The organism is Thalassotalea sp. PS06, assembly GCF_007197775.1.
Taxonomy (GTDB): Bacteria; Pseudomonadota; Gammaproteobacteria; order Enterobacterales; family Alteromonadaceae; genus Thalassotalea_A.
This window is the reverse complement of record NZ_CP041638.1, coordinates 1,845,485-1,960,827: the sequence shown is the minus strand read 5'-3', so window position 1 is coordinate 1,960,827 and position 115,343 is coordinate 1,845,485. Positions and strand designations below refer to the sequence as shown.

98 protein-coding genes and 16 tRNA genes (2 of these 114 running past the window's edge) are annotated in these 115,343 nt (G+C 42.2%); 79 read left to right on the top strand and 35 right to left on the bottom strand.

The window, feature by feature from the left end; translation table 11 throughout:
- Both FNC98_RS08720 and FNC98_RS08715 read left to right on the top strand, forming a co-directional pair.
- A protein-coding gene (locus tag FNC98_RS08720; RefSeq protein ID WP_143580859.1) for a hypothetical protein crosses the window boundary here: on the top strand, positions 1-377 show its 3' portion. 25 nt of this gene lie to the left of the window's left edge; only the last 377 of its 402 coding nucleotides appear in the window; its start codon lies beyond the left edge, outside the window; its stop codon occupies positions 375-377.
- Between the two features lie 128 nt (positions 378-505).
- A complete protein-coding gene (locus tag FNC98_RS08715) occupies positions 506-1,156 on the top strand; it encodes a DsbA family protein (RefSeq protein WP_143580858.1) in 651 nt (216 codons plus the stop codon).
- Between the two features lie 132 nt (positions 1,157-1,288).
- On the opposite strand, the gene sbcB is transcribed toward FNC98_RS08715, so the two are convergent.
- Complete coding sequence (sbcB, locus tag FNC98_RS08710) at positions 1,289-2,719, bottom strand: exodeoxyribonuclease I (RefSeq protein ID WP_143580857.1); 1,431 nt, start codon at positions 2,717-2,719, stop codon at positions 1,289-1,291.
- 68 nt (positions 2,720-2,787) lie between these two features.
- Positions 2,788-3,462: a DUF2982 domain-containing protein gene (locus FNC98_RS08705; protein WP_143580856.1), complete on the bottom strand. Its 675-nt coding sequence runs from the start codon at positions 3,460-3,462 to the stop codon at positions 2,788-2,790.
- 123 nt (positions 3,463-3,585) lie between these two features.
- Here FNC98_RS08705 and FNC98_RS08700 point away from each other — a divergent pair, with 123 nt between their 5' ends.
- From FNC98_RS08700 to FNC98_RS08680, 5 genes are all read left to right on the top strand, one after another.
- Positions 3,586-3,915, top strand: coding sequence for a DUF4870 domain-containing protein (locus tag FNC98_RS08700; protein WP_221932871.1), 330 nt, complete (start codon positions 3,586-3,588; stop codon positions 3,913-3,915).
- Between the two features lie 422 nt (positions 3,916-4,337).
- Positions 4,338-7,841: an exodeoxyribonuclease V subunit gamma gene (gene recC / locus FNC98_RS08695; RefSeq protein ID WP_143580855.1), complete on the top strand. Its 3,504-nt coding sequence runs from the start codon at positions 4,338-4,340 to the stop codon at positions 7,839-7,841.
- Between the two features lie 64 nt (positions 7,842-7,905).
- The gene (recB, locus tag FNC98_RS08690) at positions 7,906-11,607 is read left to right on the top strand and encodes an exodeoxyribonuclease V subunit beta (protein ID WP_409574579.1); all 3,702 of its coding nucleotides are present in this window, start codon (positions 7,906-7,908) and stop codon (positions 11,605-11,607) included.
- 3 nt (positions 11,608-11,610) lie between these two features.
- Positions 11,611-13,572 carry an exodeoxyribonuclease V subunit alpha gene (gene recD, locus FNC98_RS08685; RefSeq protein WP_143580853.1) on the top strand — a complete coding sequence of 654 codons (1,962 nt, stop codon included), beginning with the start codon at positions 11,611-11,613 and terminating at the stop codon, positions 13,570-13,572.
- A gap of 279 nt (positions 13,573-13,851) precedes the next feature.
- Positions 13,852-16,017, top strand: coding sequence for a winged helix-turn-helix domain-containing protein (locus FNC98_RS08680; protein WP_143580852.1), 2,166 nt, complete (start codon positions 13,852-13,854; stop codon positions 16,015-16,017).
- Positions 16,018-16,136: 119 nt separating this feature from the next.
- Here the strand turns inward: FNC98_RS08680 and FNC98_RS08675 are convergent, their stop codons facing one another.
- Positions 16,137-16,445: a DUF3718 domain-containing protein gene (locus tag FNC98_RS08675; protein ID WP_185967914.1), complete on the bottom strand. Its 309-nt coding sequence runs from the start codon at positions 16,443-16,445 to the stop codon at positions 16,137-16,139.
- 423 nt (positions 16,446-16,868) lie between these two features.
- Between FNC98_RS08675 and FNC98_RS08670 the strand changes: the two genes are divergently transcribed.
- The 4 genes from FNC98_RS08670 (at position 16,869) to FNC98_RS08655 (ending at position 22,878) form a co-directional block, all read left to right on the top strand.
- Positions 16,869-17,921, top strand: a complete 1,053-nt coding sequence (locus FNC98_RS08670) for an isoaspartyl peptidase/L-asparaginase family protein (RefSeq protein WP_143580850.1) — start codon at positions 16,869-16,871, stop codon at positions 17,919-17,921.
- 96 nt (positions 17,922-18,017) lie between these two features.
- On the top strand, positions 18,018-18,467 hold the full coding sequence (locus FNC98_RS08665; RefSeq protein WP_143580849.1) for a CBS domain-containing protein: 450 nt from the start codon (positions 18,018-18,020) through the stop codon (positions 18,465-18,467).
- Between the two features lie 109 nt (positions 18,468-18,576).
- Complete coding sequence (hrpA, locus tag FNC98_RS08660; protein ID WP_409574548.1) at positions 18,577-22,497, top strand: ATP-dependent RNA helicase HrpA; 3,921 nt, start codon at positions 18,577-18,579, stop codon at positions 22,495-22,497.
- A gap of 87 nt (positions 22,498-22,584) precedes the next feature.
- Positions 22,585-22,878 carry a PilZ domain-containing protein gene (locus tag FNC98_RS08655; RefSeq protein WP_143580847.1) on the top strand — a complete coding sequence of 98 codons (294 nt, stop codon included), beginning with the start codon at positions 22,585-22,587 and terminating at the stop codon, positions 22,876-22,878.
- Between the two features lie 50 nt (positions 22,879-22,928).
- Here FNC98_RS08655 and FNC98_RS08650 read toward each other — a convergent pair whose 3' ends face one another.
- A complete protein-coding gene (locus FNC98_RS08650) occupies positions 22,929-24,122 on the bottom strand; it encodes a class I SAM-dependent methyltransferase (protein WP_143580846.1) in 1,194 nt (397 codons plus the stop codon).
- A gap of 163 nt (positions 24,123-24,285) precedes the next feature.
- Between FNC98_RS08650 and FNC98_RS08645 the strand changes: the two genes are divergently transcribed.
- Positions 24,286-24,555, top strand: a complete 270-nt coding sequence (locus tag FNC98_RS08645; protein WP_143580845.1) for an acylphosphatase — start codon at positions 24,286-24,288, stop codon at positions 24,553-24,555.
- A gap of 73 nt (positions 24,556-24,628) precedes the next feature.
- Here the strand turns inward: FNC98_RS08645 and FNC98_RS08640 are convergent, their stop codons facing one another.
- The 5 genes from FNC98_RS08640 to FNC98_RS08620 all read right to left on the bottom strand — a co-directional run bounded on the left by FNC98_RS08640 (position 24,629) and on the right by FNC98_RS08620 (position 26,195).
- Positions 24,629-24,835, bottom strand: coding sequence for a DUF1653 domain-containing protein (locus FNC98_RS08640; RefSeq protein ID WP_143580844.1), 207 nt, complete (start codon positions 24,833-24,835; stop codon positions 24,629-24,631).
- Positions 24,836-25,397: 562 nt separating this feature from the next.
- Positions 25,398-25,474 (bottom strand) — tRNA-Met (locus FNC98_RS08635).
- Between the two features lie 80 nt (positions 25,475-25,554).
- A tRNA-Met gene (locus FNC98_RS08630) sits at positions 25,555-25,631 on the bottom strand.
- A 256-nt stretch (positions 25,632-25,887) separates the two neighbouring features.
- Positions 25,888-25,964 (bottom strand) — tRNA-Met (locus tag FNC98_RS08625).
- Positions 25,965-26,118: 154 nt separating this feature from the next.
- A tRNA-Met gene (locus FNC98_RS08620) sits at positions 26,119-26,195 on the bottom strand.
- Between the two features lie 204 nt (positions 26,196-26,399).
- Here FNC98_RS08620 and rlmKL point away from each other — a divergent pair.
- From rlmKL to FNC98_RS08600, 4 genes are read left to right on the top strand one after another with little or no spacing between them, the layout of a single operon-like run.
- A complete protein-coding gene (gene rlmKL / locus FNC98_RS08615; protein WP_143580843.1) occupies positions 26,400-28,526 on the top strand; it encodes a bifunctional 23S rRNA (guanine(2069)-N(7))-methyltransferase RlmK/23S rRNA (guanine(2445)-N(2))-methyltransferase RlmL in 2,127 nt (708 codons plus the stop codon).
- 8 nt (positions 28,527-28,534) lie between these two features.
- A complete protein-coding gene (locus FNC98_RS08610; protein ID WP_143580842.1) occupies positions 28,535-28,780 on the top strand; it encodes a glutaredoxin family protein in 246 nt (81 codons plus the stop codon).
- Positions 28,767-30,671, top strand: coding sequence for an ABC transporter ATP-binding protein (locus FNC98_RS08605; RefSeq protein WP_143580841.1), 1,905 nt, complete (start codon positions 28,767-28,769; stop codon positions 30,669-30,671). Before FNC98_RS08610 ends, FNC98_RS08605 begins: the two co-directional genes overlap by 14 nt.
- A complete protein-coding gene (locus FNC98_RS08600; protein ID WP_143580840.1) occupies positions 30,671-32,419 on the top strand; it encodes a DUF3466 family protein in 1,749 nt (582 codons plus the stop codon). The genes FNC98_RS08605 and FNC98_RS08600 overlap by 1 nt, the downstream gene beginning before the upstream one ends.
- Positions 32,420-32,487: 68 nt before the next feature.
- On the opposite strand, the gene fabA is transcribed toward FNC98_RS08600, so the two are convergent.
- A complete protein-coding gene (gene fabA / locus FNC98_RS08595; RefSeq protein ID WP_143580839.1) occupies positions 32,488-33,003 on the bottom strand; it encodes a bifunctional 3-hydroxydecanoyl-ACP dehydratase/trans-2-decenoyl-ACP isomerase in 516 nt (171 codons plus the stop codon).
- 240 nt (positions 33,004-33,243) lie between these two features.
- On the opposite strand from fabA, the gene FNC98_RS08590 reads away from it, so the two are divergent.
- The 17 genes from FNC98_RS08590 (at position 33,244) to FNC98_RS08510 (ending at position 41,395) form a co-directional block, all read left to right on the top strand.
- A complete protein-coding gene (locus FNC98_RS08590; protein ID WP_143580838.1) occupies positions 33,244-33,543 on the top strand; it encodes a hypothetical protein in 300 nt (99 codons plus the stop codon).
- Positions 33,544-33,635: 92 nt separating this feature from the next.
- Positions 33,636-34,280, top strand: coding sequence for a UvrY/SirA/GacA family response regulator transcription factor (gene uvrY / locus FNC98_RS08585; protein WP_143580837.1), 645 nt, complete (start codon positions 33,636-33,638; stop codon positions 34,278-34,280).
- Positions 34,281-34,283: 3 nt separating this feature from the next.
- A complete protein-coding gene (uvrC, locus tag FNC98_RS08580) occupies positions 34,284-36,119 on the top strand; it encodes an excinuclease ABC subunit UvrC (RefSeq protein WP_143580836.1) in 1,836 nt (611 codons plus the stop codon).
- A gap of 45 nt (positions 36,120-36,164) precedes the next feature.
- Positions 36,165-36,749, top strand: coding sequence for a CDP-diacylglycerol--glycerol-3-phosphate 3-phosphatidyltransferase (gene pgsA, locus FNC98_RS08575; RefSeq protein ID WP_143580835.1), 585 nt, complete (start codon positions 36,165-36,167; stop codon positions 36,747-36,749).
- Positions 36,750-36,901: 152 nt separating this feature from the next.
- Positions 36,902-36,977 (top strand) — tRNA-Gly (locus FNC98_RS08570).
- A 39-nt stretch (positions 36,978-37,016) separates the two neighbouring features.
- Positions 37,017-37,090: transfer RNA gene (locus tag FNC98_RS08565), tRNA-Cys, on the top strand.
- A 4-nt stretch (positions 37,091-37,094) separates the two neighbouring features.
- Positions 37,095-37,181, top strand: a tRNA-Leu gene (locus tag FNC98_RS08560).
- 51 nt (positions 37,182-37,232) lie between these two features.
- Positions 37,233-37,308: transfer RNA gene (locus FNC98_RS08555), tRNA-Gly, on the top strand.
- A gap of 23 nt (positions 37,309-37,331) precedes the next feature.
- A tRNA-Gly gene (locus FNC98_RS08550) sits at positions 37,332-37,407 on the top strand.
- A gap of 41 nt (positions 37,408-37,448) precedes the next feature.
- Positions 37,449-37,535: transfer RNA gene (locus FNC98_RS08545), tRNA-Leu, on the top strand.
- A gap of 18 nt (positions 37,536-37,553) precedes the next feature.
- Positions 37,554-37,629 (top strand) — tRNA-Gly (locus FNC98_RS08540).
- 22 nt (positions 37,630-37,651) lie between these two features.
- A tRNA-Gly gene (locus FNC98_RS08535) sits at positions 37,652-37,727 on the top strand.
- A 165-nt stretch (positions 37,728-37,892) separates the two neighbouring features.
- Entirely contained in the window at positions 37,893-38,480 is a 588-nt protein-coding gene (locus tag FNC98_RS08530) for a DUF4136 domain-containing protein (RefSeq protein WP_143580834.1), read from the top strand.
- A gap of 111 nt (positions 38,481-38,591) precedes the next feature.
- Complete coding sequence (gene hinT / locus FNC98_RS08525; protein ID WP_143580833.1) at positions 38,592-38,942, top strand: purine nucleoside phosphoramidase; 351 nt, start codon at positions 38,592-38,594, stop codon at positions 38,940-38,942.
- 50 nt (positions 38,943-38,992) lie between these two features.
- Entirely contained in the window at positions 38,993-39,364 is a 372-nt protein-coding gene (locus FNC98_RS08520; RefSeq protein ID WP_144035515.1) for an acyl-CoA thioesterase, read from the top strand.
- Between the two features lie 145 nt (positions 39,365-39,509).
- The gene (locus FNC98_RS08515; RefSeq protein ID WP_143580832.1) at positions 39,510-40,574 is read left to right on the top strand and encodes a sensor histidine kinase; all 1,065 of its coding nucleotides are present in this window, start codon (positions 39,510-39,512) and stop codon (positions 40,572-40,574) included.
- Complete coding sequence (locus FNC98_RS08510) at positions 40,574-41,395, top strand: LytR/AlgR family response regulator transcription factor (protein ID WP_143580831.1); 822 nt, start codon at positions 40,574-40,576, stop codon at positions 41,393-41,395. Before FNC98_RS08515 ends, FNC98_RS08510 begins: the two co-directional genes overlap by 1 nt.
- A 19-nt stretch (positions 41,396-41,414) precedes the next feature.
- On the opposite strand, the gene FNC98_RS08505 is transcribed toward FNC98_RS08510, so the two are convergent.
- From FNC98_RS08505 to FNC98_RS08495, 3 genes are all read right to left on the bottom strand, one after another.
- A complete protein-coding gene (locus tag FNC98_RS08505) occupies positions 41,415-42,428 on the bottom strand; it encodes a 6-phosphofructokinase (RefSeq protein WP_143580830.1) in 1,014 nt (337 codons plus the stop codon).
- Positions 42,429-42,533: 105 nt separating this feature from the next.
- On the bottom strand, positions 42,534-43,970 hold the full coding sequence (gene pyk / locus FNC98_RS08500; RefSeq protein WP_143580829.1) for a pyruvate kinase: 1,437 nt from the start codon (positions 43,968-43,970) through the stop codon (positions 42,534-42,536).
- A gap of 25 nt (positions 43,971-43,995) precedes the next feature.
- Positions 43,996-44,844: a MurR/RpiR family transcriptional regulator gene (locus FNC98_RS08495; RefSeq protein ID WP_143580828.1), complete on the bottom strand. Its 849-nt coding sequence runs from the start codon at positions 44,842-44,844 to the stop codon at positions 43,996-43,998.
- A 291-nt stretch (positions 44,845-45,135) separates the two neighbouring features.
- On the opposite strand from FNC98_RS08495, the gene zwf reads away from it, so the two are divergent.
- The 8 genes from zwf to FNC98_RS08455 all read left to right on the top strand — a co-directional run bounded on the left by zwf (position 45,136) and on the right by FNC98_RS08455 (position 54,483).
- Positions 45,136-46,602, top strand: a complete 1,467-nt coding sequence (zwf, locus tag FNC98_RS08490; protein ID WP_143580827.1) for a glucose-6-phosphate dehydrogenase — start codon at positions 45,136-45,138, stop codon at positions 46,600-46,602.
- Positions 46,602-47,297, top strand: coding sequence for a 6-phosphogluconolactonase (gene pgl / locus FNC98_RS08485; RefSeq protein WP_143580826.1), 696 nt, complete (start codon positions 46,602-46,604; stop codon positions 47,295-47,297). The genes zwf and pgl overlap by 1 nt, the downstream gene beginning before the upstream one ends.
- Positions 47,298-47,302: 5 nt before the next feature.
- Positions 47,303-49,123 (top strand): phosphogluconate dehydratase, encoded by a 1,821-nt coding sequence (gene edd / locus FNC98_RS08480; RefSeq protein ID WP_144035514.1) that lies wholly within the window; start codon positions 47,303-47,305, stop codon positions 49,121-49,123.
- Between the two features lie 3 nt (positions 49,124-49,126).
- A complete protein-coding gene (locus tag FNC98_RS08475; RefSeq protein WP_143580825.1) occupies positions 49,127-50,116 on the top strand; it encodes a glucokinase in 990 nt (329 codons plus the stop codon).
- Entirely contained in the window at positions 50,107-50,760 is a 654-nt protein-coding gene (locus FNC98_RS08470; protein ID WP_143580824.1) for a bifunctional 4-hydroxy-2-oxoglutarate aldolase/2-dehydro-3-deoxy-phosphogluconate aldolase, read from the top strand. The genes FNC98_RS08475 and FNC98_RS08470 overlap by 10 nt, the downstream gene beginning before the upstream one ends.
- 461 nt (positions 50,761-51,221) lie before the next feature.
- Positions 51,222-51,881, top strand: a complete 660-nt coding sequence (locus FNC98_RS08465; protein ID WP_143580823.1) for a hypothetical protein — start codon at positions 51,222-51,224, stop codon at positions 51,879-51,881.
- An 82-nt stretch (positions 51,882-51,963) separates the two neighbouring features.
- Entirely contained in the window at positions 51,964-52,560 is a 597-nt protein-coding gene (locus FNC98_RS08460) for a LemA family protein (protein WP_143580822.1), read from the top strand.
- 12 nt (positions 52,561-52,572) lie between these two features.
- Positions 52,573-54,483 carry a M48 family metallopeptidase gene (locus FNC98_RS08455; RefSeq protein ID WP_143580821.1) on the top strand — a complete coding sequence of 637 codons (1,911 nt, stop codon included), beginning with the start codon at positions 52,573-52,575 and terminating at the stop codon, positions 54,481-54,483.
- 58 nt (positions 54,484-54,541) lie between these two features.
- On the opposite strand, the gene FNC98_RS08450 is transcribed toward FNC98_RS08455, so the two are convergent.
- The 8 genes from FNC98_RS08450 to FNC98_RS08415 form a co-directional block, all read right to left on the bottom strand.
- Positions 54,542-56,716, bottom strand: a complete 2,175-nt coding sequence (locus FNC98_RS08450) for a xanthine dehydrogenase family protein molybdopterin-binding subunit (protein WP_143580820.1) — start codon at positions 56,714-56,716, stop codon at positions 54,542-54,544.
- Position 56,717: 1 nt separating this feature from the next.
- A complete protein-coding gene (locus FNC98_RS08445; protein WP_143580819.1) occupies positions 56,718-57,185 on the bottom strand; it encodes a (2Fe-2S)-binding protein in 468 nt (155 codons plus the stop codon).
- A gap of 90 nt (positions 57,186-57,275) precedes the next feature.
- Positions 57,276-57,608, bottom strand: coding sequence for a TusE/DsrC/DsvC family sulfur relay protein (locus FNC98_RS08440; RefSeq protein WP_143580818.1), 333 nt, complete (start codon positions 57,606-57,608; stop codon positions 57,276-57,278).
- Positions 57,599-57,886: a sulfurtransferase complex subunit TusB gene (gene tusB / locus FNC98_RS08435; protein WP_143580817.1), complete on the bottom strand. Its 288-nt coding sequence runs from the start codon at positions 57,884-57,886 to the stop codon at positions 57,599-57,601. The genes FNC98_RS08440 and tusB overlap by 10 nt, the downstream gene beginning before the upstream one ends.
- Before the next feature lie 5 nt (positions 57,887-57,891).
- Positions 57,892-58,257, bottom strand: coding sequence for a sulfurtransferase complex subunit TusC (gene tusC, locus FNC98_RS08430; protein ID WP_143580816.1), 366 nt, complete (start codon positions 58,255-58,257; stop codon positions 57,892-57,894).
- Positions 58,254-58,628 carry a sulfurtransferase complex subunit TusD gene (gene tusD, locus FNC98_RS08425; protein WP_143580815.1) on the bottom strand — a complete coding sequence of 125 codons (375 nt, stop codon included), beginning with the start codon at positions 58,626-58,628 and terminating at the stop codon, positions 58,254-58,256. Before tusD ends, tusC begins: the two co-directional genes overlap by 4 nt.
- A 66-nt stretch (positions 58,629-58,694) precedes the next feature.
- Positions 58,695-59,363 (bottom strand): Bax inhibitor-1/YccA family protein, encoded by a 669-nt coding sequence (locus FNC98_RS08420; protein WP_143580814.1) that lies wholly within the window; start codon positions 59,361-59,363, stop codon positions 58,695-58,697.
- A 130-nt stretch (positions 59,364-59,493) separates the two neighbouring features.
- Positions 59,494-60,096, bottom strand: coding sequence for a DNA-3-methyladenine glycosylase I (locus FNC98_RS08415; RefSeq protein ID WP_143580813.1), 603 nt, complete (start codon positions 60,094-60,096; stop codon positions 59,494-59,496).
- Between the two features lie 289 nt (positions 60,097-60,385).
- Between FNC98_RS08415 and FNC98_RS08410 the strand changes: the two genes are divergently transcribed.
- Positions 60,386-60,476, top strand: a tRNA-Ser gene (locus FNC98_RS08410).
- A gap of 251 nt (positions 60,477-60,727) precedes the next feature.
- On the opposite strand, the gene FNC98_RS08405 is transcribed toward FNC98_RS08410, so the two are convergent.
- On the bottom strand, positions 60,728-61,837 hold the full coding sequence (locus FNC98_RS08405; protein WP_143580812.1) for a tyrosine-type recombinase/integrase: 1,110 nt from the start codon (positions 61,835-61,837) through the stop codon (positions 60,728-60,730).
- 482 nt (positions 61,838-62,319) lie between these two features.
- Here FNC98_RS08405 and FNC98_RS08400 point away from each other — a divergent pair, with 482 nt between their 5' ends.
- From FNC98_RS08400 to FNC98_RS08355, 10 genes are all read left to right on the top strand, one after another.
- Entirely contained in the window at positions 62,320-63,834 is a 1,515-nt protein-coding gene (locus FNC98_RS08400) for a sigma-54 interaction domain-containing protein (protein WP_143580811.1), read from the top strand.
- A gap of 181 nt (positions 63,835-64,015) precedes the next feature.
- Positions 64,016-67,297, top strand: a complete 3,282-nt coding sequence (locus FNC98_RS08395; RefSeq protein WP_260680627.1) for a DEAD/DEAH box helicase family protein — start codon at positions 64,016-64,018, stop codon at positions 67,295-67,297.
- A gap of 22 nt (positions 67,298-67,319) precedes the next feature.
- Complete coding sequence (locus FNC98_RS08390; RefSeq protein WP_143580809.1) at positions 67,320-68,861, top strand: class I SAM-dependent DNA methyltransferase; 1,542 nt, start codon at positions 67,320-67,322, stop codon at positions 68,859-68,861.
- Positions 68,858-69,952, top strand: a complete 1,095-nt coding sequence (locus FNC98_RS08385) for a restriction endonuclease subunit S (protein WP_143580808.1) — start codon at positions 68,858-68,860, stop codon at positions 69,950-69,952. Before FNC98_RS08390 ends, FNC98_RS08385 begins: the two co-directional genes overlap by 4 nt.
- Positions 69,953-70,098: 146 nt before the next feature.
- Entirely contained in the window at positions 70,099-71,883 is a 1,785-nt protein-coding gene (locus FNC98_RS08380) for an AAA family ATPase (RefSeq protein ID WP_143580807.1), read from the top strand.
- Positions 71,883-72,800, top strand: a complete 918-nt coding sequence (locus FNC98_RS08375) for a hypothetical protein (RefSeq protein WP_143580806.1) — start codon at positions 71,883-71,885, stop codon at positions 72,798-72,800. Before FNC98_RS08380 ends, FNC98_RS08375 begins: the two co-directional genes overlap by 1 nt.
- A 22-nt stretch (positions 72,801-72,822) precedes the next feature.
- On the top strand, positions 72,823-74,748 hold the full coding sequence (locus FNC98_RS08370; protein ID WP_143580805.1) for an McrB family protein: 1,926 nt from the start codon (positions 72,823-72,825) through the stop codon (positions 74,746-74,748).
- Positions 74,749-74,751: 3 nt separating this feature from the next.
- Positions 74,752-76,077 carry an McrC family protein gene (locus FNC98_RS08365; RefSeq protein WP_143580804.1) on the top strand — a complete coding sequence of 442 codons (1,326 nt, stop codon included), beginning with the start codon at positions 74,752-74,754 and terminating at the stop codon, positions 76,075-76,077.
- 140 nt (positions 76,078-76,217) lie between these two features.
- Entirely contained in the window at positions 76,218-77,483 is a 1,266-nt protein-coding gene (locus FNC98_RS08360; protein WP_143580803.1) for a DUF2130 domain-containing protein, read from the top strand.
- A gap of 31 nt (positions 77,484-77,514) precedes the next feature.
- Positions 77,515-77,949, top strand: a complete 435-nt coding sequence (locus tag FNC98_RS08355; protein WP_409574578.1) for a hypothetical protein — start codon at positions 77,515-77,517, stop codon at positions 77,947-77,949.
- A 427-nt stretch (positions 77,950-78,376) separates the two neighbouring features.
- Here FNC98_RS08355 and FNC98_RS08350 read toward each other — a convergent pair whose 3' ends face one another.
- Both FNC98_RS08350 and FNC98_RS08345 read right to left on the bottom strand, forming a co-directional pair.
- Positions 78,377-79,759, bottom strand: coding sequence for a DEAD/DEAH box helicase (locus FNC98_RS08350; protein WP_143580801.1), 1,383 nt, complete (start codon positions 79,757-79,759; stop codon positions 78,377-78,379).
- A 9-nt stretch (positions 79,760-79,768) separates the two neighbouring features.
- Positions 79,769-80,281, bottom strand: a complete 513-nt coding sequence (locus FNC98_RS08345; RefSeq protein ID WP_143580800.1) for a hypothetical protein — start codon at positions 80,279-80,281, stop codon at positions 79,769-79,771.
- A gap of 104 nt (positions 80,282-80,385) precedes the next feature.
- Here FNC98_RS08345 and FNC98_RS16950 point away from each other — a divergent pair, with 104 nt between their 5' ends.
- Together FNC98_RS16950 and FNC98_RS16795 are read left to right on the top strand one after the other, a co-directional pair.
- Positions 80,386-81,069, top strand: a complete 684-nt coding sequence (locus tag FNC98_RS16950; RefSeq protein ID WP_260680625.1) for a helix-turn-helix domain-containing protein — start codon at positions 80,386-80,388, stop codon at positions 81,067-81,069.
- Positions 81,070-81,561: 492 nt separating this feature from the next.
- Positions 81,562-81,643: transfer RNA gene (locus FNC98_RS16795), tRNA-OTHER, on the top strand.
- A 523-nt stretch (positions 81,644-82,166) separates the two neighbouring features.
- Here FNC98_RS16795 and FNC98_RS08335 read toward each other — a convergent pair.
- The gene (locus tag FNC98_RS08335) at positions 82,167-82,904 is read right to left on the bottom strand and encodes a class I SAM-dependent methyltransferase (RefSeq protein ID WP_143580799.1); all 738 of its coding nucleotides are present in this window, start codon (positions 82,902-82,904) and stop codon (positions 82,167-82,169) included.
- A 158-nt stretch (positions 82,905-83,062) separates the two neighbouring features.
- Here FNC98_RS08335 and FNC98_RS08330 point away from each other — a divergent pair.
- Positions 83,063-83,153, top strand: a tRNA-Ser gene (locus tag FNC98_RS08330).
- Here the strand turns inward: FNC98_RS08330 and FNC98_RS16790 are convergent.
- Complete coding sequence (locus FNC98_RS16790) at positions 83,132-83,296, bottom strand: hypothetical protein (protein ID WP_185968097.1); 165 nt, start codon at positions 83,294-83,296, stop codon at positions 83,132-83,134. The genes FNC98_RS08330 and FNC98_RS16790 overlap by 22 nt on opposite strands.
- 233 nt (positions 83,297-83,529) lie before the next feature.
- Here FNC98_RS16790 and FNC98_RS08325 point away from each other — a divergent pair, with 233 nt between their 5' ends.
- From FNC98_RS08325 to FNC98_RS16885, 12 genes are all read left to right on the top strand, one after another.
- Positions 83,530-83,958, top strand: a complete 429-nt coding sequence (locus FNC98_RS08325; RefSeq protein WP_143580798.1) for a hypothetical protein — start codon at positions 83,530-83,532, stop codon at positions 83,956-83,958.
- Between the two features lie 389 nt (positions 83,959-84,347).
- The gene (locus FNC98_RS08320; protein WP_143580797.1) at positions 84,348-85,532 is read left to right on the top strand and encodes a tetratricopeptide repeat protein; all 1,185 of its coding nucleotides are present in this window, start codon (positions 84,348-84,350) and stop codon (positions 85,530-85,532) included.
- Between the two features lie 5 nt (positions 85,533-85,537).
- Entirely contained in the window at positions 85,538-86,491 is a 954-nt protein-coding gene (locus FNC98_RS08315; protein WP_260680654.1) for a M28 family peptidase, read from the top strand.
- Positions 86,492-87,056: 565 nt separating this feature from the next.
- On the top strand, positions 87,057-87,623 hold the full coding sequence (locus FNC98_RS08310) for a phosphoribosyltransferase (protein WP_143580795.1): 567 nt from the start codon (positions 87,057-87,059) through the stop codon (positions 87,621-87,623).
- 67 nt (positions 87,624-87,690) lie between these two features.
- Positions 87,691-88,173, top strand: coding sequence for a hypothetical protein (locus FNC98_RS08305; protein ID WP_143580794.1), 483 nt, complete (start codon positions 87,691-87,693; stop codon positions 88,171-88,173).
- Positions 88,166-88,804, top strand: a complete 639-nt coding sequence (locus FNC98_RS08300; RefSeq protein ID WP_143580793.1) for a class I SAM-dependent methyltransferase — start codon at positions 88,166-88,168, stop codon at positions 88,802-88,804. The genes FNC98_RS08305 and FNC98_RS08300 overlap by 8 nt, the downstream gene beginning before the upstream one ends.
- Before the next feature lie 131 nt (positions 88,805-88,935).
- A complete protein-coding gene (locus FNC98_RS08295) occupies positions 88,936-89,562 on the top strand; it encodes a paraquat-inducible protein A (RefSeq protein WP_185968096.1) in 627 nt (208 codons plus the stop codon).
- Positions 89,555-90,199: a paraquat-inducible protein A gene (locus FNC98_RS08290; RefSeq protein ID WP_143580791.1), complete on the top strand. Its 645-nt coding sequence runs from the start codon at positions 89,555-89,557 to the stop codon at positions 90,197-90,199. The genes FNC98_RS08295 and FNC98_RS08290 overlap by 8 nt, the downstream gene beginning before the upstream one ends.
- Positions 90,189-93,152 (top strand): PqiB family protein, encoded by a 2,964-nt coding sequence (locus tag FNC98_RS08285; protein WP_185968095.1) that lies wholly within the window; start codon positions 90,189-90,191, stop codon positions 93,150-93,152. The genes FNC98_RS08290 and FNC98_RS08285 overlap by 11 nt, the downstream gene beginning before the upstream one ends.
- Before the next feature lie 81 nt (positions 93,153-93,233).
- A complete protein-coding gene (locus tag FNC98_RS08280) occupies positions 93,234-95,051 on the top strand; it encodes a putative 2OG-Fe(II) oxygenase (RefSeq protein WP_143580789.1) in 1,818 nt (605 codons plus the stop codon).
- 392 nt (positions 95,052-95,443) lie between these two features.
- On the top strand, positions 95,444-96,052 hold the full coding sequence (locus FNC98_RS16890) for a hypothetical protein (protein WP_221932934.1): 609 nt from the start codon (positions 95,444-95,446) through the stop codon (positions 96,050-96,052).
- Positions 96,049-96,723 carry a site-specific integrase gene (locus tag FNC98_RS16885; RefSeq protein ID WP_221932933.1) on the top strand — a complete coding sequence of 225 codons (675 nt, stop codon included), beginning with the start codon at positions 96,049-96,051 and terminating at the stop codon, positions 96,721-96,723. Before FNC98_RS16890 ends, FNC98_RS16885 begins: the two co-directional genes overlap by 4 nt.
- Positions 96,724-96,834: 111 nt before the next feature.
- On the opposite strand, the gene FNC98_RS08270 is transcribed toward FNC98_RS16885, so the two are convergent.
- The 4 genes from FNC98_RS08270 to yejK form a co-directional block, all read right to left on the bottom strand.
- Positions 96,835-97,725 (bottom strand): M23 family metallopeptidase, encoded by an 891-nt coding sequence (locus FNC98_RS08270; protein ID WP_260680620.1) that lies wholly within the window; start codon positions 97,723-97,725, stop codon positions 96,835-96,837.
- On the bottom strand, positions 97,718-98,596 hold the full coding sequence (locus tag FNC98_RS08265; protein ID WP_144035512.1) for a 6-pyruvoyl trahydropterin synthase family protein: 879 nt from the start codon (positions 98,594-98,596) through the stop codon (positions 97,718-97,720). Before FNC98_RS08265 ends, FNC98_RS08270 begins: the two co-directional genes overlap by 8 nt.
- A gap of 30 nt (positions 98,597-98,626) precedes the next feature.
- Positions 98,627-99,658, bottom strand: a complete 1,032-nt coding sequence (gene pyrC, locus FNC98_RS08260; protein ID WP_143580788.1) for a dihydroorotase — start codon at positions 99,656-99,658, stop codon at positions 98,627-98,629.
- A gap of 79 nt (positions 99,659-99,737) precedes the next feature.
- Positions 99,738-100,775: a nucleoid-associated protein YejK gene (yejK, locus tag FNC98_RS08255; RefSeq protein ID WP_260680618.1), complete on the bottom strand. Its 1,038-nt coding sequence runs from the start codon at positions 100,773-100,775 to the stop codon at positions 99,738-99,740.
- A gap of 86 nt (positions 100,776-100,861) precedes the next feature.
- Here yejK and FNC98_RS08250 point away from each other — a divergent pair, with 86 nt between their 5' ends.
- The 10 genes from FNC98_RS08250 (at position 100,862) to FNC98_RS08205 (ending at position 109,771) form a co-directional block, all read left to right on the top strand.
- Entirely contained in the window at positions 100,862-101,086 is a 225-nt protein-coding gene (locus FNC98_RS08250) for a DUF1414 domain-containing protein (protein ID WP_143580786.1), read from the top strand.
- A gap of 21 nt (positions 101,087-101,107) precedes the next feature.
- Positions 101,108-102,793 carry a DUF3413 domain-containing protein gene (locus FNC98_RS08245; protein ID WP_143580785.1) on the top strand — a complete coding sequence of 562 codons (1,686 nt, stop codon included), beginning with the start codon at positions 101,108-101,110 and terminating at the stop codon, positions 102,791-102,793.
- A 110-nt stretch (positions 102,794-102,903) separates the two neighbouring features.
- Positions 102,904-102,980 (top strand) — tRNA-Pro (locus FNC98_RS08240).
- Positions 102,981-103,277: 297 nt separating this feature from the next.
- The gene (locus FNC98_RS08235) at positions 103,278-103,835 is read left to right on the top strand and encodes an NAD/FAD-utilizing enzyme (RefSeq protein ID WP_143580784.1); all 558 of its coding nucleotides are present in this window, start codon (positions 103,278-103,280) and stop codon (positions 103,833-103,835) included.
- A 237-nt stretch (positions 103,836-104,072) separates the two neighbouring features.
- Complete coding sequence (gene coxB / locus FNC98_RS08230; RefSeq protein ID WP_143580783.1) at positions 104,073-105,521, top strand: cytochrome c oxidase subunit II; 1,449 nt, start codon at positions 104,073-104,075, stop codon at positions 105,519-105,521.
- Complete coding sequence (locus FNC98_RS08225) at positions 105,518-107,287, top strand: cbb3-type cytochrome c oxidase subunit I (RefSeq protein WP_143580782.1); 1,770 nt, start codon at positions 105,518-105,520, stop codon at positions 107,285-107,287. The genes coxB and FNC98_RS08225 overlap by 4 nt, the downstream gene beginning before the upstream one ends.
- On the top strand, positions 107,284-107,967 hold the full coding sequence (locus FNC98_RS08220; protein ID WP_143580781.1) for a heme-copper oxidase subunit III: 684 nt from the start codon (positions 107,284-107,286) through the stop codon (positions 107,965-107,967). The genes FNC98_RS08225 and FNC98_RS08220 overlap by 4 nt, the downstream gene beginning before the upstream one ends.
- Before the next feature lie 46 nt (positions 107,968-108,013).
- The gene (locus FNC98_RS08215) at positions 108,014-108,682 is read left to right on the top strand and encodes a heme-copper oxidase subunit III family protein (RefSeq protein ID WP_143580780.1); all 669 of its coding nucleotides are present in this window, start codon (positions 108,014-108,016) and stop codon (positions 108,680-108,682) included.
- A 23-nt stretch (positions 108,683-108,705) separates the two neighbouring features.
- Complete coding sequence (locus FNC98_RS08210) at positions 108,706-109,020, top strand: cytochrome C oxidase subunit IV family protein (RefSeq protein ID WP_143580779.1); 315 nt, start codon at positions 108,706-108,708, stop codon at positions 109,018-109,020.
- Positions 109,021-109,063: 43 nt separating this feature from the next.
- Positions 109,064-109,771: an SCO family protein gene (locus FNC98_RS08205; RefSeq protein WP_185968094.1), complete on the top strand. Its 708-nt coding sequence runs from the start codon at positions 109,064-109,066 to the stop codon at positions 109,769-109,771.
- A gap of 29 nt (positions 109,772-109,800) precedes the next feature.
- On the opposite strand, the gene FNC98_RS08200 is transcribed toward FNC98_RS08205, so the two are convergent.
- Together FNC98_RS08200 and FNC98_RS08195 are read right to left on the bottom strand one after the other, a co-directional pair.
- Positions 109,801-110,751: an alpha/beta hydrolase gene (locus FNC98_RS08200; RefSeq protein WP_143580777.1), complete on the bottom strand. Its 951-nt coding sequence runs from the start codon at positions 110,749-110,751 to the stop codon at positions 109,801-109,803.
- Positions 110,752-110,753: 2 nt separating this feature from the next.
- Positions 110,754-111,674, bottom strand: coding sequence for an alpha/beta fold hydrolase (locus FNC98_RS08195; protein WP_143580776.1), 921 nt, complete (start codon positions 111,672-111,674; stop codon positions 110,754-110,756).
- A 335-nt stretch (positions 111,675-112,009) separates the two neighbouring features.
- Here FNC98_RS08195 and FNC98_RS08190 point away from each other — a divergent pair, with 335 nt between their 5' ends.
- Positions 112,010-112,417 (top strand): type II toxin-antitoxin system HicB family antitoxin, encoded by a 408-nt coding sequence (locus tag FNC98_RS08190; protein ID WP_143580775.1) that lies wholly within the window; start codon positions 112,010-112,012, stop codon positions 112,415-112,417.
- A gap of 8 nt (positions 112,418-112,425) precedes the next feature.
- A complete protein-coding gene (pepE, locus tag FNC98_RS08185; RefSeq protein WP_143580774.1) occupies positions 112,426-113,127 on the top strand; it encodes a dipeptidase PepE in 702 nt (233 codons plus the stop codon).
- Positions 113,128-113,155: 28 nt separating this feature from the next.
- Here the strand turns inward: pepE and FNC98_RS08180 are convergent, their stop codons facing one another.
- The 3 genes from FNC98_RS08180 to bioD all read right to left on the bottom strand — a co-directional run.
- The gene (locus tag FNC98_RS08180) at positions 113,156-114,337 is read right to left on the bottom strand and encodes a serine hydrolase domain-containing protein (RefSeq protein ID WP_143580773.1); all 1,182 of its coding nucleotides are present in this window, start codon (positions 114,335-114,337) and stop codon (positions 113,156-113,158) included.
- Between the two features lie 77 nt (positions 114,338-114,414).
- On the bottom strand, positions 114,415-114,879 hold the full coding sequence (locus tag FNC98_RS08175) for a hypothetical protein (protein WP_143580772.1): 465 nt from the start codon (positions 114,877-114,879) through the stop codon (positions 114,415-114,417).
- Positions 114,880-115,041: 162 nt separating this feature from the next.
- Positions 115,042-115,343 carry the final stretch of a dethiobiotin synthase gene (gene bioD, locus FNC98_RS08170; RefSeq protein WP_143580771.1) on the bottom strand. Its footprint extends 388 nt past the window's final position, so only the last 302 of its 690 coding nucleotides appear in the window; its start codon lies beyond the right edge, outside the window; the stop codon is at positions 115,042-115,044.

The following is a 115,343-nucleotide window of genomic DNA, read 5'->3' as shown; positions in this document are numbered from 1 at the left end:
AATCCGATGTCGCCGTAAAACTGGAAAATAACTCAGGTATGGGCAAAGTCGATCAACTACCAGAAGGCATTAAAGGCTGGAGTTGGGGCGCATTTTTCTTAAGCTGGATTTGGGCGCTGGGTAATCGTACCTGGATAGGCTTGATTGCGCTTATCCCTTATATCGGCTTTATTATGGCTATCATTCTTGGTATCAAGGGGCGCCAATGGGCCTGGGAAAATAAACGCTGGGACAGTGTAGAGCATTTCCAAAGCGTGCAAAAGCGTTGGTCTGTTTGGGCATTAGTGCTGATCTTAGGGGTGTTCGGCTTGGGTATTTTTGCTGCGATCGCAATTCCTGCTTACGTTGAATATCAACAGATGGCTAGCGGTTCATAATATAACCGCTAAACATGATTGCTAAGCCCGGTTTTCCGGGCTTTTTTGTATCCGCGATTTAAGCATAAGCCCGCGATATTTCCAAAAGACATTACACTTAACAAATCACCCTGTAACTAACGAAAATTATGACCATTCAAGTTGATTATTTTACGGATGTTTTATGTGTTTGGGCTTATATCAATGAACGGAGAATTGCTGAACTTGTCAAAGACTACGGTGACAACATTGAGCTGCATCATCATTACGTTGATGTTTTTGGGGCCGTTGCAGAAAAAATGCAACTTCAGTGGCAACAAAAGGGCGGTTATACCGGATTTCGGGCACATGTTATAGAGTCTGCTGCGCAATTTGATTTAACGATCAATGACTCTGTCTGGAATACATGTAAACCCAGCTCTTCGGCGCCAGCCCATTTATATGCCAAGGCGATCAGCCTGGTTCATGGTGCTCCTGCAGAAATACGTTGGCTAACTAAGGTTCGGGAAGCGTTTTTTGTCGAAGCAAAGGATATCAGCCAATCAGATGTACTGATGGCATTAATTAACGATCTAAATCTTGATGACAAGGCAATTAGCCAGGAAATTGATTCCGGCAATGCCTTGGCAAAATTGATGTCCGATCGCAAAAAAAGTGAAAGCCTGAAAATTAAAGGTAGCCCGTCAATGGTGATGAATTCAGGTCGGCAAATTCTTTTTGGTAATGTTGGTTATGGCATTATTCGCGCTAATATCGAAGAGCTGCTTCAGGACAAATCTGCCCAGGCCAGTTGGTGTTAAGAAATAAAGCAACACGGCTAATGAAGGAGAGGGGATAGTCGCAATTCTCTTGCATAAGTTAAGAGAATAACGGACTGTAAGGCGGCAAAGGAGAATGCTTCAAGCTCATTCTCCTCCTGTACAAAATAAACGTTAACTTGCCACGTATTGATACAAGGCCTTGAGGATACTCATTTTTTGAGTATTTTGTTCGTGCTCATGAGCCAGGTTTTCAATCGCCAACATATACTCGTCATAGCTCAGACCGTTCTCACCATTAGCCAGTTTATTCTGACAATATTGTTGCCATTGCCTTTGCTCATCGGCCGTTAGGGTATGAAGGTAATTGCGAGCCCGATATCTAAATAACAGGGTAGCTAATCTAGGATCCTGAAATTTGAAAGGATATGTGGCTAGTTGTTCTACTGGCATTTCATGGATTAGCTGCATCTGCGCTTTATCGCTGTCGCTGAAGAAACTGCCCGAATACAAAGCTACATCTGCATCTTCTACTTTATTTTCATAACTTTCGTTAAATACTTCGGAAAGCTTTTCGCGGACCTGTGCCGCTTGCTGTTTAAGCGCACGCCAGTTCTTTAAACAGTTTTCTCTATCAATACCGAGACGCTCGGCATCAGCTTCAGTCAAGGTTTTAGCCGGAGCCACAACCGGACATTTGTTGATATGGATAAGTTTGATACCAACTGGTAATTCATCGTCGGCTAGCTCGCTGCGTTTGGTATATAAGCGTTGCTTTAACTGTTCACTATCGAGCTCTAATATTGGTGTCGCGTCAAAGCCCAGGTCGACAGCAATCACGGCATTTTTGTTGCTCGGATGATACTCAACCGGAGCAAACCAGCTGGTACAGCCCTGATCCGATGAAATCTTTGAAGACGTGTGGACGATAGGCGTCATTTCAAATACTTCCAGTAGCTTTTGCACTTCACGCTTATTACGAAGGTTGAAGATAAACTCATAAAGCTTTGAATGCTTTTCTTTAATCAGTTTTGCCATGGCAATTGTGGCGTAGACGTCACTCATCGCATCATGCGCCGCTTCATGGCTAATGCCATTTGCTGCGGTTAATAGTTCTAGTCGAAAACTCACACTGCCGTTTTCATTACGGGGCCAGTTAATGCCATCAGGACGCAATGCGTAACACAAACGCACCATATCGATGATGTCCCAACGGCTATTACCGTTTTGCCACTCACGAGCATAAGGGTCATAAAAGTTTCGGTAAAACAGATAACGGGAAACTTCATCATCGAATCGTATTGAGTTATAGCCGGCCACAGTTGTATTTGGCACCGTAAACAATGACTGAATACGACGGGCAAATTCTGCCTCAGGTAAACCTTCCCGTTGTGCTTTTTGTGGGGTGATACCGGTAACTAAAGCAGCACCTGGATGCGGTAAATAATCCTGTGGAGGCTGACAGTAAAAGACCTCGGGCTCGCCAATGATATTCAAATCTAAATCGGTACGAATGGCCGCAAATTGAGACGGGCGATCAAATTTAGGGGAAACGCCCCAGGTCTCGTAATCGTGCCAGAGAATAGTAGGTTGATTGGCTTGCATTTAACTCAGGTCAATTATTGTTTTATGGGGCTGATGATAACATCTGAAAAGCGGTCTGCGCTATGGCTTTAAGGTGAATACTTTTCGATGTGGCGTTTTAATAGTTCAATAAACTCATCCGGGTGGCGGTCGAGGGTATCGTCGGCCAAAAACAGGTGGAAGCCGTAGGCTTTATCCAGTGCCTGAGTGCGATGCAAAAATGCTGCAAGTGGTCCTTTGTAAATCTTACCGTCGAGTTTGAAAGGTTCAAAATCGATGATTGCCTGTTTCATGTTCAATTGGTCGTGTTTTAGCGCCACAATAAGCAGCGGTTTTTGCTCATGTAACAAACGATTCGCCAGACGGGGAGAGATGGTTTCAGCCAGAGGGCGGATATCTTTGAGTTTTATCCCCGTGTAACTCAATCTTTTATCCATTGTGGACATATCTGGCTTTACCGCGCCTACACGTTGAATGTTACGCCAATCGATTTGCCAACGGCCACAGCGGTGAGTGTGGGTCAGGCCTTTGCTGTCTAACTGATAACTGTAATCCGGTTCTCTCAGTTTGAGAATACCAATAAAAAACACCACAAAACTGGCCATATATAAAAAGATCATTTGGATTTTCAGGCTTTGCCACCAGTATTGACCGATTAACAGCATAATTAACAATAAAACTGTCCCTAACAGGGTCAAAAACAATCCGTTGCGCTTATTTATCGCACGAATGTTCTTGTTACTGATGTTTGTTGCATTTTTCATAAAAACAGTAGACAAATCGCCTTGAAAATTGGCTGGAATTTTCCATAGTTAATAGAGTCTCAGATCTTTTTTATCGCAAAAGATCAACACCCCCAGTTTAGTTTCTATTTAGCAGGATGTGATGTGTCAAACCAGATGATTCAACAAAAACCTATCAGCAAACACGGTAAAAACGTGGCAATCATTGCTTATTTTACCTTGATTGGATGGATTATTGCGTTAATCATGTTTGGACAAAAACCGACACGCCTCGCTGCATTCCATCTTCGCCAATCCTTAGGGTTATTTTTAACCGGTGTTGTATTAAGCTTTATTCCGTTGATTGGCTGGGCCCTTGTCTTTCCATTACTGGTTTTATGGGTAGTTGGATTAATTCAGGCCTGTGAAGGTGAAGCGAAGCCTCTACCCGTTGTCGGCAATTTTTACCAGCAAACATTAAGGCATATGATCTAATACCAGTTTGCATCAGATACAAAAGAGCAGGGCTCTGCTTTAGTGGCATTACTGTGTACAATAATTCTTCAACGCCTTGTTTTCGCTTTTGACCATACCAATCCCATTAAATTATTGCTCACTCAGTGAGAATTTAAAGGCTTTTAGACAAGGCTTTGATTGCAGAGAATGGTTATTCCATTGTCAAAATCAGTAACGCAGGATAAACGCCTTTAAAACTCACCCGAAGGGAGTTAGTGAGAGGCCCATTTACTGCCCTATATTTCATTAATATAGAATGACTATATCAATAAAATCTATGTTGTAACTGAACCTCGGCCCTAACTCTGAGTTGTGTACAAACTTAGTGGGATTGGTATTACCCCCGTCTTTGTGATTAAATCTAATCACTAGATTTTTGGTACATTTCTGACGGATTAGCTTTGTTATATCTTTATCCTGCCAATCGAATGGAAGACTTACTGCTGTTATTTGCAAAAGTACAGCAGATATCGCCTTTACCTCCACTTGTTGAAGAACTTGTATTGGTTCAGAACCAAGGCATGCAGCATTGGCTGAATATGCAACAGGCAAGCGCGAACCGGGTCAGTATGAACACCCGATTTTCATTGCCAGCGCAATTTTTCTGGAAATCTTTACGCACCCTTTGCATCGATAATTTACCAGAGCAATCGCCGTATTCTCGGGATGTATTGGCGTGGCGTATCGAATTGTTATTGCAGAGCGACACGATTACTCAGGATGAAAACTGTCAACCACTAACCACTTATTGGAATGGTGAATCTGCGCATCAAAAGGATCTGCGACGTTATCAACTGGCCAGAAAGATTGCCGATTTGTACGAGCAGTACTTAATTTATCGGCCCGATTGGATCCATAGTTGGTGTGTAGGCGAGCGCGTAGACATTGAAGAAGGAGCTGGTAGAGAAACAGAAAGATGGCTTGCTCTGATATGGCAACAACTGCATCAACACATTCCGTACGATCCACAGCAGTTAATTAAGCAGGCGATAGACAACCTGGCCGATAAAGCCGAGCATTTGCCGCAACGTATTTCATTATTTGGACTAAATGCCATAGCTCCGTTGTGGATGGAGTTTTTAGCCGCTCTGGGTGAGCATATTGATATTCACTTCTATCAATTAAACCCTTGTATTGAATATTGGGGCGATATCAAATCGGAGAAATCTCAGGCGAAACAGGACTTTCAACAATTATTGTCGGGCTGGCCAAACGTTGATGATATCAGCAACGAGGTAAACCCATTACTGGCCAATCTCGGACAACAAGGAAAAGACTTGTTGTCGCAATTGCAGCAGTTTGAGCATATTGAAATCCCGGTATACGAGCGATTAGCAGAATCTCAGTTACAAACATCAAGTGTGTTAACTCAGCTTCAGCATGACATCTTGAGTCTTGAAGACAGACGTGGGGTATTTGCAACTGGCGAACAACAACCGCTGGTTGATGACAGTATTGTTGTTACCAGTGCGCATAGTGCGCTTCGGGAAGTGCAGGGCCTGCATGATTATCTTTTGCATCAATTTAATAATGACCCGACATTAACCCCGAAAGATGTATTGGTTATGTGCCCTCAGGTTGAGGATTATGCACCATATATTGATGCGGTATTTGTCCGAGGCTGGGAAGATATCGGAGAAAATATTCCACCTTTGCCTTGTTCCATAGCCGATCGTATCAGTAAAGACAGCGAACCGTTGGTTAATGGTTTTAATGAACTGCTTAATTTACCAGATAGTCGTTTTGAAGTTTCCCGATTGATTGCCTACCTGCAGTTAAAGCCGGTACAAAAGCGTTTTAACTTTAATGATGCTGACATCGAATTAATTAGCTTTTGGTTGCAACAGGCCAATATACATTGGGGATTAGATGCAGAACATAAAAGTCGGCAAATAGGTATTGAAGAGGCGAGTGACCAGTTTACCTGGCAGCTAGGTTTAACGCGTTTGATCCGCGGTTTTGCCTACAGCGATCAGCTAACGCTTGAAGGAGACAACCTCTATCTACCTTGGGTAGAGGGTGACAATAGTGAGTTGTTAGGTAAATTTCTACAGTTCATCGAACAGTTGCAAATACTACACAAAAACTTGCATAGCTCACGAAGCGCCGAACAATGGCATCAGATGCTGACTGAAATGCTTGATAGCCTTTTTGATGAAGATGAAAACGATCCTGACCTAGGGCTTACGATTGTTCGTAAAGCTATTGATGATTTCCACGAACATTGCCAGCAGGCCAATTATCACGCACCCATAAGCCTGTTGCCGGTTCGGGAATATTTGAATACGCATTTCTCCGAGCCCGATCCAGGCCGGCAGTTTATGATCGGCCAAATAACCTTTTGTTCGATGTTACCGATGCGCAGTATCCCGTTCAAACTGGTCGCTATTCTGGGCATGAATGATGGCCAGTTTCCACGCCAACGACAACCGATTGGTTTCGATTTAATGGCAATGACAGCAGGACGACTCGGTGATCGTTCGTTACATAAAGACGATCGCTACCTGTTTTTAGAAGCGCTAATTTCCGCCCGAAGTCATTTGTATATCAGTTACCAGGGACGGGATATAAAAAACAATGGCGAGAGGCAGCCTTCTATCGTATTACGAGAATTGATGGACTATCTTGAACAGGGATTTGGCTGGCGGTTCTCGCCGGAACATCAACTCAGGCAGTTACCGATGCAGTCTTTTGCTAACGAAAATTATAGTCCGGATAACGCTTGGGCAAGTTTTGATGGCAAGTGGCTGAACCTGGCGCCAGCAAACGTCAAAACTGATACGGCTAGTGATGAGCCATTAATTGAAATAGCGGCAGATCACCACCAGGAAAACCAAGGCGCTAATAATAGGAGCAGTGATGAGACTAGTGATGAAATCACTGATGAAGATTTGCTTCAGGCGCTTCGGCATCCAGCAAAAATCTTCGGAACTCGACAATTAAATCTGACCTTTGCTTATCAACAAGAGCCTCTGTCTGATGTTGAACCTTTCGCGCCAAGCGGATTAGAAAAGTTTAACTACAAGCAACAAATTCTCGGTACTATGTTGCAATCGGCGGATCCTAACAATCCCCAACTTGTTGATGAAATCACTGTGAAACTGGATAACATACAACGCCTTAGCTTGTTAAGCGGCGCTTTTCCAGATAACCATGAAATGAATTCAACCCTGGAAAGCTGGCGTCTAATGGTCGAAGCTTTTTCCGCTTATGTTGCTGGTATTATTGACGCACAACAGGTAAATGGCGTTGCAATTGAGTTACCCTTCAAAGTTGCTGTAACCACAGAAGAAAATGAGCAACAAATTGTTTCTTGCTCTGTTCCTTTGCTGCAGCACCCCAAGGGTTACTCGATTACCTATACCAAAAGCGCTAGCGCCAATGACGCCGATTTTTGTCGAATATATGTCGGCCACGTACTGGCTTGTGTTTATGCTAAAAACCAGACAGGTATAGCTAACCAGTCGACAGAGCCAAATGTTATTACCCAGGGCTTTTATCTCAATGAAAAGACGATGAAGGTTGAACAAATTCAACTGACGTATTGGCAAGACGCCGAACAAAGGTTACAGGCATTGATGAGTGGCTTTCAGCAGGTATTACGAAGCCCTAAACCGATAAATATGGCAATTGCTAAGAAGCATTTCTGGAATCGCAATAAGTTTCAGTCTGGTTTTATGAATCAGCATGACTTCGAAAAACTCTGGTATCAGGAAAAGTATGGGCAAAGTATGGCGACGGATCCTTATCTACAGTATTTCTTTAAAACCTGCCCGCAACTGCAACAAATATTGCCGGATTTAATAGCCTTGTATCAGGTGTTTTTCGAGCGCTTGTCGATTAACAATGTAGATTTAGCCGTTGAGCAGCAGAGCGGGGCTGATGCCGCGTCAGAGAAGGAATAAATTCGTGCAATCTCCAACTGACAGTCAAAACCACTCACTAGAGCCACAACAGACGTTTGCACCTTTGCAGTCTGAATTTATTCCCTTGTCCGGCAGCCATTTAATCGAGGCGAGTGCTGGAACCGGTAAAACCTATAATATCACCCGCATCTATCTTCGCCTGCTACTCGAAAAGGGACTAAGCGTTGAAAATATTCTGGTGATGACATTTACCAAAGCGGCGACGGAGGAGATCCGTGGCCGTATCGATGAGTTTTTGCGCCAGGCATTTACTCACTGGGATCAATGGACGCAGGATGTATCCAATCCTTTGTTTTATGAATTAGGACAAAAGATACCTGCGGACAAAGCTAAGCTGGCGCTCAAACTAGCGTTATTACAGTTAGATGATGCGGCGATCTTCACCATTCATGGGTTTTGTAAACGGGTATTATCACAACATGCATTTGCAAGTGGCGTCAGTTTCAATGCTGCTATGGAAACCGATGATCAGGAATATTACCTGCAGACGATCCAGGACTTATATCGACGATTAGCGGCTGGAGAAGAACGTCAGCAAGAATTTGCCCTGATAAGCCAGTTCTGGCCGTCCCCCGAGGCATTTTATCAATCTTTTATTGGCGTATGCCGTGCCAGACAAAATCCAAAAGTTGAGACCCTAGACTCAAAAATTGACGATTTGCAGCGATTAATTGACCGATGCCTGCAATCTTTATCCGATAATGAACCTCTGATTGCTGAGCATTTGATTGATAACAAAACCGGTAAAGCCAGAGGTGAACGTGAGCTTGAGTTTTCAACACTAAGACAAGTGTTACAACTTGCAGGGGAAGGTTTAAAAAGCGGCGTTGCTAGCCAGGAAATTCATGATTTTGCCATTGATTTAGAGATTGATTTTCGATTTTGCGGTGCCGGAAGATTACCGAAAGCAAAAGATAAACAAGATGATAAAAAGGCACTGCAATTCGCATTTGCACCGCTTTATGAATTAAAGAAAGTGATTGATGGTTTTGCGCAGGCGATGGAGAAAATTCAGGCCTATGCATACGTAGCGCAATATATCGATGATATTCGCGTTAAGGTGCAAATGCTGAAATCGGATCGTCAGGTTCTAAGCTTTGATGATTTGATCGCTACTCTTGAAAATGCGTTGTTATCCGGAAGTCATCGACAATTTCTCTTACAACAACTTAGAAAGCAGTATCCGGCGGCACTCGTTGATGAATTTCAGGATACCGATGCCGGCCAGTTTAATATTTTATCAAGCCTTTATTTCAATACAGATTCCGAGGCTAATTCCAACTCTAATTCCGCCACTAACTCCAACCCTAATTTCGAAATTAACTCCTACACTAGCGGCGAGCCACAACACCTAGAACAAGAGACCGCATTATATCTAATTGGTGATCCAAAGCAGGCAATCTATGGATTTCGAGGTGGCGATATCTTTACCTACTTACAGGCTGCATCACTGGTTTCAAATCGTTGGATAATGGATACAAACTGGCGTTCCTCGGCAGCTATGATCCACGCCTATAACGTGTTCTTTTATGGTAATGCGTTAGCCTCACAAAGCCGGGATGTTTTTGGTTATTCCATTGCTTATCAACCTGTTAATGCCGCTCCAGGTGCAGATAATGACGTTCTTGTTGTTAACGGAAAAGATTCTGCGGCGATGCAAGGAGTGCATTTTAACCATAGTGATACCGATATTAGTCGCGGTCAGTTGGGTAAAGATTTTAGTCAGAAGATGAGTACCTGGCTCAGTAACCAGATCTCACAGCTTTTGCTGCAAGGTACGATTGTTGACAGCATCCAGAACGAGAGCAGGCCGGTGCTACCGTCGGATATCGCAATTTTAGTGCGCGATGGCGGACAAGCAAGTTACGTACTTGCAGCATTGCAGGAAAATAACTTAGACGCCGTTTATAAATCAGAACGTTCGAACCTGTTGCAGCATCCTATCTGTAATGCCTTGGTTGATGCATTGAAGACGATAATCACGCCAGAGGACGAAAGAAGGCTGTATGGAACCTTAGCAGGACCATTCTTTGGTTTTTCACCGCATCAACTGCAACAGCTGCAGCAAGATGAGCGCCTTTGGGAGAATCTGGTTCAGGATTTACAGGCACTGCATCAAACATGGCAAAAACGTGGCTTTATGCCGATGGCAATGAAGTTGTTGCATGATTATTTTCCGCAACAGTACCAATCTGAGTTGTTTGGTAGCAGAGAACGAATGCTGACAAACTGCATTCATCTGTTTGAAATATTACAAGGGTTATCACAGCAGCATCGTCATCCATTGCAGCTCATAAGCCATTTTGACTATCTGTGTCAAAATCCGCAAATGGTTGAAACAGAATTGCGATTGGAAAGTGATTCAGATCTGATCCAGGTAGTCACCCAGCATGGTTCAAAAGGCCTGGAATATCCGATTGTGTTCGTGCCCTTTGCCTGTATCCATAAAGATCCAATGAAAGCGGGTATTCGCACCAGGGAAGTGCTTAGCGCACACAATGAACAGGGCGATGTTGAAATAGCCCTTGGCGCCAATGAAGCATTGGCAAAAGCCATGTGCGATGAGCAATATGCTGAAGATACGCGCTTGTTGTATGTTGCATTGACCCGGGCAAAATTGCAGTGCTATTTGTTTAGTGCTGATTTCAAAGATTCGGCGAAATCGCCGTTAGGGCGGGCGTTGGACTTGGTTGAAGGGAATTACCCAGATGCCTGGCAGCAATATGCAACTCATTGTCAGCACAGTGTTGAAATATCGGTTATTGACGCGGATAACCTTGAACCTCAAGTTCATCAGGTAAACAAGCCATCTAATGCGCTTCAGGCTGCTCAATTTCGCGGGCGTATTGAAAGGGACTGGTGGTTAACTTCTTTTTCAGGCCTAACCCGTGGTCATCGTCATTATGGCTTATCTGATCCGGACCGTCTTGATGCCAATCAGATGGGGCAGGATATTGAACGGATAACGGCGATCGTGAAGTTACCCAAAGGCGCAAAGACCGGTAATTTGCTCCACGACATTCTTGAGCATCTAGATTTTTCTGCCCCCGATGCTGAGTGGCTTGCCAATCGTTTACAAAATGCCAGGCTTGCCGATGATGAAAATGTCGCACAAGGGCTAACCGACTGGTTGCTGGCTTGTTTGACGCAGCCTTTTCATGTCGCTGACAAGAGTGTGTGTTCATTAGCATCATTAACCAAAGAAAGGGCACTAAAAGAACTGGAGTTTTACTTTCCTGTGTCGTCAGTGAAAGTGCAGGCGATAAGTCAATATCTGCAACGCTTTCGCGGTGCATTCGGAGCCGATGCTGCCTATTCAGCGATGCTCCCAACACGCGGTGATATCCAAGGCATGATGCACGGGTTTATCGATCTGGTATTTGAACATGAGGGCAAGTATTACGTTTGTGATTACAAATCCTCATATCTCGGCGATCATTTTGAAAATTACGACGCAAAAAGTCTGCAACAACACATGTTTGACAACTTCTATGATCTTCAGGCGCTGATTTACTCGCTCGCTTTGCACCGTTATTTGCAAACCCGGATCGAAGATTATAGCTTCGAGCAGCATTTTGGCGGCGCTGTATATTTGTATTTGCGTGGCATGGGGCAAGCACCAGAAGAACAACTGTTTGCCAGTGATAACAACAGTTATGGGGTTTATTTCAATCCGTTGTCAGAACCGTGGTTAATGGAACTGGATAATTTAATTGCTGGTCAACAAGAGTGTATCGAGGGCTAGGGCATGACAAATAAATATCAGGAAAACCAGCAAGCGCAACAGAGCTTTTTATTTGCCGATGAGGCGCCAGTCGAAACCTGGCAACATTACCTTGATAAATTACCTAATGTGTTGAAACTGAAGAAACAACTTGCCGATATTGAAGCCATTGATTACTTCCTGGCAAAAGAGATCCTTGCTACCAGCAGTGAATCCAGATTCGACGATCAAGAGTTTTCGGCTTTGTTTCATTTATTTGTCGCGCTCTCGCAGTTTCAAAGGCAGGGACATACCTGCTTACCGTTGGCAACGGTAGCCGGGCAGTTATGGTTTGAAAGTAGCGAAGGTTCAGATGAGGCTTATCCCGGCTATGTTTTTGCGGAACTCGCATTCTTAGACGATATTCTTGCGCGGTTTATCGGTGCATGCACTGAGCAAGGATTAGTGGTTGTCGATAATCAACAGCTTTATTTGCGACGTTACTGGCGGTTTGAAACAGAATTAGCCGATGTCATTAATCATCGATTACGGGCTGAGGCAATATCTTCACAACAATCCGATACTGACAGCAATGCTGACAGCAATAAAGCCGCCGCTGATATCGTGCAACAATTATTTCCTCACTCAGAGGAAAACGAAACCGATTGGCAAAAGGTTGCGGTGGCTAATGCCTTAAATAAATCGTTTAGCATCATCGCTGGGGGGCCCGGGACGGGAAAAACGTATACGGTCACTAAACTCATTGCGGCGATAATCATGCAATCGAAGGTAAATCCTGATATCAAACTGGTTGCACCAACCGGCAAGGCTGCGCAACGTTTAAGTGAATCCATTGCCGCTGCAGTGGAAGGCTTTCGCAAAGATGGCAGCATACCCGATTCGGTTCTGGATGCGATTCCATTAACCGGGTTGACTTTGCATAGACTGTTGGGCGTTATCCCCAATAGTCCAAATTTCCGCCATCATCAGGATAATCCTTTATCCTGTGACGTCGTTATCGTTGATGAAGTATCTATGGTGGACTTACCATTGATGACCCGACTGTTCAGAGCGCTTCCAGAAAAATGTAAAGTCGTATTGTTAGGTGACTGTCAGCAGTTACCTTCAGTGGAAACCGGAAGTGTGCTTGCCGATCTGGCAACCTCATCGGTAACCCGGTATTCCGTTGAGAATGCCAATTATATTCGTCAGTTAACCTCACAAAACATCGCTGCGAGTGAGAGCTTTAATTGCGATTACCTTACGTATCTCACCAAATCCAGACGTTTCCAGGGCAGCGGTGGAATCGGGTTGTTGGCAAAGGCTATTATTGACGGTGACAGTAAACAGTCCTGGCAATTATTGACTAAGGATACCAAACAGTTACAGCTGGCATCGGAAAAATTCCTGAGCAAATATGTGCAAAATCTCACTCAGGATTATTATCGAGAGATATTTTTACAAACCGACTTATCTGCGGCGTATGCCAAGTTTCAGGGGTTTAGAATTCTTACGCCAAGCCGATCAGGTGAGGGTGGCATTGAATCGCTAAATGAGATGATAGAGCAGGAATTACAGAGTCAGGGGTTTAAAGCCTATGGCCAAACCCTTTACCGCGGGCGACCAATTATGATCACCCAGAACCATTATAAGTTACAGTTGTTTAATGGTGACATTGGGATGATTTGGCCAGATGCCGATGGCAACTTAAAAGCCCATTTTCCTGACGGCGATCAGTTTCGTTCGGTTTCCATTCCTCGTTTACCGCCATTCGAAACGGTTTTTGCAATGACCATCCACAAAACTCAGGGATCTGAGTTTGCAAGCGTTGCCATGGTTATTCCTGAAAAAGGTAGTACTCGGTTATTATCCAGAGAACTGATTTATACCGGGCTTACCCGGGCAAAATCCCACTTCCAGTTATTTTCAAGGAAAAAAGAGTTTATTGAGGGGATAGAGAAACGTGTAAGCCGATGTTCAGGTCTGGGCTCGAGAATTCAAAGATAGCGGCGACAAATTACATTTTGTTACGGATTTAATTAAAATCATTCTGTTTGTTTTTTTAATCTGTGTCGGTCATTAAATCAGATAGATAAGCGATCCTGTTAATCACTTTCGGAGCTAGCCTTGGTCAACTTGGCGCTTCAGAGCTTTCCTTGTTCCCAAGGCCTACTACACTTAATTAACCGACCTGGTGCATGTAATTAGAGAGTTTCTCGGTCTCTAAAAAGAGACTGGGGGCACTTATGTGTTGTTTTCTTCCTGGCAATATGCAGAGGGCAAATAATGGCGAGTATTTCCTATCTTTTAGACGACTGGGTAATTTACCCGGAAAAGTCGTTGATTGAAAAAGATGGGGAGGTGATTCATCTCGAGCCTAAAGTTATGGAGGTATTAGTTTATCTCTTAGAGAATAGTAATCGGGTGGTATCAAGAGAAGAATTAAATGAAAAGGTATGGCAATCCAGATACACCTCAGACGATGTAATAACCCGGGCAATTTCGGTCCTACGTAAAAAACTCAATGATCATGACAAGGTGCGCCAATACATAAAAACCATACCTAAACACGGTTATTTGCTCGACTACACACCTTCCAGAAATGAACAAATTCCTGAACCCATTGGCAATGATAACGCCCGTCTTGTCACCTTTAAATTTCGAAAGAGGACCCTGTTTGCTTCGCTTGCTCTTTTGCTAGTAGCTGTAGCCTTATGGTTTGCCGTCAGTCGTATTTATGCCGAGCCTGAACCGGTAAAACTTAGGATTGAAAATTTTACAGCCAACGACAACCTTGATGAGAGCATACTCGTCGCAAAAACTCTGACTCAACAATTGATAACGACGCTCGGCAATTCTAAATACGTGCAGGTTAGTCTTAGTAATCGATTGATTGACGCCAGGGAGGATAACTTTGATTATTTTGTCGGAGGAGCGGTAAGACGCATAGAACAAGATATTCAGGTAAGTCTGCATTTTGCCGACGCCAAAGATGGCAAAGTGATCTGGAGCCAAACATTTGCTGGGGCCGCTGATGATTGGCCTTTACTGGTTAACAGCGTAGCCAATACGTTAGATTATTTTATTGAAGTGGTAAACAGTAACAATCTCGACTTAAGTTCAATGTCTATAGAGACGATGCAAACGGAATTGCTCATTCACCAAGCAAGGCAATTAAGACTGGTCAGCAATTACGATAATTATTTAACCTCGATACAATTGTTAGAAAATGGCATGCGTACCTATCCACAATCCGTTGAAATCCCAATCGAGTTGGGCATCGCTTATTATAGGGCTGCAAGTTTCTTGGGAAATGCTGAATACCTGTCAAAGATGCGAAATCTATTTATCCGAGTCGCTCCCGAAGACATGGAGCAGGGCATGGTTTTCATCAAAGCTTTGTATCAATATGGCAACAAGGATATCGAGTTAGATGAGTTGATTAATGACGCGGTGAAAGCGTCAGATGCTCTAAAAAACCAGCCCGAGTATCAAAGTTATTTAGGCTCGTTTTACTTGCAGTTGAATCAGTTTCAAAAAGCCGAATCGCATTTGCAAAGAGCCCTAAAGCTGGAGCCGAAATTATCGGTAGCAACCTTTAATTACGCGAAACTTCAGAGTCGGTTAGGGCATCATCAATCCGCTCTGGACACGTTAACCAGTTATCTGAATCTTAATTATCGTGATTACAGTGCCAGATACTTGTTTGCCTGGCTATTGGTTGACACCGGACAATTTGCTGACGCTATAGACTTTCTTAATCAAACACCTTTAAAAGCAACGGAAAAAGAGCTGATTATTTTGCTGGCGCAGGCGAATTTTTATTTAGGCGATAAAACCACTGCCAGTCACTATTACTCGCGTTTAGTAGCCAGTGCTGAACCTGCGACTTTGGCCCAAATGAAGTGCCAGTTAAGCATTGTTAATGCTCAGGACGAGGAATTCGGGTGCCCTGCAGGTAAGGATGGGCAGATGGGGAATCTAATTTTTGGCCGTTACCTAATGCTAAAAGGCGAGTATCAAAAAGCACTGTCGATGTATCAGCCATTCTTTAATGAATCTATTAATCCTGATAATTTATCGGGCCTGTCCGATTGGATTGATTACGCCTGGTTGTTGTCAAAAAATGGCGAGCAACAGCGGGCTGAACAAATAGCACGCCAGTTAAAACAATCAACGGCGGATTTAAATCACCTGGGGTTTGAAGGTAAAGGTATCAGTGACGTTGTTCTTAATATCATTCTCGGTGACGAACGAGCTGCGACTTTTGCATTTCAACAAGCCGTCGACAAGGGCTGGCAACATTATTATCAGTGGAAATATGGAGGTTCGCATCCGGCATTGGTAGCGATCGAACAACGCCAGGGGTATCAGCAAAGCTTTAAGTTTATCGAACGTTCGTTACAATTACAGCGCAAGCAACTGGCGGCTAATAAAAAGATCGCTAATTAATGATTTAGCGTGTTCAATGTTTAGATATTCCAACAAGAAAAAGCCAACACCTTCAGGTATTGGCTTTTTTGCGTCTCCGATTGTCTAGCATGGTTCCAGGCGGGAACGTTGCCACCGGCCTAGTAGTTAACACTTAATTTATTTTTAGAATGAAGTGCCACGTCTTCGATGCTTACGTCATCGAGGCTTTCATTTAAGCGCTCTGCAGTATCGTAAGCACCTCGAGTCGCCGCAAAGTCTGAAATGTTTTCACCATTACAAACGACTTTCAGAGCAACGGTTTGGGTATCCAGACGATGACTGTCTAGCGCTTGGCTGAAACGGATCGTGTTATTGGATTCAGCAGCTTTACAGACATCTATTAATGCATTTTCCATGTACGATGGCATCGCATCAGTCTCTGCTACTACATTTGTGCTAAAAATCATTCCAGCCGCCGCAAGTAGGAGGCCAGTGCGTTTTGTAAATTTATTCATCATTCTATTCATAATTTGCTTTCCTCATATCCTGGCAAATCCTGATGATTGGCCTTTAAGTGTCATAACCGACATCTAAATTAAACGCCAAAAGGGCCTAAAAAACCTGAGGAAAACCTGATGAATATATGCTTTATATGTTTAAGAAATATTAATAATCAATGAGTTAAATCTAATTTTTTGCAAATTATGTGAAATTATGAATTTTTTGTATAATTTGCCACAGAGAGTGTAAGCAATTATTAATAAATCGGGTCTCTTTATTGATTATTTTGAATATCTATGCAGTTTCCTTTGCAATTTTCGCAAGACATCTTTTCACATCCCCAAAGTTTTGGTTATTATGAAAAGAAAACTAATTCTGAGCCCATCACTATGCGAAAAATTCTAACTTTACCTTTGTCATTGGCCTTTTTGTCTCTTGCCTGTAATCAGGCGGCTGCGTTTTCTACACCTGCAAATTCTGAACAATCGCCGATTGCTATTGCAATACACGGTGGCGCCGGAACAATAGCTAAAGAGAACTTTACTGAACAACAGGAACAGGCGTATCGACAAAAGCTCGAAGAAGCAGTGAATACGGGTTACAAAGTATTGGCAGAAGGAGGCAGCAGTACCGATGCGGTGATTGTAGCTATTCAAATCCTCGAGGCGAGCCCATATTTTAATGCTGGCGTCGGTGCGGTTTATACCTACGATGGCACTCATGAGTTAGACGCCTCTATTATGGACGGAGCTACGCTAGAAGCTGGTGCGGTATCCGGGGTAAAAAATGTTGCTAGCCCAATTGCGCTTGCTAATGTCATTAAAGACAGATCTGCGCACGTAATGTTAAGTGGCGAAGGGGCACAGGATTTTGCAAAAGAACAGGGTTTGGAGTTGGTTGACAACAGCTTTTTTGACACGCCGCATCGAAAACTTCAGCTAGATAAAGCGATCGAAAAGTTACATCAGAGCGATGAAAAGCAAAACGATAAAGCGGCCTATCAAAACCTGGATACGCATTTTAAATATGGCACCGTGGGCGCGGTCGCGTTAGATAAAGAAGGTAACCTCGCCGCTGGTACGTCAACCGGTGGAATGACAGCCAAAAGGTTCGGCCGGATTGGTGATTCACCAATCATTGGTGCAGGAACCTATGCCAACAATCAATCCTGTGCGGTATCAGCAACAGGCCATGGCGAATTTTTTATCCGTTATCATGTTGCTGCTGATATTTGTGCCAGGGTTCAATATCAAAACATATCACTGCAACAGGCGGCAGATACGGTGGTTAATGATGTTCTCGTTGAGGCTGGCGGCAGTGGCGGCGTTATCGCGATTGATTCACAAGGCAATATTGCCATGCCTTTTAACTCCAAAGGTATGTACCGGGCATCGAAAAAGCTTGGTGGTAACGCTGAAGTTGCGATTTTTAAATCAGAATAGGGAAATTGGTTAGGAATTACCTATTGTCGTGTTTATCAACTAACCTTAACGTTATAGAAAGCAACGTTTTTTTCGTTCTCGGAATAGGGCAAAGCGATGGAATCACTTCAGGTAAAAGATTACATGAATTTGTATCCGGTCACCTTCACTGCCGATATGGCGGTCGAGGAGGCATCTCTTAGGTTTCTGAAAACAAAGCAAATAGGTGGTCCCGTCATTGATGACAATGGTCAACTGATTGGCTTTCTATCTGAGTCAGACGTATTGGCAAAAATGCTGCAAACCAGTTATTACGGTGAGCATATGGCAGATGTTAGTCAGCTAATGCGAACGGAAGTACTGACCATGAAACCATACACGAGTATCGTTGAATTGGCACAAACCATGTTACAGCAAAAACCTAAGGTATATCCCGTTACAGACGACGATGGTGCGCTGTTAGGCACCATTTCCCGTAACGATGTTTTGCGCGCTATTGATTTACATATTCGCTCTACTTTCCACGAATCGACGTGGCAACCAAAAGAGAACCAAATCCAAAGATAAGACTTCTTGCTCACAGACGGTATTACCTTGTAATACCGTACTGATTTTCCCTCGTCTAGATGTTAAGATACTGCCAATTTTATGACTGTTTACCAGGTTTTTTTACTCAGTGTCATCGCCATCTTCCTCAGATAGTTTCGCTCTTCTAAATCAAACTCGCCTTTGTGACAAGTTTATGCTTAAACGTCGATTACAAGGGTTAAAGAAAATCGCCAATGAACAAAAACGTGAACGGGCGCTAGAAAAAATACATGAAGCGATCCTTGCCTCCATTGCCCTTAAAGCACAACGTCAACAACAACTTCCTAAGGTTACTTATCCTGAGGGGTTGCCAGTTAGCGAACATGCTGCTGAAATCAAAACCGCAATTAACGACAACCAGGTGGTGATCATTGCTGGTGAGACCGGTTCTGGTAAAACGACGCAAATTCCTAAAATATGTCTTGAGCTAGGCCGAGGCGTGGAAGGCATGATTGGCCACACCCAACCTCGAAGAATAGCGGCGCGAACAGTCGCGAATCGAATTGCCGAGGAATTGCATTCAAAACTGGGTGATGTGGTTGGTTATAAAGTGCGATTTACCGATCAGGTTAGTGAACGTAGTTATGTAAAGCTAATGACCGACGGTATTTTGCTGGCGGAAATGCAAAAAGACCGACTATTGCGCCAATATGACACCATTATCATCGATGAGGCCCATGAACGCAGCCTGAACATAGACTTCATTCTTGGGTATCTTAAGCAAATTCTTCCAAAACGCCCTGACTTGAAAGTTATCATTACCTCGGCAACCATCGACCCGCAGCGCTTTTCGAATCATTTCAATCAGGCGCCGGTTATCGAGGTTTCTGGCCGCACCTATCCGGTCGATATCGTTTATCAGCCCTTGTCAGAACAGGACGATTACATAGCTGGTATTATCCGGGCGGTAGAGGACTTACAGCAGTTGCCACCTGGTGACATCCTGGTGTTTTTAAACGGTGAGCGAGAAATTCGCGACGCCGCTGCAGCGCTTGAAAAAGAGAACTTTCGCAATACCCATATTTTACCTTTGTTTTCACGGTTAACTGTCGCCGAACAAAATAAGATATTCGCTCCCCATACCGGAACCAATATTGTTCTCTCTACCAACGTAGCGGAAACTTCCCTGACGGTGCCAGGTATTCGTTATGTGATTGATACCGGTACGGCTCGGATATCCAGATATAGCTATCGAACCAAAGTACAGCGACTGCCGATTGAACCCATTTCCCAGGCCAGTGCCAATCAACGAGCAGGGCGATGTGGTCGTGTTGCGGAAGGGGTTTGTATTCGCTTGTATTCCGAAGAAGACTTTTTGTTACGACCGGAGTTTACCGATCCTGAGATCTTGCGTACCAATTTAGCAACGGTAATTTTGCAGATGCTAGCCTTAGATCTAGGTAACATCGCTGACTTTCCATTTGTGCAGCCACCGGATCAACGCAACATCAATGACGGTGTTCGTTTGCTGTTAGAATTAGATGCAATTAGCGAAGGCAAACACGGTCAAAATACCTTAACAGCGACCGGCCGAAACCTATCCAAGTTTCCTATCGATCCACGTTTGGCAAAAATGTTACTGACGGCTACTCAGTATGGCTGTAGTCAGGAACTGGCTATTATTACCGCCGGCCTGACGATTCAGGATCCCAGAGAGCGGCCAATGGAAAAACAACAGGCTGCGGATCAACACCATAGCCGCTTTAAGGATAAACAATCAGATTTTATCAGTTTGTTAAATCTCTGGGTCTATATCCAGCAGCAACAAAAAGCGCTGAGTAATAATCAATTTCGGAACTTATGTAAAAAACAATATCTGTCTTACCTTCGCATTCGTGAGTGGCAAGATATTGTCTCGCAACTCAGATTAAGCATAAAAGAACAAGGACTGGATTGGTCAGCGTTTGCTCCGCAAATAAAAATCGCTGACGACAATGGCCATATGTCTTTTGATGTGGCAAACCAGGATACGATTCACCAGGCCATATTATCAGGGCTGTTGAGTCACCTTGGTAACCTAGACGAAAACCGTGAGTACAAAGGCGCGCGAAACTCCCGCTTCTTTATCTTCCCTGGTTCTGGTTTGGCGAAGAAAACCCCAAAATGGCTGATGGCCGCAGAACTTGTCGAGACCAGTCGTTTGTTTGCCAGATTCTGTGCTCGTATTGATGTTGAATGGGTTGAACCCTTAGCCGGGCATTTGGTAAAGCGCAGCTATCTGGAGCCTCACTGGGATAAGAAGCAAGGTTCGGTAATGGCTTATGAACAAGTGAGTTTATATGGCCTGGTGATCGTTACCAAAAGGCGAATTAACTACACCAAGATCGATCCAGAAACCTGCCGAATGATGTTTGTTCGACAGGCTTTGGTGCTTGGTGAAGGACGAATTCACCAAGCTTTCTTTCAGAAAAATCAGGACTTAATTGAATCTATCACTGAGATGGAAGATAAATCTCGTCGTCGCGAGTTTCTTGTCGATGAAGAGCAGCTTGTGGACTTCTACCTGCAAAGAATTCCGGAGCATATTGCCGACCAGGCAAGTTTCCTTAGCTGGTGGAAAAAGACCAAAAAGGCTAATCCAGATTTATTAACCATGTCCCGCAATGACGTGCTTCAGGATGATAGGGATGAAATTAATGTAGATGATTACCCGACGATATGGCGTCAGGACAATTTGGCTTTACCGATCAGTTATCACTTTGATCCGGGGAGTGCCGATGACGGCGTCAGCATTAATATCCCGATTTCGATGTTAAATCAGGTTGAAGATGTTGACTTTGACTGGCTGATCCCGGCTTTGCGCTTAGAAAAGATAACGGCACTGATAAAAGGGTTGCCTAAACAGGTTCGCAAAAACTTTGTACCGGCGCCTAACTATGCACAGGCGTGTTTTCAGGCGATTAATCCCGATGGCCAATCATTAACCCAGGCAATGGCAAAGCAGCTGTTACGAATGACCGGTATACGCATAGACCCAGAGTTATGGAATGTTTCTGAGTTACCAGAACATCTGAAAATGAACTTTAAGGTGGTGAATGATAAAGGCAAGCTATTAAGCCAGGGGCGAGATCTACTAAACCTGCAGGAACAATTGCAGTCGCAGGTTAAAAAATCCATCAAAGCGGTTGCCGACAAAGGTATTGAACAACAAAATATCACCGAATGGGGTTTTGGTAAATTGCCAAAAAGTTATGAAAAAACCACGGCGAATATCAAAATTCAGGCGTTTCCAGCTTTGGTCGACCAGGGTAAAGATGTTGCAATTGAGCTATTTGAAACCGAGCAACAGGCAAAAGACAATATGCTGCAGGGTGTTGCCAGACTAGTGTTGTTAAGCATACCTTCACCAATTAAATACCTTGAGCAAAAGCTGCCAAATAAGTCGAAGCTGGGGTTGTATTTCAATCCATTCGGTAAGATTTCTGATCTGCTAACCGATTGTATCCATGCCAGCGCCCGAGCCATTATCGCTGCCAATGGTGAACTTCCTTATGACGAACCATCATTTAAAATAGTGCGAGATAAAGTTCGTGGCGAAATTGCAGATACCGTCCTAGATAGCGCCATTAAACTTGAGCAGATCCTGTCAATGCATCATCAGATTCAAAAGCAACTGAAAGGAAATCTCGGCTTTGCCGCAATTCAATCTCATGGAGACATTAAGAATCAGTTAACATCACTGGTTTATAAAGGTTTTGTTACTCGTAGCGGCATCAATAAGTTAGATGATTTACTTCGTTATCTTAAGGGCATTAGCCGTCGCCTGGAAAAGCTGCCTATTGACCCAAATCAGGACCGTTTGAAAATGATCGAAGTGAACAAAGCCGAAGCGTTAATTGATGAGCTGGAAAAGCAAAATCGTAAGGGCATTAGTGATGACGACGCTAAGTCGCTGCGCTGGATGGTGGAAGAGTTTCGCATTTCATTATTTGCGCAAAACCTCGGAACCGCATATCCAATATCTTTGAAACGCATTAAAAATCGAGTGTCGGAATTACAGCAAGGTTAGGAGAGTTCTCAGCGAATCTTTGACAAAGCATACGCTGAACTCTATAAAAGGGATATGATCAATTAGCCTAATGTAGCCAATGCCCTTATGAATCAGTCCAGTGAAAAGCGAACGAACTACCGAAATTTCGTGAATCAGCCACTTCAGCTGGTCGTTAAAGAGCACGAAGATGAAGTGGCAGTTAATGGCTTTTGTATTGATGTTAGTGATGGTGGACTGGCCGTTGAGTTGCCACACGCGGTTGCTGTTGGAACCGAGGTTAAAATCAGCAATGATTTTGATATCCATTCTGAGCTGGCGATTTGTCTCAACCGGGGAACGGTAATTCGTTGTCAGGAGCAGGGCAATCAGAGATTTCTGATTGCCATTAATTTCCAATAATTTGGCTTAATTCGCAGAGTCTTAATAAGTCGCAAATTTAGTCAGCTTAATTAATCAACCTGGCAAATCAAACCCTTCAGATAGTAACCTTCAGGGAAATTGGTCGCGATAGGGTGATCGCTGGCTTGTTGCAATCGCTCGATAATACGTGCCTGACGTTTGGCATCAACCGCAGCGTCAGCAACGACTTTTTGAAATAAGCTCGCTTCCATTAATCCAGAACATGAAAATGTCAGCAGAATGCCATTAGGCTTTAACAGCTGCATGGCCAGCATGTTGATATCTTTATACCCTCGGCAAGCACCATTTAATTGTGCTTTGGATTCGGCAAACTTGGGCGGGTCGAGGATCACCATATCAAAGCGTGTTCCCTGTTCCCGATATTTTCTTAAAAGTTTAAATACGTCAGCCTGAACATGCTCAACCTGTTCCTCAGAGATATCATTAAGTTGCAGGTTTTTCTTGCTTAACTCGATAGCTGTGTCAGAAACGTCGACGTTAACCACTTTTTTTGCACCATGTTTGGCGCAATGCAAAGAAAATGTACCGGTATAAGAAAAACAATTGAGTATAGATTTACCCTTTGCATATCGACCTGCAGCTCTCCTTGAATCTCTTTGGTCGAGATAAAAGCCGGTTTTGTGACCGGTTTCTACGTTAACTTCAATTTTTACATCGTGTTCTTGAATAGTCGCGACAGGAGAGTTGTCAGAAGGCGCTTTGATCCAACCGCGAGTGAGCTCTAAACCTTCTTTCTTACGAACTTCGACATCGCTGCGATCGTAAATACTATGCTCAGGATATAAGGTTTCCAGAGCATTGATGATGAGATGACGATTGTATTCTGCGCCGGCACTGAGTAACTGACAACTGATAATATTTTCATAGACATCAATGGTTACGCCAGGTAAACCGTCTGATTCACCGGCCACCAAGCGATAGCCGGTAAGGTTGGCCTCGGCTATTGTATGTTGTCTAAGGTTTTGCGCAGATTTTATTTTATCGAGGAAGAATTGGCCGTTTACCTCCTCCTTCTGAATGAAGCTCCAGACGCGGATGCGGATCTGAGAATTTGGTGAAAACGCACCTTTTGCTAACCATTTTCCCTGACTGTCAAAGACATCGACGGTTTCTCCTAAAACCGGTTTGCCAATAACTTTTTTAATAGCTTTTGAAAATATCCACGGGTGACGACGTAAAAGAGATTTTTCTCTACCCGGGTTTAACAAAACTCTTGCAGACATACTATATTCATAATTGAGTAAAAGAGTACTGATTGTAAGCAATGGCAGCTAGGTAAACAACGAATTATGCCTTTTCTCAGAGTTAAATGACGGTTTCATTTAATTCCCTAAAAAGGTGTACGGACGCAATCGGGCGAAAATAACAAATAACAAAGGTACAGATATGAAAGTTTGCTATGTAGCGACCGTTACGGGCCTTGTTCAAGGCGTTTATTTTCGAGCAGCTGCACAAAATATGGCCATAGATTTAGGACTTAGCGGTTATGCCCATAATCAGGAAGATGGCAGTGTGGAAGTTATGGTGTGCGGCACCGAGGAAAATGCTCAGAAAATGATTAAATGGCTAGAGCAAGGACCAGAGGAAGCAGAGGTCGAAGCGGTAGAAGTAGAATCAACCCACCCCAGGGATATCAATCATTTTTCAATCGGATGAAAGTCTGTTGTTAGTGAAATGCCGAAGCAATCTTCTTCGGCATTTTTGAATATGCTTAGAAATTTTAACGCCATTAGACCTTTTTAAAACGAGGTTGCATTGCGCCATCCACCTCTACCTCTTCAATAAACATCGAAAGAGGGCGGATCCACACGCTCATATCTCCATATAAAGTTCGGTAAACTACGTGCTCTTCTTCGGTTTCACTATGTCTGGCCACGTGCATCACTTCATAAAAAGCGCCCTTGTAGTGTTGATACTTTCCTGCAGGTATGGTCATTTAAATTTCCTCTCAAGATTTTGTTGGCACTTTCTCAAACCTGATGTTCGAAAACAAGCAATAAATCCAAAGTAAATAGCTCTAGACTGAAATGGCGAACTGACGAGACAGTTGTTTAAATTCATTTTCGTGTGGGAATTTGCTTGGTGTATTTGATAAGAGGAATTGGTTGCGGGAGCCCGATCTTTGAATTAGTGAACTGACGAGTCAGTTGTTTAAATCACTTTCTTCTGAGAATGTGCTTGGTGTATTTGATAAGAGGAATTGGTTGCGGGAGCCCGATCTTTGAATTAGTGAACTGACGAGTCAGTTGTTTAAATCACTTTCTTCTGAGAATGTGCTTGGTGTATTTGACAAGAGGAATTGGTTGCGGGAGCCCGATCTTTGAATTAGTGAACTGACGAGTCAGTTGTTTAAATCACTTTCTTCTGAGAATGTGCTTGGTGTATTTGACAAGAGGAATTGGTTGCGGGAGCCCGATCTTTGAATTAGTGAACTGACGAGTCAGTTGTTTAAATCACTTTCTTCTGAGAATGTGCTTGGTGTATTTCAATAGAAGAATTGGTTGCGGGAGCCAGATTTGAACTGACGACCTTCGGGTTATGAGCCCGACGAGCTACCAGGCTGCTCCATCCCGCGTCCGAATGGTTTATCGATTGATAAACGAGCCACAATAGTTTTACTTCATTTTGTTTGGAAGTTCTTTTTGCAAAGAAAATTGGTTGCGGGAGCCGGATTTGAACCGACGACCTTCGGGTTATGAGCCCGACGAGCTACCAGGCTGCTCCATCCCGCGTCCGAATGGTTTATCGATTGATAAACGAGCCACAATAGTTTTACTTCGTATTGCTTGGAAGAATTGGTTGCGGGAGCCCCGATCTTGGCATTAGCGAACTGACGAGTCAGTTGTTTAATCCACTATCTCAGATTTCCTGCACTTTCTTAAAAAAGAAAATTGGTTTCGGGAGCCCCGATCTTGGAATTAGCGAACTGACGAGTCAGTTGTTTAATCCACTATCTCAGATTTCCTGCACTTTCTTAAAAAAGAAAATTGGTTGCGGGAGCCAGATTTGAACTGACGACCTTCGGGTTATGAGCCCGACGAGCTACCAGGCTGCTCCATCCCGCGCCTGTAATGTGTTTTCAGTATACTGATTTTCCTTTCAAAAGAAAATTGCTTATGTGAACACTGATCTTTGAATTAGCGAACTGACGAGTCAGTTATTTAATCCACTATCTCAGAATTCCTACACTTTCTCGCACATTCATTTATGAAAGAAAATTGGTTGCGGGAGCCAGATTTGAACTGACGACCTTCGGGTTATGAGCCCGACGAGCTACCAGGCTGCTCCATCCCGCGTCCGAAAACGATGCGTACTATAAGGATTGCTAGAACGTTATGCAAGCACAAACCACATATTTTTTTAAACAAATTGTAAACTTGCATACTTATCGAACATGTCGAACAAAAATTACTCGTAACGGCTGTAAATATAGATTCTATCAGGACAAAAACCCCGTCTTTGTTTATAATCCACGCCATTGATCTCCCGCGAATTTTATTATGCAAAACTTTTTAGCGTTAACGTCTTTTGGTATTGAATCGGTACTGGCTGAAGAAATCACCCAATTAGGTGGTCAGCAGGTAGTGCAAAAGCCTGAAGGCGTATATTTTCAAACCGATTTAGCCAATGCCTATCAAATCGTATTAAAAACCCGGATGGCGAGTCGGGTACTTATGCAATTATCGGAACCGGTCGGTGTTAATAGCAAAGATGACCTGTATAACGCAGCTATAGACATTAACTGGCACGAACAATTTAACAGTGATGCATTGTTTGCTGTTGATTTTGTCGGTAAAAATAAGGCCATTCGCGATTCGCAATTTGGTGGCCTTACGGTTAAAGATGCGATTGTCGATAAATTCCGTGATGCAGGTTTAGAGCGACCCAACGTTGAAAAATCGCGACCAGATATCCGTATTCAAGCGCGATTATTGAAAAACCAGGTACATTTTTACCTGGATTTCTCAGGTCGCTCTTTGTTTAACCGCGGTTATCGTCAAAATACAGGTTCTGCACCGATGAAGGAAAACCTGGCCGCTGCCCTGATTGTTCGCAGTGGTTGGCTAGAAGATACCAGCAGACCCCTTATCGACCCTATGTGTGGATCAGGAACGATCTTAATAGAAGCTATCGCGATGGCTGCAGATCTCGCTCCAGGTGCTAACCGGGAATTCTGGGGATTTGATTTTTGGCTGGGGCACGATCAGTCTATGTGGAAATCGATTCTTGAAAAAGAAATTCAGTTAAATGAACAAAAGTTGGAGCAATTAACCATCAAAGTTCACGGCTTTGATATGGATGAGCGTGTGCTTAAAACTGCCAAAGCCAATGCCCGTAGTGCGGGATTATCGGACTTCATCGAATTTAAAGTTGGCAATGCAGAAGCGTTGAAGAATCCATTTAAAGCACCGGGACAGATTATCTTCAATCCACCATATGGCGAGCGAATTGGCTCGTTACCAGAATTAGTCGCCACTTTTACTAAATTGGGGCAGCGCTTAAAGCAGGACTTTGTAAACTGGCAAGTGGCCATTATTACAGCTAATCCTGAAACGTTAAAGTTATTAAAGCTTGCCAGCCACAAGCGCTATAAGTTTAAAAATGGTCCGTTAGATTGCGTGTTTGCGCTTTATGATATTAGTGAAGAGCAAGCAGAGCGCGGGACCGGGCAAAACATCGACGCCAGTCAGCCAAGTGCTTTTGCTAATCGCCTGAAAAAGAATATTAAAGGCATGAAAGGCTGGCTCAAGCAAAACGATGTTAATTGCTATCGAATCTATGATGCGGATATTCCAGAATACAATGTAGCGGTCGATGTATATGATGACCACCTGGTGATTCAGGAATACGCGGCCCCCAAGAATATCGAAGAATCAAAGACATCAGCTCGATTGCAGGAAGTTATTTTCTGGGCTCCACAGGTTATGGGCGTTGCGCCAGATAAAGTGTCGTTAAAAACCCGGGAAAAGAAAAAGGGTAAGAGCCAGTATCAAAGTTTGAGTAAAACCGATCGCTCTATGGTTGTTCATGAATATCAAGCAAAATTAAAAGTTAATCTGTGGGATTATCTGGATACGGGTTTGTTTTTGGATCATCGTAAAACGCGGCAGATTGTTGCCAAAAAAGCAAAGGGTAAAACACTGTTAAACCTATTTGCTTATACTGGCTCGGTTTCGCTGCAGGCAGCGCTTCATGGTGCTAGTGAAGTGACAACCGTGGATATGTCCCACACCTACCTTGATTGGGCTCAGGATAACTTCGAGCTTAATGGTTTGCGTTCTCATAAATATCAGTTTGTGCAATCGGACTGTTTGCAGTGGTTAGAAAATAACACGCAAACCTATGATCTGGTGTTTATCGACCCACCTACGTTTTCTAATTCAAAGCGTATGGATAAGACCTTTGATGTTCAGCGGGATCATGTAGATTTGTTACGACTAGGGATGAAAGCGGTCGCTGCCGGCGGTGAACTGATATTTACCAATAACAAACGCCACTTTAAAATGGACTTTGACGCGCTTCAGGAACTTGGCTTTACTGCCAGGGAAATTACTGAGCAAAGCAGAGATATGGATTTTAAGCGTAATAAGCATATCCATAACAGCTGGATAATTACCCGCGATTAGGTATCGATTTGAAAACGATTTATTTATACGGCACAGAGGGCTGTCATCTGTGCGAAATGGCGATGGAGCTTTGTCAACAAAGCCCACTGATAGAAAATGATGAGCTCGTGTATCGAGATATTATTGATGATCCGTTGTGGCTTGAGCGCTATAAACTGACCATTCCCGTCATTGAAGTTGAAGGCCAACAGCAAGTTCTTGGTTGGCCCTTCGATTTGCAGCAGTTGAACGAGTTTATTAATGGAAATAATTAGAATAACCAATGCCGAACTGGCTTTCGGTGACGAAAAAATCCTTGCTAACACTGAACTTCGAATTAAAACCGGAGAACGGGTATGTCTGGTCGGTCGCAATGGCGCAGGTAAATCTTCATTATTAAAGATCATTAATCAGGATCAGTTACTTGATGATGGTCAACTAGTGTTCTCTAATGAGATCACTGTGGCAATGCTTGCCCAGGATCCGCCTCAAACATCCGAACAAAGTATTTTTGATTACGTGGCTGAAGGCTTAAAAGCCAATGGCGAACTAATCCGAGAATACCATGCTCTCGCCGCCATGATTGCTCAAAACCCTTCAGAAAGTAACCTTGAAAAATTAACCGAAATTCAGTCTCGTTTAGAAAAGAATAATGCCTGGCAAGATGAACAGCGCATTGAACAGGTGCTAAGTAAGTTGGCGTTAAACGCCGATGATAAGGTGAGTTCTTTATCTGGTGGTTGGTTAAGAAAAATTGCCCTGGCTCAGGCATTGGTTAAAAATCCTGATGTTTTGTTACTCGACGAACCAACGAACCATTTGGATATCGATAGTGTTCTTTGGCTTGAAAATTTCTTAAAAGGTTTTAACGGCACCATCATCTTTATCAGTCATGACAGGGCGTTTATCCGTTCAATGGCTACCCGTATTGTCGATCTGGATCGCGGTACCCTTACCAGCTATCCCGGTGATTATGACAAATACCTGGATATGAAAGAACATGATTTACACGTAGAACAGCAACAAAATCAGTTGTTTGATAAACGCTTAGCAGAAGAAGAAACCTGGATTAGACAAGGTATTAAAGCCCGACGAACCCGTAATGAGGGAAGGGTAAGAGCGTTAGAGAAACTTAGGGTTGAGCGCAAACAACGCAGGGATCTTAAGCAACAAAGCCAAATGACATTTGCCAAAGGTGATAACAGTGGCAAACTGGTGTTTGAAGGTCAGGGTATTGGCGTTAGTTTTGGTGATAAAACCATTATTCGCGACCTTGATTTGTTGATAAGCCGAGGCGAAAAGCTGGCCCTGATAGGGGCGAACGGCACCGGTAAATCGACATTACTTAAATTAATCACCGGTCAACTTGAAAACACTCAAGGAAAAATGCGCCTGGGTGTTAACCTCGAAATTGCCTATTTTGATCAGCATCGAATGCAATTGGATGTTAACCAAACCGTTCAGGATGCGGTCGCGGAAGGCAAGCAGGAAATCACCGTAAATGGACGTACTCGTCATGTTCGGGGTTACTTGCAGGACTTTTTGTTCAGTCCCAAACGTGCCAGAACCCCGGTCAGAGCCTTATCAGGTGGTGAGCGAAATCGCTTGCTACTTGCCAAATTATTTCTAAAACCAAGTAACTTATTGATTCTCGATGAGCCGACCAATGATTTGGATATCGAAACGTTGGAATTGTTGGAAATGGTCGTTAACGATTACCCTGGCACTGTGCTTTTAGTAAGTCACGACCGGGATTTTGTTAATAATTGTGTGAATTCATGCCTTTATTTCGACGGTAGTGGTACAATCAACCAAATTTTTGGTGGATATTCCGATGTTGAAAAATATTTGGCTGATAAAGCGGAACAAAATAAACAATTTGACATCAAAGCCAATACTAAAGTAAAAACTAGTCCGGTTAAGAAAAGCTCTAACAAGCTATCATACAAGGACAAACGCGAGCTCGAAGCTTTACCAGCACTGATAGAAAAGCTGGAAGGTGAGGTAGAAGAATTACAATCGCAAATTAACAGCGCTGATTTTTTCAACCAGGACAGTTCCATTACCCAGCCAATTCTCGATACCTTGCAAACGCAGGAAACCGCGTTAGAGCAAGCTTATGAGCGTTGGCAAGAATTAGAAGAATTTCAAGAGAAGAGTAGTTAATGAATACCTTATGTAAATCCTTGATCACCTTAGGGGTGACTTCTGCGTTAATGTCTCATCAGGCGCAGGCTGCGACCTATGAAGTAATCGATCTGGGATTAGTCGATACGGTTAAAAACACCTTTGGTTTAAAGCAGAACAACAATGGTGAAGCCGTAATTTTCGGTAATGGTTCTTACAATTTCCCGATTCAGTATCAAAACCTTACCGACGAAGATTTTGAAGAAATTCAGGACCTTTCCGAGGAGAGAGCAGAAGACTTACGCGACTTTACCGAAATCACCGATAGCCAGCTTGAAGACTTAAAAGCCGGTAATCCCGATGCTAATGCTCTATGGTGGGCTACTCAATGGTTACGTGGACGCAGCCCGGCTATCTATCAAAATGTCGGTGACAGTACGGTGTTAAAGTTTGATGGTGTAAATTATGCTCCGATCACCATATTTGATCAGCCATTTGAAGAAACTGGTCAGCTAACACGTTCTACCGCTGAGACGCCAAATGGAATCACTGACAATGGTTGGATATTCGGTACCGCATCAGCACCGGTGCTGCCACTTGAGCCATATATTGATAAAGATGATGAAGAAATTACCTACTGGGTAAGTGAATTCTCGACACGTGGATTTATTAGCATTAATGGTGGCGACGCTATAGGATTAGAGCCGATCGAGTCCACCTATGGTGGTATCTCGCAAATTTTTGATATCAATAATGTGGGCCAGGTGGTTGGTTCGAGCTCAGTAAGTCTGGACCAAGACGAAGTTACCGACCTTGAAGAAAAATGTATTCTCGAAGGTGAAGAGCGACTGGATCAACCTCAAGAGTATTGTATTTTTGTTCAGAAATCGACTATCTACGAACAGCGCGCTGTTCGCTGGAACCTCGACTCTCAGGGGCAAATTATCGGTGAACCTGAATTATTAGGCACCGCTGTTGATGACAACCGTAACCCTGAAGATACCCGTACTTCAATTACCAGTATTGCAACTGCGATTAATGATAACGGCGTTGCGGTAGGTAGCACGGCTGCCTGGATTGATGCTGATGAAACCGAACCATCAGAAACAGAACGTTTTGGTTTCTATGCTGCAGTATTTAAAAATGGTCAGGTTATTGAATTTACCGACAGGGATGACTTCTTTGAATCCCGTGGTACGGCGATCAATAACAATGGCATTATGACCGGTTATATGTATGGTTATGTAAATGGTAAAGCAAGAACCAAGGTATTTTATGCGGATACCAACCAGGATAATATCGAAACCCAAATGGTTGACGATTTCTTCCCTGGCTCAGGTAGCATAGGTTTTGCTATTAACGACAATGACATCATTGTTGGTGAAGGTGAATACGAGAACTTTAACGACAGTGCAAGCAACCGTCGTCGCCGCCATGGTTTTATGTATAATATTCGTACTGAAGAGTTTATCGATATCAACGATTTGTTAAGCTGTGATTCTGAATACACCATTATCGAAGCACGTGATATTAACAATCAAAATGAAATTGTTGCTACGGCTTTGATGAAGCAACCGCAACGCGATGCCAAAGGTGAACTTTTCTACAATGCCAATGGCGAACTACAGATGGAAGATGTTTTCCGTGCCGTATACCTTCGTCCAATCGAGGGTGAAATTGAAGAGTGTGGCACCGATGAAGAAAAAGTAGAGCGTAAGGGCGCTGGTTTTAACCCGTTCTTGGTTGCGGGCCTTGTGTTGCTGACGTTATTCCGTCGTCGTAGATAAGAATGGCGAAAGGCAAATAAAAAGGAGAGCTTAGCTCTCCTTTTTTGTGGAAGATTCAAAATCGAATCTTAGAACTTTGAAGTATCGGTAAACAAACCAACTTTAAGATCCGTTGCTTTGTATATCTCGCGACCATCCACTTCGACAATGCCGTCAGCGATACCCATAAACAAGCTACGCTTGATAACGCGCTTCATAACGATTTTGTATGTTACTTTTTTAGCGGTAGGTAAAATTTGGCCAGTAAACTTAACTTCACCTACACCTAAAGCGCGACCACGACCAGGGCCACCAGACCAGGCAAGATAAAATCCAACCAACTGCCACATAGCATCCAGACCTAAACAACCAGGCATTACCGGGTCGCCCTTAAAGTGACAATCAAAGAACCATAAATCTGGATTGATGTCTAACTCAGCAATAATTTCGCCTTTACCAAATTCGCCGCCATCGTCATTCATAGAAATGATGCGATCGACCATAAGCATGTTGTCAGAAGGAAGTTTGGAATTTTCCTCACCGAACATTTCGCCGGTGCCGGCCTTGATTAATTCTGCTTTATCAAACGATTGTTGTTTTCCCATAGCTGTTTTTTAAAACCCCTAAATGTTACGAAAATATGGAAAGAAGAAGAAAGTTGGTGGTTATCTAATCTGGTTAAATAAACAACTCCTCCGACCTCGGCGTACACGTGTACACTAAACTTGTGGCTACTTTAGCGAACAGGCGTACGCTAGACAACAAAAATATTCGTTTTGTTGCTTTTTTGTAGGTTATGCGTAACCATGTGGTAAAAATAACAGTTATCAACATTGGCGGTGACTATGGACGATTTAGAGAAAGCGCTAGAACAACTATCAAATACTGAAGCCCCAACACGGAAACAACCCTTAACGAATGCCGAAAAGCAAAAGCGATACCGGGAAAGACAAAAGGATCTTGGTAAAAAAGAGGTACGCGGTTATCTTAATGATGAAGCGCTTCAATGTTATCAGCTGATCAGTGAACAAACGCAATGGACGGACAGTAAAATTTTGACTAATGCTTTGCGCCTGACCTATGCCGCATATAAAAACGGTCAAATCGGTTTGTTAAGTAAGTGGTTACAGAAAAATAATTTATAATGCCCGGCGATGTCGGAACGGTTAATCTTGTCGTTGGCACAGGGCTGTCAATGCAAGTGAAGGGTTAATTATCAAATTCTAAGGAGAAGACCTTGATAAAGGTGTTATTGGTTGACGATCACGATTTAGTACGGACTGGTATCCGTCGAATTCTCGAGGATGTAAAAGGTATTAAGGTGATCTCTGAAGTTGCCACTGGCGAGGAAGCCGTGCAGTTTTGTCGGCAAATTGAACCAGACGTGATACTGATGGATATGAACATGCCAGGTATCGGTGGACTGGAAGCGACAAAAAAAATCCTGCGTTATGCGCCGGATTGCAAAATTATTATTTTAACGGTTCACGTAGAAGATCCTTATCCAACAAAAGTAATGCAAATTGGCGCCAGCGGCTTTTTATCGAAAAACGCAGGGTGCAATGAGATGGTTCAGGCCATTAAAGCCGTAAATGCTGGTCAGCGGTACTTGCCTGCATCTATCGCCCAGAAAATGGCGTTAAGTCAATTTGATGCAGATAACGAAAACCCATTTAACGCGCTGTCTGAGCGTGAGCTGCAAATTATGTTGATGATCACCCGTGGCGAAAAAGTAACAGATATTTCCGAGCAGTTAAGCCTAAGTAGTAAAACTATCAACAGTTACCGTTACCGAATGTTCGAAAAGCTTTCTGTCAGTAATGACGTTGAGTTGACGCATTTGGCTATTCGTTACGGTTTGGTAAGCAGTGAAGCTTTATAATTCATGAGCGCCGAGGAGCTATTCGACTATAAGGCGTTTTTAAAGGTAACCACGGAGCAAAGCGGTGTATATCGTATGTATGATAGTCAATCGACTGTGATATACGTGGGCAAAGCGAAAAACTTAAAGAAACGCCTGAGCAGTTATTTTCGAAAAGATGTCGGTTCCACGAAAACCAGAGCTCTGGTCGCGCAAATCAGAGCCATCGACGTAACCGTGACTCACACCGAGGGTGAGGCACTGATCCTTGAAAATAATTACATTAAGAAGTACCAGCCCAAGTACAACATCTTACTTCGGGATGATAAATCCTATCCTTATATTTTGATAACCGATCATCGCCATCCAAAACTTGGAGCTCATCGCGGTGGTAAGAAAATAAAAGGCGATTATTTCGGACCATTTCCAAGTGCAGGGGCTGTATGGGAAAGCCTGCGTTTAATGCAGCGATTGTTTCCGATTCGGCAATGTGAGGATAGTTATTATCGCGCTCGCTCTCGCCCCTGCCTGCAATACCAGCTAAAACGCTGTTCAGCGCCCTGTGTTGGTAAGGTAAGTGATGACGAGTACACGGAGCAGGTAAAATTAGCAAAACTGTTTCTGCGAGGAAAAAATGACCAGGTGATTGAAAATCTGGTCAGTAAAATGGAGGTCGCGAGTGAAAACCTGCATTTTGAACAAGCGGCCAGTTATCGCGATCAAATTGCAACCTTGCGCAAAGTTCAACAACAACAGTTTGTTTCCGGTATGACTGCAGAACTTGATGTCCTTGGTTTTTATCGACTTAAAAATCAGGCATGTATACATCAGTTATTTATCCGTGACCAAAAAATCCTGGGTAGCAAGAGTTATTTCCCCAGCATTCCGGCTGAAACCGAAGACGCTGATATTATCGAAGCCTTTATAACCCAGAGTTATTTAGGGCAGGGCGTAGAGCAGGCTAATATAGCTAGGGAAATTGTTTTACCCATGGCTTTTGATGGCAAACAACAATTACAAAGCCTGTTGTCACAGCAAGTCGGTCATGAAGTTAAGTTGCTAAGTAATGTCCGTACGGAACGTAAAAAGTATCTTGCATTAGCATCGACCAATGCAGAAACGGCGCTTAGAGTAAAGAACTCTCATAAAGAGTCAATGCAGGCTAGATTTGACCAGCTTAACAAACTGTTTGATTTACCAACGCCAATCGAGAGGATCGAGTGTTTTGATATCAGCCATACGATGGGACAACAGACGATTGCCTCATGTGTGGTATTTAATACTGAAGGACCGCTGAAGAGCGATTATCGTCGCTACAATGTGGTAGGTATTACGCCAGGGGATGATTATGCAGCCATGTCTTTTGCGTTGAACAAACGCTATGGGAAACTGACCGCTGAAGACAAATATCCGGATATCGTCTTTATTGATGGTGGTAAAGGGCAGTTGGGCAGAGCAGAGCAGTTCTTTAACGATTTGGATTTATCAAAAACACCTTTATTGGTTGGGGTTGCTAAAGGTGAGTCTCGAAAACCAGGGTTAGAAACCCTGATAATGGCAGGCTCGCATCAGTTAATTTCGCTCGAGCCTACTTCTTCGGCATTACATTTAGTGCAACATATTCGCGATGAATCTCACCGTTTTGCTATCGCTGGACATCGAGCGAAAAGGGCGAAGGTAAGCAAGAAATCCAGTCTGGAAGATATTCCAGGTATTGGACCTAAACGCAGACAGGCTATGCTTAAGTATCTTGGTGGACTCCAGGAAGTAAAAAAAGCAAGTGTCGAAGAATTAGCCAAAGTGCCCGGTGTTAGTTTAGAACTGGCGAAAAATATTTTTGCCAGTCTGCATGACAACTGATCTCGAATATGTAAAATAGTGAAAAAATATTGATTAATAAGAATTATGTGGACTATTCCTAACCAAATTACGTTATTTCGTATCATTCTCATCCCGGTATTTATTATCGTGTTTTATCTTCCCGTCTCCTGGTCGCATTTTGGTGCCGCATTCGTTTTCTGGCTTGCTTCTATCAGCGATGCCCTAGACGGCTATCTGGCACGACGATTAAAACAATCCAGTAAGTTTGGTGCGTTTATTGATCCGGTCGCTGATAAGCTGATGGTAACCGTAGCTTTGGTGTTAATCGTTGCTGAGTACCAGGTATGGTGGGTAACCGTACCGGCGTTAATCATGATTAGCCGTGAAATAGTTATTTCGTCACTTCGTGAATTTATGGCTGATTTAGGTAAACGTGAAAATGTAGCTGTATCTTCATTAGGCAAATGGAAAACCGCCTGCCAGATGTTGGCATTAATGGGGCTGATCTGGAAACCGGATTATCCAATTCCGTTAATCTTGTTTGATGTACCTGCATTCATTGTGATGTGGGCGGCATGGGCATTCTATGCCATGGCAACTTTTTTCGCCTTTATTTCCATGTTTCAATATCTTAAAGCTTCATGGCCAGAATTGACCGGCAAAAATTAGCGATTAAATAAGCAATAAATGCATTCTTGAGTTAAAAAATCAGCACTTTAGCTGTTATTTAACCAGTCAGCACAAAAATGAAATTTAACTGTTGACTCATAATAAATTCGATGTAGAATGCACATCCGTTGACAGGGAGTCAACACTGGAAAGCGGCTGTAGCTCAGTTGGTAGAGCATCACGTTGCCAACGTGAATGTCACGAGTTCGAGTCTCGTTAGCCGCTCCAATATTTCATGGAATTACATCACCAACTTGTTGATGAAAAGGCGGGTTGGCAGAGTGGCTATGCAGCGGATTGCAAATCCGTGGACCTCGGTTCGACTCCGGGACCCGCCTCCATTCTGCCCGGGTGGTGGAATTGGTAGACACAAGGGATTTAAAATCCCTCGTCTTAACGGACGTGCCGGTTCAAGTCCGGCCCCGGGTACCATTTCTTCTCAATTTGGGATGTAAACGAAATTAAGTGTAAACTTAAAGATATGCGGCTGTAGCTCAGTTGGTAGAGCATCACGTTGCCAACGTGAATGTCACGAGTTCGAGTCTCGTTAGCCGCTCCAATTCTTTAAGCCATGCATGTGAAGCGGCTGTAGCTCAGTTGGTAGAGCATCACGTTGCCAACGTGAATGTCACGAGTTCGAGTCTCGTTAGCCGCTCCAATTCTCTTTCTGATTTCATTGAAACGAGTCAGGCATTATATGCCCGGGTGGTGGAATTGGTAGACACAAGGGATTTAAAATCCCTCGTCTTAACGGACGTGCCGGTTCAAGTCCGGCCCCGGGTACCATTTCAATGAAAGGATTATGCGGCTGTAGCTCAGTTGGTAGAGCATCACGTTGCCAACGTGAATGTCACGAGTTCGAGTCTCGTTAGCCGCTCCAATTTAATCCAGACTCTCTTTATGCGGCTGTAGCTCAGTTGGTAGAGCATCACGTTGCCAACGTGAATGTCACGAGTTCGAGTCTCGTTAGCCGCTCCAATTTCCTTATCCCCTAAAAAATCATATAAATTACTCGAATCAACTGCGATTTCTTCCGGTCTGTGTAAATTATTAGTAATTTGTTCTCTCGTTTACGGTATTTAGTTTTATTCTTGGCAAATGCCACATATTATTAATACTATGATGCTATAGAAGGAAGCAGCTATGAAACGTTTATTTTTGTTTGGGCTGGTTGTTTTGCTTAGTGGTTGTGCCAGCAGTTATAAACCTGATATCGATTACAACCCCGAATATAATTTTTCTGGAATTCAAAGCTTTGTCGTGCTCGATGCCATGGAGCCGATGAACGAAACCGATAATCAGCAGTTTAATGTACATTTAAGCGATCTTGATAATGACCGCATTATTCGCGCTATCAACGTCAATTTAGAAAACAAAGGACTGGCTTCGCAACCGGTGGAAAATGCTGATATCCAGGTTCGTTATCAGGTAGTGACAAAAGATAAGACTCGTATTCGTTCATACAATACCTCGTTCTACAGTTGTTGGAGTTGCGGCCCTTATTATGGTGGATACAACTATGGTGGCCCGGTCAATGATATTGATGTAAAGCAGTACGTTGAAGGTACGTTGATTATCGATATGATTGACCCTAAATTGAAAAAATCGGTATGGCGCAGCCAGGTTTCTGAAGCGGTAAAAGAAAACATTCCGGTTGAAGAGAAACAGGCACGGATACAAGAATTGGTAGATGCCATGCTAGCCACATTTCAGTCAACCGCAGTAAATTAACGTTTAACGCAAAAAGTTAAGCCGCTATAATAGGTTACTTTAGTTGAGCCTCGCATACTTTCACTCGCATGAAAGTGCGATATGTGTATTTTGCCAAGCTTTGGAGCGAACATGGCTGAAGAAACCATCTTTTCAAAAATTATCCGTCAGGAAATCCCTACTGAACTACTTTACCAAGACGAGCTCGTCACGGCTTTTCGAGATATTTCACCTCGTGCTCCAAGCCACATCTTAATTGTCCCGAATATTCTTATCCCAACCATTAACGATGTCGAATCCGAGCATGAGCTAACCCTGGGTAGAATGGTAGTCGTTGCTAAAAAATTGGCAGTAGAAGAGGGGATTGCTGATGATGGCTATCGATTGATTTTTAATTGTAACCAGCATGGTGGCCAGGAAGTGTATCATATTCATATGCACCTACTTGGTGGTAAACCGCTTGGCCCGATGTTAGCGGTTTAACTGGGCAAGGATGTACATTGACAGAACGTGAAAAATTGATCGCCGAGCGTATGGCGCAATCAAAAAGCTATCAGACCAAAACGGTATTCCCAGGTTACACCAATCATCATAACACCTTATTTGGGGGGCAGGCGATGGCATGGATGGATGATATCGCCTTCGTAGCCGCTACCCGTTTTTGCCGTAAACCCCTGGTAACCATTTCAACAGATAGAATTGATTTTAAAGAAGCGATTCCCTCAGGAAGCTTTTGTGAGCTGGTGGCCGAAGTAATTAAAGTCGGTAACACCAGTTTGAAAGTAAAAGTCGATATCTACCTGGAAAACATGTACGAAGATAATAAGCACCACGCGATAACCGGAACCTTTAGTTTTGTCGCACTGGATGCCGATCGTAAACCAACTCCAGTTCTCGATATTTAAAACTCACACCATTAAAAACTCCCTGCAACTTCCTTTATTTGCGATAAATATCCTTTATCTTAAGGTAAGTTACAGGGTTTTTTAGCTTGCTTTGGGGGATACTTTCAAACAATGGAAGGAAAAAACTCAACATATTGGAAATATTTTGAACTGGCAGCATTTAATTGAAGACAGAAACCGCTTTTTCTGGGTTCTCCACATCAGTGGCTGGGTAGGCTTTGCCTTAGTACACTACCTTGGTTCATTGCTTCATGATTTACGAGACGTTTTCGTCTGGGTGATTTTATTTCGAGCTTATGCCGGAGCCTTAATCTCTTTGCCCCTTCGGTATATCTATCAAAAGGCCTGGAATTTATCACCCCTGAAGATTGCTGTAGTGGTGTTAATTTCGTCTTATGTTGCCGGTGTTGTTTGGCAAGTCGTTAATAACATTACTTATTGGGAGCTCTATAAGCACGGTTATCAGCCAGATTTCTGGTTGTTATATACTCAATATAGTGTTTGGTCTTTCTACATCATGCTGGCCTGGAGCGGATTGTATTTCGGCATTAAGTATTATCAGATGCTGCAACAAGAGCGCGAAAAGGTGCTCAATGCTAATAATATGGCAAATGAAGCGCAGCTGAAGATGCTTCGCTACCAGTTAAACCCACATTTTTTGTTTAATACCCTGAATGCCATTTCAACATTGATTCTGATCAACGAAAATAAAACCGCAAATGCGATGGTAACCAAACTCAGTGAATTCCTGCGTTATTCATTGGATAAGGATCCGATGAAAAAGGTAACGGTTTCCCAGGAATTGACGGCGCTAAAGCTGTATCTTGATATCGAGAAAGTGCGTTTTGAAGATAAGCTGCAAATTAAGTTTGAAATTCAAAACAACTGTCAGAATGCACTAGTCCCCTCAATGATACTTCAGCCGTTAGCGGAAAACGCAATCAAATATGCTATTGCTGCCCGCGAAGAGGGTGGTACTATAGGCCTGAAGGTAAGCCGATTTGCCAATGATTTGCAACTTGAGATTAATGATAATGGTCCTGGAGCCGAGATTATCGATGGTAATCTGTATCGAGAAAATGGCGTCGGCCTGGCCAATACCCGTGAACGATTAGCTACCCTGTATCAGGATTATTCTCTGGTTGTCAGCGATAATATTACAAGCGGTGTAAAAATTAATATTAGAATTCCATTTCAAACCGAGAATTAATGAGTAAATTATCCACCCTGATCGTTGATGATGAACCGTTGGCCCGAAAAGGCTTAGCGGTTCGTTTGGCTGGCTTTGATAATATCGATATTATTGGCCAATGCGCTAGTGGTAAGGATGCGATAGAAACCATTAAAACAAAAGCACCTGACCTGGTCTTTCTTGATATTCAGATGCCTGAAGTCAGTGGATTTGATGTGGTTCGGCAGTTGTTAAATGATAGTGTGGATATGCCTATTGTGGTTTTTGTCACGGCTTTTGATCACTACGCGGTTCAGGCTTTTGACATCCACGCGCTGGATTATTTATTGAAGCCTGTTGATCATGAACGACTGTCACAAACGATAGATCGTGTTGAAGCCTATGTGCTGCAACAAAAAGCCGATTTCCATAAACAACGATTAATCGAAGTTGTCAGTGCGGTAACCGGTAACGATAGCCAGGCGATTATCGACCAACTTGAAGACGATAAACCAGTATCAACCAGCAGTTACTCTGACGTTTTAGCCATTAAGGATGTTGGAGAAACGACACTAGTACCGACTAAAGATATTATCTGGATTGATGCCGCTGGCGATTACATGTGTGTGCATACCATGGAAAAAACACACATCCTCAGAAAGACCATGAAGGAACTGGAATTGTTGCTTGATCCTAGGGTATTCATTCGAACTCACCGCTCCGCTATGGTAAATAAACGATATATCGATAAATTTGGTAATCAGGTCAATGGCGAATACTATCTGATACTAACCAACAGCAAAGAATTGAAAGTATCTCGCAGCTATAAAGATCGGGTAAAACAGGCAGTTCTTAACTAAAACCACTGACAGCCATGTTTCAGTGCAGATCCTGGAGACTTTCCTGTATCGCCAGTAGATGTTCATTGACGCCTTTGTGGTGTTCAATACTTTCGGTAAGCGCGACTTCACGGCAAAACTGACCTTCAATGCCAATCATTATATCGGTTTTACCAAGCAGCAGTTGCTCGATGGCATGGGCCCCCATGTGTGTTGCTAAAATCCGATCTTTCGCCACCGGGTCACCACCGCGTTGAATGTATCCAAGGATGCAGGGAATGCACTCTATCGCGGCATAATCACCAAGATCGCTTGCTAATTGATTGGCACCGCCCGGATACAGGTTTTCCGCACTGACAATAAGGTGGCTGCATTTCCCTCGATGTTCCTTTATCCGTTTAATTTTCGCGGCTATGTGTTGCAGCTCAATACCCGGATTGGAAAAATTTTCGAAAGTAATGATGTGTTCAGCGGCACAGGCAACGCCAACATTCAACGCTAAAAAACCACTTTTTCTACCCATTACTTCAACAACAAAAATCCGCTCGAATGCATCGGCAGTATCACGAATTTTGTCTATTGCATTTACCGCGGTATCGACTGCAGTTGCAAAGCCGATAGTGTGATCGGTGCCATCGATATCGTTATCAATAGTTCCTGGTATACCAATAAGCTGGCCATGATAAAACTGCTTAAATTTGACCATACCCGAAAACGAACCATCACCGCCGATCACAATCAAGGCATCGATATCCAGCTGTTTGAGATTTCTCGCCGCTTTTTGCATGCCCTCCGGAGTTTTAAACTCCTCACAGCGGGCACTTTTTAAAATCGTTCCACCGCGAGTGATAATATCTCTGACTTTAGGTTCATCCAGCTTAATCCATTCGTTATTGATCAATCCATTGTAACCATGTTCAAATCCGATAACCTTAATGCCGTGGTGTAGGGCATACAAGGTTGTGCTGCGAATAGCGGCATTCATACCTGGCGCGTCACCACCACTGGTTAACAAGCCAATTTTTTTGACATTAGTATCGTTACTTTTGTTCATGATGGTTCAACTGGCGATCCGATTATACGATTGTTAACCTAGCTTAAGGAGATGCCATAAAAAAAGCCAGCATAAAGCTGGCTTTTCATTAACAGCAACGTAAATTTACTTGATTGTCAGGATCTTCATGGTGTTTGTCGCACCAACCGTTTCCATCATATCACCATGAGTAAAGATAACTAAGTCGCCGGTTTTTAGCTCTGAATGCTCTTCAACCGCCGCTAAAACATCTTTAGACAGGGTGTCGTTATTACTCTCGGTAGAATCAAAGTGAATTGGGTATACACCTCGATAAATCGCCGATTTGTTCAACGTCTTAAGGTGACGTGATAACGAGTAAATCGGTAGGCCTGAGGTAATACGTGACATGATTTTCGATGTCTGACCGGATTCGGTAAGGGAAATAATCGCCTTTACACCTTTTAGGTGGTTTGCCGCGTACATCGCCGAAAGGGCGATAGTCTCAGATACTTCATCAAACATCATTTCTACGCGGTGCTTGGAGATGTTTACCGAACGCTGTTTCTCAGCGCCTAAGCAAACTTCAGCCATCGCTTTCACCGTTTCTACCGGATATTTACCCGCAGCGGTTTCAGCACTCAACATTACCGCATCGGTACCATCAAGAACGGCATTAGCAACGTCCATTACTTCCGCACGGGTTGGCATCGGCTGGGAAATCATGGTTTCCATCATTTGCGTAGCGGTAATTACGATACGGTTTAGCTGACGCGAACGAGCAATAATGTGCTTTTGTTTACCAACAAGCTCGGCGTCACCAATCTCAACGCCTAAATCACCACGGGCAACCATAACGACGTCGGAAGCCAGGATGATATCGTCAAGAACATCGTTATCGTTTACGGCTTCGGCACGTTCAATTTTAGCAACCAGGCGAGCATTACAATCGGCTTCGTTAGCAAGTAAGCGAGCTTCACGCATATCTGCAGCATCGCGTGGAAATGAAACCGCCAGGAAATCTGCATCTAGCTTCGCAGCTAGTTTAATATCTTCTTTATCTTTGTCGGTTAGCGCGGCTGCTGAAAGACCGCCTCCTTTACGGTTGATACCTTTATTGTTTGATAAAGGACCGCCTACGGTTGTCACTGTGTGTACTCGACCATCCTCGCTTTTTTCAACCTTAAGTTGCACTCGACCATCATCAAGTAACAAAACGTCGCCAGACTTTACGTCTTGGGGAAGTTCTTTATAGTCGATACCTACAGATTCCTTAGTACCTTCGCCTTTACCAAGGTTCGCATCAAGGATGAATTTATCGCCAATGGCCAGAGTTATAGGGCCGTCTTTGAAAGTAGAGATACGAATTTTTGGACCTTGAAGGTCACCGAGAATGGCAACATAGGTTCCCAATTCTTCAGCGATTTGACGAACCATATTGGCTCGATTGATATGATCTTCTGGAGCACCGTGAGAGAAGTTCAGACGAACTACATTAACACCGGCTTTGATCACTTCGCGTAAAACATTAATATCGTCAGTTGCCGGTCCGAGGGTGGCAACGATTTTGGTTCTTCTGGGCATGAAGTCTAAACCTTTTCTTGAAAAATTACTCTTTCCGTTCAAAACGGGAACTACGTAAACTGTCTTTAACTTTTTTCAGGTTATCTCTGAACTTGGAACCTCGGCGCAGGGTAAAACCTGTGGCGAGAATATCGATAAGTGCCAATTGTGCGATTCGAGAAGCCATTGGCATATATAGGTCTGTATCTTCTGCTACGGTAGGGGACAACACGATATTACACTCTTTCGCTAACGGCGAGCCGGCATCGGTAATACCAATAACTGTAGCATCATTTTCCCGGGCAATGTTGGCAACTTCAACCAAAGGCTTGGTACGACCGGTATGGGAAATGACCACCACCACGTCACCTTGCGAGCTATTAATACTGCTCATACGTTGCATCAATATGTCATCAAAGTAGACCACTGGTACATTGAACCGGAAAAATTTGTTTTGGGCATCGTGGGCAACAATTGCTGATGCTCCCAATCCGAAGAAAGATATTTTTCGGGCTTGGGTAAGGACATCTACTGCTCGGTTGATCAGATTGGCATCTAAACTTTTACGAGCCATTTCAAGGTTCGCCAATGTCGATTCGAAGATCTTTGTTGTATACTCTTCAGCAGAATCATTCTCATCAACATGACGGTTTACATACGGTGTTCCGTTAGCCAGACTTTGTGCTAAGTGCAGTTTGAAATCCGGGTAACCTTTGGTATCTAAACGTCTGCAGAAACGATTGACTGTGGGTTCGCTGATATTTGCCTGTTTGGCTAGTGACGCAATACTGGCGTGAATTACTGTCGCAGGAGATGCTAAAATTACTTCGGCAACTTTTCGTTCTGATTTACTGAAAGAATCAAATTCATTAGTGATTTTTTCTAATATATTCATAACAAGCCTCATGTTGAATTGCTGTTACTGTAAATTATTTTAACAGAAGATAACAGTATTTATGTAAATTTATTTCATAATTTGATTGTTTTTTAGACCGTATTACAGGCGTTTATTCGTTTCACTCGCTGATAATATTGCCATTTGACATGAATAAAACCGTTTTTAAGGGGAATTCCAGCGGGAATATCTCTGTAATTTAATTACAATTTTACTTTACCTTGGGCTGACTTCAGTTTAAATTAACGGTAAATGTAATTTTTTTTCATTGTCTGAAGAGAGTAGTACCATATGGCTCACAACAATCTGCAATCTGCAGAACAAATTGTACTCTTTGGCGCCGCAGGCGATTTGTCTCGCCGTAAACTGTTCGCGGCCCTGTATCATCTTGAATCTGAAAACCTTCTCCATGACGACCTGAAGATAATCGGTGTCGCTCGTAACCAATATGACAACCCAGAGTTCCAACAATTTGTTGCCGAAAACCTCGCCACCTTTATTGGTAATGAAATTACCGATGAGGTTGTTCAACGATTTACTGCTCGTTTTACTTATTTAAAATTAGATTTTTCTGACCAGGCTGGTTACGAGAGTTTAAAAAATACGCTAAAAGACGAAGCCAACACGCTATATTACCTGGCAACACCGCCTGCAATATACGGTATGATATGCGAAGGCCTGCATGCCCATGGTTTAGCTAATGACTATGCCCGTGTCGTTATGGAAAAACCTATTGGACACGATTTGGAGTCCTCTCAGGTTATCAATGATCAGGTTAACCGTTTCTTTAATGAAAGCCAGATTTACCGTATCGACCACTATCTTGGTAAAGAAACTGTTCTGAACCTGTTATCCCTTCGTTTTGCAAACTCCTTGTTCTCGACCAACTGGGATCATAACTGTATCGATCATGTACAAATTACCGTTGCTGAAAGCGTTGGTATAGAGGGACGCTGGGGTTTTTATGACGAAACCGGGCAGATGCGAGATATGGTGCAAAACCACTTGCTACAGATTTTATCCTTGTTAGCGATGGAGCCACCGACGGATCTGAGTGCAGAGAGCATCCGTGATGAAAAGCTAAAAGTATTAAAGGCACTGCGTCCTATTACCCGAGCTAATATTCATGAAAAAGCGGTACGTGGGCAGTATGCGAAAGGTTATCTGAACGGTAAAGAAGTACCGGGTTATCTTGAAGAAGAGGGTGCTAACAAAGCAAGCACCACTGAAACCTTCGTTGCCATTAAAGCCGAAATTGATAACTGGCGCTGGGCTGGTGTTCCATTTTACCTGCGTACCGGTAAACGTATGCCGCGCAAACATTCAGAGGTAGTGATTTACTTTAAACACCAACCTCATAATATTTTCTCTCATAGTTACGCGCAGTTACCGGCGAATAAGCTGACAATCCGTTTGCAGCCGGATGAAGGTGTTGAGCTTACGGTTATGAACAAAATTCCGGGTATCTCTAATGAAATTGAGATCAAGGAAACAAAACTGGATTTGAGTTTCTCTGAAATCAACGAAAACACCCGGGTCATTGATGCCTACGAGCGTTTATTGCTTACCGCTATTGATGGTAACCAGTCATTGTTTATTCGTCGGGATGAAGTGGAACAGGCGTGGAAATGGGTTGACGGCATCATGGAAGCATGGGGCGCTACCAATGAATTACCAAAATCCTATGCTGCTGGTTCATGGGGACCGGTAGCCTCTATCGCGTTAATCGCACGTGACGATCGTAATTGGGACGAATAATGTACAACAAACAAATTTTTAACAGCAGAGCAGACCTGGATCAGGCTTTTGCTGAACAGGTTGCAGGTCAATTGCAAGCCCTAGTGGAAAGAAACGGCAAAGCTTCCATTGCCTTTTCTGGTGGCAGTACACCAAAGGGCTTTTTTGCGGCGTTATCAAATCAGGATATCGCCTGGGAAAAGGTAACCGTAACCCTTGCTGATGAACGTTGGGTAGATTTTCAAGACAGTAATTCAAATACTCGCTTGTTGTCTGAAAACCTTTTGAGAAACAAAGCTGCCAAGGCGTCTTTGTTCGAATTAAAACTTCCTGGCGATCTCACAGAACAAGCCGTGCAAACGTTAAATAAATCTGCCGCTGGCAATGTTTTACCTTTGGATATTGTGATTCTGGGAATGGGTGAAGATGGGCATACCGCGTCTTTATTCCCGTGCAGCGAAGAAATTAGCGAAGGGCTGGACGTTAATGCTCAACCTGGTTTATTAAAAGTCGTGCCAGGCACTGCACCATTTGAACGCATCAGCTTTAATTTTAACGCATTGATTCAGGCTTCTCATCTTTATCTTCACCTGGTAGGTGAAAATAAAATGACCGTTTTGGATCAGGCAATAGCAAGTCAAGACAGCATGAAAATGCCTATTCGCGCATTTTTACATCACCAGTCAAAAACCATCGACGTTTTTTGGGCGGAGTAGTTATGATAGACCCTAAAATTGCTGCGGTAACCGACCGCATTATCGAACGCAGTCGTGCAAGCAGAAAAAGTTATATTGAAAAAATTGATCGTGAATCCTCGCAAACCGTTCACCGTGGAGCCTTATCCTGCGGTAACCTTGCGCATGGATTTGCAGCCTGCGGTAAGCAGGAGAAAGACGTACTTAAGCAACTAAACCATAGTGATATTGCTATCGTTTCTGCTTACAACGATATGTTGAGTGCGCATCAGCCTTACGAAACCTATCCAGCCATTATCAAGAAAACCATCCGTGAAACCGGCGGTGTAGCCCAGTTTGCTGGTGGTGTTCCGGCAATGTGTGACGGTGTGACCCAAGGTCAGCCTGGCATGGACTTGAGCCTGATGAGTCGCGACGTTATTGCAATGTCATCTGCAGTGGCGCTATCACACAATATGTTCGATGGCACATTAATGCTAGGTATCTGCGATAAGATCGTTCCAGGTCTTTTGATTGCAGCGATGACTTTTGGTCACTTGCCGACGGTATTTGTCCCTGCAGGCCCAATGCCTTCAGGCATTCCAAATAAAGAGAAAGCACGAGTTCGTCAGCAGTTTGCAAAAGGCGAAGTTGGCAAAGATGAGTTATTGGAAGCAGAGTCCAACTCTTATCACGCGCCGGGTACTTGTACCTTCTTTGGTACGGCAAATTCAAACCAATTAGTGGTTGAAGTCATGGGCTTGCATTTGCCAGGTTCTTCTTTCATCCCCCCAAATACGCCATTGCGTGAAGAATTGACCAAAGCTGCTGCTCGCCAGGTAACTCGTCTTACCCAACAATCCGGTAATTTCCAGCCTGTTGGTAAGATGATTGACGAGAAGAGCTGGGTAAACGCAATTGTCGCATTGCTTGCAACTGGTGGTTCTACGAACTTAACCATGCACTTGATTGCAGCGGCGCGTGCCGGTGGGGTGATAATTAATTGGGATGATTTTTCAGATCTTAGTGACGCGGTACCGTTGTTAACGCGAATTTATCCAAATGGCTTTGCTGATATCAACCAATTCCAGGAAGCCGGTGGTATGTCTTTATTGTTCCGCTTATTGTTGGAAAAAGGCCTGTTGCACGAAGACGTTCACACCATCTGTGGTGAAGGTCTACAAAGATACACGCAACGTCCAGTGCTTGAAAATGGCGAGCTTAAATGGATTGATGGTCCTGAAGCGTCAGGTGACCTGGAAGTTATCGCTACTAACGAAAAACCATTCAAGAGCGATGGTGGCCTTAAGGTATTAGAAGGTAACCTTGGTCGAGCGGTTCTTAAAACGTCAGCATTGCGCCCAGGTGCCGAAGTGATTAAAGCACCAGCGATTGTGTTTGAAGATCAAAATGATTTAGAAAAAGCATTCCAAAACGGAGAGCTGGAAAAAGATTTCATTGCTGTTGTTCGTTTTCAGGGACCTAAAAGTCGCGGCATGCCAGAGCTTCATAAATTAACCCCGCCTTTAGGCGTTCTTCAGGACAAAGGTTTTAAAGTTGCCTTAGTAACCGACGGCCGCATGTCAGGAGCTTCCGGTAAAGTACCTGCGGCGATTCACCTGGTGCCTGAAGCACTAGATGGTGGCCTGATTGCTAAAGTACAAAATGGCGACATGATTCAGGTTGATGGTTATAGCGGCCGTATTAACGTTCTGGTTAGCGACGAAGAATTAGCTAAGCGCGAAACAGCGCAATTTTCTGGGCAAATGCAACATCAGGGCATGGGTCGTGAATTGTTTGGATTCATGCGCAGCAGTTTAAGTGGTGCCGAGCTTGGAGCCTGTTCTTTGTTTAAAGAGGAACACTAAGTTATGACGCTTAAATCCGCAGCAATTAATATCGTAGCCGATATCGGAGGTACCAATCTGCGTATTGGTATGCTCGATGAAACCGGTTCGGTTAAGAATCTACATTTATATCAATGTGCAGAATTTTCGAGCCTGCAAATGGTTCTCGAAGATTATTTTGTCCAGCATCAGGTTGACTCCAGCAAGGTTAATGCATGTTTAGCTATTGCCTGTCCGGTTGATAACGATCTGATTAGCATGACGAATTTACCATGGGAATTTCGTCAATCCGAGTTAAAGGCATCGCTGCAATTAAATAGTCTTTATATGATTAATGACTACACAGCGATTGCCATGTCCATTAACAGCCTGGATGATACGCAAAAAGTTAAAATCGGTGGCGGCGAAGCTATTCCTCATAAACCAATCGCTATTTGTGGGCCAGGAACAGGTCTTGGTGTTGCCAACTTATTTGCATACCAAGGACAGTGGATTAGCGTTGGCGGAGAGGGCGGACATGTCGATTTTGCGCCAACCGATGAGACTGAATTCGCCATTCTAAATTTCCTGAAACATAAATATCCGCGAGTCTCGGCTGAACAAATATTGTCGGGCTTAGGTATTGAGCAAATCTATCAGGCGCTTTGTGACATAAATGACGTTAAAGCAGAAAATTATCGCGCCAAAGATATCTCTGCAAAAGGCATTTCCGGCGAGTGCGAAGTGTGCGTTCAGGCGATGCATCAATTTTGTAAAACCCTTGGTAGTTTTGCTGGAAACCTGGCGTTAACAACCGGTGCATTTGGCGGCGTATATATAGCCGGAGGTATCGTACCAAGGTTTTTAGAGTTTTTTGCTCAAAGCGAATTTCGTGCCCGTTTTGAAGCAAAAGGCCGATTCGAAGAATTTAATCAGGGTATTCCTACTTACGTAATTACTGAGCCACAACCAGGGATTTTGGGAGCCAGTGCATTTCTTAAACAACAAATCAATAATGAGGTCGTATGTCTGTAACGAGTAATTGGCAAATCAAGCCACAAGAAATTTTTGCCATGGGGCCTATCGTACCTGTATTGGTTATTGAAAATGTTGAAGATGCAATTCCTATTGCTAAAGCCCTGATGGCAGGTGGTATTCGCGTATTAGAAGTAACACTACGCACGGAAAATGCATTACAAGTAATTCGTAAGATTGCCGATGAACTACCAGATGCAATGGTAGGTGCAGGTACTGTTACCAATCCGCAAACCCTACGTCAGGCTCAGGAAGCTGGTGCGAAGTTTGCTATCAGTCCGGGTATGACCAGAGAGCTATTAGAAGCATCCGGTGAAGCCTCAATTCCATTAATTCCGGGTATTGCGTCAATTTCTGAATTAATGACGGGGATTGATGCTGGTTTAGACCACTTTAAGTTCTTTCCGGCAGAAGCCATTGGTGGTGCCAAGTCGATTAAGTCGATTGCCGGACCATTCCCTGATATCCGTTTTTGTCCAACGGGCGGTATCAATAAAGATAATATGAATAATTATCTGTCGCTGAAAAATGTGAGTTGTATTGGGGGCTCATGGCTTGTTCCTGCAGACGCGGTAGCTAACAAAGATTGGGACAAAATCACAGAGATCACCAAAGCGGCTGTTGCTGCAGTAGATGTGGCATAGAGCTTAACTGTGTTGAGCAAAAGGAGCCGTTAGGCTCCTTTTTTATATCTCAATATTTAATAAATTTGAACACCGAAAATAGACGTTCTTTGCCCACATTAAAAATTTCGCATTAATTATTTTCAACCGTTAGATTCCTTGTCTATAGTTGTATTTAAGCACCTTGCTTAATGTTTTGATGGAACTTTATAAAAGATAACGGTCGTGTTTAGTTTTTTATCTTTGATACTTTGAATTTTCATAACGTGATAGTGGTTCTCTAATTATCTATAGCTGTGGTAGTTCTTGATTTCATAAGATAAATTTTAGATTAAGGCATTCGAAAGACGCGCAACTTAATCTTCTCTCAATTATCAAAGGTCGTGGTTAACGACTCTTACCTCAATAACTTCAGGATATTGCAAACTCTTGTTGATTATTTGTTGGCGGTTTTTCTCTGACCCCGCCGATAGGAGTGCCGAATGAAGATTGTTGTTTTGTTAAGCCTGATATTTTGTATCACCTCTTGTTCTATGGTTCCGGGTAATCATCCTGAATCAAGTAACATCCTTACGCAATATTCAAGCCTTAAACAGCCACTGACCTTTGAAGAACTGGATGAAGAGGTTACCCAGTTAAACCCGATAATTGGCATGTATCCGCCGAGATTCAGCAATGAAAATCATCGAGAAGAAGTGATGATTTCATGGATGGAACTTGTCGATGTCGCGCAACAATTCCACGACCAATTAGGCCAGGAAAAGACCTTTTATATGCTGTCGGAATTGTATCGAATGGGATACAACATGCAGATCCCCGGTAGCGGCGAAAATGCCCTCGAGTACCTGACAGATTGTCTTGAGGAATTTCCAGATTCCGTCGCCTGTAATTTTTCTGCTACCTATTTTTATTTAACGGCAGGACGTTACTATCTGGGTGATGCTGAAAAAAGCCTGCAGCGCCTGAGACAACACTATTTACCAGCCCGAAATCACGAAGTAGAAAGCGGTTATGTGTTTTTATACTTGTTTCAGCAGGATGAAGAGAAAGCCATGGAGCAAATAGACTTATTCATTAACGCTTTCCCTGAAAGTCAGCAAGCGGATGAGTTTTCGCAAATTAAAAAGGCTCTGCTCGATTAAGCATTGCCGATAAAACGCCATTGCTGATTAGTATTCAATAGGTTAGAGTTCCTTTTGTGATTAAAAAACGAAAGGAACTCATATGGATATCTCCACAATTGTTTTTTGGGTAGTAATCGCTGCTCTGATCTTTTACGTCATCTCAGTGTTCAACCAATTGGTTGCACTCAAAAACCGCTATCAAAATGCGTTTGCACAAATAGAAGTGCAGTTAAAGCGTCGTTATGATCTGATCCCTAATCTCGTTGAAACCGCTAAAGCCTACATGAGCCATGAACGGGAAACGTTAGAAGCCGTTATTTCTGCTCGTAATGCTGCGGCTAAAGGATTAGAAGCGGCAATGAAGGCTCCGGGTAACCCTGCCGCCATGCAGTCATTAGGTGGGGCAGAATCCATGTTGACCTCAGCTTTAGATAAACTGAACGTTGTTATGGAAGCTTATCCAGATCTTAAAGCTAATGAGAATATGATGCAGGTTAATGAAGAACTGGTAAGTACAGAAAATCGCATTAGTTTTGCCAGACAAGCGTTTAACGACCAGGTGATGAGTTACAACACCTACAAGCAGCAGTTCCCGCAAAACTTCTTTGCCGGTCCATTTGGGCATAGCCAGGATGCTTCATTACTTGAGTTTGAAGATAGTGCTGAAATTCAGGCGGCGCCTAAAGTAAGCTTCTAAACGTTTTCTACAATGGACTTTTTTCAAGCCCAGGAACAGGCGAAACGTTCTACAAGTTTATTAGTGGTGCTGTTTGCTGCTGCGGTGATTACCTTAGTAATAGTCACCAATATTCTGGCAATGGCGGCATTTGGTTATATCAATTTCGAGCAAGGTATGGAGTTTAACGCCCAATACCTTTTCTCTCAGTTTGACTGGCGTGCTTTTGCTTTTATATCTGCCATCGTTTGTTTTGTGATTTTTAGCGGTAGTGCCTATAAGCAAATCTCCCTTGGCGAAGGTGGTAAAGTAATCGCCGAATCTTTAGGTGGTTCTGTTGTTAATCACAGCACCGCGTCAACGCTAGAGAAAAGATTGCTTAACGTGGTTGAAGAAATGGCAATAGCTGCGGGAACGCCAGTGCCCGGGGTATACATCCTTGATAGTGAACCAGGAATTAATGCCTTCGCTGCGGGTTTTGACCGTAATGATGCTGTAATAGGGATCACCCGCGGAGCGTTGGAATCCCTCGATAGAGATCAGTTACAAGGTGTTATCGCCCACGAGTTTAGTCATATCCTAAATGGTGATATGCGTATCAATTTGCAGTTGGTGGCCTTGTTGCATGGTATTTTAGTGATCGGTTTTATCGGATACTATCTGCTTCATGCCGGACGCGGTAGCAGTAAAAATGGTAACGCAACTGCGATCTTGGGGCTGGGGTTAGTTGCTATCGGTTATGGTGGCCACTTTTTTGGTAATATTATCAAGGCGTCTATCAGTCGCCAACGAGAATATCTTGCAGACGCATCTGCTGTGCAGTTTACTCGAAACAAGCAGGGAATAGGGGAAGCGCTTTATAAGATCCGTAATGCATCTCATGGTTCTTATATAGAACAACCGGACGCCGTGGAATATACCCATGGTTTTTTCGCAACAGGCGTGCATTCTTTTGCTTCGAGGCTTTTTGCTACGCATCCACCACTTGATGAACGAATTTCCCGAATTGATCCACACTTGTTGCTAAACAAAGCCAATGCGGATAAAAAACCAATGCGTAAGGTGGCTGAGTCGTCGACAACAGCAGGCAGCAGTCAATCCTCCTCATCAAACGCGATTGATCCTGCGGATGTAGCGATTTTATCGGTGTTGTCACAAGCGGGAAATATCAACGAACAGCAATTAGATTATGCGCATCAACTTGTAAATAGCTTTAGTGATGATTTGTATCGCGAAAGTCACGAACCCGTTGGTGCGGTGGCAATTGTTTGTTGTTTACTCATAAGTCAGCAACAAGACACGTTAAATAAGCAGCTTAATGCCATTCAGGAGAGTGACTTTAGTCGGTTAATTGATAAAGTTTTCTCGCTTCGTCAACAAGTAGAAGCATTAGCCCCGGGTTACCGGTTGCCATTGATCGATTTGCTTAATCCGGCACTAAAACAACTTAGTGCTATTGAAGTAGAGCGATTTAGAGAATTAGTAGACCAGCTCGTAAATGCAGATGAAAACATTGAGCGTTTTGAGTGGGTGTTGCAACAGGTTGTGTTTCAGCATTTACAGGATATGCAGCCTAAAACAGGCTTTAAAAAATATCTTGCTATCACGGAGGTTGAAGACGCTGTACATTGTATTTTCTCTCTGGTGTTAGGGGCAACGGAGCATGGGTTAACCGAGGAAAACCTGGAAAAGTTACGACAGTTCTCTGATTTGTTTGATCTCAAAGAATTGACCCCGGATGCGGTATCACTTGAGACCGCGAGTGCTAGCTTGCAGCAATTAAACCATCTTGGTTTTGGTGACAAAGAAAAAGTTATCAAAGGTTGTTTGTTCGTTATCGGTATTGACGGCATATTCAGCATCCAGGAATATGAGTTAGTTCGGGCAATTGCTGATGTCCTTCAGGTACCTTTACCACCTGATTTCAAAGTAGGTACGATATAATCAAAAAGTAATAAAAAAGGGCGCTTACTTGCGCCCTTATTGATTGATACCCAGTCAATTAAATCGACATGGGTTTTATTGGTAAATCACGATAACGTTTACCGGATGCTGCAAATATCGCATTCGTTAGTGCTGGTGGAAAAGGCGAGACGCCAGGTTCACCCAATCCTGTTGGATCTTTATCAGAATCTACTAAATGAACCCGAACGTTTGGCATTTCATTGATGCGAAGTACCGGGTAGTTGTGGAAGTTGGAATTCACTACCTGTCCATCTTTAAATACGATTTCCGTGTACATGGAAAGGGACATACCCATCACGACAGCACCTTCCATCTGTGCAGTCGCACCATCAGTATTTAATATCTGGCCACAGTCCACGGCACAGTCTACGTTTAGGACTTTGATGTTATCGCCATCAACTTCTACATGAACGGCCATTGCTACATAGCTATTAAAGCTGTAGTGCACTGCCAGACCAATACCTTGTCCCTCCGGCAACTTATCGCGCTGGTGGTAACCACTTTTTTCAGCGGCTAACGCTAACACGCCTTTAGAACGCTCAATTTGTTCCGCTTGTTTCGGATTGGTATTGCTGTCATAGAGTTTATTTAAAAACTCAAACGGATCCATACCGGCTTTATGGGCTAACTCATCAGCAAAACTTGCGAACGCGAATCCATAGAAGATTGCATATACGGCACGATACCAACCGATCCGGGTATGCGCTGGGGCTTCACCACTTTCAACCTGCATGTTTTTAATACCAAACGGATGATTGAATACATCTTTGGTAGCGCCTTTCGGAGCACGTTCAACTGACTTATCAAATAACGAATTAATTGATGGGAAAGCTACCCGTTGTAGCCAGGCATCCACATTACCTTCATCATCAAAACTGGCTTGAATATGCTGGGCACTGGTAGAGTGGTAATAACCGGTTCTCATATCTTCTTCACGCGACCAGATTAGCTGCACCGGTGCTTTCACTTGTTGTGAAATTGCTGCAGCTTCGTGGACGTAGTCACATTTAAACTTACGGCCAAACGCGCCACCTGCCATCATTACATTAACTTTGATGTCCTTTGGTTCACGCTTAAGAAATTGTGCCAACACCTTTTGAATATCGGCAGGACTCTGGGTTGATGCCCACACTTCACAGCTATCATCCTGTACCCAAACCACACTGGCGTTAGGTTCCATAGGAGAGTGGCTTAAATGACCACCGGTATAGGTTGCGCTATGGGTGTTCTTTGCTGCTTTCAAGGCTGCTGCTACATCGCCGCGCGCATCATTGACTTGCGCGGGTTTTTCAACATTCGCAACTAACTGTTTCTTATAGGTTTTCGTGTCATAGATGCCATTCTTGCCGGCTTCCCATTCAACTTTTAGGGCTCTAACGCCTTGCTGAGCGGTCCAGCTGTTGTCCGCGACAACGGCAACACCACCTAGTGATCCGTAAGGAATATCGAGACGTTCAATTTCGACAACATCCGTGACGCCTTTGATCGCCAAAGCTGCAGACTTGTCTACAGATTTTAATTTGCCATCAAGCACCGGGCAGTGGACGATGGCCGCATATTTTAGCCCCGGAAATTTAGTATCGACACCGTAAGTACGTTGTCCAACAACAACGTCAGCTTGATCGTGACGTTTCAGGTCTTTACCAATATAGGCATACTCGGATTTTTCTTTTAGCTTAGGTTTTTCCGGTGCTGGCATAGTGGCAGCTAAAGAGGCCAGTTCTCCAAAGCTCAATTTTTTGTCACTGTTTTTCAAATAAACGTAGTGTTTTTTTGCATAACAGTTTTTGATATCGGTATCCCAGGTTTTAGCAGCCGCCGCTTCCAGCATAAACTTGGCTTTCGCGCCGGCTTCACGCATCGGGATATACATCACCCGGATACTCGCTGAGCCACCGGTAGCCTGAGGACCATATTTATCTTCATTACCTTCAGCCTGCAGTACCGTAACCTGACCCCAGTCGGCTTCCATTTCATCAGCAACGGCTGCGGGTAGGGCGGTACTGATACCTTGTCCCATTTCACAACGGCCACAATAAATGGTGGTTTTGCCATCTTCGGTAAGGTGGATAAAAGCATTCGGATTGAAGGTGTCTTGTTTGAATGGTTTTTCACTTGCAAGGGCGGTAGCTGGAATGCTAACCCCAAGCATTAAACCAGACGTACCAACACCAGCAGATTTTAGAAAGTTGCGACGAGAGATATTAGTCATCTTATACCTCCTTAGCTAACTCATCCGCGGCATCACGAATGGCTTGTTTGATACGTTGGTAGGTTCCGCAGCGACAGATATTGCCTTGCATGGCGTTTTCAATCTCTTGATCGCTAGGTGACTGATTTGAATTTAAAAGACCCGCTGCGTTCATAATTTGTCCGGCCTGACAGTATCCACATTGTGGTACGCGGTTATCCAGCCAGGCTTTTTGTAAAGGATGATCGCCATCTTCTGACAAACCTTCGATGGTAGTGATTTCCTGATTGGCTAAGGATCCAACCGGAGTTACGCAAGAGCGAATCGCCTGGCCATTTAAGTGAACGGTACAAGCGCCGCACATTCCGCTTCCGCATCCAAATTTTGTTCCGGTATATTCAAGGCGATCCCGTAAAAACCACAGTAATGGCATATTCTCATCGACATCGATTTCTACCGATTTACCGTTTATCGTTATGGATTTATTCATAAAAAAATACCTGAGTTGAAGAGGCTATTGGACTGATTCTAACGAGTTCACAAAAGATTAACAAATTATCAAAGGACAAAATTGTAAGTTTTAAATACAGCGGGCAGGTTTTGGCAAGCCGGCAATTTTTGTTGCTTGTTTAGCCGGACCTTTTGGGAATAGCCGGTAAAGGTAACGACTATTCGCTTTTTCTTCGGGGAATTCTGTTTTCAAGGCTTTTATTAAGGCCCGAATCGCCGGAGATGTTTTATATTGCAGATAAAAATTGCGAACAAAGTTAACGACTTCCCAATGATCATCGCTAAGGGTTATATTTTCCTGTGCTGCTATTATTGATGCTAATTCAGGCTGCCAGTCATCAACATTCAACAAATAACCTTCTTTATCCGTTTTTAACTCTTTGCCATTAAACTCTATTGCCATGTTATTACCTTGTCTGCATCTAATGTTAAAGCAACGAATTTATTGTAATCACAATATTTAACTTCTGAACGAGACGGGGTTAAACCACGAGCGATTACATGTTCTTCAAGCGCAAATAATGGACGGGAACCAATAACTTTTAAAAGTTCAGGATGGTTTAGGTTATAAACGCCATCGTCTATTAATAGGATCGCATCATCGTCGATAACCGTTGCCAGGCACTGTTGCAGTTTTCCATGGGTAAACCCAGAGCTTCTTATAATGTGTAAATTTGCCATGATAGTTAAAATGTCAAAATCAGGTCGTATTCGTTAAGAGCGCGATTAAAATCATTACGCGGTAATATTTGCGGATCGTTAACAGCCAGATCGCCACTTATTTGCCTTTGTTGCATATCTTGCTGGCAAATAAAAATGTCGTCGATGTCATAAAAACCCAATGCTTTAAAGGTAGCAATGAAATCTTTGTTGCCAATCAGCTCAGGGTTTTGGTTGGCCGTTGTCTGAAACACACCGTCGGCCATGAAAAAAAGTGCCACTGGCATCTCGTAACTTGCAAAAATCAATGCTAAATCCAGCGCCTCTTTGGCCTTAAAATCATCAAATGTGGTTGCCGTGTTGACGATAGCAATTCGATTGTTGTTTATCATAATTGAATTACCTTATCGGCCTTGTTGGTGAGAACAACTAATTCACCTAAGCCGGAAATGGTAAAATGCCTGGCAATATTATGGGAGAAGCCGGGCGCATTCGAGTCGGTAAGACCTCGTCGTTCTGCAGCAGTGATACACAAATGCATTGGCGTTTGAGTATCAGCATGGAACTTGTCCCAGGCCGTTAAGTGATTAATCTCGTCAGAGGGCGTCTGTAGGTATACATTGGCGTTAATCACGCCATGTTGATAGAAGAAAACGCCATCAATGATGTGCCCTTGAGCAATCAAAGATTGTGCAAATTTTAATGCAGTGAGGGTTCTGTTATCCGTTGGCGCGGTGCTAACAACTATGGCAAAAGTGGTCACATTATCTTCCCGAAATAAAAAAGCCCCGTTTCCGAGGCTTTATTCTGTATTTACCTAGACGATAGTTTAATCGTCACCACCAGCAAACGCCATCAAAAGATGTAGCAAGCTAGAGAAGATGTTGTATAGAGATACAAACAAGGTAACGGTTGCAACAATATAGTTTGTCTCGCCGCCGTGAACGATGTCACTGGTTTGTTTCAGGATAATCGCTGATGAGAACAAAATAAACAAAGCGCTAATCGCTAGCGACAATGCAGGAATTTGCAGGAATAAGTTACCGATCATAGCGATAATCAACACCCAGAAACCAGCGACAAGCATACCGTTAAGGAATGACATATCTTTCTTAGTGGTCAGTGCATAGGCTGAAAGACCGAAGAAAATCAGGCCAGTGCCGCCTAGGGACAGAACAACTAAGTCAGCTGCGCCAGCACCCAAAGCATAACCAACGAGTGGAGCAATGGTATAGCCGAGAAAGCCGGTAAAAGCGAATACTGAGACCAGACCCATCGCTGAATTTGCAGTTTTATAAACCAGAAACATTAAACCGTAAACACCTATAAGGGTTACGATTAGACCTGGTGAAGGTATATTTAATGCGATTGTTGCTGTTGCAACGATTGCACTAAAGATTAAAGTCATCGCTAACAAGGTGTAGGTATTACGTAAAACCTTGTTAATTTCAACAGTTGATAATTGTGAAGCGGTATTAAAACCTACAGGTGATTGCATCTGTATTTCCTTTTTAAACCAAAGTTAACTATTAGATGGGGGCAGGCCCCAATAGTTCCAAGTCGTTTTTTACCAAATTTTAACGCTAAACGGAATAATATTATAGAAAATTTCGAGTTTCGGCGAATGTTTAACCATTGTTTTTACAACTGGAATCTAATATTTCAATTCTACGAAAGCAATCGCTACTATGATCATTAACCATGCCACACGCCTGCATATGCGCATAGACGATTGTCGAACCGACAAATTTAAACCCGCGTTTCTTTAAATCTTTACTGATTTTGTCCGAAAGTTCGGTTTTCGCAGGGTAGTCTTCTAATCGTTCAATTACGTTGACGATAGGTTTGTGATCAACAAATCCCCATAAATAGTCGCAAAAGCTTTTGAATTCTTGTCTGACTTCAATAAACCGCTGGGCGTTGTTAACCGTCGCTCGAATTTTTAGCTGGTTACGTATAATGCCCGGGTCTTTTAGTAGTTCCTGAATTTTTGATTCATCGTAAAGAGCGACCTTGTTAAAATCAAAGTCATCAAAAAGCTTTCGATAATTTTCACGTTTCTTCATAACCGTATACCAACTAAGACCGGCTTGAGCGGATTCTAATGTCAGGTATTCGAACATCTTGCGATCATCATAAACTGGGACACCCCATTCCTTGTCATGATATTCAACATAATCTGGTTTCGCTAAATCCAGCCAGGGGCATCGAATTTTAATATTTCCGGTCATTAGAACATCCGATAGAAATTTGCTTAAAGTCTATTTTTAACAGTAATTTTGCATAAAACAAAGTCACTTTGTCGCTTTTTTCAGCGGTTGAAATATTTATCGAAATTAAGGCTTTACAAGGCGAAAACGAGACTATAATATTCGCACCACTTCAGGTGAGATGGCTGAGTGGTCGAAAGCACCGGTCTTGAAAACCTGCGCTTCGCAATAAAATTGATGTTGCGATATGCTAAGGTTTTAAACCACCCAATGAGTCGTTGCGGTGGGGTATCCTGAAATAAATCATATTGGTGAGATGGCTGAGTGGTCGAAAGCACCGGTCTTGAAAACCGGCATACGTTTGTAGCGTATCTAGGGTTCAAATCCCTATCTCACCGCCACATTCGATAAAGATCAAGGGCTTAGTGAAAACTAAGCCCTTTTTTTATGGTTCAGCATTGTCGACGACAACCGAACAACACGTTTATATTGTGAAAAAAGGTTGAAAAATCTGAACGCACAGGATGGTGGTTTTAAAAATTTTATGTTTTGAAATCACCGTAAATTCGCGAAATGCTCCTTGCTTTTTAAGCATCGAACATTTCGGCTTCACAATATGATTTCACAATATAACTCGGGTAGGGCACTGGCATTAAGGTTTTTTGGTTTTTTTCTTTGGTTCTTGGCTAGCGGTTTCTACGGTGTCCACGACCATCGTTTTTCGGTTGTAATCTCGGGTTTGTGCTACGTTGGTGTGACCCGCAGCTTCACGTTTTTGTTCTTCCGAACCTTCAAAATCGCTAATGCCTTTGGCTTTGATATCATGAAACGTAAAATTTATCGTGCGTCCAAGCTCTTTCTCGGCTTTTTTCTTCGCTTTACGCCAAAGGTTGTTTAAACCGCTGTGAGAATATTTGCTGCCATCTTCTTGATGCACGACAAACAGCGAGTTATTACTTTTAAAATGCTGATCACACAGTTTCACGGCAGCTCTCAGTCGCTTCCCCCAGCGTTTTATTTGCTTCTTGTTGGTTTTTGATTGGCAAATATACACACCTTCTTGCAAACAATCGGCTTTTTTAAGGTTACGTACATCCATATTTCTCGCCATACACAAATAAGCGATTTCCATTGCAGCCTCAAGTGGTGGATCGGCATGCTTTAACATCAATTTGTAGTCATCATCTTCGATATAAACTTCTCGTGGCGTTTCTTTGAATTTTTTGATCCCCACACATGGATTTCGCTCGACTCTCTCTCGCTCAAACCCCCAACTGAAAATTACGCTCAGCGCTGATTTATGACGATTGGCCTGTGTTGCGCCGGAGCGTTCATATTTTTCGTCGAGAAATTTTCTAACGTGTCGAGGGCCAATGGTCCTGGCTTTCATCGAACCAAAGTGCTTCAGCAGATCTTTTTTGTAGTCTTCGTAGCTTTGCTTTGTCGCTGGCTTTTTTTGCGCATGTTGCGGACTTTCGTAATAGTCGATTAACAATTTTTCGAATGTGTCTTTGAACTTGAGATTTCGTTTATCAAGCTCTTCATAATTTTTCCAAACTTGAGATTTTGGCGAATCTAAACCGCATAAACGAATGGTTTTACCGTTTCTTGCCCGGAACTCAAAAGCGGAACGCCCACGATATACGCGTGGTGGCATCCAAGCGTCGGCGGGATCAGCGCGCTTTCTGGCCATTGAGAAACCGTCTGGATTGTATTGCGAACTTACTGGTGATTCTTCGGTAGGTAAGAGGGGGTATAACAAAATTTAAGGCATACTGTCGTAGCAACACTTTCTCAGGTTTAACGTACCTGAGATACGGCACTAAAACATGGTTTAAATCATTAATCACACCGAGCCCCTCCCCACACGTCATATGTAAGAAGTATAGCACAGATAATCAGAAAAAAATAACCCAATATACACTATAGATACATGTTCAGTTGTGCGCAAGTTTTTAAAAGAAATTTTTTTAAAAGGAGACGTCATTTACATTTTTAAAATAGAATAGAGACTTTATTTTAAATGGTTGACTTTTTAAAAACGATTTACGCATGGTATTGCCATTTACGTGGCGGTTTTCTGAGCTGGGCATTACTAGTCGGTGAACGATCTAATTTAGTAGAAAACTCTGAATCTAATTACGTAAGTTAAAGGTGAGCTAATTTGCTCACCTTTTTGGTATGTAAAAAAAATTAGATAAGGTAAGATTATTTACAATCTAATAAGGATAATAAGTGTGAATTGTGAAAACTCTTTTTACGTGGTTTGGTCAAGCTGATGTTGACGGTATGAATCAGGATACTGACTCTCCGATTTCCAATATCGCGTTGAAGCATCCTGAACCGTTTGATCAAATCGTAATCATCTCGAATAAATGGGAAGAGGAAAGGCGTAACTATGTTCCCTGGTTGGAAAAAAAACTCGCAATAGCCCAGCGACCTTTTCAAGTGGTTCAAGGTCACACGGTTAGTATTACCAGTCCAATCGATTACGTCTCCATATCCAAACAATCACAAAAGTGGATCAACAAACTTTCAAGTGAGAGCGATGAGCTCTATATAAACCTTACTTCTGGCTCGCCCGCTATGTCTGCCGTAAGCATTATATTGGGTAAAGGTAAAACCAATACATATTTTTACCAATCAAATCGCCAAAGAGAAATATTTTTAGATGACATTCCTTTTGACTTTGTAGCAGAACATGATGCATCAGTTGCGAGGGCGATCTCTTCTAAAGCGACTAAATTACCGACCAATAACAAAGCGTTTGAAGACATCATTGCTGTCTCTCCTCCAATGCTTGAGGTTGTAAATAAAGCATCGAAATTAGCCCCTCTTGATTTACCTGTATTGGTATTAGGCGAAACCGGCACCGGTAAAGAAGTGATATCCAATGCAATTCATAAAGCGAGCAGTCGTGCTTCACAACCGATGAAAACGGTCAACTGCGGCGCTTTGCCCCAAAACCTCGTTGATTCCATCCTGTTTGGGCATGTAAAAGGGGCTTTCACCGGTGCTGTAAAAGAACATAAAGGTGTATTCGAGCAAGCAGACGGTGGAACATTATTTCTAGATGAAGTAGGTGAATTGTCATTAGATGTCCAAGTGAAGCTATTAAGGGCATTACAACAAGGTGAGATCACTCGTGTTGGCGATGACAAAACGATAACCGTTGATGTCAGAGTTATTGCCGCTACGCATCGCAACTTGGTTGGCATGGTGGAGTGCGGAGAGTTCCGGGAAGATTTATTTTATCGATTGGCACTTGGTGTTATTGAAATCCCACCTTTAAGAAATCGAGTTGAAGATATCGAGCCCTTGGTAAACGCCTTAGCAAAAGAAATTAATGATAACGCACAAAAGCATCAAAATTATAAAAGTAAAATAATTTCCAATAAGGGAATGAAGTTTACATTGTCCCAACCTTGGCGAGGAAATATCCGCGAACTGTGGAGTACCTTGAATCGAGCTTTACTACTTTCGGATAACGATGAGATATTTGATTTAGATATTCAAAATGCGCTTATAAACCGAGAAAATAAGCAACAAGACCATGACATACACTTAGCCTACGGTGATGTGGTGAACTTGAAGCAAATCATTGAAAATATAGAAAAAAAATACGTAGAGGCGGCGTTAAAAGCGACGGGGAATGGCCGCGTTAAAAGTGCGGAAATGTTAAGTTTGGGTAATCATCAAAATCTAAGAAATATGATGAAGCGGTTGAAGATGATCTCTGAAAATGAACCTGAAAAATAGAGTTGGCATATCAATTGCGATAACAGGAATTAAGGAATAACTAGGAATGAAGCAATCCATGAATTTTGAGTTCTTAAGAAAAGACTGGCCTGAATTAGCCGACTTTGGTGCTTACGCTGAAGAATACGCGTTTAGCGACCCTCAAAGTGCGCTAATTAAGCTACGTTCATTCGGTGAATTTATGGTGAACTTTATTTACCGTAAATTGAACTTACCTTGCTTGCCAAAAGCTACATTCCACGAAAAGTTAATCGGTGAAGACTTTATACAACTAGCGTCTGCACCTGTTTTAGATAAATTTCACGCGATTAAAACATTGGGTAATAAGGCTGCTCATGAAAACAAAGGAACTGATAAAGATGCTGTGTTTGGCGTTAAACAATCTTATCAATTAGGGGCGTGGTTTTATTGTAGCTATCACAATGTCAAAGCGGATACTGTGCCTGAATTTATTGAGTTTAATACCGATATTTCAGCGGCGAGCAAATTAAAGAAAAAATTAGAAAAAAGTGACGACCTTTATCAGCAAGCAATGGCTGAGTTGGAAGAACAACGCTTAGTCAACGAAAGAATATTAGCTGAATCGAAACAGGCTGCGGCAACTCGTAACGAGCCTGTATTTGAAGCCTTTACAACCAATAGCCAATCTATCTCTAAAACGCTGGATTTCAGCGAGGCGGAAACGCGCAAATACCTTATTGATATGGAATTGCGTGAAGTCGGTTGGGATGTTGCAGAAAATGCAGTATCAACTGACGAAGTTGGACAAGAAGTACCAGTTAAGTATCAACCTACAGAGTCAGGTAATGGCTCTGTAGATTATGTTCTGTGGGATGACGATGGACTGCCTTTGGCTGTTGTTGAAGCTAAGAAAACGTCAAAAGATGCACGTATTGGTAAGAAGCAAGCGAAAGATTATGCCGATGGTTTAGAAAAGGAACATGGGCAGCGACCTGTGATTTTTTACACCAATGGACATGACATATATATATGGGATGACGTTCAAGGTTACCCGCCAAGAAAAATCTATGGTTACTACTCAAAAAGCTCATTGCAACATTTGGTTAAATTCCAGCTAGTAGAAAAGAAAAAGCTATCAGATGTCACCATTGATGCTGGTATTGCTGGTCGCCGTTATCAGTTAGAAACCATTTCTCGCGTACATGATACATTTGAGAAAAAGCGCAGAAAAGCGTTAATCGTTCAAGCAACGGGTACGGGCAAAACGCGTGTTTCAATTGCACTAACGAAATCTCTGCAAGATGCTAAATGGGCAAAGCGCATTCTGTTTTTATGCGACAGGAAAGAATTGCGCAAACAGGCAGAACAGGCTTTTGTCGAGTTTTTAGGTGTTAAGCCTTACGTAGTAGGTAAAAGTGATAAAAAATACGAAAGCACGGCTCGTATTTTTATCGCTACGTATCCTGGCATGATGGGCATCTATGAAAAATTTGACGTTGGCTATTTTGATTTAATCGTTGCCGATGAATCACACCGTTCAATCTACAACGTGTTTGGCAATATTTTTAAATATTTTGATTGTTTACAAGTTGGCTTAACCGCAACCCCAGTAGAAATGGTTTCACGCTCCACCTGTCAATTATTCGACTGTGGTTATAAAGACCCCACGGCTAATTATCCGTTGGAAAAAGCAATAGAAGAAGATCACCTAGTGCCGTATGAAATTGTCACAATGACAACCAAGTTCATGCGCGATGGAATTAATCAACGCTCTTTGACCGATGAACAAATAGCGGAATTGGAAGACCAAGGTGTAGACCCAAACGAACTTGAGTTTGACTCAAAAGACATTGATAAGGTCATTTTAAACAAAGATACCAACCGAAAAGTCCTCCGCAACTTAATGGAAAATGGTATCAAGGACAAAGACAATCAATTCATTGGTAAGTCGATTATCTTTGCCAGACGAATCGACCACGCTCGTTTGCTTAAAGAACTGTTCGATGAAATGTACCCAGAGCTCAGTAATGGCTTTTGTGAAGTTATTCACTCAGATGAGCCAAGAGCTGAAGCATTGATCGATCAGTTTAAAGTGACTGAGGAAGAAAAGGCAAAAGATCCTTCGTTACCAGATCCGATCACGCTGGCGATATCCGTTGATATGTTAGATACCGGGATTGATGTGCCAAGTGTGGTAAACCTTGTCTTTGCCAAACCTGTAAAATCGAAGGTTAAGTTCTGGCAAATGATAGGCCGTGGTACACGCCTATGTGAAGATTTATTTGGTAAAGGAAAACATAAAACACGTTTCCTAATTTTCGACCATTGGAACAACTTTGATTACTTCGAATTTGAATACGAAGAAGTCGAGCCAACCAATAGTAAATCACTGGCGCAAAAGCGTTTCGAGTTAAGGATGTTACTAGCGTCAAGTGCGCTAAATAAACTAGAAATCCCTGCGTTTGAAACAGTAATTAAGTTAATTCAACAAGACATAATAGCCTTAGATACTAAGAACATTAATGTGCGAGACAATTGGCAACTCGTTGAACAAATGTCAGACGCTAAGCTGTTAAAGCAATTTGCCAAGCCAACAGTCGCCTTACTTGAAAGTGAAATTGCGCGATTGATGAACTGGCTTGATATTCGTGGGCAAAGTAAAGCTCTCCGTTGGGATTGTTTAATTGCTCAAACACAAACAGAACTATTACTCAATCCTCAAGCAATTGGTGAGCTTAAATTTGAAATTAAAGGTGTGTTAGAACGCCTGCCAAAAAATACAGCTCAAGTGCAGGCCAAAGCCGTTGAAATCAAGTTTTTGATGGATGACAATAATTGGCACGGCATCACCTTTGATGCTCTGGAGCAACATCGTATTGCGTTAAGAGACATCATGTATTTGCTTGAAGGTGAAATCCTGCCGCCAAATCTCGGCCCTACATATACAGATATTCCAGAGGATGAAACTGAAATAGAAATTAGAACTAGAGCTACAAATATTCATACGGTTGACTACAAAATCTATCAGCAAAAAGTGCAGGAAGCGTTAGAGCCGATTTTTGAAAGTGATCCAGTTATTCAAAAAATCAGAAATGGGCAGCCTGTAACTGAAGATGAAATTGTGCAACTCAATGGCGTTATTCATGCCAAATATGCAGACCTGGATATTGAAACGCTTAAAACGTTTTACCCAGATACTACTGAGCCATTAGATAAGTTGCTCCGCAGTATTGTTGGCATGGATGCTAAATATATTGAACAGAGTTTCACGGTTTTATTGCAACACCATCGGATGCCACCTCAGGCGATGCGTATCATCGATATGTTGATTGGGCACATTGCCAGAAGCGGTGGTATTAAAATTGCGGACTTAGACAAAGCGCCTTACAACAGAATATATGAGGGTGTGCTTGGTAGCGGTGAAGATGACGTTTTTTCATTATTAAAGTCTCTAGAGCTACCAACACCGTTAAACAAATTAGATACGTCTTTTAAAGACTAATTAGAATTGAAAAGAGAACACTATGATCACTGGTAAATTAAAAAGCGATATTGACAAGTTATGGGAAGAGTTCTGGACGGGCGGCATTGCTAATCCACTCACCGTAATCGAACAAATCACTTTTTTAATGTATGCCCGTTTGCTCGACTTACACGAGCAGCGCGACGAAAAACGCCAAAAGCTAAGAGGTGGAGAGTTCAAGCGCCGTTTTAGTGAAGACCAACAACATATTCGTTGGCACCGCTTCATCCACCAAGATAAAGACAGCATGTTAAAAGAGGTGCGTGATGAGGTATTTCCTCATTTCAAAAGCACTTCGGGTGAAGGTTCATTGTTTGCTGGGTTTATGAAAGACGCACAATGCATGATCCAAAAACCAACGTTAATGGAATCCGCAGTTGAGATGATCAACAAATTGCCATTGGAAGACAGCGATACCAAAGGTGATTTATACGAATACTTGCTTAGCAAGTTAACAACAGCAGGGATTAATGGTCAGTTTAGAACACCGCGCCATATCATTCGCGCCATGATCGAAATGCTAGACCCAACACATGAAGATCGTATTATCGATCCTAGCTGTGGCACAGCCGGATTTTTAACGGTGGCCTATGAGTATTTAATGGAGAAATACACGTCACCAGAAGGTGTTCATACTGAAACAGTAGTGAATGAAAAAGGCGAAGAGCAAAAGGTAAAAATCTTTAGTGGTGATTTATTGGTTGAGCATCGCGATCATGTAAACACCGATATGTTTCATGGCTTCGATTTTGATACTACCATGTTACGTATCGCCGCGATGAACCTAGTCATGCATGGCGTGACTGAGCCTGATATTCATTACCAAGACACGTTAAGTGGTAGCTTTACAGAGCGCTTCCCAACGCAAAGTAAAGATTCTTATACCATATGTGCAGCCAACCCACCGTTCAAAGGCTCATTAGATGAAGAAGACGTAGACCCTGCAATATTGCGTATGGTGAAAACCAAGAAGACAGAGCTATTGTTTGTCGCGCAAATTCTTCGTTTACTTAAAAACGGTGGTAAAGCGGCGATTATAGTACCTGATGGCGTACTATTTGGTTCATCAAATGCACATCAACAACTACGTAAACACATAGTTGAAAATAATGAACTTCAAGGTGTTGTTTCATTACCATCCGGTGTATTTAAACCATACGCAGGGGTATCTACCGCTGTTCTTTTTATTACCAAAGGCTCTCAAACAGACCATGTTTGGTTTTATGATTTAAAAGCCGATGGCTTCTCACTAGACGACAAACGTACACCGATAAAAGATAATGATCTTCCTGATTTAGTAGCCAAGTTTAAAGCCCGTGATAAAGCAATTGCTGACACTGAGACAAACGATAAAACCAAAAAAGCATTTTGGGTGAGTAAAGACGAGATAGTTTCTAATAAATACGACTTGTCGATTAATCGCTATAAAGAAGTGGTTTACCAGCAGGAAGAGCATGACGATCCAAAAGATATTCTGGCAAATTTAGTTAGCTTAGAAAATGAAATATTAGCTGACTTAAAAGATCTGGAGAAGATGCTGTGAGTTGGCAACTAGTTTCTTTAGGTGAAGTTGCGCCTTCAAAACCACTAAAAAATCCTGATATAACCAATGAGGACTCTGTTTGGCAGCTTAATCTAGATAAAGTCCAATCACAATCTGGAATAGTGATAGAAAAAGTTTATGACTCGGTTGAATCGGCAGGCTCTTCTACACATTGGTTTGATGAGCGACATGTACTTTACTCAAAATTACGCCCTTATTTGAACAAAGTAGTCCTGCCAGATGAGCAAGGATTAGCTACCACAGAATTAGTACCTTTGTGCCCTGATGAAAACAGGTTGGATAGAAAATATTTAGCTTATTATTTAAAATCTAATCAGTTTGTGAGCTGGATAAGTGATCAAGTTGCTGGTGCAAAGATGCCTCGCGTATCTATGAAAGTGTTTTGGGAGCATCAGATTCCACTACCACCACTTGATGAGCAAAAACGAATCGCTTCGATTTTAGATAAAGCCGACAGCGTGCGCCGTAAACGCCAAAAAGCCATCAACCTAGCCGACGAGTTCCTCCGCAGCGTATTCCTAAATATGTTCGGTGATCCTGTTACTAATCCGAAGGGATGGGAAAAAAAGCCTTTAGCTAAAGTGTTCAAACTATCAAGTGGTAAAGGATTAACGGCTAAAAATATGGATTCTGATGGGGAATACAATGTTTATGGTGGTAATGGAATAAATGGTAGGCACTCTCAATATATGTTTGATGAACCCCAATTGATAATAGGGAGAGTAGGAGTTTATTGTGGAGCTATACACATTACGAAACCTAAGTCTTGGGTCACTGATAACGCACTGTTTGTCAAAGAGTACCTAGAAGAAATTAACATTGATTATATAGCTCAACTTTTGGAATTGGCTAATTTAAATCAGTATGCTGGTAAAGCAGCGCAACCCCTAGTTTCTGGGAACAGAATATATCCACTTGAAATGATAATTCCGCCGTTGCAAGAGCAAGTAAAGTTCTCAATTGTAAAAAAACAATTTTTGGCGATGCGTTCTAAAGTTGATAATTCGATGTTAGATAAAAGTGGTTTGTTTAATGCGCTGTGCCAAAAAGCCTTTACTGGTGAATTATGAACCAAAAAGCCTTTATTCGCACCATCCTTGGCGCTCACCCTTCGGGCCAGCCAGAGGCTGTTCAACTGAGTTCCCTACTCAGTTGTGCTGGTGAACTGTAACTAATCAACAAGGATGTGAGCTGTTGGCTCAAAAAGAATAATTATATGAGAATAACAAAATTATCGTTAACCAACTTTAAATCATTTAAACAGGAGCAAACCATTGAGTTTGCACCAGTAACTTTATTATTTGGCCCAAACAGTGTCGGTAAAAGCTCGGTATTGATGGCGCTGTTTTATCTTCAACAAATATTGGATAAAGGCCAATGTGATCCACAACGTATTGAAGCTTTAGGTGGTAAATTAGTAGGCGGCTTTAAAAACTTAGTTCACCGCAGAAACTTAAATCAATCTATCACCCTAAAAATCGAATACGACAAAGGTAATCGAGTTGGCAGTAGTTATGACTTTCTAGCCGATTTGCTTGAAGAAGGTGAGCTTGACGTTCGTATCAGTAGCCCGGTTATTGATGTTGAAAAGGTGACATTAGAATTTGTTATCTCTTGGGTAGAACAGCATCAAACAGCTTATATCGCCAACTATAAAATATGGTTTGACGGAATTGAAATTGCCGAAGTCTCATCGGATGCGGGATTAAAGCAACCGCAAATAACCAGCTTAAACTATTTGCATCCTCTCCTATTACCAGACGATCACGATGAGTGGTTAATCGATTGTTTCGAAAATGATATGCCAATTAGCAATGCTTTATACGATAAGCTGCTCGATTTACTTAACCTCTATAATCCAAGCCATCATGAAATCAAAGATGGTGCAGCTAGGCCGTTTGAAGGAGACGATAAAGACCTTTTGTTTACGGATGACTGTTTTGTTAGTCCACTTCAAGAAGCTTTGAATAACGAGCGAGACATCAGCAATCAATTTGATAGTGCTGACAATATGGTTGTTGTTGAAGGTGAAACTTTAATTCATGTTCCTATTGGTATTGAGGGACTATCGGGCGCGTTACCTCCATTGGGTCGAAAACTTAAGTCATCACTAAGCTTGGATAATGAAAAACAAAACGAAGTGTTTGTTGAGTTGCTAAGCGATATCCTTGTCGCGCCATTAGATAACCTTAAAAAGTTGTTAAATGACAGCCTGTGCATAGGCCCTTTGCGAGGAATTCCAGATTTCTTACATCAACCAAATCCATATGTAGAACAAAAAGATTGGCATGACGGTTTGGCAGCGTGGGACGTATTAGCTAGAGGTGATAGCGAGCTAATTACTGCAGTTGATGAGTGGATCTCCAATGAAAATAAATTAGGTTTAGGCTATGGCTTAGCTCACCGAGTCGAAAAACATTACGCCGAGATAAAAAGGTTCAGCCCTTCTGGATCCTTTTCTCCAGCCGAAGAGCAACTAAAGCGTATCATATCTGAAGATTTAAAGGGAGCCACTAGAGTCCCTCACCCAGACGAAGTAAAAACAAACTACACATATTCACTATTTGATTTAAGTAACCGAATGTCTGTGACGCCAAGTGATATTGGTGTCGGTATTTCACAGCTAATGCCATTGGTGGTAGCTGCACTTAGCAGAAATAAGAGGGTTGTAGCTTGCGAACAACCAGAACTGCATGTTCATCCCAGAATACAAGTCGCCATTGGGGACCTACTAACTCAAACCGGGCGAGCAACTAATTTCTTGATTGAAACACACAGCGAACATTTAATACTTCGCTTGAGAAAGCGTGTTAGACAAACAACGGATAAAGAGTTGCCAGAAGGGTTTAAGCCTGTTGATAAAGATGACATTTCTATTGTTTACTTTGAGCCGTCTGACGAGGGTGTTATCACCCGACGAATCAAACTAGATGAAGACGGTGAATTCACTTCTAAGTGGCCTCAAGGCTTCTTCTCTGAACGCAGAGAGGAATATTTGTAATGTTAGTGGAGCATTTGATTGAGCCGGAATTCTTAACTCAGGTTGTTTCGTCTCGTCGAAATTTCAATGACTTTCTTAGAGAGTTTTCAAGACAATCGCCGAGAGTTGTTGGTAAGTTACAAAAGTTTAGTAAGTTCAGAAAAAAAACGCTTCAAGTGCAGGGCGAAGCAGTAAATGAAGATCAGCAAACCATGTTGATCGAATTACTTCAATTTATTGAAGAGACTTGTTTAGTAGACAGGAACTCTGGAATCGATGGAAATCTCAGCTTTCTCGAAAATTGCATCAACGCGCATCAACAATCACCCTCGCATATCTTTTGTTTAAATGAACCAGCAGGTCAAGCTGTGGGCGGCATAGGTTTTATTTACTCGGCAGATTTGAATAATGGTATTAACCCACTGCCCAATCAAAAATTAGTACAAAAAAGCTTGGATGAAATGGTACAGGCAACTTCTGATTTCCTTAGACTATCTTCTCGAATTACCTTTGTTGACCCATATTTTAGCCATCGAGCAGCCATGTTAAATCCAATGGTCAAATTTATAGAGTTTTGCGGTGCTAACTCACCCGTTGAAAGTAAGGAAATTACTATATTGCTAAAAGACCGTACTGACGTACCTTCGATTCAATTCTTGATGGATGCAATAACTACGCATAACGACTTTAATTCAACGGGCATTGCTTCGTTAACGGTCACGTCATTGAAAGAGAGAGATAACGGTGAAGCTTTGCACAACAGGTACATCATTAGTGAGCTTGGTGCTCTTTTCTGGGGTATTGGGTTGGATGAGCGTCATTCGGAAGTGAATGATGATGTGGTTATGCTTAATGAAGAAATCTTTAGTAAGCGATTCGAGCAATATTGTGAATTGAAAGCGTTTGATGTTTCTGATTCAGCGAATGTGACTTTTTAATAATAAAAAATGGATTTAAAAGATGGCGTATTTTACTCAAGAACATTTTAATTTGCTGAATGAGTGGGCAAGAAAGAAATACGATAAGAATGATCCGCTACACACCTCATCACGCGAAAAGTTGAAATCAGTGTATCAACTAGTTGAAGAGTGGGCGCGCAGTATTAATAAAGCTGTGTTTGCTGATAATGGACGAGTAAAACTTGTTAAAAATCCGGTCAACCAAGGTCAAAAATTTGAAAGCTATTTATGGGCAAGAATTTATCCGAAAAAAGACTCACCTAAAGAGCTCGCCTATACCATTGGGTTCAATACTGAAGGGTTAGACATCAAAATTGATACTGTCGGTTTAGATGAAAGCAAAGATAAACGAAGAAAGAAGTATCTTGAAATTAGGGGCGACTTTAATTCTTCAGGCATTGTCAGTTTGATGCCTATTGAAAGCGCAATAAAATTAAACTTTGAGCAGATACTAACTTGGTCAAAGCAACAAATGGAAAATTTCGACATGGATTATGACGAAGTCGCGAATAAAATGGGTTTAAACGATGGTGAACTAACAACCAATGGCGAACCTATAGTTAATAGCAGTGAGCCAAATAGAGTTACACCATTAAATCAAATCCTTTATGGCCCTCCAGGCACAGGTAAAACTTATCATACTGTTCAAGCCTCTGTTAAAGCGGCTGAACCAGACTTTCAAGCTAAATCACGTGTCGATTTGAAGAAAAAGTATGATGAATTGGTAGCTGATAAACGAATTCGATTTGTTACCTTTCATCAAAGTTATGGCTATGAAGAGTTTGTAGAGGGTCTGAAGGCAAACTCAAATAACGGGGAAATATCTTATGATGTTGAACCTGGAATATTTAAGCAAATTTGTGAAGATGCTCGCCAAGGAGTTGAGCCAGATAATGACCCTCTAGAACAAGCTATAGAGATGTTTAAAGCCGAATTAGAAGAAACCTCTACCATTACGCTAAAGACACTTCGTGGAAATGATTTTGATGTGCAATATCACGGTAACACTACGTTTAGAGTGTTCCCTGAAGCAACTTCACACGAAGATTTAGGAAAGGGATACCCTGTTTCAATTGATAACATACGAAAGTTATATCGCGGGTTAAGCGTTAAGAAAATTTATAATTCATCGTATGTTAAATCGATCCTAAACCATATTAAAAAAACATATAGCGTAAATGACTTTGAAGCGCCCAAACAAGGTGAAGTGAAAAACTTTGTACTTGTGATTGATGAAATAAACAGGGGGAACATTTCAAAAGTATTTGGTGAATTGATTACCCTAATAGAAGAATCGAAAAGGTCTGGAGAGGACCAAGACGAAGCATTAGAAGTTGTTTTGCCAAATTCAGGTGAACCCTTTAGTGTTCCAGTGAATCTATTTCTAATTGGCACTATGAATACGGCTGACCGTTCATTAGCAATGATGGACACTGCGCTTCGTCGTCGCTTTGATTTTGTTGAAATGATGCCTAGGCCGGAGTTGTTTAATGAGGTATCTATTAACGGTATAGAATTGGAAGCGCTACTCAGCAAGATGAATCAGCGCATTGAAGTACTTTACGACCGAGAGCATACACTCGGCCATGCTTTTTTCATGCCTGTTAAAGATTTAGTGGACAAACAAGAGCAAGCATTTGAAACCCTTAAGTCAGTATTTAAAAACAAAATTATTCCATTACTAGAAGAGTACTTTTTTGAGGACTGGAATAAAATACGATTAGTGCTTGGTGATAACCAGAAAGCTGAAGGGCTGCAATTTGTAATAGAAGAAAAGCAATCGTTTGATAGCTTGTTTGGCAATAACCACGGGTTGAATAATTATCCGCAAGAAGAAAAAAGCTATACGCTTTTACCTTTTGATAATGATGTGTGGAATAAACCAGAAGCATACGTAGGCATTTATAAAGCGAAAAAAGAAGACTAAGTAGTGAAAAGGATTCAAGCTGCAATAACAGTATTTGAATTTGGCTATGTAGGCATTGGCGAAAAAGCAGAACATTCGAAACGCATAAGTAAAATCAGTCAATCATCATTTGCATACTTGAAGCAACTTTGCCTATGCGACCAATCTGAAAGCCGCTTTCTTAGCTTAAAGAGTATAGATAATACTGAGGTACTCCAACTCCAGAACTATGCTGGGGTGTTGTTTACGCCAGATGGTACTCAAATTGAAGTCTTGCCTAAAATTGGGCGAAAGCTGGATGGCGAAGATAGCCAAACCAGGGCACGTGATTCTTTGCTCAATATGTTGGCAACACTTGGCTCATTTCGCCACATTCGCACTAATAACGCCAATTTATCTAAGTCTAAAATGCCTTTACTTGAAGTATTTATTGGTCAATTTCTTGATTCAGTGAATGTACTGATTAAAAAAGGGCTACGAAGTGATTATATTGGACGTGAAAGCAACCTATCTTTTTTGAAGGGAAAATTGCTAGTTAGTAAGCAGTTGAGAGAGAACTCCATTGATAAACATAAATTTCATGTTGAACATGATGAGTTTGTACTTGATAGACCAATTAATAGATTAATTCACCTAGCATTACATAAAGTCTCTACTTATTCTTCCAGCGCTGCAAATCAAAAGTTAGCTAAAGAACTTTTATTTGCTTTTACAGATATCCCGATAAGTACAAATGTCAAAAATGATTTGTCTGCCGTTAAGTTAGATCGTGGGATGAATTATTATAAAGAACCTTTTGATTGGGCTAGATTAATTCTGGAAGGATTTTCACCTTTGACGATGATGGGCAGCAGTTATGCGTCATCATTACTATTTCCGCTAGAAACTGTTTTTGAAAGCTACGTAGCGTCAATTATAGCAACGCAATTACCTCAACATATGGATCTTGAGACTCAAACAAAAGCTGAGTCGCTAGTGTCATTTAATAAACGAAAATTTTTTCGTTTACAACCTGATCTACTAATCACAGAAAATAGCAAAAGAATTGTGGTATTGGATACAAAATGGAAGCTAATCGACAGTAGAAAAGACAATGGCATTGATAAATTTGGGCTGTCCCAGGCCGATTTGTATCAAATGTTCGCCTATGGTCATCAATACTTATCCGGTTATGGAGAACTGTTCTTAATATATCCTAGTCATGATGATTTCATTGAACCTATTGAAATCCCATTCGAATACAGTAGTGAATTAAAACTATGGGTAATTCCTTTTGATGTTTCTGATAATGTCGATGACAACAAAAGGCTCACATTTCCCTCAAACAGTATTTTCCAAATACCAAACTAGGTAAATATATTTACCGATAAGTAATGCGCGTTACCGTTTTATTTATTAACCCTCATTAAACTCCATGTAAATCAATAAGATATAAATTGGCACCAATATTGTATTAGTTGGCATGTGTTTAACTATTATGAGATTTTGCCATGACCTCAAAAATCATTCTTAACGCCGAAGACCAAATTACTTGTCCTCACTGTAACAGTGAATTCCCAATCAAGGAGGCAGTTGCCAAACACTTGATTGAAAAACACGAAGATGAATATCAGCAACTACTCAGTAAAGAGCTGGTTAGCCTTCAAGAGCAAGCCGCAAAAGATGCTGAAAAGTCTATTGCTAAAACGTTTAAGAAGCAGATTGAAACGCTTCAAGAGCAGCTTGCCGATAGCCAAGACAGCGCTAAATCATTGCAGGCAAGAATTGCTGAAGAGAAGAAAAAAGCGGAAGACAAGATCCGAGAATCGGTCAAACTTGAGCATGATGCTTTGGAAGAGTCTTTGAAATCCAAAGAGGAGCAACTGGCAAGTTTCCGCGAGCAAGAACTAGCATTGCGCAAAGCTAAAACTGAACTTGAAGATAAGCAAAAAGACATGGAGCTTGAATTAGCTCGTCGTGTTGAAAATGAAAAAGAGACATTGCGCTCTACCATACACGAAGAGTTTAAGCTTAAAGAAGCTGAGTGGAAGAAGAAAATGGATGATGTTGCCAAGGCAAACGATGATCTCCAACGCAAACTTGAGCAAAAATCACAGCAGCTTCAAGGTGAAGTGCTTGAGCTTGAGCTAGAGCATGAACTTGCTCAAGCGTATCCGTTAGACGATATCGACCCTGTTGGAAAAGGAACACGCGGTGCTGATGTTATTCAAACGGTTCGATTACGAACTGGCACCGTCTGCGGAAAGATAGTTTGGGAGACCAAACGTGCTGATAACTGGTCAAATAATTGGATCACCAAGCTTAAAGCTGACTCGCAAGAAGTGGGTGGAGATATCGCGGTATTGGTTTCTACGGTATTCCCGGCTGGAATCGAAGAGCCAATGGTTATGAAAGACGGGGTTTGGTTAGTTAAACCAGCACTAGCTAAGGGGCTATCAGAAGCTCTTAGAACAGTATTGACCGAAGCTCAGCGCCAAAAAGCGGTGAGTGTAGGTAAAAATGAGCAAATGGAAGCGCTCTATGACTACATCTGTAGTACGCAGTTTGTGCAGCGTATTAAGGCGGTAGTCGATCACCAAGAGCAAATGCGCTTGGAGCTGGATAAGGAAAAATCAGCGATGCAGCGGATCTGGAAGAAACGCGAAGGGCAAATCGGTGGTATTACTAATCAAATGATGGCGATTTGCGGGGAATTACAAGGCTTGTCGCACGGAAGCATGCCTTTGTTAGATGATATCGCCCTGTTGGGTAACTAACTAGGGGAATTGGGGGAGACCTTCAATGTAGCTGGAGGTCTCATTTGTTGGAATAGTAGATCATGTAAACTCAGCCAAAAAACTAGTCCATGTGATTTTTGATAGAGGTGTCGACACCGTCATTCCATTTTCAAAAACACCGGGGCGATTAAGTATTGGTGATTCAATTAACGCGAAGCTTTCAAAGTCCAAGACTAAACATGGTAGTAAATATCAAGCGTTAACTATTAAGAAATCTGATCAACAGCCGAATACTAATGTTTTAAAGGAATTTAGTGGTGAAGTTCGTATTTCTAATGGGCTTGGCTTCACTTCTGCGGACATTTTTATTGACCGAAAATTAATTGAAAAGTATGAGGTGAAAGACGGCGATACTGTTTCGGGAAAAGCCGTCTTAAATTACAACAATAAAAGATCAAGCTGGGGCTGGAAAGCTATAGCTATTGATATTAAACAGCGCTTTTAGTATTAATTGTGATTTGCTTCTGGCGCAATAAGTGAGCTAATTTATCTGTGTACTTCAAGTATCCTGAACATGCTCACAAGGGAGAGTAGGGAGCTCAAATCTAAACTGACAGATACCTTGTCTAAAAATGGGTAACTGTCAGATCAGGTCTGAGCTACTACATATGAGTTATGTGAAAAGATTCAGCTAAGTGTCTTGGTGCTTCTGAATCTCAAACCCGCGAAACGCAATCAATTCCCCACCTTGTCAAATTTAGAATTGCAACGTTTGATTTGATTCAGCTCAGACCTTATTTGATAGTTACCCGATTTTTAATGAGGCATCTTTCGATTTAGGGTCGAGCTGAGGCAAACTAAAGTTGCTTAAATTCCATTATGCATGCGTAGTATACACAGTGTCTGATGAACAAGAACTTAATCCATTATAACTACAAGCCAATATCGAGAAATTCCTCTTTGAATCGCCCAAATATGTTTACCGAATTGTCGTAGCCATATCGCAGAGCAGAGTTATCGACTAATGACAAAATGTTAAATGAGCTAGCGACCGTGAGTGTGATCTCCGGTGGCGGGTTGTTTCTTTTCTTCTTCTTGCTTTCGTTTTCATCGTCTGCCTCCGAACCTCCATGTGTACTTCCCTCAAAAACTACAACGTTAGATTGATCAGGGATATCTTCAGCAATTCGTTCAGCATACTCAACTAATACAGGATCATTCAGCATAAAAAGGAAAGCGTCTTGATTAGGAGAGCTAGTCATGCGAAGAATGCGTCCTAAAATTTGTCGAAAATACAATTCAGTTTTAATTTTACTAAGATGGCAACATATTTGGAGCCTGGGGATATTGGTTCCCTCACTGATCATTCCAACGCTAATTATCCACTTACCGCTACCATACCGATACTGGCGTATTATCTCGGACGGCTTATCTTCTTCATATGTGACAACAATACTAGGTTCAAAAAAGCGTTCATACAGTAAATCCGCAATTTGATGGGCGTGCTCAACCGAAGCGGCAACAATCAAGCCTCCTGCGTCAGGATTAATCTTTCGAATGCAATCTAGCTTTTCAACAGCAAGCGACAAAAGTTCATGAATGATCTCATCATTCTTAATAAACCTTGAGTAAGACAGCACTTTAGAACTAATCACCGGCTTCAAGCTTTCATATTCTTTTTTCTTACCTTTTTTAGTTACCTCGATGTTATCGTTGTCTAAAACCACGATTTGTGGAATACGGCATACGCCATCGATAATCGCATCAGATAGTCCATATACAAAATCACATAGAGCTTTACCTGATTCGTCATATTCAGCTAGCGCAATCGGTGTTTCGTCCGAACGCCAAGGAGTACCTGTTAGGGAAAGCGTAAAACTAGCATGTTCACATATGTATTCTATGATGTGTTTTCCCCATACATTACATGCATCCAGATCTTCACCGGAGCAATGGTGAATTTCATCAAAAATCACAAAAATGCGATAATTTATAAACAGATGCCAAAAATCGTCGTCTAGGTATCCCATAGATTGATACGTCATTGAGCGGCCTTTGGCTCCTAACTTACCGTCAAACCTTTCTCCAGTTAAAGTCTCAAGAGAAATACAAAAATCATGGGCTACTATACTTGACGGTGAAAAGCAGACGACTAAATCGATCATTTGTTTTTCAAATAGCTGTTGCGTTAAGACAGAACTTGCATGCGTTTTGCCGGCTCCTGGTGTAGCAAGACACAAAAAGTGCTTTTGCCCATTTGAGTATTTCATTAAAGCAGACTGGATAAAGTCAGCCTGCCAGGTTCTTAATTTCATTTACATTACCTATGTTTTGTGTTGATTGATAAATATCTCAAAGCGTTTTATTTTTCCAAGCAGCTTTGTTTGGCGCTCGCATAGAAGGTTATATTCACTCTGAATGTCTGAATTAAATTCAGGCATCTCTGCAGAAATCTCCTCATACGCCTCATATTCCCCCACACAAATGAGAAAATCATTTTTGCATGCCGTTAATCGTTTTTTTAACGCGTCAAGCTTCGAAGCGCTAACGTTTTCACTACTCACAACCTTTTTATTCGAAATTTCTCGTAAAACAGTAAAGTCAATCAAATCCGTTTTAATAAAGCTCGTTAACTCTTTCTTCTTAGAGATGACCTTCTTAAGCCACCCTTTTTTAACGAGTTTGAGTAACTCGCTGTAAATAAAACGTCTCGTTGATGCTGAATCCAGAGTATTGTCTTTTTTCAGCAAGATATAGCCGGTTCGAATGTCGCTCGTTGTGAAATGGTCTATGTTTTCCATCAAGAGTATTTCAGCGACGAAGGGATCTAACTTCATATACAACTTTCCCATACAAAAAATCACAGGTGAGCATTATAAGACGTGTACTTATTGAGCTCAATATGCAAATATGTCTATTTTGTAACTAGCGGACTAACTTTATGAATCAATTAGCAAAAGTCGTTGGGTCTAGAATTAGAAAGGTAAGAGAGAGTCTAAGAATATCGCAGGAGAACTTTGCTAGAAGAGTTGAAATAGCGCGAGCCTATTATGGGAAAATAGAACGGGGAAAAACTAACATTACGTTAGAAACGCTTTATAAGATATGTGGAGAGTTAGGCTGTGATCCTCATGAGCTTTTACCGCGCTTACGAGAAATAGAATTTGAAGAAGATGTTTTGACTAGCCTCGAATTCAATGCAGATAACTACCCTGCAATACAACCTAATTATCAAGGGCAATATAGCTTCTCAAAATACTATTATCCTAGGATAGAGGATATGAAATCAAACAGTGAAGAATTTGACTGTGCACAAACGCTTGATTCAATGCCCGAAGTAAAGCGATGGGTTAGAAACTTACCTAGAAGAGATGAAACCTCGTTTAGCTTAACTTTAGGCAATAGTAATATTTACCCTGACTTTATCGCTGAACTACATGACGGTCGAATCTTAGTAATTGAATGTAAAGAAAAAACTGACGAAGCTAATGATGATTCCACAGAAAATAAACATGTTGGAGAACTGCATGCAAAACATAGCCAGGATACTTGTTTGTTTTTGAGGGCTGTAAAGAAAGACAATAATGGACAAAATCTTCTTAAACAACTTAAAGATATTATTTAAACTGTATTAGCTCAGCAGCCAGCCGACAGATACCTTGTCTAAAAATGGGGTAACTGTCAGATCAGGTCTGAGCTACTACACGTATGGACAGCTTGAAATTCACGTTGTTATCTTAAAACTCCATCGTAAGTCCAATTGACTTTAATTGTAGTAATATTGTAGGGCACGCATAGCAAAGTAAAGCTTAGCCATATTACTAGTCATCTTTTCTTTAATTTCTTTGAAAAATGAGACCTAATTTTGGCCATCAACCCCCCGGACGATGAAGGACCATTTTTAACTGCTTCGAGTAATAACTCCGAATACCATCTAAATTTAAAATATTGGTACAATTTGCTGGCGCCAGTGTTAATTTAAAAAAATACTCAGGTCAACCCCTGAGTATATCATCAGAAATATCGTAAAATCTTTCACAATATAAAATGTTACCGTGTATATATATCAATAAGTTAGTTAATACTCTTATTGTGAAATATTGTCATTAACCTTTTGATATAATTGGAGTTAGCTTCTGTCTTGAAAACCGGCATACGTTTGTAGCGTATCTAGGGTTCAAATCCCTATCTCACCGCCACTTTTGAAAGCCCGCTAAATTAGCGGGTTTTTTGCTTTTAGCGCCATCCATGGCATGGCGGCATACAAAACTTCCCTGTTTATCGTCATCATTTAAACCATCCTTGGAATGATGACATACAAAACATCCGTGTTTATCGTCATCATTTAAACCATCCTTGGAATGATGACATACAAAACATCCGTGTTTATAACCGCCATATTAGAAAACCCGCTATACTAGCGGTTTTTTTGCTTTTAGCGCCATCCATGGCATGGCGGCATACAAAACTTCCCTGTTTATCGTCATCATTTAAACCATCCCTGGAATGATGACATACAAAACTTCCCTGTTTATCGTCATCATTTAAACCATCCCTGGAATGATAACATACAAAACTTCCCTGTTTATCGTCATCATTTAAACCATCCCTGGAATGATGACATACAAAACTTCCCTGTTTATCGTCATCATTTAAACCATCCCTGGAATGATGACATACAAAACTTCCCTGTTTATAACCGCTTGTGTTTTTTTCGCGCCATCAATGTTTTTCTAACACGAACACTTGGTAACCAAAGTCGCCCAGGTAGTGTTCGTAAAGAGACACTTCATTGAGGATATCGGAGATCGCCCTAGAGTCTGGCATGGACGATTGTAGCTGTAATGCTCTTTCTTTTAATGGCTGGTAATAATTTTTCCATGCTTGTTCACTAAGAGAATAATGGTGTCGCACCCGATAACCCGAACTCTTAATTTGCTCAAGTCTGTTCTCAAGCGTTGTCATATCTGGGTACTCACCTGAAAAGAAAGATTTACTTGTTGTTCCCGGATCATCTGAAAACCAAACTAAATCGCTAACGACTAATACCCCACTAGGGGTAAGAAACTTTTTCCATGCAGACAGAGCATTTGTAAAACCCATTATATAGGCACATCCTTCTGCCCAAATAGTGTCAAAAGATTCTTCAGGGAAGGGCAGTTCTTTCATGCTTGCGCAAACCGTTTCTACGCGATGTTTCAGGCCGGTTTGCTGCAACATACTGTCTAGTGACTGTAATGCACCGGTTTCGTTATCGGAGGCTACTATCATGGCATCCGTAGCATTGGCCAGGGCAATCGTCGTCAATCCTTTTCCGCAACCAATTTCGAGGATCTTTTCAGGCGTTTTCGCAAGGTGAGCTAACGCCAACATAGATTCCTCTTCTTTGCCTGGGCCCCATCGTTCGAGTGTTGAAAAGACTTTCATAAAGTCTTGCATGTAAGATTGGTCATTATCCATGTCGTATATAGAACCTTAAATACGTTAAAATTGCAGGGGTAAGCCCAGAGTTTGTATAACGATTAATCAAACGAACCCAAAATGCCATTTTTTTTAAAGATTTTTCGTTGTAGCCCTTTACATTGCTCAAAGCAGCCATTAATATTCGCACCACTTCAGGTGAGATGGCTGAGTGGTCGAAAGCACCGGTCTTGAAAACCGGCAGGCGTTAATAGCGCCTCTAGGGTTCAAATCCCTATCTCACCGCCATATTTAAAAACCCGCTTAACAGCGGGTTTTTTGCTTTTAGCGTCGTCCATGGCGTGGCGGCATACAAAACATCCGTGTTTATAACCGCCATATTCATCATTGCTTTTGTCTAATACATCCTTGTTTATTGCAGCCATATTCATTGCTGAACCGTCCTTTGATTCATCGTCGTAGCATTAACTGATTTCCTGTAACTGGCAGATTTATAAATACGTCTTCAAGCCTACTCAACACTAGCTTTATTTTATATTTAGATAAAAATCAGCGGTTTTGGTTTTCATCTGAACAAATCGATGGTTAAATAATAAACGATAAGTTCAGCAGTATTATCGGAAAAATAATGATAAAAAAAATTAATTAATAGAAGGAAGAACCTATGGGGCAGGTTAACAATGACGTTCTTATTGAAAATGAGAACTTATTTAGAGCTTTAGTTTGTGCACCCGTTGCCGTTTTATTTGTATTGCTCGCTGCAAACTCAGTAATGACATCAGCAATGCTGGTAATGCAAATCCTGTTTATTGCGATGGCGATATTTTTTTCGTTAAGCACCCTTGCTTACGCATCTTACTACACCAATGAGAGATATGAAGGCAATGCCAAACCTCTTATCAAAAATGCAAACTTATCTAAAGCGATACTCTATACCGGATTGTCTGCACTTTTTACGGTAGTGACCTATCAGACCTTTGCTGACTCAACCCATCTGCTGTTTAAAGCAATTTCGGTTGTTATTCTGCTTTATCTATCATTAAGTGCGCTCGCCTTTTTTGCCTACTATACAAACGAAGCCATGGATTCATAGCACTAATCGCATATCAGGGCTCCTAACAAACGTTAGGTCCCCGGGTATTAGAGTTATTAAAGGCTACGTATTATTCCCAACAGCAACCTATAAAAGATGCAACACAAGTTATTATCTTAACAAAACCTGTAATATATCCCGTCGTAAGACCCTGCTTAGCGTTACCAGAATTTGTTGGTACATCGGACGATTTACGGCATAAGCAAAGCCGGTCCTGACAGCTACCTGTTAACATTAAATAGCACCTATGATGCTGATATTTACTCATTTCCACTAATATCAAACACACAAAATTAAGTGTAAACATTTATGTAACGGCGGGGTCTAATAAGGTAAAAGAAGAAAAAGTTGGTTATGCTTTACTTATAAAGGTAAAGGGAGGAGCTCATATGAAAGACATTCATCTTAGTCGATTACGCTGCTTGTCATTGTTGCTGATCGCCTTCTTTATGTTTGCTTGTACAAGCATACCGAAAATAGAATCCAACCCAATCCCCGCCTCTGTATTGCTTCACGACTCAATCTTCCCTGCCCACAAAGACGTTGAACTTGTCGATCAAAAAGAAATTTTCGCCCTGAATGATGAAATGAAGGACTTTGCCCGAGGGCACTTAATGTGGATTGAAGAACCGAAAATTCGTGCTGAAGCATTATTAAGGAAACTTTTTAATCGCTCTCCCACGGGCCTGCTTTATAACCAAGGGGCAAATTTAACTGCCCAGCAAACGTTCAGCGAGCAATCAGCAAATTGTTTGTCATTAACCATTCTTGCATTCGCACTCGCCGATGAAGTAAATCTTAAAGTTAACTTTCAAGAAGTGGAAATTCCAGAATATTGGGTCCGCGATGGTGAATATAACTTACTAAGCCGCCATGTTAATTTAGTGGTGATTGGCGATAGCAAAACTAAATTCCAACGTTTATGGGGTGGCCAATATACAACAATAGACTTCGATCCCTACGTCGTTAAAAAACATTTTGCCAAGGAGATCATTTCCAAGCAGCGAGTTACCGCCATGTTTTATAACAACATTGGTGCGGCTGCGTTGACGCAGGGTGATTATAACGTCGCTTATGCGAACTTTAAAAAGTCCATCGAAGTTGATAAAGAATTCAGTGCCGTTTGGGGAAATTTAGGTTATCTATACAAAATTCATGGTATGAAAAACCTCGCCAAAGCCAGTTATTTGCAGTCCATTAAACATGACGGTGAAAATTATAATGCCTGGACCAATTTAGGTATTTTGCTCAAAGAACAGGGCAATGAAGACGAAGCCGAACAAATTGCTCGCTTTATCGAACGAGTGAGAGCAAATAATCCTTATTATTATGCGGTGTTAGGGGATGAAGCCTATCATAATGGAAATTACGATAAAGCCATTCAACACTTCAAAAAAGCTAGTGATATGCAGCCAAAAGAACATGAGTTCTACTTTGGTTTAGCGAAAACCTATTACAAGCTTGGCGATTATGAACGCAGCGAGCGGTATCTTACCAAGGCGAAAAATCAGGCGAGCTTTCCCGATATCGAACGCAAGTACGCGAACAAGCTAAGATTGCTCAGCAAGTTGTAGTGAGTATGATAAATAAACGGATTTGTGCAGCGGTAAGTTGGTGTTGGCTTAGTTCTGCAACTGTCTTTGCCTGTAACGATCTTGGTGAAAATGCCTGGAGCCATTTGCAATACTTAGCTGGTGAGGAAATGCAGGGCAGAGGTCCGGGACAGCCGGGTCACCTGAACGCCCAAGCCTATATATCCTCAATACTAAAACCATTAGCGACTAGCAAACTGGAAGCTCAGTCTTTTACGTATCAAAGTGGATTCTCTCAAAAAAACGGCACTAACTGGGTACTGAATGCAAATCAGCAGATGCCTTTAAACGCTAATATTCTTGTTATCGCCCATTACGATCACTTAGGAACAAAAGGAAAAAAAACCTATTGGGGAGCCGATGATAATGCTTCAGGTACTGCGGCACTTCTTGCTCTGGCAACTTGTATGGCACCGCAAAAATGGCAACATAATTTCATTTTTATTGCCGTCGATCGTGAGGAACAGGGCTTGAGAGGCGCGAAGGCCTTTATCGATGCGAATCCGCAAATCCTCAACAACACCCGTGCTTTGGTTAATCTCGATATGATAGCCCACGGTGTCAATAACCGTCATTATTGGTTAGTAGGTACCGAGCGTTGGTCGCCTTTAAAAGAAACCATGGTGTTAGCTAATAATCGAGCCCGGGTCCCCTTTAAAGCAAAACGTCGATTGCCAGTGCAGCATTCCTCGCGTCATACTCATCGTATCGATTTGCATAAAGCCAGCGATCATTATGAATTTTATAAAGCCGGTATACCGTACTTGTTTGTCACCGGCGATAACCACCAGTACTATCACACCCAGCGCGATTCGATCGCGACTATTGACCCAGGTTTTTATCAACAAGGGGTTCATGCAATCGCAGAATTAATCGTAACACTCGATGCCCATTTAGCTTCATTGGACAATCCCACAGCCGATAATCCTGTTACCCCATAACAAAACAAACTAACTTTTATCGCTAATACCTTTTGACAATGGAATAACCATTCTCTGCCATCAAAGCCTTGTCTAAAAGCCTTTAAACTCTCACTGAGTGAGCAATAATTTAATGTGATCGGTATAATACCAATCACACTAAGTTTGTGCACAACTCAGAGTTAGGGCAGAGGTTCAGTTACAACATAGATTTCATTGATATAGCCATTCTATATTGATGGAATATAGGGCAGTAAATGGGCCTCTCACTAACTCCCTGCGGGTGAGTTTTAAAGGCGTTTATCCTGGGTTACTGATTTTGGCTCATTTTAACAGCGGAATAACCATTCTCTGCCATCAAAGCCTTGTCTAAAAGCCTTTAAACTCTCACTGAGTGAGCAATAATTTAATGTGATTGGTATAAAGCCCGGTTTGCGGGTACTTTTGAGTTTAAAATCCGTTATAATTGACAGTTAACTCAATTCACCCGGATGTTTGATCCGTGAGGGGCGAACCCCCAGGTGCCTTTGAGACTATTTTCGAACCGTTAAACCGTTAGATACGGTCATTATCCAAGAGGCATAGAATGGATAAAAAATTTATCAGTGCTCAAGATCTTCTTGAAGATTCCTTTCGAGTCGCAGCAAAAGTTTATGAAGATGGGTTCCGCCCTGAGTTTATCGTCGGTATCTGGCGAGGTGGGGCACCGATTGGTATCGCTGTTCAAGAGTACTTTGATTTTAAACAAGTAGAAACAGACCATATTGCCGTGCGTACATCGTCCTATTACGGAATTAATAAGCAGTCTAAAGAAATCAAAGTTCATGGCTTGCATTACTTAATTGAAAATGCCAACGCTGAAGATGGGTTGTTAATTGTCGATGATGTATTTGATTCCGGTCGCAGTATTGATGCGTTAATCAAACAAATCCGAGAATCTATGCGATTAAATACACCTAAAGATATCCGTATCGCTTGTCCGTGGTATAAACCTCAGAATTCTAAGGTGGATATCGTTCCAGATTACTATGTGCATGATTCTGACGAGTGGTTAGTATTCCCACATGAACTTTCAGGCTTATCACCAGAAGAGATCAGAAATGGTAAAACTGATCTTGCGAACATCATGGATATCTTGATAGACGAAAAGTAAATTCAAGTCTGATAACATGTTAAGGGAAACTCATGTTTCCCTTTTTTGTGAACAATAGGAAGCTTTGGTGAATGAATATAAGTTGACCTGGTCTTCATGGTTCAACGTCAAATTGATCCCCGGTTATCAAATCGCATCGGGTAAGAGCAACGATAACCCATATGGTTGTGGTAGTCTGCAATTACAGTTACCTTTGTTTTGCCAACAGGGTTTGCCGTTCGAATCTTTGTTTGCCGGTACGTTGAACCTTGATCTTGGCAGCGCAACGTTCCGTTGGTCTAAACCTTGGAAAGCGATAACTGAATTGCAATGGCACAGAGACTTCCCGGCGGAATCATTTCTATTTTCGCCTTGTGAAATAACGCATTCAGGACAGCGATACTCCGCGTTCATATATTACCCGGATCCCGCAACCAAAATAGGCCATTTTCAATCCTCAAATACCATTGAGGTGATATCTACGTTTATTCCCGGGCTTAATTATGGTGATACAATAAAGGTTCGCGTTCCGTTGGATTACATTGAAGTGGCAGGTGTGCAACATGGATAAATGTCAGCATTGGCAACAGGTTTTCAGTAACAAAGAACCCGTGGAAATGAGTTGGACGCAGGCTGAAGAAGACCATTCATTAAAAGCGTTGCAAGCTTTAAACCTTTCCTCAAATAGCCATATCGTTGAAGCCGGTTGTGGGGTCTCTCGTCTTTCGGATCAACTTGTTAGCGCCGGTTTTACCCGTATAACCTTAGTGGACATTTCCCAACAGGCATTGGTTAAACAAAAAAAACGCCACAACGAACAACAGCTAAGTAACGCTAATATTCAGTATTTGTGTATCGATTTGGCAAACAAAGCTAACCAATCAAATTTAACTGCAGACTGCTGGATAGATCGAGCCGTTTTTCACTTTCTGACTGACATAGAGCAGCAACGTAATTACCTCAACAGATTATTAGATGTGTTGCCAAAAAAGGGCTACTGGATACTTGCAACCTTTTCAGAGCATGGCCCTGAAAAGTGCTCAGGATTACCCGTGTTGCGATACAGTCACCAAGCCCTTATTACATTTGTTGAGCAGCATTTTCCTGATCAGTTTATATCTGTAAAGAAATGGCAACAGCAACACCTGACACCATGGGGCGCGGAACAAAGCTTTAACTGGTGGATCCTGCAACGGATATAACGCTAAACACTGTCAGATAAAGTTGAAAAATCTCCATTACCTTATATGGTTAGGTAATAGGAACAGATAAAAAATTAGAGATTAACCGTCTAGATTTTATCTGAATGTCTGGATACAGATTAACAATAATAATGACAGCTGCTACTTCGCAAACACCCACAATACTGGCCTGTCGTGAGTGCGACAACCTTATGCACTATCCTGATTTACAGGAGGGAGAGCAGGCTCGTTGTCGCCAATGCCATCATATATTGCTTTATCGCAAGCGTGACCCCGTAAATCGCAGCATTGCGGTATCTATCGCGGGTTTAATTCTATCCGTGCCCGCAATTTTTCTGCCTATTATGTCGATGAAAATGCTAAGTATTAGCAGCACTGTCAGTCTTTCATCTGCAGTTTATGCATTGTGGAAGAACGAAATTTACTTTGTCGCCTTGGTAACCTGTTTTTTCTGCATTCTGGCACCGGTTGGCAAGTTAATTATTGCTCTATATCTTGGCATTGCGGTGAAACTAAAGCGAGTGACAAGTCGCCGTTATATACCGTTAATTAAGTTTTATCAACGAATCGACAGCTGGGAAATGCTGGAAGTTTTTATGATAGGCATTCTGGTATCAATCTTTAAACTTCGGGATGATGCCGAACTATTTTTTGACTTAGGGCTGGTAAGTTACATTCTCTTTATGATCACCATAGTTGGCCTAAAGCTTAGCTTTGACAAAGAGTTGCTTTGGAATAAGGTGCCAGTGCATGGTTAATCAGGTTAATGTCGATTTTAGCCAAAATGGAAAGGCAAATAAGCTGGCTACATGCGATACCTGTCATTGGGTAAATGTATATGATGAGTCTTCTCACAATCGCTGCCAGCGATGCAATTCCCGCCTGCTACAGCGCAAACCATTTGCCTATCAAAAAACCTTAGCCCTGACGATATGTTCCATTATCGCCTTTTTCCCAGCCAACCTTTATCCAATCATGACCATATTACAGTTTGGTAAAGGGCAGGGGGATACCATCTTATCGGGAACACTCTATATGTTTCAAAATGGTATGGCACCAATCGCCGCTATTGTCTTTATCGCCAGTTTTGTATTCCCCCTGGCGAAAATGATTGGTTTGATATACCTGCTTTATTCGGTGCGCTACCCCGCAAAGTTTAGCCGTCGCCAACGCACACATATGTACCGGTATATAGAAATGTTTGGTCCCTGGTCGATGTTAGATGTATTTGTAGTTGCACTGCTCGTTGCCTTAGTTGAAATCGGTAATGTCTTAGAAGTCGTTGCAGGACCAGGGGCAACGGCATTCGGCATTATGGTGATTTTAAGTATCTTCGCGGCTGCCAGTTTCGATTCAAAATTACTCTGGGATGATGGGAGTTTCAATGAGCCCTAATCAAGCTGACACCGCTATTGTCGAACCCAGGGCGCGAATTTCATTCGTTTGGATATTGCCCATACTTGCAGCATTTATCGCTATTTATTTATTAGTACAGGCATATTATCAATCTGGTGTTGATATCAAGATATTTGTTAAAGATGCCGACGGTATTGTAGAAGCAAAAACCGAAGTAAGGTTTAAAGGCCTGCCGGTGGGATTAGTCAGGGAATTAACCATCAACAGTGGATTGGATGTGATCACCGTAGAAGTCGAAATGGATCGTAGCACCAAACCTTATTTAAATAGCAATTCACAATTTTGGTTAGTAAAACCTGAGATCAGCCTTTCTGGTGTATCCGGATTGGAAACCGTGATAACCGGTAATTATTTTGAAATGCTGCCCGCCGATGAAGGTGAACGACTCAGAGAATTTTATGCCCTTGATTCACCCCCAGCAATACCCGCAGATTCCCCAGGCCTACACCTTACTTTGCACGCGCAGTCCTTGGGTTCGCTGAATCGTGGTAGTGGTGTTTATTACAAACAGATAAGGGTTGGTGAAGTTTACGATTATCAATTGATTCAGGAAAGCGGGTATGTAGCCGTTAAGTTGTTGATCGATGAACAATATAAGAATCTGGTGAAATTTAACAGCAGGTTTTACAACGCCAGCGGCGTTGAGGTCAGTGGCGATCTGTCTGGTTTTAAAGTTCGCACAGAATCGTTTTCTTCGATAATTTCTGGCGGTATTGCCTTCCATACTCCGATAACCGACAAGCAATTTCCTGACGTAGAAGATTACACAAAATTCAATTTATATGATGATTTTGATGCCGCCCAGGCCGGCATCAAAGTGACGATGAACTTCCCGCAAAACAGTGGCGTGAAAGCAGGTGAAACAAAAGTTATATTTGAAGGTGTTGAATTAGGCGTTGTTGAAGATTTTACCTATAACCAGGCACAAGGCGGTTTAACCGCTAGTGTAAATTTCGACCCCAGACTCGAACCCTATTTATTGTCAGGCATGGAATTTTGGTTGGTAAAACCCAAAATCAGCTTATCTGGTATATCTAACCTTGACCGTTTGCTAAGCGGCCCTTACGTTTCCTTTCGTCTCGGTTCGGGCGAACCTACCCGTGTATTCAACGTAAAGTCGCAGCCACCGCCACTGAGTTTTGAAGAGCCAGGGCTACACTTACAATTACAAACCGAAAATATCGATTCTCTGGGAGTTGGCACACCGATATTTTACCGTAATATGCGAGTTGGTAGCGTTCAGGAAAACGCGTTGAATCCTGACAAACAAAGTTTTTCCGTGCATATTTTCATATTGCCTGAGTATGAGTATCTGGTGAATGAAACCACACGATTTTTCAAATTAGGAGGTATAGACGTTCAGGCAAAGTTACCACAAATTAGAATTGAAGCAGGAACGTTAACCAATATGTTTGTCGGTGGCATAGGCTTTGTCACGGATACCTTTCTCACCTCAGGTACGCTTGTTGATGGTCATAAGTTTAATCTGGCGGATAACGAGGCTGAATCACGATTCAGTCAACGATTACAATTAAGCTTTCCAGGGTTGATTGATATATACCCGGACTTTACCTTGCTTAAATATCAAAGCCTGGAAATTGGAAAAGTTAATGACGTTGAGCTGAACGAAGAGCTCAACGAAATGCAAATATCGGTAGTTTATGATCCTAAGTTCAAAACCCTGTTTAGAGAACACAGCCAGATACGAATGGTAACTGCTGGATTAAGCGCTAAACAACTCAATGCAATGGTTTCAGGTAGCTTTTTAGAAGTACTGCCAGGTCACGGTGAATACCGAAATCAATTCGAGATACTTGCCAAAGGCGGTAATTTCGGAGCCAGATTACCCGGATTACAACTGCGGTTAACCAATAGCCATTCCCATGGCTTAAAACCAGGCGCACCAGTGATTTTTAAAGACTTGACGATTGGCCAGGTTGAAGCCGTTAATCTAAAAGAAAGTGGGCGCTATTTTGAATTCATCGTGACGATACAACCTGAGTATCACCCCTTAGTGTTTAATAACAGCGAATTCTATTTAGCGAGCGGTTTAAACGTAGAAGCAAGCTTATCCGGTGTATCTGTGTCTTCTCCAAACCTCGAACGCTTAGTTAATGGTGGCATTTCCTTAGTCAATCCAATGAATACGCAGCAGGTTCAAACTCAGGAGTTAAGCGAATATCCGTTGTTAGAATCGGTCCGGCATAGCCAATATCAAGGTCCTGTTATTGAAGTTCTGTTCAACGAAGTTGTAGATATTAAAGCCGGCGCACCATTGATTTATCAGGGCCATGAAGTAGGGGTTGTCACTCAAGTAATACTTGCAGATGAACTAACCCACACAAAATTAAAAGTTAAAGTAAGTGAAGCATTCCCGAAACTTACACAGCAGGGGGCTCAGTACTTTTTACTTGAGCCAAGTATTAGTCTAACCCAAATCAAAAACGCTTCTACTTTACTAGGAGGAAACCAACTCGGTGTTGTACCTGGAGATGGCCAATTACTAACTGAATTTACAGCAACGCGTCGAACACCAATCGTAAGGGAACTTCATCAAGGATTAAACTTAACCTTAGCGGCACCGTCACTTGGTTCAGTAGCAACCGATCAGAGTGTTTATTTCCGTCAGATACCTGTGGGTCGTGTTCTGGGTAGCGAACTCAATAATGAAGGTACCGGCGTTCTGATTTATATCAATATCGAATCAGAATATGCCAATTTAGTATCTGCAGATGCTAAATTTTACAACGTTAGCGGTATCGATATCGATGCCGGGTTATTTTCTGGGGTTAGCGTGTCTACAGAATCAATATCTACCATTCTCGCAGGTGGCGTTGCTTTTACGGCGCCAGAAGTATCAAAAAACGATGGTATTTCGGTAAAACAACACCGTGTTTTTGACCTGCATCAAGAAGATTATCCGGGCCATTAACATTACACGGGTTTAATCCTTGCCAAAATCAACGAAACAATTAAGATAACTGCAAAACAACAAAAAAAGCAGGAACAACAGATGCACAACCGCTTTCAAGCGTATTTAGTTAACGCAATGCAAGCGTTGAAACAAAATCAATTCCAACTTGCCGCACAGAACTTTGACCAGTTAACCGCACTGATCCCTAAAAATCCTAAGTTGTATAAACCTGCGATTGTGGCTTACCTCAACAGTGGTCAACTTGATAAGGCAAGAGTATTACTGCCTGACTATTTAACCTTGTATCCTAGTGACGCCGATTTGCACAATGTATATGGCGATCTAGCTAAAAAGCAGGGCGATCATCAGACAGCAAAAAAACACTTTCTAAAAGCCATCGCTGTTGCGCCAGCTATCGCTGCTTTTCAATACAACCTGGCGTTAATGCATTATGAATTAGCTGAGTATGACACGGCAGCAAGGTTACTAAATCAAATAACCGAAAAGATACCCGGTCATCTCAATAGCTGGTTGTTGTTGATTAAAGTACAGTTAAAACTAAAGACTCCGCAGCAAGCCCTTAATCATCTTGAAACCTTGGCGGATTTGCATCCTGATGCAGCTGCAAGAGCGGATGTTGTAAAACTGTCGATATTAACCTCAATTCAGCTTCAGGACTCAGAACAGGCCTTGCAGTGGATAAGAAATATGAGTAAATCCGCGCTCACCCAAGGCGACATTGAAGACTTTTGCTTAGGCTTTTTAGACGGAAAACAACCTGTAAATGCGCTAAAAGCACTCAACTTTGGGCTTGAAATATTTCCCAATGCTTTGCAATTGCTCAATCTAAATACGTCGCTGCGCCACGAACTAGGCGAGGATGAGCCGTTAAGCTGCTGGCAAAATATTACCGACTGGTCGTTACCTTTGGTGGTAGGTTTTAGTCAGACACTTTTACTTTTGTCTAAACCAGAAGATGCACTTAATAATCTGCAAAAGTTTGAAAATCGATATCAGTCTGAAACGGATTATTGTGTAATTCTAGCGCAAGTTTATCTGGCGCTCAGTCGATACCAAGACGTCGTCGCTATCGCTCAATCTAATAAAACGCTAAGCGTTGTAGCGCCATTTCAAGAGTATCTGGTCAAAGCACTTATAGCGTTAGGTGAAAACCCACAAGCGTTAGCAACCTGTGAAAAGTTGCTACAAGAAAATAGCAACGACCAGTATATACGGGCACTGTACGCTAGTTGTTTAAGAATCAACGACCGCGGTGAATATCAGCAATGGTATGATTACCAACACTTGGTTTTAAAAACAAAAATTCAAGTTCCTGATGGCTATGCTAGTGTTGACGAGTTTAATCAATGCCTTGAAAAAGAATTGCGTGCATTACACGTGATGAATGAGAGCCCGTTATCGCAATCCGTAACAGGTGGCGGAACTCAAACTCCGGGATATCTGTTTAATAATAAAGCTGACGTTATTCAATCGTTGAAAAATACGTTAGAAAAGTCATGGCGCAATGCCATAGATAACATTGAATTTTCGCAATTAGCAAAATCAAATCCTTTGCATCAAGGCTTTACAGGTAATCTGCAATGGTTAACCGCATGGTCGATTCAAAATAGAACCGGTGGTTTTCATTTACCGCATATTCACAGTAAAGGTTTGTTCAGTGCTGTTTATTACGTAAAAATTCCTGAGCAGGTAGCTCAAAGCGATGAAGCTGAATCATCAGGTTATTTGGGTTTTGGTAAACCAGATTTGCCTGTTGATTTAGAATACGATCATAAAGTTAAGCCGGTAGCTGGAGAGCTGGTAATTTTTCCATCTTTTTTCTGGCATGGCACGTTACCGTTTACTGATGACAGTGAACGAATCGTTGTCGCATTTGATTTAAATGTTAAAGAATAAAGCGTACGGAGATTAAAAACTCCAGGGTAATTACACGGATAAGCCGTGCAAATTTCATGTAGCGCACGGTGATTTCTTCTAAAAGTATGCTTTAGTCGTTGTATATAAGGGGCTGCAGGGCATTTTAAGTAAAAACGAATGGCGTCCAATTAAATTTAACTAATTGATTTTTAATGATTTAATTGAATATTCGATAAAAACATGAGAATAAGCTTAATGAGGGCAGCCATACCCGACATGCACCCACACCAAATGTCCGATAATGTTAATTAGTGGACATTTGGGTTCAGGGCTTTTAACATGGTGTTTACGTTATGTTTACTGCTTAATTGCAGCCTGGCTTTTATAACACAATAAAAAGCCATCATTTAATTAATAAGAAAAATGCGCTTATGAATAACGACGAGTTTAACGCCGAACCTTTATTTGATTCCCATCGACACTTCCAGCAACTGCATCGCAATCAGTTATATAGCGAAGATAATCAATCCGTACAAAGCTACGTTGAAAAAATAAATCAAACCGTTAACGGTGCCCTTGATGATTACCGATTTACCAAAGAGTTTTTACAATCTAAAGGACGTCGCAACGAAGCTACTTATAATCTTTTCCGTTCAGAAACCGAAAAATTTCTTTTATGGTCCTGGTTGTTTGCCGGTAAATCTATTATTGCGTTAAAGCGCCGCGATTTAGAAACCTACATTGATTTTGTCCACAAACCACCGGTTAATTGGATTTCCAGTTACGTTTATCGTCGCTTTGAAGATTTAAATGGCTACCGTCAAGTAAATCCTGATTGGCGGCCATTCACAATTAAGATCCCTAAATCCCAGCGTTTAGATAATATTGATTTTAATCATAAAAAACGTAACTATCAGTGCTCTCAAGATGCCATTAAAGCGACGTTTTCGGTATTAAATGTATTCTATGATTACCTGGTTACCGAAGATTATGCATTTGGTAATGCGATTGCATCAGTGAAAAAGACAGTCCTTATTTGATTAAGGATGCGTCGGTTGTTGAAGTTAAACGATTATCGTCTTTGCAATGGGATTACATCCTTGAAACTACGCAAAAACTGGCGGATTCTGACGAAAATCATGAACGTACATTATTCATTGTTGCATGTTTAAAAACCTTGTACTTACGTATTTCCGAGTTATCGGAACGCCCTGTCTGGTCGCCCGTTATGGGCCACTTCTGGACCGATAAAGATAAAAACCATTGGTTTAAGGTCTTCGGTAAAGGCAATAAACAGCGAGACGTTTCGGTACCAGACAGCTTTTTACCTTATTTAGAACGTTATCGTAACTATCGTGGTCTTTCAGGTTTTCCGCTTTCCTCTGAAACCGATCCATTAATCAATAAACTTAAAGGTTTTGGCGGCATGACTTCACGACAACTGCGTCGTATTGTGCAGCAGGCTTTTGATAATGCTTTTGAACAAATGACAAATGAAGGCTTCTCCCACGAGGCGCAAACCCTTAAAGAGGCTACAACCCACTGGCTCAGACATACTGGCGCCTCGATGGATATATCTTCTCGACCGCTAAAACATATGGCCGATGAACTGGGACATGCCAGCATGGGAACCACAGACCGGGTTTATGTGCAGTCTGATCACCTTGAACGGGCGAAATCTGGTAAGAATCGTACGATTGAAAGTAATTAGATAAAAGACAGCAGACGACAGACTGCGGTAATCTTGGCAACCTGCCTTCTGTGCACTGCAGTCTTTATTCTCGTTTAAGTAAGCGATAAACGCTTACTTAAACGTTGTCGCTTACTTAAACGTCTGCATATTTGGTAGTTTTAGCACCAGGGCTGGGTCTAATCGAACCTTAAACCAGTTCACACGCCAGTCTAAATGAGGCCCAGTTGAGCGCCCTGTCGAACCTATTTTTGCAACATTTTGACCTTGTAAAACGTTATCGCCTTCTTTTACCAGCGATCCAGAAAGATGCAAAAATGTTGAGGTTACGCCATGGCCATGATCAATAACCAAGGTACCACCGGAGTAAAACATATCGGGTACCCAAAGCGTAACTACACCTGCCGCAGGAGCTTGTACTAAAGTTCCTGTTTTGCCTGCGTAATCAATACCATAGTGAGGATTTCCAGGTTTACCATTGTATACACGCTGACTGCCATAGACACCAGTGACACGGCCTTTACTCGGCGCAATAAAACCATGGGCAAAATCAATATTATCCGCTTCTTGATTACGAACCTGACCAATTTGTTTACTGTCTTGTCGCGCTCGCTCGATATCTTTTGGATCCGGGTTCATGATCTTTTTGGCGATGCCGTTAACACGCTGGATATTATATTCGCGCTTACTCGGCTGTAAAGATTTTACCAGCTCTTCATTTCCACTAGTAATCTTGAGCTGATAGTTGTGTTCATCATCACGGCTAAAGCCAAACGTAAACAATCCGTGTCTCGACACTTTTAGTGCCCGATCATCTAAATGCACGCTATTACCCGGCTGGGTTTTACCAACCATCAAGCTTCCCTGGGTAATTTCACCTTGTAAATCAATCAGTAAATCTGGATTTGCAAGGCTTAATTGGTTAAAGCCAAACGCTGAAACTAACAACAGTGCGTATTTATTTGGGATTAGGTTACGACACAGTTTTTCCATTCCCTGGAACAGATTCCTGGTTTTAGACATAACCAATGGCTCCTTTACCAACGCCTTCAAACGCAACCACTTTGTATCGGTTCTCCGGGTTTTCTGCCTTTAATTGTCTGGCAATATAATCGGCAAGAAGTTCCACGGTTGAATCACAATCGACGACTTCTAACTTGTCTTTAATCGCGATGTCGAAACGTCCCTGAGGTGCGTAATAGGAAAAACACTGATGTTGATCAGACAAATCCTGCTTACCGCGTTTTGATAGTTCCACCTGTTGCTGGGTAATGGCATCACTGTCGGTTGCCAGGTAGATATCCTGCCAACGATTACACCATTGTTTTTCCAGGCTCAACGAGCGAATGTCGTTTTCAAACAGATTAATTTTCGATCGATGCCCATGGGCAATACGTTGACAGTTGCCATCGTGTTTTTTCAGGCCATGGGTATAGTGATAATAAAAACCATCAATGGCCTCGGGTCGTAACGTCAGTTCAATACCGGTCACATTCTCTGGTAATTGAGCTTTTATCACCTCAACAAGGTAACGCGTTACCCCTTCTTCATTAACTTTGTCACCGGGTATCTGTGCGAAAGCACAATGTGGCGACTGAAGGTGGATACTGCTCATTCCCTGGGGATAGAAATCCACATAAAGGTGGTTGTCACGATCGGATTGCTCAACAAAAAGCTTGTTATCGTCTTTGGGCAGTAATAATTTGTGGTCAACCGCATCATCTATGATGGCCTTGATTTGCTTTTTCACAATACCAAAATCAAGGACCATACTCTCAGCATTCAAATCGCCACTTAAAATAACATCAACGATCCAGCTTTCTCCCACAACTCCCCTATCCTTGCACAGATATGAGAAGTCAATGACGGTCAAGTCATTGACGAACAATTGCATGGTTTTAAGACTCATTATCGACGTGCCTGCTTATGACTTAACTTGCCACTGAATGTCTTCGCCAGCGCGAATAGGAACCACAGTATCGTCACCAAAAGGCATAGTATCCGGCACTGCCCAGGATTTTTTTACCAGGGTGATGGTATCGGTATGGCGAGGTAGTTGGTAAAAATCTGCACCATGGAAGCTTGCGAAACCTTCCAGCTTATCCAGGGCATTTTCCTGATCAAACACTTCTGCGTATAACTCAATTGCAGCGTGTGCTGTATACGACCCCGCACAACCACAAGCGCTTTCTTTAGCTTCTTTGGTATGTGGTGCAGAATCTGTCCCTAAGAAAAATTTCGTGCTACCACTGGTTGCCGCTTCAATTAATGCCTGCTGATGAATGTTACGCTTTAAAACCGGTAAGCAGAAGTAATGTGGACGGATACCACCAACCAGCATATGGTTGCGGTTAAACAAAAGATGGTGAGCGGTAATCGTTGCAGCGATGTTTGCACCCGCCTGATTAACAAAATCCACGGCATCTTTTGTGGTGATGTGCTCCAGTACGATACGAAGCGTCGGGAATTTAGCCACAACCGGCTTTAAAATGCGCTCGATGTATTCTTTTTCACGATCGAAGATATCAATATGGCTGTCGGTGACTTCGCCGTGCAACAATAGTGGTAGATCTTCTTCTTGCATGGTTTCAAGCACTGAATAAATGTTTTTAACATCGGTCACGCCAGAAGCAGAGTTTGTAGTTGCGCCCGCAGGATAAAGTTTGGCGGCAAATACTTTGCCAGAGGCTTTGGCTTCGCGGATATCTTCACTGGTGGTGTTATCCGTTAGATACAACACCATTAACGGCTCAAACGTATCAGAGGTATTCGCCTCCTGAATGCGATCATAATATGCAATCGCCTGTTCCGTATTCATCACCGGTGGAACCAGGTTAGGCATAACAATAGCGCGACCAAAATAGCGACCTATGTCTCTTACCGTATCCGGTAAAACATTGCCATCGCGTAGGTGAACGTGCCAGTCGTCAGGGCGAGTAATCGTAAGAGTCGTCATTAATAATTCCGTAAGATCTAACTAGTTAAAATATAGTTGATGAAAATTTGAGAAATACTGCGGCAGTATCCTAACCTGTCTATTCTTCCAAATCGGTATTACTGGATAACAATTTTAACAATTGATCCTTCAAATTCGGTGGTACACGGTGAATCGTCAAACTTTCATTTGCAGGATTATACACTACATCCTGACCAAAGTGGCTACGCTCAAAGCTAATACTTATTCCCGCACCGTAACCAGAATACTTGGTCGCTTTGTTAATGGTTGCCTGATCGTGTGGAAATGACTCTTCTAATGGGTAGTCATTGCTCTGACAAAACTGGTAAAACGCGTCGCCATTATCTTCGTTTGGTAATGATTGTGATAATTCCTGAAGATTAACGTCCTGCCCCAGAGTTTGCTGCTCTTTGCAGTAGTTCAGCATTTCCTTACGGGTCTGTTGCTTCTCTTCTGCATCTAACTGCTGAACGTTAACAAACTCTTCCACGGCGCTGATCAGCACCTGACTTTGTTGTTTCGGGTCGATGCCTTCTTCACAACCAAGAAAATCCAAAAAGAAATCTGACACTTTTCGACCGGCGCGGCCTTTGATGAACGAGATGTAACGCTTTTTATCGCTATTGTCGGCGTAATCAAATAAATCGATACGGGCGGCAAGCTGCAGTTTAGAGCTGTCGATATGTTGGTCTGAAGAGATGTTTAACTCGCCATCGACATAAAAGTGCTCAGTTACTGGTAACATCGCGACCAAAAGGTAGCGACCCGATAACATTTCATAGTGACAGGTTAATAGATAACCCGTTTCGGCCATGTCGTATTTTTCAAGTTCGGCAGCCAAACCTTTTGCTATACGGTCACTAAAATCGTTAAACGCTAGCTGCTCATTGAGATAGTCATCAAAACTATGATGGAATGGTGTCAAATCCGAAGCTTCGGGGCTTTCTTTAAATCCACCATAGGCTTTTGAGCCTTTAGCGTTGTATATCGTATGCAGATCTTCTATAAACGCATTGATTTTCGGGGTAATGGCTACAGGTGCATCACCAGTAGTAATTGTCACTTGTGGTTCGTTTTCTGGTTTTGCGACAAAACGCAAATCGATCTTGTTAATCATTAAACTCATGGCAGCGGTCAGTTTTATCTTGTAGAAGCTTTTGATAAACTAAAATTAACTTTCAAATTCATCAATTTTAAAAAATAATGCCTATTGTATCTAAGTATTCTAATGAACGTGTAGAAAAAATTGTCCAAAATTTACTGGACTCGCTAGTTGACCAGGAAGTATCTACCGACCTGGCCCTTATGTGTCTTGGAAATACCCTGTCGACGATTATCAATAATCAGGTTCCGGAAGATAAACGTGAAGCCATCGCAGAGAATTTTTGTCAGGCTTTGACACAATCCGTAACCAAACAACAAAAATAATAATTAATAGAATCTGCCACTATGGTCAGCACCGAAAATACCACATACAGTAAACGCTTATTGCAGCTCATTAGCTGGGGGCATTGGTTTACGTTTTTTAATATCCTTGCCGCTATCGCCATTTCGATTATCTATCTGATTGTTGAGGGTAAACCGGATGGTTTTATCGCAACCATTTACATGTTAACCACCTGGATCAGCCATATGGCATTTTTGACCTTCTTGGGTTTTGTCCTGCTAGTTTTCCCGCTGACCCTGTTGTTTCCGCGCATTAGATTTATTCGCGGTGCCGCGTCAATCATATTTACTCTGGTGTTAACCCTGTTGGTAATCGACAGCATTAGCTATAGCCAATTAGGTTATCACCTGAATCTTGACTCCAGTGGCAAGATTCTAAGCCTGTTAAAAGATCAGTTTCGTGATTACCAGGTGCCGTTTTACTGGCTGGTTGGTGTATCGCTATTAGCGATATTAGCGTTTGAGCTGGTGATCAGTAATTACTCCTGGAAACATTTAAAACAATTACAGCAAAAAGGCATTGGCCGCTACTTTGCCCTGATTTGGGTAACGTCATTCTTTATTAGCCACTTAACGCATATCTGGGCGGATGCAAAGCTTGAATATAGTGTCTTGCGTCAGGACAATATGTTGCCCCTTTCCTATCCGACAACCGCAAAGACGCTGTTAACCAAATATGGTTTGGTTAATCAGGAAGGTTATATCGATAAACTAAATCAACCGATGGCATTTTCGGTAGAAACACCGGATTACCCAAGTGTTAGCAATCAATGTGCTGTTACAGATGTGCCAGAGCAATCAGTATTTATCCTGTTAAATGATTCACCGTTAACCTCAAAGCAGACAAAACGGTTATTGAGACGTTCGGATAATGGTGGCCAATTGATCACCAACCTTGTCGATGCCTCTACGGCCAATGAAGCCTGGTTTAATTTAATGTATAGCTTGCCAAGCGTTTATAAAGATGGAATCGTTTCACAACAACAAGCGCCAGTTTTAATGCAGTTGCTTGAACAACAATCATTGAGTCGCTCGTTAGCGATAATTGGTGATGAGGTGCAGACGTTGCCGGTTTGGCTTAGTGATTTGTTCTCTCAAACTCGCTATTTTGCCGATATCTCGCCATTTGTAACGGCGCAAAAGCTTAATAATCTGCCTGTCGGCTTATACGTGTTTTATTTCGCAGAGCCTGGAGATTACCAATTTTCTTTGTTCAGTGATGCCCTGCTTTTAGCTCAGGAACAAAAACAAACTCAGGATATTATTTTTGTTAGTTCTCTTGGTAATAAAAATAAAGAATCCCGTTTTATGTCCAAGCCTGGCGTTGTGATCTGGCCAGAGCGTTCAGATGATGCGGTAATGGAACTCGCGTCCCATATGGATATGCAAGCGACATTAATGAAGCGTTGGCTAAATTGTGACATGGATAGAAAATCGTATTCCAGTGGTCGCGATATATTTGACCTGCCCTCGGATCGAGTATTAGCAAATACGTTGCAAGATGGCATTGTGATTTTCCAGAAAGATAAAACAGTATTCGTTGACGACAAAGGGAATTTTGAATCTTTTTCAAGCCAACTAGATACACCTTTGTCACAATCGGATGATTTCCCTCGACTGATTGAAGGGGTCAAATTTATCAACCAATTCAGCGTTCACAATAGAAAACCAGAAACGGAACAGGAATAGCGGGAATATAAAAAGTGATAGAGGCGAATAATAAATAAACGGTTAGCTGGTTTTTGCCATTTAATGTTTGCATTCACAAGGAATATCATTAACATACCAATCGATACTTTCGGGGTGTAGCGCAGTCTGGTAGCGCGTGCGTCTGGGGGACGTGAGGTCGCAGGTTCAAGTCCTGCCACTCCGACCATAATTTTATACCAAGTCCACTTAGTGGTTTCCCACTCACTGATAGTATTGTGGAATCGGTATCTAATAAAGGCTCGCAATTGCGGGCCTTTATTGTTTCTCAAGGCCCGTTTTTACTGACTTCTCTTACACTTCTATCGGAACCTTCTGATTGTTTTTAATCAACTTTTTCCATGCCTGCTATAATTTATTGCTATTACAATAGCAGTTTAATCTCGCAACGAATATCCTAACAAAAACCATGTTTTGCGATTAGCCACTTTTTTTTTGGTCCCGTAATCGGTATTAGGAGGACAGGATGATTCGTCACTACTATTTAAGCGATGATCTTGACGACTTGGCTCGCCTCGAGTCTGAGTTACTCGATAATGGCTTTACCCTTCCACAGATTCATGTGTTAAGCGAAGACGATGAAGCGGTGCAACGACGACACCTTCATGAAGTTGAATCTGTCCTCAAAAAAGACGTCGTTCACTCAACAGAAGTCGGTGCTATTGTTGGTGCTATTGGCGCCATTATCGTTCTGTTAAGTGCTTACGTTTTCGACTGGTATCACTCAAGCGCCGGCTGGATCCCATTTATCTTCCTGGCTATCGTCGTTCTTGGGTTTTGTACCTGGGAAGGCGGTTTCATAGGTATTCAAAAGCCTAATGTCGAGTTTGTTCGCTTCCAGACCCTGTTAGAGCAAGGCAAACACATCTTCTTTGTCGACATTGAAGAAGAACAGGAAGCTCAGTTGCGAAAAGTCATTAACCATCATCCAAAACTGATTATTGAGGGTAAAGGAGAAGGGACACCGGGCTGGGTCGTGCGGTCCCAGGAAAAGTTTCAAGAGTTCATGAAAACCATGCCTTGATATCGCCCTTACCTGGTTAAGATATCCCGTTGGCGGTGTTGATGTTTTTGCAAATAAAATCGCCGGAATAAAAATTAGAAAATATTACAATTTGTTCTAAAGTTTAAACGTGGCAAGGAAGCGTGTGAACGCCGTATTTCGTGTCGTATCAGTAAATATGATTCACTTAAGTAAGCCTTAGATACTGGGCACCGGGAATTGTTAAAGCAGTATCGCAGCACGAAGTAGGTAGTTAGCATGGCGATTGCTATCGTTATTCTCATCCTGGTTGTATTAACGGTTGTGTTCCACTTTGCCAGCCCATGGTATTTCACGCCTATTGCATCCAACTGGACCACCATAGACACCACCATAGATATCACCTTTTGGGTTACTGGTATCGTCTTTATTCTGGTAAATCTGTTTCTTGCCTATTGCGTATATCGCTTTCGCTTTAAAAAATCTCAAAAAGCCGCCTATGAACCGGAAAACCGGAAATTAGAAATTTGGTTAAGCGTCATTACAACCATAGGTGTTGTCGCTATGTTAGCCCCGGGTCTTTGGGTTTGGAATGATTTTGTCCATCCCCCCGACGATGCTTATGAGGTTGAAGTCATTGGTCAGCAATGGACCTGGACCTATCGTTTTCCCGGCGAAGACGGCAAGTTAGGTAAAGCGGATAACCAACTAATTAGTGTCAACAATCCTTTCGGCTTGTCTGAAGATGACCCATACGGCGCCGACGATATCCTGATTAATAGCAATGAGTTGCATTTACCTGTAGATAAACCGGTGAAGATATTACAGCGGTCGAAAGACGTTCTCCATAATTTTTCCATCCCTCAGTTTCGGGTAAAAATGGATTTGGTTCCTGGCTTGACCAGCTATTTTTGGTTTACGCCTACCAAAACCGGAACCTATGAAATTTTTTGCCAGGAGCTATGTGGTGTTGCTCATTATCTGATGCGAGGCAAAATTGTTGTTGAACAACAGCAAGAATTTGAACAGTGGTTGCAACAGCAACCAACATTTATTGCCAGCATTGAAAATCGCACTGTCGATCTCGTTGCAGGCGAAGCTCAATATCAAATTTGTGTTAGTTGCCACGGCGTCAATGGTGAGGGCATGCAGGCATTAAACGGTCCTGCGATCAGCAACCTTTCCCCCTGGTATTTAAAGCGTCAGTTAGTTTACTTCAAACATAAAATCCGAGGCGATGAAACCAAAGATCCTGTTGGCGCGCCTATGGCCGCGATCGCTCAGACTCTAGTCGACGAACAGCAGATCAACAATCTGGTAGCCTACATCGAACAATTACCGGACCCACAACAAATCTCATTGACAGAAGCCAATTCAGAACGTGGAGAAACACTGTACAAGAATTGTGGGCTTTGTCATGGTGCCAATGGTGAAGGCAATTACGCTTTAAGCGCCCCTCGACTTGCCGGGCAACATGACTGGTATTTGAAACGTCAGTTACAGAATTTTTCAGATAATATCCGTGGCGCTCACCCCCAGGATATGTTTGGAAATCAGATGTTGTTAATGGTGAAAAGTTTAAAAACCGATAAGGATCTGGATGATATTGTTGCTTATATTGGCACTTTATCTGCGGATTCAAAAAACGTTGGCAACCAAAGCCCGACACTATCTGAATCATCCGCAACCGAGCTCTTCGCCAGTGAACAAATTAAGGAGGATGAATGAGTCATATTGCTGTCGCTGATCAGGTTGACAATAGCCATCACCCGAAAGGTTTTATTGAAAAATATATCTGGAGTCAGGACCATAAAGTTATCGCTATTCAATACGGTCTAACCGCGATTTTTGTCGGCTTGGTCGCCTTGGTTTTATCTGGACTGATGCGATTACAATTAGGGTTTCCGGATACCTTTTCTTTTATCGATCCGGCTTCTTACCTGCAATTTGTGACCATGCATGGCATGATCATGGTGATATACCTTTTGACCGCACTACTGTTAGGCGGCTTTGGTAACTATCTGATCCCCCTGATGCTTGGTGCGCGGGATATGGTATTTCCCTATTTGAACATGCTCAGTTACTGGACCTATTTACTCAGTGTTCTGGTATTGTTAGCTAGCTTTTTTGTTGCCGGTGGTGCAACCGGGGCCGGCTGGACCTTGTATCCACCGCAAGCCATACTCTCTGGCACCCCTGGCGGCGATGCCGGTATTATTCTGATGCTGGTATCCTTAGCTATCTTCATCGTTGCTTTTACCATGGGTGGCTTAAATTACGTTACCACCATATTACAAGCCCGTTGCAAAGGCATGACCTTAATGCGGATGCCACTGAGCATTTGGGGGATTTTTGTTGCCACGATTCTTGGTTTACTGGCGTTTCCCGCACTTTTGGTAAGTGCGATCATGATGCTCCTTGATAAAACCCTGGGCACATCATTTTTTATGCCGGCCATTGTGTCTCTCGGCGAGAACCTAAGTTATGGCGGTGGTAGTCCCATTTTATTCCAACACTTGTTCTGGTTTTTCGGTCACCCTGAAGTTTACATCGTTGCCCTGCCCGCATTTGGAATGGTCTCAGACGTTATCGCAACCCATGCCCGCAAAAACATATTTGGTTATCGAATGATGGTTTGGGCCATTGTTGCCATCGGTGGGTTAAGTTTTGTGGTATGGGCGCATCACATGTATGTTTCCGGGATGAATCCCTATTTTGGGTTCTTTTTCGCAACAACGACATTAATTATCGCGGTTCCAACGGCGTTGAAAGTTTATAACTGGGTATTAACCCTCTGGCAGGGAAACATTCGCTTAACCGTTCCTATGCTATTTGCTATCGGCTTTATTTTTACGTTTACCCATGGCGGTCTGACCGGTCTGTTTCTCGGTAATGTGGTAGTCGATTTACCCTTATCCGATACCTATTTTGTGGTGGGACACTTTCATATGGTTATGGGTGTGTCGCCGGTAATGGTGCTGTATGCGGCTATTTACCATTGGTTTCCAAAAATTACCGGAAGATACCTAAACAATACCATGGGGAAATGGCACTTCTGGTTAACCTTCTTAGGTACCTATGCCATTTATCTGCCGATGCATTATCTCGGCTTTTTAGGCATTCCAAGGCGATATTTTGCCATGGGTGATAGCCAGTTAATGAGCGAATCCGCGGTGCAGCTTAATGCCAGCATCACTATTTCTGCTTTGATTGTCGGCGTCGTCCAACTGGTATTTATTTTTAATCTGTTCTGGAGCCTTCGCCACGGTAAAAAAGCCCCGGCAAATCCCTGGAGCGGTACTACGCTTGAGTGGCAAACGCCACAAACGCCGCCAGCCCATGGCAACTGGGGGCCGAGCTTACCCGTTGTGTATCGCTGGGCTTATGATTTCAGTGTGCCAGGTCATGAGCGAGACTTTATCCCGCAAAATGAACCAAAGAAAGCGGATAGCCCTGAGTCTTTCGAGCCCGATATTGAGGAGCGCGACAAATGAGTGTGGTAAAACAGCTTATCAGTAAGCCTTGGGAAACTCAGGATGTTGAACAAGAACAAGCCATAGAAAAAGCCAATAGCGCGAATCCTTTTGCCCGGTATACAGCATTAAAGTGGTTACTGGCGGTGATCACTGTGATGTTCATGTTGTTTTTCGTCACCTTTATTTCCCGGACGCAATTTGCAGATTTTCAAGCGCTTGCTGGCGAACCCTGGCTACCACTAACAGACAAAACACCGCTATGGATCAATACCGCATTTGTTGTGTTAGCAAGCATGATCCTGCAAATGCTGTGTATGCGAATTGATACCTTGCCAAGGTGGAAAATCAACGCATTGATATTATTGACCATGTTATCAACCTTTGGCTTCTTGTTTGGTCAGCTTTGGGTTTGGAATAACCTCGCGGCACAGGGGTACTATCTGCAGAGCAATCCAGCGAACAGTTTTTACTATTTGCTGACCGGATTGCATGCCCTGCACTTATTTGTAGGCTTATTGGTGATGTTAGTGACACTAATAAAGTCCCTATATAAACCGTTAACACCAACGATATTACGAAGAATCGATCTAACCCGCATCTACTGGCACTACCTGTTAGGTTTATGGTTAGTTCTGTTCTTTTTACTCACAAGCTCAACCGATACCTTCAAAGCTATCGCTGAGTTTTGTGGTTTATAAGGTAGACGTAGTTCATTAGCCTACCATTGTTTGAGAAGTAGTAGTTATGACAGATAGAAAACAGGTAGCTTCCAGTTGGCAGTCCGTCGTTGAAGATTGGTCCGGCGATAAAGAAACCTTCCACATGCCCTGGGGCAAGGTGATGATGTGGATTTTCTTGTTAAGCGACACCTTTATCTTCAGCATCTTTCTCACCAGTTACATGAATGTGCGAATGACAACTACCGAAGCATGGCCGCTATCGGATGAAATATTCGCCCTGACCATTGCTGGTCATCATATTCCGCTGTTACTCATCGCCATTATGACTTTTATCCTGATCACTAGCTCTGGAACCATGGCGATGGCGGTCAATTATGCCTACCGGAAACAAAAACAAAAGACTTTTTATTTAATGCTTATAACAGCCCTGCTAGGTGCCACTTTTGTTGGTATGCAGGCGTTTGAGTGGACCAAACTTATTGTCGATGAAGGCATTCGCCCCTGGGGCAATCCGCTCGGAGCTGAGCAATTCGGAGCTATATTCTTTATGGTCACCGGCTTTCATGGTCTACATGTGAGCTGCGGGGTAATCTATTTATTGATAATCGCATTTAAAGTAAAGAAAGGTGATTACGAACAAGGTGGATACGATAACGTCGAAATCGCCGGACTATACTGGCACTTCGTTGATCTAGTGTGGGTATTCATTTTTGCATTTTTCTATTTATGGTAATTCTATGTTCGTAAGAGGTGGTCATGGCTACAGATAATACGCAACAACATCCAATCGGCCTGTATTTAAAAGTGTGGGGCTGGTTATTTGTACTAAGTACCTTGTCCTATTTAGTTGATTATTTTCAATTACAAGGATATTTGCGGTGGACGTTAATCTTACTGTTTATGTTTTTAAAAGCCGGGCTAATCATCGCCGTTTTTATGCACGTTAATTGGGAATCAATGGCACTGAAACTTGTACTTTTTCTGCCACCCATAGCCATACTGGTACTGATTACATTAATGGCAATAGAAGGTGATTACACCTTTATCAACCGGCAAATATTTATTCCCTGAAATCATGAATAAATGGTTGGCAATATTAACAACGGGAGTGACCTTGATTCTATTTTCGACCTTGGGGTTAAAGCTCTACAATCAAATTGCTTTTCAAGATAGATCGGCATCACCGCCGGCAATACAGGGAAAGCTATTTGCAGCCAAAGCGCTGCGAGAATTTCAGATCTTCAATCAACAAGGAGAACTGGTTGGCAATGAAATATTCAAAGGGAAATGGTCGTTGTTGAGTTATGGGTATCTGAGGTGTCCGGATATCTGCCCTACAACTTTGATGGTTAAACGTTCGGTGCAGCAACTATTGGCTGAGCAAGACCAGCAATTACATCTGGTATTTTTATCGGTTGATCCCGTCTATGACGGACCGAAGCAATTACAACAATATCTACAATACTTTGGCAATATTACTGGATTAACTGCCAATCAAGAAAATTCAGATTATCAGAACCTGATTAAAGATTTAGCTATTAAAGCAAACACCATCGAGAACAATCGTTTTACCTTTAACGATACACCTGATAAAAAAAATCAAAGTGAAGAGTTAGCTGCTGAGCCGGTTAATCATGGTATCCATCTATATCTGATCAATCCTATGGGCGAACTTCAGGCGGTATTTTTTCCCAAACTTATTCCCACCGTTGCATTGCCGCAATTTAATGCCGCTCAGATTACCAATGATATTATTATTTCGATGAGCTTTTTTAATACTCAGAATAACGAAAAACCAGAGCTGATCAGCAAAGTTCGCTAAACGCATCTGGTTTTAAATTGGAATTATATCTACTTGCTACCAAGCAGGAATACTAGTGGTTGATGCAAACGTTTGCGCCACGCATCTTCGGTGTGCGCTTCACCTGGGTAACTGTGCGTTTCCCAGCTGTCTTTATCATAGCCGTTTTTCACCATGATCTTGTCAACTTCCTTTTGCAGATCCGGATACATGCTGTCCAGGGTTTGATCGCCATGGTCAAAATAGATTTTATGGTTTTTAGGGGAAGGCAAATAACCATCAAGATAGGTATAAAAGGCCAACGGTATTGGGTTGTTTTCCATCGTGAAGATGCCCGGCCAGTGAGTCGACAGGCAGGCAGCGCCTGAAAATACCGATGGGTATTCCATCATTGCATAGGCAGATATTAATCCCCCCATACTTGAGCCCATCACAAAGGTATTCGCCGCATCGGTAGCGACACTGTAATTGTTATCGATATAAGGCTTTAATTCCCGGACAATGAACTTCAGGTAGTCATCGGAGATCACTGGCTCAGAAAAGACATTCACACCGTTACTACGGGCGGCTTGATAAATTCGCTTCTTATCGTCCTCGGTTAAGCTTTCGAAAGGTTTTTGTGGAAAATATTCGCTATGACGGAGCTCTGCATCATTATCGATACCAACAACGATAAAGGGACGGGTTTTTCCTTCCGCAATCAGTTTACCGGCAGTTTCATCTACCCCCCATTCTTGCTTATTCCAACTTTGATTGGCGTCAAAAAGCATTTGTCCATCGTGCATGTACACAACGGCATACTTGGTAGCATCACTGTAACCATCAGGTTTCCATACTTGCACGCGTCGCGGCTTGACAAACTTGGACTCAAACTTGTCTATGGTATCCAGACTACCGGAATTTACTTGATCCGCTGCGATACTGTAAATTGGAATCATCAACAGATTAACAAAACAAATTGCGGTTACTAGACGGTAAAGCTTAAAAGGATTTAGATTCATAGTTATGGCGCCAATAAAAATTCTGAGATCAATGGGTTAACTCTGTCATCGTTTTCATAGTGTAAAGCATGACCGGCGTTGTTGACGACCACCATTTTATTTTTATTGCCAAGCGTTTTCGCGACAAGGACTCGGTTTTTAACGTCAAAAACCTTATCTTGATCGCCCCAGAGCAACAGGCTTGGTATTTCAAATTGCTCAATTGCCCTGAAATCTGCCATCGGGTCTGATTGTAAAAATTCCCGTGCGGTATTTAAAATGGCAAACCTAAAACCCTTATACTGCATTTGGTTTTTAAATTTTTCACTCCACAATGGAAAGCTATCGGGTTCAATAAAATCATCGTATTGCGATTCCGGCATCGAGGGGACGAAAAATGTGTAAGCCAGATAATCGCCGAGCAGAGGATACTTCATCGGACCAATATCAATGGGTTGATGAAAAGGCGCCATCAACACGACCTTTTCTACTTTGTGTGGATATTCTGCGGCAAATGCACTTACGATAGCGCCTCCCATGGACAAACCTACTAAACTCACCTTTTCATCGATTTCAAGCTGCATTAACAGATCGTTTAATTGGCCGACAAATAGCGCTCGGTCATATTTACTATGTTGTCTTGAAGAATATCCACGACCATACAGATCAAAGGTGAGGACGCGAAACCCTCTGGCTATCAGATAAGGAACGGTTCGGTCCCAGGTGTAGGAAGGTACGCTAAATCCGTGAACCAGAACGATCAGAGGGTCCTGCTCTTGGCCTTGCAAGCGATAGTGTATAAATCCATTTTCGGTTGTCGCGATTTTACCTCCGGTCGAAATCTCCGATGGTTGTAATTGCAAACGTTCCTGATTTAACCAAACTGGCAGGCTTAAACCTCCTAATAAAACTACTACCAGAGTTATCCACAAAATCTTCTTCATGATCTTTGTCCATTCCCTGTTTTTATTTCAATCTAACAAATCGACTGTAAATAGCAAACTTACGCAACAAAGATCCTTTAAAACCCCTTAATACACTCGCTTGGACACATAATCTCTCGCCATCTAGAGTTATCAGAGTTGGTTCGAGATCAGGAGGATCCTTTAGGATCGTCAAGCTTATAATTTAACCATCTTACCTGAGTTGTACACATAGTGGGTACTTACATGGGGTTATTGGGGTTATCGCCTAATAATATATGGAGTTATAAGGGTTATCTTGAAAGTGGTAAGCGGAGTTGTTAGAGTTATTAAGAATTCTTATAAATGGAGGTAATATGCGCTACCCGATTGTGTTGATTTATCAAAATCAGGAACAGAACTATTTAATTCAGGTTCCGGACATACCTGGATGCCAATGCCATTCTATTTCAATGGATAAAGGCTTAGATGAGATATTGTTTGCGATTGAAGATCACTTAACGCTAATGGCGGAATATGGGCAATCCGTCCCTACTCCACAATCGTTTGAAGCACATGTAGGCAAGCACGAGTATCGAGGCGGAATATGGGCCATCGTAGATATCGATATCACCCCATTCCTCGGAAAAAGTCATAAAATTAATGTAACGTTACCGGAACTATTAATTAAGAAGATTGATAGTCGGGTTTCGTCAGATCCAGAGTATAAAACACGTTCTGGTTTTCTCGCCAAGGCCGCTATTAACGAGTTACAAAAGCATTGAGAGCAACAATGAATTCAAATTTATTACTACTTAGCAGTTCCCGTGTGGGCAATTCCAAATATTTAGAGCATGCACAACAATGGATTGCTGAGCATTTAGGGAATATCAAAGAACTGTTATTTATACCCTATGCTGGCGTGAGTATCAGTTACGACGAGTATACCTCAATGGTGCAAACCGCTTTGTCTTCAATAGGAGTAAAGGTAACTGGCATTCATGAGAGTGATGATCCTGTTAACGCCGTAAACAATGCAAAAGCAATTGCCATCGGTGGTGGCAATACATTCCACCTTTTACATCAGCTGTATGAAAATAATCTGTTGGCTATCGTTCGTGACAAAACCGAACAAGGTATGCCTTACATTGGTTGGAGCGCGGGTTCTAACGTTGCGGGTATATCTATCAGAACCACAAACGATATGCCGATTATTGAACCGCCAAGTTTCGAGGCTTTAGGGTTATTGCCTTTTCAAATTAATCCCCATTACACCAACTATCTTCCCCCAGGGCATAATGGAGAAACCAGAGAACAGCGATTACAGGAATTTATGGTTGTCGACCCGCAAACGTCAGTGCTGGCAATCGTTGAAGGAACGGCACTTAAATTAACCGGAACTCAGCTTAAGCTGATCGGTAGTGAAGATGGCTGGCACTTTAAAGGCGGTGATAAGTCGGCAATAGTGGCCGGCCAGGAAATTGATTTCCTGTAAGTCTGAGCTAGTACATCTGAGTTAACAATTAGTTATCTCTTTGCAGCCTGAGTTTGTATCCCGGCAACTCAGGCGAATTAGGGTCTAACCGTTCTAAAACATCTACCATGGCTGCAATGCCTGCTTTGTTCGGTCCGTTAACAAATACAACTAAACCATCGCCGCTATCAGGATAAAAGTATGCAATAGAAACGACGGTCCAATTGGTGCCGCGATGTCCAATTAGCTTGCCCTGACCAAACTTGGTGATCCCCCATCCAAGGCCATAACCCAATTGAGTTGGGCACGTAACATCGGCTGTATCTGGGCAAATAATTTCATCTTGAGTAAATTGAATGCCCTGCATGGTATTTCGTTGGTCGTTAAGTTGCGCTGTTAAACCTTCACCTTTCATTGCCGATATTAAAAATGTCGCGTAGTCAGACACCGTTGTTACCAGATTAGCGGCCGCTGAATAACTCCCCTGCTCACTGCAATATCCCATCGGGTGACAATAGTAACCATAGAATTTACCCTGTTCATCTAAAGGCTTTGCAATTCTGGCAAAGTTAGCCGAATCTACGGTGAAAAATGCGTTGTCTAATTTTAGAGGTTTTAAAACAGTATCGGCTACCAGTTGTTCAAAAGGCGTATCAAGTTTGTGCTCTGCATACTTTGCAAGATATTCGAAGCCTTCACCGGAATAGCTAAAGTCCGTTCCTGGCTCATAGTTAAACTTGAGATTTCCGTCCTTTGAAAAATACCGCCAGTTATCAAAACCACTTTGGTGGGACAACAAATCTCTGGCCGTAAGGGTTTTCGCATACTTAGATTCAATCACATCCGGATCAACCCAGTAAGTCGCGATGCTTTCATCCAGATCTAATTTACCTTGTGCAGCAAGTCGCAAAATTGTTTCAGCAGTAAAGGTTTTGGTAAGGGATGCGACATTAAATAGGGTGTCTTTTGAAGCCGGAACGCCTTCAGATTGCAAGCCATACTGATTTTCCCATACCAAGGTTTGATTTTTAATTACCGCAACGCCCAAGGTATTGATTTGATGTTTTCTCACCAAGGCGTCGAATTCGTTGTTAAGAAAGTCTGCTCGTTGAGATGTTACGGTATCGATATATCGTCTTGATTCAACAGTTTGATCGGGTTCAGCGCTGTGGCTGCTAGCAACAAATAAATGCAACAGTATAAAAATGGTCAGTGAGGCTTTAATTGACATAATGACTGTGAGTGAAGATTTGATTGTAATAACAAGACAAGGACATATTGTTCTGATAGAAATAGCGATAATTACACTTACATCTCTTCAACAAGTTTAATTATTTTCAATTTATCCCCTTCGATAACGACATCAACGGTAACCCAGGCTTTTACTCTCGTCGTTTTTGAATAACTCACGATTGAATATTGGCCAGATGTGGGAGAATTGATCATGTGGTTGTAGATATGCACTTCGCTATTCTCGATGTTTTTTTGATAGCGACCTTCAGCATCAAGTTTCTCAAGCATTTCCATGTATTCCTGTTTGTCGTAATTCAGGGACACGCCTTGTGCATTGGAACCAAGATTAACCTCGACAACCAATGAATCAGAGAGAAACGGATACAGCTCTACTGGGGTTTGTGAAGAAATTTCATTGATGTGATCGCTAAATTGCTTCAACGTTTCAAGCGAAAGTGACTGCCCCCAACTTACACTGGGCAAGTACAGGGCGGTAAACAACAAACAGAAATTGACTATCCATTTCACTTTGCTAATCATCGAACTCTGATCTTTCCTTTTTGTGGGGGTAAGGTTTTTCAGTGTTTAGGACACTGTATATCACCATCCTAATAAAATCAGAATTGTTGTCAATTTACAATTAAGGCAACGTTAAATAAATGTAATCAATTTACCAACAATTTGTCGTTAAATTATTCAAGATTAAGCCTTGAAAATTGAAAGTAATTGTTTATTATCAAGCGCTTCAGCGCCATCGTTAAAATTCAACTCGCCGAGGCAAGGAGCGTTTATCGCGTTTTTCAAATAGTGAATATTTTCTTGATGGTTTGTCATTTTTTCGGCTTGCGCTTGGTTTGCAACCCAACCCACTACATTAATACCATCGTTGATCATTGCCTGATAGGTTAGCATGGCGTGATTCAGGCAACCGAGTTTCATTCCCACAACAAGAATTACTGGTATCGATTCTGATTTTACGAAATCGGACATAAATTCAGAGTCAT

Bases quoted from the DNA above. Each gene is read 5' to 3' on its own strand.
- hinT (WP_143580833.1), top strand. From the start codon at position 38,592: ATGGCTGAAGAAACCATCTTTTCAAAAATTATCCGTCAGGAAATCCCT.
- FNC98_RS08600 (WP_143580840.1), top strand. From the start codon at position 30,671: ATGAATACCTTATGTAAATCCTTGATCACCTTAGGGGTGACTTCTGCG.
- FNC98_RS08280 (WP_143580789.1), top strand. From the start codon at position 93,234: ATGCACAACCGCTTTCAAGCGTATTTAGTTAACGCAATGCAAGCGTTG.
- uvrC (WP_143580836.1), top strand. From the start codon at position 34,284: ATGAGCGCCGAGGAGCTATTCGACTATAAGGCGTTTTTAAAGGTAACC.
- FNC98_RS08390 (WP_143580809.1), top strand. From the start codon at position 67,320: ATGATCACTGGTAAATTAAAAAGCGATATTGACAAGTTATGGGAAGAG.
- FNC98_RS08465 (WP_143580823.1), top strand. From the start codon at position 51,222: ATGAAGATTGTTGTTTTGTTAAGCCTGATATTTTGTATCACCTCTTGT.
- zwf (WP_143580827.1), top strand. From the start codon at position 45,136: ATGGCTCACAACAATCTGCAATCTGCAGAACAAATTGTACTCTTTGGC.
- FNC98_RS08370 (WP_143580805.1), top strand. From the start codon at position 72,823: ATGGCGTATTTTACTCAAGAACATTTTAATTTGCTGAATGAGTGGGCA.
- FNC98_RS08640 (WP_143580844.1), bottom strand. From the start codon at position 24,835: ATGACCATACCTGCAGGAAAGTATCAACACTACAAGGGCGCTTTTTAT.
- fabA (WP_143580839.1), bottom strand. From the start codon at position 33,003: ATGGGAAAACAACAATCGTTTGATAAAGCAGAATTAATCAAGGCCGGC.
- sbcB (WP_143580857.1), bottom strand. From the start codon at position 2,719: ATGCAAGCCAATCAACCTACTATTCTCTGGCACGATTACGAGACCTGG.
- pyrC (WP_143580788.1), bottom strand. From the start codon at position 99,658: ATGACGACTCTTACGATTACTCGCCCTGACGACTGGCACGTTCACCTA.
- FNC98_RS08460 (WP_143580822.1), top strand. From the start codon at position 51,964: ATGGATATCTCCACAATTGTTTTTTGGGTAGTAATCGCTGCTCTGATC.
- FNC98_RS08705 (WP_143580856.1), bottom strand. From the start codon at position 3,462: ATGAAAAATGCAACAAACATCAGTAACAAGAACATTCGTGCGATAAAT.
- FNC98_RS08220 (WP_143580781.1), top strand. From the start codon at position 107,284: ATGAGTGTGGTAAAACAGCTTATCAGTAAGCCTTGGGAAACTCAGGAT.
- FNC98_RS08345 (WP_143580800.1), bottom strand. From the start codon at position 80,281: ATGAAGTTAGATCCCTTCGTCGCTGAAATACTCTTGATGGAAAACATA.
- FNC98_RS08520 (WP_144035515.1), top strand. From the start codon at position 38,993: ATGGCGCAATCAAAAAGCTATCAGACCAAAACGGTATTCCCAGGTTAC.
- FNC98_RS08190 (WP_143580775.1), top strand. From the start codon at position 112,010: ATGCGCTACCCGATTGTGTTGATTTATCAAAATCAGGAACAGAACTAT.
- FNC98_RS08295 (WP_185968096.1), top strand. From the start codon at position 88,936: ATGACAGCTGCTACTTCGCAAACACCCACAATACTGGCCTGTCGTGAG.
- FNC98_RS08215 (WP_143580780.1), top strand. From the start codon at position 108,014: ATGACAGATAGAAAACAGGTAGCTTCCAGTTGGCAGTCCGTCGTTGAA.
- FNC98_RS08645 (WP_143580845.1), top strand. From the start codon at position 24,286: ATGAAAGTTTGCTATGTAGCGACCGTTACGGGCCTTGTTCAAGGCGTT.
- FNC98_RS08590 (WP_143580838.1), top strand. From the start codon at position 33,244: ATGGACGATTTAGAGAAAGCGCTAGAACAACTATCAAATACTGAAGCC.
- pgsA (WP_143580835.1), top strand. From the start codon at position 36,165: ATGTGGACTATTCCTAACCAAATTACGTTATTTCGTATCATTCTCATC.
- FNC98_RS08415 (WP_143580813.1), bottom strand. From the start codon at position 60,096: ATGACCGGAAATATTAAAATTCGATGCCCCTGGCTGGATTTAGCGAAA.
- FNC98_RS08470 (WP_143580824.1), top strand. From the start codon at position 50,107: ATGTCTGTAACGAGTAATTGGCAAATCAAGCCACAAGAAATTTTTGCC.
- coxB (WP_143580783.1), top strand. From the start codon at position 104,073: ATGGCGATTGCTATCGTTATTCTCATCCTGGTTGTATTAACGGTTGTG.
- FNC98_RS08530 (WP_143580834.1), top strand. From the start codon at position 37,893: ATGAAACGTTTATTTTTGTTTGGGCTGGTTGTTTTGCTTAGTGGTTGT.
- FNC98_RS08350 (WP_143580801.1), bottom strand. From the start codon at position 79,759: ATGAAATTAAGAACCTGGCAGGCTGACTTTATCCAGTCTGCTTTAATG.
- FNC98_RS08250 (WP_143580786.1), top strand. From the start codon at position 100,862: ATGCCTATTGTATCTAAGTATTCTAATGAACGTGTAGAAAAAATTGTC.
- FNC98_RS08440 (WP_143580818.1), bottom strand. From the start codon at position 57,608: ATGGCAATAGAGTTTAATGGCAAAGAGTTAAAAACGGATAAAGAAGGT.
- FNC98_RS08235 (WP_143580784.1), top strand. From the start codon at position 103,278: ATGATTCGTCACTACTATTTAAGCGATGATCTTGACGACTTGGCTCGC.
- FNC98_RS08680 (WP_143580852.1), top strand. From the start codon at position 13,852: ATGGCGAGTATTTCCTATCTTTTAGACGACTGGGTAATTTACCCGGAA.
- FNC98_RS08210 (WP_143580779.1), top strand. From the start codon at position 108,706: ATGGCTACAGATAATACGCAACAACATCCAATCGGCCTGTATTTAAAA.
- FNC98_RS08445 (WP_143580819.1), bottom strand. From the start codon at position 57,185: ATGAATAAATCCATAACGATAAACGGTAAATCGGTAGAAATCGATGTC.
- FNC98_RS08420 (WP_143580814.1), bottom strand. From the start codon at position 59,363: ATGCAATCACCTGTAGGTTTTAATACCGCTTCACAATTATCAACTGTT.
- FNC98_RS08195 (WP_143580776.1), bottom strand. From the start codon at position 111,674: ATGAAGAAGATTTTGTGGATAACTCTGGTAGTAGTTTTATTAGGAGGT.
- FNC98_RS08715 (WP_143580858.1), top strand. From the start codon at position 506: ATGACCATTCAAGTTGATTATTTTACGGATGTTTTATGTGTTTGGGCT.
- pepE (WP_143580774.1), top strand. From the start codon at position 112,426: ATGAATTCAAATTTATTACTACTTAGCAGTTCCCGTGTGGGCAATTCC.
- tusC (WP_143580816.1), bottom strand. From the start codon at position 58,257: ATGATAAACAACAATCGAATTGCTATCGTCAACACGGCAACCACATTT.
- FNC98_RS08450 (WP_143580820.1), bottom strand. From the start codon at position 56,716: ATGACTAATATCTCTCGTCGCAACTTTCTAAAATCTGCTGGTGTTGGT.
- FNC98_RS08310 (WP_143580795.1), top strand. From the start codon at position 87,057: ATGGATAAAAAATTTATCAGTGCTCAAGATCTTCTTGAAGATTCCTTT.
- FNC98_RS08380 (WP_143580807.1), top strand. From the start codon at position 70,099: ATGAGAATAACAAAATTATCGTTAACCAACTTTAAATCATTTAAACAG.
- FNC98_RS16790 (WP_185968097.1), bottom strand. From the start codon at position 83,296: ATGAATATGGCTGCAATAAACAAGGATGTATTAGACAAAAGCAATGAT.
- FNC98_RS08175 (WP_143580772.1), bottom strand. From the start codon at position 114,879: ATGATTAGCAAAGTGAAATGGATAGTCAATTTCTGTTTGTTGTTTACC.
- tusB (WP_143580817.1), bottom strand. From the start codon at position 57,886: ATGGCAAATTTACACATTATAAGAAGCTCTGGGTTTACCCATGGAAAA.
- yejK (WP_260680618.1), bottom strand. From the start codon at position 100,775: ATGATTAACAAGATCGATTTGCGTTTTGTCGCAAAACCAGAAAACGAA.
- rlmKL (WP_143580843.1), top strand. From the start codon at position 26,400: ATGCAAAACTTTTTAGCGTTAACGTCTTTTGGTATTGAATCGGTACTG.
- FNC98_RS08300 (WP_143580793.1), top strand. From the start codon at position 88,166: ATGGATAAATGTCAGCATTGGCAACAGGTTTTCAGTAACAAAGAACCC.
- FNC98_RS08455 (WP_143580821.1), top strand. From the start codon at position 52,573: ATGGACTTTTTTCAAGCCCAGGAACAGGCGAAACGTTCTACAAGTTTA.
- FNC98_RS08505 (WP_143580830.1), bottom strand. From the start codon at position 42,428: ATGAACAAAAGTAACGATACTAATGTCAAAAAAATTGGCTTGTTAACC.
- FNC98_RS08495 (WP_143580828.1), bottom strand. From the start codon at position 44,844: ATGAATATATTAGAAAAAATCACTAATGAATTTGATTCTTTCAGTAAA.
- FNC98_RS08665 (WP_143580849.1), top strand. From the start codon at position 18,018: ATGGAATCACTTCAGGTAAAAGATTACATGAATTTGTATCCGGTCACC.
- FNC98_RS08315 (WP_260680654.1), top strand. From the start codon at position 85,538: ATGATAAATAAACGGATTTGTGCAGCGGTAAGTTGGTGTTGGCTTAGT.
- FNC98_RS08650 (WP_143580846.1), bottom strand. From the start codon at position 24,122: ATGTCTGCAAGAGTTTTGTTAAACCCGGGTAGAGAAAAATCTCTTTTA.
- FNC98_RS08225 (WP_143580782.1), top strand. From the start codon at position 105,518: ATGAGTCATATTGCTGTCGCTGATCAGGTTGACAATAGCCATCACCCG.
- pgl (WP_143580826.1), top strand. From the start codon at position 46,602: ATGTACAACAAACAAATTTTTAACAGCAGAGCAGACCTGGATCAGGCT.
- FNC98_RS08245 (WP_143580785.1), top strand. From the start codon at position 101,108: ATGGTCAGCACCGAAAATACCACATACAGTAAACGCTTATTGCAGCTC.
- FNC98_RS08675 (WP_185967914.1), bottom strand. From the start codon at position 16,445: ATGATTTTTAGCACAAATGTAGTAGCAGAGACTGATGCGATGCCATCG.
- FNC98_RS08605 (WP_143580841.1), top strand. From the start codon at position 28,767: ATGGAAATAATTAGAATAACCAATGCCGAACTGGCTTTCGGTGACGAA.
- pyk (WP_143580829.1), bottom strand. From the start codon at position 43,970: ATGCCCAGAAGAACCAAAATCGTTGCCACCCTCGGACCGGCAACTGAC.
- FNC98_RS16890 (WP_221932934.1), top strand. From the start codon at position 95,444: ATGAATAACGACGAGTTTAACGCCGAACCTTTATTTGATTCCCATCGA.
- FNC98_RS08325 (WP_143580798.1), top strand. From the start codon at position 83,530: ATGGGGCAGGTTAACAATGACGTTCTTATTGAAAATGAGAACTTATTT.
- FNC98_RS16950 (WP_260680625.1), top strand. From the start codon at position 80,386: ATGAATCAATTAGCAAAAGTCGTTGGGTCTAGAATTAGAAAGGTAAGA.
- FNC98_RS08375 (WP_143580806.1), top strand. From the start codon at position 71,883: ATGTTAGTGGAGCATTTGATTGAGCCGGAATTCTTAACTCAGGTTGTT.
- FNC98_RS08200 (WP_143580777.1), bottom strand. From the start codon at position 110,751: ATGAATCTAAATCCTTTTAAGCTTTACCGTCTAGTAACCGCAATTTGT.
- FNC98_RS08670 (WP_143580850.1), top strand. From the start codon at position 16,869: ATGCGAAAAATTCTAACTTTACCTTTGTCATTGGCCTTTTTGTCTCTT.
- FNC98_RS08335 (WP_143580799.1), bottom strand. From the start codon at position 82,904: ATGGATAATGACCAATCTTACATGCAAGACTTTATGAAAGTCTTTTCA.
- FNC98_RS08360 (WP_143580803.1), top strand. From the start codon at position 76,218: ATGACCTCAAAAATCATTCTTAACGCCGAAGACCAAATTACTTGTCCT.
- FNC98_RS08270 (WP_260680620.1), bottom strand. From the start codon at position 97,725: ATGTCTAAAACCAGGAATCTGTTCCAGGGAATGGAAAAACTGTGTCGT.
- FNC98_RS08265 (WP_144035512.1), bottom strand. From the start codon at position 98,596: ATGCAATTGTTCGTCAATGACTTGACCGTCATTGACTTCTCATATCTG.
- FNC98_RS08510 (WP_143580831.1), top strand. From the start codon at position 40,574: ATGAGTAAATTATCCACCCTGATCGTTGATGATGAACCGTTGGCCCGA.
- FNC98_RS08290 (WP_143580791.1), top strand. From the start codon at position 89,555: ATGGTTAATCAGGTTAATGTCGATTTTAGCCAAAATGGAAAGGCAAAT.
- FNC98_RS08285 (WP_185968095.1), top strand. From the start codon at position 90,189: ATGAGCCCTAATCAAGCTGACACCGCTATTGTCGAACCCAGGGCGCGA.
- FNC98_RS08655 (WP_143580847.1), top strand. From the start codon at position 22,585: ATGAATCAGTCCAGTGAAAAGCGAACGAACTACCGAAATTTCGTGAAT.
- FNC98_RS08320 (WP_143580797.1), top strand. From the start codon at position 84,348: ATGAAAGACATTCATCTTAGTCGATTACGCTGCTTGTCATTGTTGCTG.
- recD (WP_143580853.1), top strand. From the start codon at position 11,611: ATGACAAATAAATATCAGGAAAACCAGCAAGCGCAACAGAGCTTTTTA.
- FNC98_RS08395 (WP_260680627.1), top strand. From the start codon at position 64,016: ATGGTGAACTTTATTTACCGTAAATTGAACTTACCTTGCTTGCCAAAA.
- FNC98_RS08475 (WP_143580825.1), top strand. From the start codon at position 49,127: ATGACGCTTAAATCCGCAGCAATTAATATCGTAGCCGATATCGGAGGT.
- FNC98_RS08180 (WP_143580773.1), bottom strand. From the start codon at position 114,337: ATGTCAATTAAAGCCTCACTGACCATTTTTATACTGTTGCATTTATTT.